Here is an 89,117-nt window from a genome sequence, read left to right as displayed (position 1 = left end):
CGATCTCCTCAGGGGACATAATCAGTATGTCGGAAGATCTCTAAAAGTGAATGGACCGTTTTGACGGGGTACTTACAATGGTTCCCACCTAAATATCTCGCTTTGTAGTGGTTTACTGAATTTGGCCACCTGAATAGAGGTGATATCATCACCTCATAGTCAAAACAGGTGACATTATGACAGGACGTAACAGACGCAATTTTAGCCCCGAGTTTCGCCTCGAGGCTGCCCAGCTTGTACTCGATCAGCATTACACCGTTGCCGCCGCTGCCACTGCGATGAACGTCGGCAAATCCACGATGGATAAATGGGTTCGACAACTGAAAGAAGAACGAGCGGGAAAATCACCCATAGCTTCGCCCATGACACCTGAGCAGATTGAGATACGTGAGTTGAAGAAAAGACTTCAACGCGTTGAAATGTAAAGGAATATATTAAAAAGGCTACCGCGCTCTTGATGTCAGACTCCCTGAACAATTCTCATTAGTTGAGAAACTCAGGGCGCGGTTTCCTGTTGCCGTTGTGTGCAACGTGTTTGGGGTTCATCGCAGCAGTTATAAATACTGGCGGCAGCCCAGGAAGCCTGACGCCACGAGAGTGGCATTACTGAGCCTTGTGCGTGAAGTTTATCGCGAAAGTAACGGTTCAGCAGGAGCGCGAAGCATTGCCGCAATGGTCACCACCAAAGGTATAAAACTGAGCCGCTGGCGGGCAAAAAAGCTGATGAAAACGCTCAATATTATCAGCTGTCAGCAACCTGGCCATCGTTATAAGAAGGCGTCTAAGGAACACATTGAGTTCCCTAATTATCTGGATCGCCAGTTTGCTGTTACAGAGCCTAATCAGGTCTGGTGCGGTGATGTGACTTATATCTGGACGGGAAAACGCTGGGCTTATCTGGCTGTTGTCCTCGATTTGTTTTCCCGTAAACCGGTTGGCTGGGCGATGTCATTTTTCCCTGATTCCGCACTGACAGGTAAAGCCCTGTCGATGGCCTGGGAAGCACGGGGAAAACCGGCTAATTTACTGCATCACTCGGATCAAGGCAGTCACTATACCAGCAGGAATTTCAGACAGTTACTGTGGAGATATCAGATAAAGCAAAGCCTGAGTCGCCGGGAAAATTGCTGGGATAACAGTCCAATGGAACGGTTCTTCAGAAGCCTGAAAACAGAGTGGCTACCGGATAATGGCTACGCGAATTTTAGCGAAGCCAGCACGGCAATAACGAATTACATCACAGGATATTACAGCCAACTCAGACCTCATCAATATAATGGTGGTTTGACGCCGAATGAATCAGAACGATTGTTCTGGAAAAACTCTAAAGCTGTGGCCAGTTTTTGTTGACCACTACAGTCACCGGGTACTTATGCTGCAGAACCAAATTGATACATTCCTGCTTGAACTCATGGGTAAACGTTTTTCTTCGCATTCTCACCTCGTTAGCGTTGCTCATTATATCTCTAACAAAGTGTCCGAAATGATTAGACCATTACAAACAAGCGTCTTCTTTTGATGGTTGAAGTAGGGGTCAGTTTGGATGTAGATAATTATTGTACGGTAAGCCTGTTATGTGAACAGGCTACGTTGTCGCAGTATGGTGTACTACCGCGCTATACAGCGTTTTCAGGGGATTTGGCCTTAATCGGATAACCTAAATGCGATAAAAGTAGAGCGATAACATAAAAACGATAGCCACTGACGCTAAATCAATCCATTACGTATCTAGTTTGCTTGAATAATGTGCTTAACGTACAAAATTTCCGATCTCCAAACTGAACCCTACCTTGACGTTTCATTGCTGTGAGCGGGAATGGTCTGGCAGAGCGAGGGGGGGCATCGGTAATATCTATCAAACCTGGGCGGCTGCGCCGCGTCACCGGCGACTATAAGCTGAGGTATCATATGTGACACTATTTGTCGCCTTCATGCGCTATGCGCATCTTAGCCACATCAGCAACTGGGATAAACGACGGCATCAGTGTTAGGTCCTGGAAGCAGGATAATTGATGGAGCCTAAAGGTAGAAATACCTAAAGTTTCCCCCTCTATAGCCGATACAAATTTACACTTCCCTTAAAACACAAGTCAGAGAACCTAAAATAGTAAAAAATTTGATTTCTCGGGACTTTCATTTGGATGAATATAAGGAAATTAGAATGCAAGCAATGTCGATATTTCTATGTGTTTACAGTGGAGATTCAACATTAACCACCTATCCCGTTCAGTCACCTATCTCCCCACTTGAAGCCCATTTATCACTTAAGCAAGTGTATATTGCTGGGCTATGGGACAACACAGGAAAAATTTTGGCTTCCCTGGTTCTGTTGTCGGATGCCGAAAATTCTGACGATCCGCTCATGGTTCAGGCAGTGAGTAACCTTTTTCAAACCTATAAACAGACACAGATGCTCTTTCCTTTGGCAGTTTCGGCTCCCGTATCGAGGATTAAGTTCCACCCAGAAAATGGCTCAATAGAGCAAGCTCTGTCATATGAAAATCTTGAATTTTTGTGCTCATCATTTTATTTAGACCACAGTATTTCCGGAAGAGCATAACAAAAATTAATTGATGCCGTACTAAATGGGGGCAGCTTGGAATTCTGAAATTATCCTACGTTAAGCGGTTTAAGCTTAGCGGGTGATTTCGTCCCATTGAGCGGAAACCCCTGACAGTAAGGGATGTACGGAACTATCAGGCTATCCATTTGTAGTTGTACTCACTTTCGGACATACAGACAGAGTGGTGTACGGTAATCGTTCGGTTTCGGACGCAGAAACGACACAGCAGCGTCAATTCAAGCAGTTGCTAAACACCGATGCTTAAAAACAGCCCTATTCGCCTTTTACACGCGGCCCCTGTAAAGTTGCACCGCGAGGCAAGGGCTTCGAGGGCGTAAGAGGCGCCTTATGGATTATGGAGATATTTCAATGGATTTTTTGAAGATAGTACTGACTGCCGCTTTGTTTGTCGCAGCGCCCACATGGGCGGGAGATTTGACTGGGCCTCAAAATAATGCCGTTAGATCTGCAGAGCAGTATCTCAGTATGGCGGGCTTCTCACGGAACGGGCTTATTGATCAACTCTCATCGGATGCAGGGGATGGTTACGAGATTTCTGACGCAACGGTAGCAGTGGACAGCCTGAACATTGATTGGAACCAGGAGGCGGTGAAATCTGCGAAGCAGTATCTCAGTATGATGGGCTTCTCGTGCAAAGGCCTCATTAATCAACTTTCCTCAAGTGCCGGAGACAAATACACCGTTGACCAAGCAACCTACGGGGCAAAACAGGCAGGTGGCTGCTAAAAACGACGTGGTTCAAACGATGGTTACACTCGAACCACCGAATTCCATTGATCGGGTGTTTTTTTACTCCGCATGCTGGTTTTATTAACGTAGGATAATTTCAGAATTCCAAGCGGCCCCCTCATAGTTTAAAAATCCAATCTATTAGGGGAGAGAAAAGTAAATGAGGAGGCGTCCAAATATGCTAGGATCCCCTTGGTTTTAGTTGGGTATTAGTAGATTAGTATGCTACAGGAGAAATAAGTGAATATTTTGGATTTTATTGGTTCTAGTTTGGTTAATGCGGATAATTTTTATATAAAACCGAATATACCTAAAAGTAAGATAATTAACGCAATTAACTCCTTTTGCCCTGACCTATCATCTAGTGATATATTGATAATAGTTGACGACACTGTTTTTGGTAGCGCAAAAAATGGGTTGGTTATTACCAATAATGGTGTTTACGCCAAAGGGCAAATGGCGAAACCTTTATCTTTCACGTTTAATGATAAAACTATTTTCTTTGTTGAGAAAAAAGTAATTTCTGTTTCTGTTTATTTAAATGATATTGAGTTAATAAATACAACTCAGCCGTCATATAAAGATTTGAATAATCTTTTTAACAAGCTTAATGATTTTATTTTAAGTAAATTTTCAGTGGAATCTCAAATAGCACCAACACCAGTACCAACACCAGTGCCAACACGAGTGCCAACACCAGTACCAACACTAGGACCAGCGCCGTCGAAAAAAACATCACTATATAGAACCCTTCCTAATGATGGTTTTATTAATGGAGTGCGTGTTAGTAAAGGGGTTGATTCTTTTTTTGGTTTTTTTGATGACGAAAAAAACAAAACGGCTGGTGAATTTGTTAGACATGAGGTAAATGTTTTTTTATCTAAAACAATTATCTACATAAGAAATGAATATGTAGATAAAAACAACATCCATGGTCTTAAAAATGATGTAACCACGCTAGAGTCTATAATTTATGCATTGGCTGTTCTTAGGCTTGAGATGAATGACCGATATGTTAATGAAAACCAAGTGAACTTTATATTATCTGAAGGTTTGACAGAGCATTTAGTTGTCGGTAAGAATGGGCGAGATAGGAATGTGGTTAGTCATTTTATTAATATATCTAATTCTCTTGGTGATGATCTTGATTCGATCACTGCGTCACTCTATCTCCGGTTATTCCTTGGAAACTTTAATGGTAAGGTCGTGGGAGAGGATATGAGTGATAGTATTGATATTGTAATGGAACGGTTCTTTAACGAGGAAATGATTTCTGAAGTCAACTCACAGGATGAATTATTCGAGTTAATAATGGGCAGCATGGTCGTTGAGTCTATTAATGAGATAGGTGATCTCACGATGGACAGAAAAATCACTCGAGATGCTCAAGCATGTGTCGATAGGATTCTTGATAAAATCCACATGTGAGACAAAACAACCTATAGTCGGATAAGCACAGCCAGTTGCGTGACTGTGCTCTGCTAAGAACGGAGCGTGCGACTTTCACCGCACTCCGCTCAAGCCTCTCAAAGGCATTTATTGTTACCCGGCAAAACTTCTCATAACGCGGTTCTGGCGACCTATGCCAGCTATTTCAGCTTTTCCTTGCGTGAACGCTAGTAACAGGCAAATAAGGGTTTTGTTTACTCTTTTCGTTAACGCCAGTAGCCATGTGGTTTTCGGCATTTCAGGTGTTAATAAACCCGGTAAAAAACTAATGTAAACGCGACTGTTCACGCTACAAGTTTATAGATATGAAATCATAAGATTACGTTCTTAACTTACGTTTCCGTACGGTTGGCCCTCCCCCCCCTACACAGACTCGCTGGGGTAGACCTGTACCGTACGATCTTCCACTGGCAGCCACGGCGGCAATGGTGCTATTTCATGCATTTTCCCTAACTTTGAAAAGCTTGCGCTGTCAGCCACGACGCCGGTATTGTTAAGCCCACGCACAAAAACACAAAAGGAGCAGCATACCGCCATACAGCTACCCCGAAAAATCGCTCGACGTGCAAGCTAGACTGTTGATGCTAGGTCTAAGGCCAAACCATCTCATGCTGATTGGCTCGTTCATCGTGGCTTACGGCTTGTTTGTGACGATGCTCGAACGTGCTCTTTGGACCCTTACCGAGACTGATGTCAACGGCGTGCGGCCATTTACCGAAAAAATGAACAGCGAGACCCAGTTCAAGTGCTTGGGTGACGGTAATCCCAACAAGCTAAATGCAATACCATTCTCAAGGTTGCGGCAGACGCGGCCGTAGACCTGAACGAGTATAGGAACAGTCTTGTGCATGGCTATATACTTTCGTTTGGCCCAGACAGCACACCTTTGTTCATGAAAAAACCTGGCTGGCACGGCGTCAAACGTAACAAAGAAGTCGGTAACGCCTATATTGACGAGCAATTTCAAGACTTGGTGCTAATTGCCGCGTGGACCTTGTGGGGCTTGGTAAGCCAGGTCGAAAAGTCTCTGACCGAGCCGGAGGCTCAACAGGCCATCGAAGCTATGGAAGACGACGTGCATCGAGCAAAAAGCTACGCCAGCGAAGCTCGACACCTACGCGCGCCCATGAACCACGAGAAGTATTAAACCGCCAATAATTACGATGTCTGCGGGGGTTGAAGCCTATTGGAACGAAAACGTACGTTAGGAGCATTTTAAGTCTATAATCTCTTGGAATTATTGGTCAGGCTTACGTTGACTTGGTTACCGAATTTATTAGTGCTGAAAACCGCATGGCTACGTGTATCAACGGGAAGACCCTCGTTTTCTCTACTCGCCCAGCCTGATCAAAAAAAATACTTAGCGTACAGTTTCGCACGGTTGGGCTTCAGACCCTGTATACCGATTGGCCACACGGGCGAAGTTGTTTTATCCCGAAGGGCAGTAATCTGGGTACTCTTTATGGGAGTATAAAATGAATAATATGAGAAAAACAAAGCCTGGTAGGTGCATAAAGATATGGCGATTCCTCAGTTCTGCAGATGCGCTTTATCACTGGATCGGCCTCGGCAGTCTAGCTGTACTGTTGATCAAGGTATTGGTTCTGAACGGTATCGCCGCTCCGCTGCGCTTTATGTCTTCGGTCAGCCCGGTAGTGGAGAGCGTTCTTGGCTCTGTGATCGCCAGCTACATTTTTTATATGTTTTGTATTCACCCTCCAGTTTTTGCAGAAAAGAAAACCAGTGCGGTGTTTGTTAATTTTATCCTGACACGGATTAAGAAGAGTTTTGAGGACCATATGCGCGGTGTATCCCCTACCCTGAGCTATGATTCAGCGGCGGATGATTTTTATAAAGCGTTTACGGGTATTGCCCCATTCACCAATACCGCTCCATTAATCATTCAGGTAAGCCCACAGATGATATATGCAGACTGGTTCGGGTACTTTTATAATGAAAATACTCGTATAAATGAAGAAATAACTCGTTTGATGGATTCGCGACTTAATCTGAACACAGAGATGACCTTCATCCTTAATCTGATTAACGACAGTACCTGGTTCATGGCTGTCAAAAGCATGACAAATATGAAAAACCAGATGTCACACTCTCAAAACCCGAACCCTTTTGTAAATTCAAGCCAGCCAGAGACTTCATTATGCAAGAGTATGTATGACCTGAAGGAGTTAATCAGAAGCTTGCAGCCTGCAATCGACGCCACGGGAAAACTAGCAGAACGGTTCTGACGCTCTGATTGTCATGTCCAGTCCTGTGTGATCTCGGGCCGTAGTTGATAAGCCGTGAATGCAGCTTTTTTGTATATTCAGGCTCTGCAGAATGGGCATCCCCGCGGGCGCTATTTCGGAGACTCTCCGCGCGCCATATTGGGGGGCTTCTTGGAAAACGGAAAATATCCTACGCTAAGCCAGTGACTTAAGCAGGTATGACTGTCCGCTTTGTGCCAGAAGCGGACATCGAACGAAAAATTCCCCTCAGTTAATGCTTTTTAAAGAGGGAAACATTCAATATTTAACCCATCCTATTTTTCTTGGAACGTGAGATGGTTGGATCTGGCGATGGAGGAGAGATCAGATTTTCATAGCTATCCATTGGAATAAAGCTGCTGTCCAATTCAGGATCGATTATACCTAGCATACTCGTGCTAGCATTAATAATATGTAATGGTTGTTCTGACGATTTTATAATTTCCTTCATCTTATTCACCGCATCTGGTGAATAATCGAGGCCAAAGCCGGAAAGATTTTCAGACAATGATTTCACCCAAGGATTGCCATAATGGGTCAATATACGACCCGGTACAGCTAATGGTGCTTCACTTATTAACTTCTCAACGAAAACTGTAGGTAAGGAAAAAGCTCCAGCACTCTCTCTTTTAATATCCACATCGTATAACAGAATATTACTTGCGTTTGTAACCTCTTGAATTCTAATTAACTGATCTAGTTTAATTGAATTAAATCCTAGTGGATCATATTTTTCATTGTAGTATTGCCTTTTAGCCTCATAAAAGACAACCCCCTCTAAATACAATTCAGATGTTAGCATTATTTTTATAAAAAACGCGATATCACCAAGTGCAGTTTCTTTCGCACCTTTTAATTTAAATGAATCCCATTTTATTCTCTGAGACATGGAAGTCCATTTAATATCTTGACCAAAACTTAGAAGTGCTATCAACATCCTAGTTGTTATATAGTTTTCACTCCATGAGTCTTGCTGCTGGTTTTGAAAGCTATCTGATAACTCTTTAACAATTGCTTTTTGAGCATTTATCACCCACTCATTTTTATTTATTTCTAGCATTACCAGTTCCTTTCAAGGTTACGATAAGGGTATTAAACTATTTAATAAACTTTATATTATTTTGGACGGTTAGTAACGCTACCTTTTTAAGGGATTTATTTTTTATATTTTCCTGCATCGTCCGATTCTCGCTCAAAGCAGACAATCCCCCCACCAGCCACCTACATATCATCAACTCAAACCGTAATATTAATATTGCGCCCAATTGCCGGGTTGGAAGGTAACGCTGGGACTGAGTTAATGATGCTGGCGATGGTTTCTTGTTGGTTATCCAGCGTCTTTTTTAGCAGGATGGTGTTTACCTTACTACCGAGATCCAGATTATCGAGGCCGCTGGCTGTTGAAGTGATTTGTGATACATCCATTTGATTCTCCTAAAAAATACGATAGAAAAGGAATTGCTCAAAGCTTATGACATAAGCTGTGATTAGTTATCGGCATTTCCAGGAATAACTTTATACTATTTATGCCTAATATTACCTCTGTGTTGGCAGAGTTATTCGCCCTATCCATTGAGCCTGCTGCAAGCAGCGACAAATCACTGACCTAAGTCCAATTCATCTGGATAAATTCGCTTACCGCCTTGGCACAACTGCGGTTATTTTTGTCTATTTATTCTCAATCATTTTATTTAATTATATTAAATATCTATATTCTAAATTCATATTTAATATACAAACAAACCATAGCAATTACTTTTCATGCATATTCTTTTAATCTTATTAAGAAATAATTCAAATTGAAATAATTTATAAACCCTAAACAAATAAGAAAAGGTTAACATTAGATATTGATATCTTAAAATTTGATAGCGGCTTTCATATTTATTGTAAGCACATCAGATCGCAGTGTTAAATAATTTGTGGAATTAATTTTTTATTTATGCATAAAATTAAATTCATACAAAATGAGGTTTGTTTATGAAGTTCTATGTTGATTGTGACACAGGGATTGATGATGCTTTAGCGCTTGCCTATTTGGCTGCTAATCGTCAAACGGTTGAACTGCTTGGAATAGGATCGGTTTGCGGGAATATTAGTGCTGAAGAAGGGGCAAGGAATAGTGCTAACTTGCTGAGCCTGTTTGGTATTAATGATACTCCCGTTGCTAAAGGCTCTAGCGATTATTTGTATAAAAAATATGAATGTCTCGTTGCGCATATTCACGGCAAAAATGGCATTGGCGATGTCTCTGTTGAACATTCAAAATCAGAGATTGTTCCACTATCTGCTGCCGAACTTCTTGTATCCCTAGCCCATAAGCATCCAAAAGAGATGAATGTTCTGGCTATCGGCCCCTTAACAAACCTTGCTATTGCGCTAGACATTGAGCCTGAGCTACCTAACCTATTAAGAAGTTTAACCATCATGGGTGGCGCAGCCATGGCCCCCGGTAATGTCACACCGGTTGCAGAAGCCAATATTGCAGGCGATCCTGATGCCGCCGAGAAGGTGATTAGACACTATAAAAACATTACGCTGGTACCGCTTGATTTAACCATGTCACAAACATTTGAAGAGTCAGACATCAAAAAACTGATCGACTCGTCCAGTGTCAGCAGCCAAACGTTAGGAAAAATGCTCCTTAAATACGTAGATTTTTATCAAAACATCTATGGCCGAAAATGTGCCGCGCTGCATGACCCCGTTGCAGCCATGATAGCGGTTGAAGGCGCTAACAATTGCCGCACGTTGCATTGCGATATCACGGTAGATTGTACGGAAGGTCCAGGCAAAGGGCAGACTATTTGTGACACAAGAAATATTTACTCCCCTTCTAATAATATGGATAAAACCAAGCCAAAAGTCATACTTGGCAGCGAAGCGGTTTTCTCGAAGCCTCTGCTCGATATGTTGCTGTCTCTGCCTTGATTTTATTAAAAATATATATGCGGACATTAACAAAGACAGAATAACTGTTAAACAGGATGAAAATAAAAATATGAATTTAAATATAACTCAATCCAATAAGCATTAATTATATATCCTAAGCCATCAACGTCTATTTTAAAATAGCGTTGCATTGCCACTCTTTCACCAACAGAGTTTGGTCTTGCAATGCTATTTTCATTTTAACTAATATTTATAATTTTCAAGACGTTTAGCCTTGCTTTCTGAAAATTTTAGAAGCATCGTGATTTGATACAAACATAAAGAGTTTAATCCGTGTCAATAACAATGAAAAAATCATGAAAATTACCAGTGAACATCTTGAACTGATTATAAAAATCATCGAAAAGGGGTCATTCTCTTCCGCCGCTCGTTCGCTGAACCGAGTGCCCTCAGCAGTGAGCATGGCTATTGCGCATATTGAAGCTGAAACAAATCTTACCCTTTTTGAACGCAGCAGCAGCGGCCTGCGCCCAACGGAGGCAGCGCTGGCGATAGAACCTTATGCCCGCATTGTTTTGTCAAAAATGGACCAAATTAATAATCGCATTATCGAAATAGGCGGTGGGATAAATACGTCATTAAAAATCGGCGTTGCTGCTGATGTGGATATATCGGCTATTATGACGGGTGTAACCCAACTCGCTAATAAATATCCTTTACTTGAAATCAATGTTATCCACAAACCCCATCAAGAAATAAAAGAAATGATGCATCGTGGTGAGATTGAAATGTCTGTCTCCTTTACCGAGTTCGAATATGATCGCGATGAAAATTTTAGCCTGATCTCTAACGATAAGTTAGTGGTCGTCGTTTCGGCTGCTTATTTTCAAAAAAATAAAAAAGAGCTTAAAAACCTCAATCTTTTGTCTGGTCTTAGACAAATTGTTGTTGCCAGCAACAGGATGCCCGTCCCCGACAAAAGAGTGGTTCTGGCTGAGTCGGTATGGTTTGCAGATTCTTTACCCATTGCTTTAAAACTGATTGAAGAAGGTAATGGCTGGGGAAACTTGTCCTATTCGGCGGTAGCCCCCTACTTGCTCGCAGAAAAATTAATGATGCCTAGTTTCGAAAACAGTGTTAATGGCTTAAATATTCCAATACATGCAACGTGGTTGAAAAAAAACACGCTGAGTAAAGCGGCTAGCGAGCTATTAAAATTTATTAGTAAGGCGAGCATTAGCGCTAATTAATAGATATCAGGAGAAAATATGACTTATAAAAATGATCAACTTAACGCTGTCTGCGTTTATTGTGGCTCTTCATCTGGCAACGATGAGATTTATACCGCACAAGGTGCCAAGCTAGGTAAAGCCATTGCCGAGGCGGGGATTAAGCTGGTTTATGGTGGCGGAACCACTGGCCTTATGGGCGCACTTGCGTATGCTTCCCTTAATGAGGGAGGTGACGTCGCGGCTATCATTCCAGAATTTCTAACAAATTTTGAAACCACCAGCAAAGCCTTAGAAATATTTAAAGATCTTACCATTACGCAGACAATGCATGAGCGCAAACATCAAATGTTTGAAAGATCCGATGCTTTTATTGCCATGCCGGGTGGAATCGGCACTCTTGAAGAAATCATCGAAATTATGACCTGGGCACAGCTCGGTCGGCATAAAAAGCCGGTTGTTTTGCTTAATATCAATGGATTTTGGGACCCGCTCATTCTTCTTTTAAAACATATGCAGAACGAGGGCTTTATACATTCCAAGCATTTGCTTGACCCGATTATTGTCTCTGATGCCTCTGAGGTTATCCCTGCTATCAGAAATAAAATTCAGGAGCTGGCATAAACTTTATTGATTACGTCAACGGTGCCTGCGGTGCGAATCAGCGTCACCCTGATTGAGGGTTTTGGAAAAAGGTGGGTTATACCCATTAAAAAATGCCGTATTCCCTTTCTGGAATGCGGCATTTTTAATTCCGTCATGACTGTTCTGAAGCATTAGCCATAAGCCGCTTTAGAATTGATGTGATAGAAGGTCGCGGTGGCGGCCATGACGTATTGATCTTCCTTACCCGGCTTGTGCGATTCCACATTAGTAATGTGATAACCGGCAGCGCCCGCGTCTAACGCCTTTTTAACAAATGCGTTATTGAGCTCTTCCATGGACGTTGCCCAAGAAACCGTTGTCACGCCGACGGCTTGGAGGGACGCTATTTCACGATGCGATAATCCTGTGCGAACTAAAACAGGCGTAACCGTCTTGGGGTAGAATATGGAGATGATATCATTAACTAAGTCTTTCATGGGCTTACCCCTCATCAGGTCAGGTTCTACATCGGATAGTAAGATAATGCCGTCAATAAACAGAGGCTGATGACCAATCTGATTTATTCACCGGCACTGTTCCAATAAACACCTATTTTTGTTTCGACCTTTAGCTTTAATTGCTAATTAGTTGTTAAGAAAACTCCCGCCACAATTAACGCAATTTTCAACGAGGATATTTGCAGTTGGTTACAGGTCAGGGGTTTCTGAAATGTCATCGCCGTAAAATTAACGCCCACTTTTAACTCGTTGCGAGCTCAAGGTTTTGCAAGGCAGGTTTGCGCCAAAAGCGGACCTTCCAATGCCTCCTACCTTTTGATTGCAATTCCTCCTTGGCGTACCTCCTTCACACGTCCACGCGATTAATCAGTACAGATCCGAGTTTACCCTTTTCGGATCTGCGGGATTTAACAATAAGGAAATGCTGCCATAGCTTCAAAAGGCACTAGGAATATTCTTATCATTAGCATTATGATGAAAACGTGAGCGATTCTGATGAATGCCTATTTTCACTGACCTTAGGTCATCCCCCCAGCAACAATGTGAAGCACAAGGAGAGCACGTGGCACTTAAACTTCAGCAGGAAATGCCCGCAGACAGCGACCTGTTCAAAGGTGGCAGCCACCAAAATGTGGCAGACAGGATGGCAGAGGTAATTAAAGAACAGGAAATTAATATTCTGGGTCTGGAGGGTGAGCTTGGATCCGGAAAATCGACCATCATTCATTTTTTAAAAAAATCCCTGTCTCCCGAATACACTTTTATAGACTTTGATGCAGAGATTTATCATTACGGTAATACGAAAAAAGCACTCATCGAAGTCATTCACGATGGCCTGAGCGAAAGTAAAGGGGCAAATAAGGACAACCTTGATAAACTCAAAAACACAGCACTGTGAAACATCGTAAAGTATGATAAAAGAGTAAGTAGTAGACTAAGTTGGTGGACCGTTAGCTTCATTCTTTTATGCCTACTTTCAGTGCAGATGGTCAGATATCTTATCTTGGACATCAATGCTAATGTCAAAATCCCGGGCACAATTTCAGGTTTGGTAATTTCTCTGGAAATAGTTGCGGCGCTTTCACCGGGTCTGCTTTTATTATGGCTTTTAGTAAGCCCGAAGCTAAATTTAAAAAGTTGGTGGGCCGCAAGCTTCGGTCTTTTATGTCTGTTTTCTGTGCAAGTGATGAGCTATCTTATTTTTGACATCAATGCCAATGCCAAAAATCCGGGAACAATATCAGATTTAGTAATAGCCCTTGAGATAGTTGCGGTGCTGACCTCAGCCGTGCTTTTAGTATGGATTTTAGTGAGCCAAAAACTTAATGCAAAACCTCGGAGTAATTCAGAGGACGTCACGACTGTGGGTGATCTCTTCAAGCAAAACAGTACCGATAGTATTACTGAAAAGTGGTTGATAAGCCGGGAAATAGGGACTATTGAATTAACGAACGCGCTCGCAGGTTTTACCAGTAGCTCATCTGTTTCTGCTGACGCAAAGTTTATTCTCATTATTGACAACCTCGACCGCATTAACGCCGACAAGGTTAAAGAGCTCTGGAGTGATATGGAGCTTATTGCGGGAACAACGCACCGGCAGTTCCGCATTATTGTGCCTTATTCCGCTCGCCATGTTGCAAAATCTCTTCTGCTAGAGGGCCATACCGGCCGGGAGTTTATCTCCAAACGCATCCCCGTTACTTTTACCGTACCACCTTTGATCACTGCCGGATGGCAGGACACGTTCCGTGAAATGTGGAAAGAAACCGTGAATGAGCGGATTGATTTCTCCTGCGCGGAGACCATGCAGATACTGGAACGCTGGCGTACTGCTGAGTATCCCCGGATGACGCCGAGACTCTTAAAAAAACTGGTAAATGACGTCCACATACTTCTAATGACAGTGCCTGCAGAAGCTCCGGAGGAATACGTTCTACTTGCACTTTATGTAGTTTTCGTACGCTACAACGAATCTGACGTAATGGCGCTACTGAGATTCGACGAAAATGACTCTATCAACATGCAGCCCAATGAGTATGAAGATAAGTTGCAGGCAACAAAAGCCCAGTTAAATCGTCTTTTTATGAATGATACGAATCGATGGAGTGAATTTCTGATGAGCATTCATTTCCAGGCATCGGTGGAGCTTGCGCGTACAGAGTTATTTGATTTGCCGCTTACCGAAGCAGTTAATAGCTGGGATGCTGTTGCATTGGAGAAACTGACAGGTATGTATGGATTCTCTCATGCATGGCAGCGCTGTGCCGGGCGCTTTAATATGTACGACTGGATGGAAACTGTCATAAAACTTTCCGACGATACTTTAATCAAAATCAAAGAAGAGCTAACCGGTGCCGTTGCCAGGCTCAACGCAAATTATGCATTATCTGAGCGGGAAATTTTTCGTGAGTCTTTCACCCAAAGCCTCAAATTTTTAGAAGAAAAAGGTTACCTCGGTACTGAAGATTTCATGGTCCGGCAGAAAAATTATGTCGTCGCAGAACTGAATAAGCTGCAGAAAATGCCGGAAAATGATGAGGTTTACGTCAGGGAGCTTCTTAAGGAGGCAGACCTCTATTCTGCAATATTTAAAACAAACCTGCTGGACCAGATTGAGAATGATGTTAGCGGTAAATTTTACTCCATGTACCTGCTGAATGAAAGAGAAAATCTGCCCAACCTCTGTATCAGTACTATTTCACTTATAGGTGCAGAGCAGGAAAACATGCTTCGCCACTTACTGCTGACTGAGGCGCACGGAATTTTCAACCCTAACGTCATCCGCTTTTTCGCACTATCAAGCAGGGCAGTAGAAAATATAGTTAATAACGAAAATGCAAACTTACCTGAAAATATAGTTAGCAAGTTGGGATTACTTCGCAACTCCGGCAGCAATGAGAATATAAATGATCTTCGCTATGTTATTTTCAACCCTGAGTGGTATGATAGTAAAATAACACCCAATTTAAAAAAACAGAGTATCATCAGCGAAAATTATCCTGAAGAATTTGCTGCTCACTTGGTCGCACATCTGGTAGCAATAAAAAACTACTCTGAAATACCGAATTATGCTGAAGGTTATGAAAATAATTTAAATTACATTAAGTTTCTTTCTTTCTATTTCCGCTACGCTCGGGATTTCAATGTTGTAGTGGATGCACTGAAAGACACTCAGTCGTCAGCGTATGTAAAGGATGCCATAAAAATTTTATTTATCGAAAATCATCTAGGCTTAATCAATACAGTTGATTACGTTAACACCTATTACCCGTTACTCAAGTCTGAATTGAGTGATGTAGATTACATGAGTCCGATTGTTAATCGCGAGCGTGGCTTACTCAGAAACATAAATGAAAAAAATATAGCAAAAATAAGCGTGGAATTTCTGGAGGACATTTTCTCCAGAAATCTGCTCAACAGATTTAAAAAGAAACTTCATACAATCAGCCAGGACATCATTTCAAGTAAAGAGCAGCTCTATATTGCCTTTAAAACGATCGAAAGTAACAGAAGCCTCGTTCTGCGAAGGATGGCATCAGCAGGAAAGTACGTAAATATGACGGCAGGTATCAGCCTCTTCGCGGACTGGTATCGGAATATTGGTGGTGTACAGCTGAAAGCTCCTAACAATGTAAGGTTAATATGGTCTTGTATTAATGAAGTGCAGCGGTCTGAAATACTTAAAGAACTCCACGATGTACTTATGGAAGTGGGTACGCTTAAAGATAACAGGCTCAAAGTCATTCATGACTTTCATGATGTTATTAACTTTGCCGAACCGGAAGGGAAAACTTCACGACGGGCGATTGCAGCGCTGTTCAATCTTACTTCCAGTGATGAGATATTGCGTTCGTGGCTTAATGCTCAGCAGTTTACTTTCAGCGCCTGGCCAAGGGCTGAAGCTGAGACAGTGAGTCAGGTAATTAACGAAAATCAGGACAATTTTCCTGATATTATCAGCCGCTCTTCATTCATCAGAAACCGTCTTCCCGTACTGGTGCCGGAGCAGGATGACACAAATGTAGAGGGAAATAAAGATTAGGCTTGAAACTACCTTTCGCATTTCGGCAGGCCCCGAAGAAGATGCTGCAGAACTGAAGTGGCGCTCATCAATGTGAAAATTGAGTCGCACAGGGAAGGGCCATGGAATGGCAGGATTTATAGGTCTGTAACCGGATGCACCGGACTAACGGCGCCTCTACACTGGCCTTACTGTCAATGTCATCTGGCCCCTGAATGTCCGCTCATCACTCGCAGCGGACCTTCAGCTTAGATAACTAGTCCGCTTCGTGCCAGAAGCAGACCTCAAGCTCCATTAATGCGATTATCGCAATGCCTTTGAGAAACGGACTGCGGCTGTATTGCTTGTGTAAGGAGCGTAATTTTCAATACGAACACCCATTTCGATTATAAAACCACTCTAGTGGCATGCTGATCCTTGTGTCTTCCGAGAAGCTGACAGCAATACTTCCTCCCACTATGTCTATCTGTCGTTCATACACGTGTTTGAGATGCCGTAAATGTGCCACTTTCTAAAAAGAAACCAATTTTTGGCGAAGGAACTCGAAACCTGTCAAAAGTTTCAGGGGAAAAGTACCCAGATGAGAATCCCAAATATCGGGAATATGACCTGAAATCTTTGAACCGGCAGGGTTGAATCATTTCTTAAATTCTTGTTAAAATGGCCAACCCCACCATTCTCGATTGTAAACCTGCTAACTAACAGAATAAAATATCAAAAATAATGAGCTATAACAATTATATCAACTTAACAAGTGATTTATTGGATAAACCTATTTATAGAATTATGCCAATACACCGTTTTCTTCAATTACTTGAAGAAAAAAAATTAACCTTAGTAAAGCCAACAAAATGGGATGATCCATTTGAGAATGCTTTATTAAATTGTGCCGTTGAAACTTCTGACGGCGAAACAGGATCATTTGCCGCAAAAGATTCCGTTTATGGTCAATGCTGGACATTTCACCGTGAAACTGATGCAATGTGGCGGATATATTCCCATGATAAAGATGGTGTAAGAGTTTCAACCACACCAAGAAAATTATTAACCGCACTTCAAAAAGCAGAACCAAAGCATCATAATTTAAAATGCTTTATAGGCAAAGTTTCTTATCTTAAAAGAAATAAACTTCTAACAAAACTTCAATCAATTGATTTATTAAACACCAATGGTTCAGGTATTGCTGAATCACTTTTATATAAACGAACAGAATTCAAACACGAAAAAGAAATTCGTTTAATTTATTCAGGTGATGACAATTCCAGTATTAGTGATGTTTTCCAATTTGACATTGACCCAGCCAAGTTGTTAGACAGAGTGTTGTTTGACCCAAGAATGGAAAAAAATTTAAGGCAGGCATATGTATTGGCAATTAAGGAAAAAGGCTGTGAAACTGAAGTGAAAAGGTCTACTCTATATGATGCCCCCGCAGGGCTAAAATTTAAATTGCCGTGAAATTAAAAAATAGAAAAGGGAACTCATTGAGTTCCTTTTTTCTATTCATAAAAAACTAATTTCTGGGGTTTGTAGAAGTTGAAGCGCTTATGTAAGTATCACGCCAGCGTTCATGCCTTTAGGGATACGTTTCGAGGAACGCTATAACTCGGAGGTTTTTAATGTCCGCTCCTCGCTCAAAGCAGACAATATTCACTGCCTTCAATCATCTATTTCACCCTACTCAATCACACACCGCCCTGGCAGCAAAATGTTTGCCCCCAAGGCGGAGCCAACACTTAATCCTCAGTATAAAAACAGGTGATTGCATCCCACGCCTGCCAGTGATTTTTCTCGAGCAAGATCATATGACTGCCCTCACCTATTTCCAACCATCTGCGCCACGGCGTATTGCTACAGCGCTTGAAAAGATCGGCGGTGGCGGTAAATGGCACGTCGTTATCCCACTCGGCGTGTATCAGTAATAGCGGCGCGCGTATCTCTGCCGGGTCGTAGAATGGAATGCCTGCGCGCCAGAAGCGGCGCTTATCCAGCGATGGGCCGTTCACCGCGCGTATTTTCCCCGCTGATTGCTGTTGATAATCGGCGTCGCTGGCAAGTACCGCCTCAAGCCAGCGCTGAAATACGCCTGCGGGGATTAAATCAGCTCTTTTTTCTTCTGGCGCATTAGCCAGCCAGGCCTGTTGGAAAGCGGCCGGGTTGACTTCGCGCCAGGCGGCAATCTCACCGTCGATATCAATATGGCTGGGCTGAGAGTTAAGCCACTGCGGTGCCACTAACGCCAGTTTAGCAACCTGCTGTGGGTAGCGAGTGCTGTAAGCCGCGGCAACGCTGCCGCCCCACGACATGCCAAAAACATTGAGTTGCTGGAGTTGATAGCGAGAAAGCAGGTAATCAACCGCACTCGCCAAATCACCGATGCCGGTTTGTGTATCGCTAACCGGTGCCGAGAGTTTGGGGTCTTGCATCATCGCCGCCGGCCGGTCTGATTTACCGTAACCGCGAATATCCAAAGCAAATACATGCAGCCCGGCGAAAGCCAGCTGATCCATCAAGGAGTGATCGGCTACCGGTACATCAAATAGGCTTTCGGAGGCGTAAGTCGCACCATGCACCATAATCAGCACATTACTCTCATTCGCAGGAGCAGCATGCAATAGATGCTTATAACGCAGGTGTAATCGAATACCGGGGTCTGCGCTGTTGATCATCAAATCTTCCGCTATCACTTGGTGTATCAATGTGTTCATGCTCGCTCCGCCAAAAATGACCAGGAATATCCTTCACCAACGCGCGTTACCCGACCAGCGGAGGTATCGGCAAAATGACTGCTAAACCAAATAACATCCCCGCTGCTGGCGTAGTCCAATGCCTTCAGACGACTTTGTTTCGCTAAATCGGGGGCTTCGCAATAACGGGAGTTGAGCTGCGGATAATAGACTTGCAGCGGATGGTGCATTAAATCCCCGGAAAAGAAGGCTGTGCCTTCCGGCGTATCGATGATGATAGATTGGTGATCCACACTGTGCCCCGGGGTCGATAGAAAACGGATGCCCGGCAATATTTCCACGCCGTTTTCGGGAATAAACTGATAACGCCCACTCGCGATTATCGGGGCGATACTTTCAGCGTAAATACGTGAAGGTAAGTCAGTTGGCTGCGCTTGCTGCAAGTTATCGGCCTGCTGGCGCTGTTCCCTTGCGGATAAGAAATAGGTGGCGTTGGTAAAGCGCGGCCGCCACTCTCCTTGGGAATATTGGGTATTCCACCCCACGTGATCAACATGAAGATGGGTGAGTAATACGTAGTCTATCTGCACTTCACTGACGCCCAGCGCCTGCAAATTTTCTAACCATTGACTGTTGAGCTGATGAAAACGCGGCAACTCTGGAAAGTGTTTGCCATTGCCTGTCGCAGTATCGATCAAAATGTTGTGCTGCGGCGTTTGTACCAGCCAACTATGGACACTCTGCTCCAGCAGGCCATTACTGCTAAGGCTATGAGCATCAAGTTGCTGCGCCAGCGGTGATAACCACGTCTCATTCCAACCGTCGGGAAATAACGTTGCAGGCTGGCTGCCGGAAAGCGGGATTTCTGGGATTTTACTGATACGAATATCACCGAATTGCCAAGTCTGTCTTTGTAAGGTGCGTGGTTGCATAGCCTGTCACTTTTCGTTGCTTATTGGTGAGTAACAGGCTATATCTAGCCAAACTATTGAACAAATCGATTCAATTTATGAGCAATATAAATCATTTCAATATTAGGGGTTTTGACCTCAATTTGCTGATCGCCTTTGATGCCTTAATGCATGAGCGTAATGTCACGCGCGCGGCCGCCCGGCTGCGTATCCAGCAACCGGCGATGAGTCATTCTTTAAAGATGTTGCGCTTGCTGTTTGCCGATGAGCTTTTTGTGCGTATCGGCCATACCATGCAGCCAACAGAGCGGGCGCAGCAGCTGTCGCCAATGATTCATGAAATCTTGCAGAAAGCCGAAAGTACCATTCTGTTTCAAGAAACGTTTAAAGCAGAAACCAGCGTTCGGGTGTTTCGGATTGGCGTGTCTGCCCAGCAAGAAGTGGATCTATTACCGCGGCTGATGGCGCATATTCATCGTATTGCCCCCGGTATTAAAATTCTTGCCACGCAGGCATTGCGCCGCGAGGTGCATAGTATGTTAAATAATCGCGAAATCGATTTGGCTATCGGCTGCTTTGACGCGGCGGAGAGCTGGCATCATACGCAATTTATGTACGATGAATCGATGGTCTGTTGCTATAACGCGGCGCTTACCGGTTATCGTGCCCCGCTCTCTTTGCCCTGCTATCTTGATGCGCAACATGCGCTGATTACCTTCAGCGATAATATGATGGGATGCGTTGAAGAGGCTTTCCGACTGGCGGAAACGTCATTAAAGGTGTCATTTTCAACCGGGAATTTTTTATCACTGCTGCACTTGGCGCAACATTCACCCGTGGTGGTGACATTGCCTTCGCGGATTGCTCAGCAATATGCCGCATTATTTCAGTTGAGTATTTCTGCGGTTCCGCTGGCGTTAGGGCGCTTTCGCAACCAGATGATGTGGACAGATTTAGTCGACCGCGATGCCGCTAATATTTGGCTACGCCAACAAATTATGGCAACGGAAACACCGTGTTAATTAAGTGGTGGGAAATAAGCCACTAGATTCCAGCGACCTCGGTCTATCAAGTAATATTTTCATCAGCCCCAGGTGAAATAACGATTCACTTGGGGCTGGCTATTAATTAAAGCACTTCTTCAAACAGTTGGAACATTGCATCAAACGCGCGCTTGCTGACTTTTTCGTTGTATTGGCTGAAACCTGGAGCATTAGCATGTGGATCGGTAAAGGAGTGCACCGCGCCACCAAAGCTGACTAACTGCCAATCAATATTTTGCGCTTTCATTTCTTTAACAAACGTTTGTACCTGCTCATCTGGCACTAATGGGTCGCTGGCACCATGTAATACTAAAACGGCACCTTTAATGTTCTTCGCGCCGGCAGTATCGGTGGTATCTAATGAGCCGTGGAATGAGACGAACGCTTTAAGATCCGCGCCGCTGCGTGCTAATTCCAGCACATTGTGACCGCCGAAACAGAAACCAAATGCGGCCACTTTCTCTTTATCAACCGCGACAATTTGTTGCGACAACAGTGCGTCTAAAGCAGCCTGGGTACGCAAACGCTCCGCCGGTTGATCTCTGACGGACATCATGGCCGCCGTGGCTTCTTCAGCATTGGTTGGGCGCACACCCTCGCCATATAAATCGGCAATAAATACTGCGTAACCTTTTTCAACGACCGGTGTAACCAAGGTGACGGCATCGTCGGTTGCGCCCATCCAGTTAGGTGTCATCAGCAAGCCAGGTTGTTTTTCAGTAATATCTTTTCTGAAAACCAAACGGCCTTGGAAAGTCTGGCCTTCAACCTGATAATTAACCAACTCAACGCTTATATTGCTCATTTATTGCTCCAGTTAGATATCGTGCTTTGCTAGGTGTTTATCATCAATCGCGACAGCATATCATTGCCTTATGGTGCACTATCAACGTCTGTTTCATCTCAATCCATTACCGTCCCTCAAGTAATTCGTTGACCACATCACAATTCTGCTTTTCTTTTCTACGATAACCGTGCGAAACCATTATTTTTAATAAGCAGTTTCCTACCACAGCAAAAAGGGAGTTCACCTGCTAGCTCCTGATTTTAGAAAGAAAAAGCAAAAGTTAAGAACAAAAAAGTTAAAAGAAAAATATAGCTATTACTGCCCCTTAACACATGGAGTTGTTGCTTATGAAAAATATAAAGTCTGGGATTGCCTGGCTGTTGGTCGCTATCGCTGGCGCCTTCGCTTTTGGCATGCTGGCATTAAATCGTGGCGAGCATATTAATGCCGTCTGGCTGGTCGTCGCCGCGATTGCCTGTTACAGCATTGCCTACCGTTTTTACAGCTTATTTATTGCCAAGAAAGTCTTTGAACTTGATGACCGGCGCACCACGCCTGCAATGAGAAAAAATGATGGGCTTGATTATGTGCCGACAAATAAATGGGTGCTATTCGGCCACCATTTTGCTGCGATTGCCGGGGCCGGGCCATTAGTCGGTCCAATCCTGGCGGCACAGATGGGCTTTTTACCGGGTACTATCTGGATTTTGGTCGGCGTGATGCTGGCCGGTGCCGTGCAGGATTTCCTGATCCTGTTTATTTCTACCCGGCGCGATGGCCGCTCGCTGGGTGAGATGGCAAAACAAGAATTGGGAAGTTTTGCCGGTGTTGTCACCATGCTTGGCGCACTGGGCGTGATGATTATTATCCTCTCGGCTCTGGCATTGGTGGTGGTGAAAGCTCTGGCCGATAGCCCGTGGGGATTATTTACCATTGCAGCAACCATTCCTATTGCGCTGTTTATGGGCGTGTATATGCGCTATTTGCGTCCGGGGAAAATCGCCGAAGTCTCGATTATTGGCTTTGTGCTGATGATGTTGGCGATTATCTACGGTGGTAATATTGCCGCGCATCCTTATTGGGGACCGTTCTTTACCCTGCACGGCACCACGTTGACTTGGGTACTCGTCATTTACGGTTTTATCGCCTCGGTATTGCCAGTGTGGTTGCTGTTGGCACCGCGTGACTATCTGTCTACTTTCTTAAAAATCGGCGTGATTGTCGGTTTGGCTATTGGCATTGTCTTTGCCATGCCTGAAATGAAAATGCCTGCCGTCACCCGCTTTATTGATGGCAGCGGCCCGGTGTTTTCTGGCGGACTGTTCCCGTTCCTGTTTATTACGATTGCCTGTGGTTCTATCTCTGGTTTCCACGCATTAGTGGCCAGCGGCACTACGCCAAAACTGGTCGAACGCGAAAGTCATATCCGTTTTATCGGCTATGGCGCAATGTTGATGGAGTCTTTTGTCGCCATCATGGCGCTTATCTGCGCCTCAGTGATTGACCCGGGCGTTTACTTTGCGATGAACTCCCCTGCGGCGCTGATTGGTACTACGGTAGAACAGGCTTCACAGGTCATTAATAGCTGGGGCTTTGTGGTGACCCCTGATGCACTGGCGCTGATTGCCAAAGAAGTGGGCGAACAAACTATTCTGTCACGCGCTGGCGGTGCCCCAACCTTCGCCGTCGGTATGGCACATATTATTAGCGATGTCTTTAATAGCCGGGCAATGATGGCGTTCTGGTATCACTTCGCCATTTTGTTTGAAGCGCTGTTTATTCTGACCGCCGTTGATGCCGGTACCCGCGCCTGTCGTTTTATGGTGCAGGATCTAGTGGGCGTTGCGGTGCCAAGTTTAGCCAATAACCGTTCATGGATTGGTACTATCGCTGGAACCACGGTTGCTGTTGCCGGTTGGGGCTTCTTTGTCTATCAAGGCGTGGTTGACCCACTTGGCGGCATTAACACCCTGTGGCCGCTCTTCGGGATTGGCAACCAAATGCTGGCGTCAATGGCATTGATTTTGGGTACCGTGGTGCTGTTTAAGATGAAAAAACAGCGTTATGCCTGGGTTACTATTTTGCCGACGATTTGGCTGTTTGTGACCTCAATGACCGCTGGCTGGCAGAAAATCTTCCATAGCAATCCATCGATTGGTTTCCTGGCTCAAGCCAATAAGTTCAAAGCGGGGATTGAGAATGGTGAGATAATCAAACCGGCAAAAACGCTGGCCGATATGCATACAATTGTGATGAATAATCAGATTAACGCTGCGCTGTGCGCCTTCTTTATGTTGGTTGCTGTCACCATGCTGATTTCATCGTTCTTTGTCATTCGTCGCGCGTTGCAATCCTCCGTGCCAACCGTGCATGAAACCAGCCCATTACCCCGTCAGGAGACACGTCATGTCTGAGATTGATTTGCCTGGCACTGCTTTTCCCAAAAACAGTGGGTGGTCACCGACTCATTTGCCATACAGCTGTGCCACGCACACTGCGCTGCATGTTATTCGCTGTCATCCGTTGTTTGAGGTCGAGGCTCGGCCAGAAAATCTACGCCAATGGGTTACGTTGATTGGCCGCCGATTGGCACAAAGTTTTCGTTTGATGGTTGGTGTGCAAGATTATGGTAATTACGTTAAACATATGAAGCAGCATCACCCATTACGCCAACCGATGACTGAAAAAGAGTTTCATCGCTATTGCCTGAATGCTCGCTTCCCTAGCGAGGCGGGAAAATTAGGCAAGTGTCCTTGCTAAAATCTGAATATTGAGTTTTACACTACGCCGTTAACTGGGAATATATTTAGTTAACGGCGTTTTGTTTTTATAAGTTGAATGGCTTGATTTATCACCGCTGATACAACCGTTCTAAATCAATAAAACCCACTCAATTAGATGTAGTCTGAATATTATTACCATGCATACTAATTAACACAATCATAAAGTGGCCTCAGCCGTGGCCAGAAATAACGCACGCGGAATTCGTGCATATTACATACCAGCGTTGAGTAATCGAGGCGCACACCGTTGATATCCACAGCCTGTGTATTCATTTGTAGAACGGGCTCTTTCTCACTCACCTGCAATAATGCAGCAATTTTCTTATTCGGTATTATTGGTAAAAAAGTCTCATAACAGCCTGCGATAGTCATACCGCAGCTCGATTCTATATAAGCAAATTTTGAGCGCTGCATATCTCGTACTGACAAGTTGGGAAATAACGCCACTGGCATCCAGGTATCTTCAAGCTGTACCGGATTATCATCGATACAGCGTAACCGCCTGATATAATAGACTTGCTCGTTCGGTTGAATTTGCAGCTGTGTCGACACTTCTATGCTGGCAGGCATAACACGAAACTCCAGAACGCGATTTTCGCAGCGTTTTCCTGCTTCATTGGCACTTTCAGAAAAGCTTTTTAGGGTAGTAATTCTCGGTTGAATATTTTTATTCTTAATAAACGTACCCGCGCCATGACGCCGCTCTAACAAACCTTCACTCACCAATTCAGAGGCCGCTTTGCGTATTGTATTACGCGATACGCCCAGTATTTTCGCCAGGGTTATTTCTGAGGGGAGAATATCGCCAATTTGATATTCCAGCGAATTGACGCGATCGCGCAAACGTTTGACTATTTCTTTAAAAATCACTTTTGAACCTCATACAAACGTAACCAGAAGTAAATTTTCATCATGAAAATCATTTCGTTAAAATCAAAAATAGAAAAGAAATTATTTTTAGGTGCTAGTTGTACCTTTTTTATAAAAAAAATGAACACAGTTGTTTATAAAATAAAGTGATCTGTATAACAGATTCGAATAAGAGTAGTAACGTATTTTACCTTTCGGACTAATCGTAGGAATATCTTAGCGAAAAGGGACAAGGTAATGGAACACAAACAGTTAAAAGCATTCCCAAAAAATTTTTTATGGGGTTCTGCCTCTGCCGCTTATCAAGTTGAAGGTGCCTGGGATACCGATGGTAAAGGCCCGTCGGTGTGGGATAATTTTGTGCGAATTCCTGGTAAAACCTTCGCTGGAACTACTGGTGATATCGCCGTCGATCACTACCATCAATACCAACAAGACGTCGCGTTGATGTCTGAACTTGGCCTGCGTGCTTATCGCTTCTCTGTGGCCTGGAGTCGTATTTATCCGCAAGGCAATGGTGAAATTAATCAGGCCGGGTTGGATTTTTATGACCGTTTGATTCATGAATTACTCGCTAAAGGCATCGAACCTATTGTCACGCTTTATCACTGGGATATTCCACAAGCCCTACAAGATCAATACGGCGGCTGGGAATCACGTCAGGTTATCGATGATTTCGCCCGCTATGCCGAAACGTTGTTCTCTCATTTTGCCGATCGAGTGAAATATTGGGTCACGATGAATGAGCAGAATGTATTTATCAGCCACGGTTATAAAACAGCGATGCACCCGCCGGGCCTGCGTGATGAAAAACGCATGTATCAGGCCAATCATCATGCCAATTTGGCTAACGCCGCCGCCATACTCGCTTTCCGCCGTCTGGGGTGTACCGGGAAAATTGGGCCAAGTTTCGCCTATGGCCCTAACTATGCTATCGATGCCAATCCAGAGAACGTGCTGGCCGCAGAAAATGCCGAAGCTTTTGATGCGCATTTTTGGATGGATGTTTATGCCCGTGGTGAGTATCCGCGGCAAGTGTGGCAATGGTTAGTTGATAATCAGTTAGCCCCGGAAACGCAGCCCGGAGATGCAGAATTACTTAAACAGGCGATGCCCGATTTTATGGGGGTGAACTATTACCGCACCATGACCAACGCCTATAACCCGCTCGATGGGGTGGGTTTGGCAAAAATGAATACCACCGGCCAGAAAGGCACCGCACAAGAGTCAGGGTTACCTGGCGTCTATAAGCATGTTCGTAACCCTAATTTACAGAGAACTAACTGGGATTGGGATATTGATGCTACCGGATTACGTATTGGTCTGCGCCGCATTGCCAGCCGTTACCAGTTGCCTGTAATGGTGACCGAAAACGGGTTGGGCGAATATGACACCTTAACTGAAGATCATCAGATTCATGATGATTACCGCATCGATTACCTTAATCAGCATGTGTTGGCAGTACAACAGGCAATTTCAGATGGCGTTGATGTACTCGGTTATTGCACCTGGAGTTTTACCGATCTATTGAGTTGGCTTAATGGCTATCAAAAACGCTATGGCTTTGTTTATGTCGATCGAGATGAAACCAGCTCGAAATCCCTGACTCGCTATAAGAAGAAAAGCTTTTATTGGTATCAGAGCGTCATTGAAAGCAATGGCCGTACGCTGACAGACAATAAAAAATAGCACCACTGTTCCCCCGCTATTTATTGTCACCGATGTTTTACGAGTTGATCGATTAGCTTAAGGAGAAGTGCCATGAAAAAGATTTTACTGGTTTGTGCCGCGGGCATGTCCACCAGCATGTTAGTAAAAAGGATGCAGGCTTACGCCGACACGGTAAATGAAAGCGTTGATATTCAAGCCCTGTCAATTAGCGAGTTCGATAGCGTTGTAGAAAGTGCAGATATCGTCATGCTTGGGCCGCAGGTTCGCTATCAAAAGGCTCAGGTTGATAATGTGGTGCAAGGCCGCATTCCTGTGCTGGTTATTGATATGAAACATTACGGTGCCATGAACGGGCAAGCCGTATTAGAAACCGCATTAGAAGCCATTAATAATAATCAGTAAATAAGTCTTAAAAACCCTATTTATTATTAACGCAGAGAGAATTATCTCTCTGCGTTGCTACTCTACGTTGTCCTTTGCGTAAGGAAAATAAATGAGCATCATGACGTCTCTTGAACGAGGAATGGAAAAAGTCCTGGTTCCTATTGCGATAAAACTCAACTCTCAACGCCAAGTTTCTGCCGTGAGAGATGCCTTTATTTTATCTTTCCCGCTGGTCATGGCCAGTTCCCTGATAGCTTTAATTAATTTTGCGATTTTATCTCCTGATGGATTTATCGCGAAAATGCTCTTCCTTGGTAAGCTCTTTCCTAATCTCGCCAGTGCGCAAGCTTTATTTTCACCGGTAATGCAAGGTTCGGTGAATATTATGGCCATTTTAATTGCTTTTTTGGTCGCCAGAAATATTGCCGCCTCATTTAAGCAAGATGAATTGCTGTGTGGATTAACCTCTATTGGCGCATTCTTTATTGTTTATACGCCCTATCAAGAAATTGACGGCCAAAATTTTGTCACCATGAGATATATGGGCGCTCAAGGGCTGTTTGTCGCCATCTTAGTAGCGTTAATTGTCGGGGAGATTTTTTGCCGCCTCGCCCGTTCACCGCGCGCAACGATTACCATGCCCGACCAAGTGCCGCCGGCAGTATCTCGCTCGTTTAAAGTGCTTATCCCGGTATTTATTGTCATGGTGGTGTTTTCCATTCTCAATTACCTGATTAGCCTTATTTCACCAAACGGTATTAATGATCTGGTTTATTCATTAATTCAAGCGCCGCTCAAGCATATGGGCACCAATATCTTTGCGGTAGTCATTATTGGTTTGTTCACTAACTTCCTGTGGGTGCTGGGGATTCACGGCCCGAACACGGTTGCAGCCATTCGCGAAGCCATTTTCTCTGAAGCCAATCTGGAAAACCTCTCGTACGCGGCACAAAACGGCAGTACCTGGGGTGCACCTTATCCGATCACCTGGGGCAGTATTTACGATACCTTTGCCAACTATGGCGGTTCGGGAATGACGTTGGGGTTAATCTTGGCGATATTTATTGCTTCCCGCCGCGCCGATTATCGTGATATTGCCAAGCTGTCTATTTTCCCTGGCCTGTTTAATATCAATGAGCCGATCATTTTTGGTTTACCGATCGTCCTAAACCCGATTCTGGTGATCCCGTTCATTTTGGTACCGGCGGTGAATTCGCTGATCGGTTATTTCTTTGTCTCTTTAGAGATCATTCCACCGGTGGCCTATGCCTTGCCATGGACCACGCCGGGGCCGCTTATTCCCTTCCTCGGCACCGGGGGGAACTGGCTAGCACTGTTGGTCGGTCTATTCTGTTTGTTGGTATCAACGCTGATTTATCTGCCGTTTGTGATGGTGGCGAATAAAACCCAGCCGGCCGAGGCCAAAAGCGAATAATGGAGGAGTCCGCGATGAAAATTGCCGCATTCGATATTGGCGGAACTTCGCTGAAAATGGCCAGCGTGCTGTCCGATGGCAACATTGTTGCTCAGCAATCGGCAGCCGTTGGTGATAGTGATGGCGAGCAAATTATGCAACAGATACTCGCCTGGCTGAAACAGCAGCCAGACTGTCATGGTATTGCCGTCAGCGCTCCCGGCCATGTTAATCCCTTTAGCGGATTGATTAGCATGGGCGGTGCTATCCGCCGCTTTGATAACTTCAATCTTAAAGCGTGGTTGCAGCAGGAAACGGGGTTGCCGGTCAGTATTGAGAACGATGCCAACTGTGTGTTGCTGGCCGAGAAATGGCTAGGCAAAGCGCGAGATCTGCAAGACTTCCTTTGTCTGACTATTGGCACCGGCATTGGTGGCGGTATTTATGCAAATGGTGATGTGGTCCGTGGCGGACGTTTTCGTGCCGGCGAATTCGGTTATATGTTCAACGAACGCCCCGGCGCTAACCCACCCAATAGCTACACGATGAATAAAGTCTGTACCTTAAAAGTTTTACGCGAACGCTATGCAGAACTGACTCAGCAATCGTGGGAAAACGTCAGCGGTGAAGAGATTTTTGCCGGGTTTGATAATAATAATGCGCAGTGTGTCAGATTAGTGAACGCTTTTTATGATGATATCTGCGTAGGTTTATATAACCTGATTAATATCTTCGACCCAACGCATATTTTTATCGGTGGCGGCATTACTTCTCGTACAGGATTTATTAACGAACTTTTATCTCATATGTCATGGTTTGGTCAACGAGACACCATTATTGACTGTGCCACACATAAAAATGATGCTGGTCTATTAGGCGCCACTTGGCACTTTATTAATCAACAAAGAATATAAATATTTCGGGATGCATAAGCATCCCATTTCAAATTATAAAATAAAAACAAGCCAGAGTTTTAATTCTGGCCTCTAATACCTCTGTCTGGAGAAAATTATGTTGGGTCACTACTCAAAGAGCCTGATCGCCCTTGGCATTATTTCCGCCTGCCTGGCAAATAATGTTTATGCGGCACCATTAACGGTAGAGCAACGCTTAGCATTATTAGAAAAACAGTTAGCGGAGAATCAGCAGGAATTACAACAAACCCGTAAAGAGTTAGCGCAATATAAACAAACTCAGCAACGCTGGCAAATGGCGCCAGAAGCGACACCACAAAATACTTTGGCAAGTTCCGGGGCGTCTAAAAATAATAAAATCAATGGTAACGACCGTATTATTTTGGAGAAAAATACGGCGACGAATAACAGCACGGGACCATCGGCTAATACTGCCACGGCAGATGCTCCACAACCAACACAAGCGGTCAGTATGGCGGATGTGAGCCGCTATATTAAAGACGAAATCGGTTTCAGTTATACCGGCTATTTCCGCGCTGGCTGGGCGAGTACCACTAACGGCGTGCCTAAGTCGTGGGCAATAGGTTCACTGGGACGCTTTGGTAACGAGAATAGCGGCTGGTTTGATTTAACTTTAAATCAGAAGGTTTATGACAAAGATGGCCGCACGGCAAAAACCGTCGTCATGCTTGATGGTAATGTAGGACAAAATTACAGCGACGGTTGGTTTAATGACGGCAGCGATAACCTGCTGAAATTCTCTGATATGTATCTGACGACCACCGGATTTGTTCCCGGCTTCCCTGACGCTAATCTGTGGGTGGGTAAGCATGCGCTACAAGAGTATGAGATCCAAATGCTCGACTGGAAAGCGCATAAGGCCAATACCGCCGGGGGGGCCGGATTAGAAAATCTCGCGATTGGCCCAGGTCAGTTAAATGTGTCGCTTAGTCGCCAGGATTTACGCGTGTGCGCACGTAATAGTAACGGCTCCGCCAATTGTGATAGCCACCAAGATGTGAATACCAACTCGTTTGATGCCCATTACCATGATATCCCACTGTGGAATAATGCAACGCTAGAAGTCGCCGCGCGCTATAACGCCAGTAATGACAGCAATGATCAACGGCATGAACAAAATGATAAAAAGTATTTTAAGGTGAAAGATGCCTGGCTAGGCACCACGGTATTGCGCCAAAAGTATGATAATGGTGGCAGCAGTGATTTTGCCTTCCAGATTGCGAATAACTCTATCGCCACCGGTTTTATGAATATTTCTGATGCCAACCCAGATTACGGCAGCGGTGAATATTATTATGGCGACCATAATAATGGCCTCGCCTTCCGCGTCTTTACGCAGGGTGAGCTGTATTTACGTCCTGATGTTATCGTGGCTAATACGTTGGTTTATAGTCACGGCAATGACTTGTATAGCTACCACACCGGTGAACATACCGATTTCAATAGCCTGCGTGCGGTCGTACGCCCAGCCTATATTTGGAATGATTTTAACCAGACGGGCGTCGAATTAGCCTGGTTTAAACAGACTAACAAGGCCAGCGACGTGAGTTATCGCGAATCGGGCGTGAAAGCAACGCTGTTCCATAGCTTTAAAGTTGGCACCAGTATGTTGAACTCTCGACCAGAAATCCGTTTCTATACCACTTATCTTAAAGCATTAGATAATGAGATTGATAATTTCGCGTTTAACGATAATAAGAGCGATCAGTTATCGTTTGGGGCACAGGCTGAAGTCTGGTGGTAATTGAAGAGTAAGAGAGCGCTCGCTGAACTGTTAAGCATCACGCCTGTAAACACAGGCGTGATGCTTATCAAGAATAGAAAGAGGGATACTGTGCTATTTGGCGGTTTTTAGTGCGGCTAACTCTCGGTGTAGGAAGAGGATTTCTTCGGCGAGTTCACGGCATAACATGGCGTTCATGAGGTGGTCTTGCGCATGGACCAGGATCAGGTTGACCGGGATTTTTCCACAGCCTTCATCTTCACCGATAAGGGAGGTTTGAATATGGTGAGCGTCGCGTATTGATGCCGTTGCCGCAGCGAGCAGACGTTCAGCGTCCTCCCATTTCTGCTGACGGGCACAGCGTAATGCTTCCATTGAGTTAGAACGCGCCTCCCCTGACTGGATAATAAGTTCCATGACGATGTTTTCAAGTTCCATGTCTGACTCCACTAGTTTAATACTGTCGAATATTGCAAGAGATCTGCATCGAATAAATCGCTTAATAACGAGTAGCTTTGCATGTTAAAAAATAATGAATGCGTTAGCCATTAATCTAAAGTCTGCATTTAATTAATTAGGAACAATAGTATATAAATACACAAACACACTAAGTATCTCAAGGCAATTAGGAAACCAGTATTGATAATGTGATGCACATCAAGAACAAGATTGATTAAAAATAACAGCTATTTATTAAAATAATATTTTAATACAGTCACATTGCAAGAGAACAACTAAAGTACTATTTATAATTTCAACCGGTAAGAGAATACTGCTTACATTGCTAAAATACTTTATCTTCTAACGGTTTGGTTTTCTGTTTGAATGACAACTATACCCAATAAACTTCAAGATGCAGGTAGGCGGCAACTGAGTGAACCTTAGATAACTAAGTGACTGGGGCAACCAACAATCATGCATTTTGAAGTATGACGATATATACCAACGAGATGGAACCTGACCCGGGTTAATCTGAAGCGTCAGGATATGTAAATATTTTTACTTAACCTAAATACCCTGCTCTTTTTCTCAACACCTGTAAAATCCCTTGCGAATTAAGACTATTTACCTAGTTTACCATTAATGTTCGCAGTATTTTTGTCGCACTTAATCAACATCGAGATTAAGACCAGATTATTTTTATTTTATTCAACTAACTCAATAAGTCACCGTTCAAACCTCATGGCCTCGCCATGAAGTTCGTACTCGGCCGCCTGTCAGTCAGTAAATATCAGGCGGTGAGGTAACGGTTATTATCTATACTTATCTGTGAAATTGAATAATGAAAACCTAAAAGGGGAATATCCATGATTCGATTAAACAAAAAGTTTACCAGCATCGCTTTAGTGACTGTTCTAGTGATGTCAGTGACTGCTTGCAGCAATATGTCAAAACGCGATCGCAACACGGCAATCGGTGCGGGAGCAGGTGCGATTGGAGGGGCTATATTAACGGATGGCAGTGGTTTGGGCACCGTGGGTGGCGCAGCAATCGGTGGACTTATCGGTAACCAGGTTAAGAAGTAATTTCGTCTTCCCTGCCATCTACCCAAGAAACCTCAAGATGCAGGTAGGCGGCAACTGAGAGACTTCTATTTCAACGGTATCCTGCTGCTCTGACTTACAGGATACCGCTATCAGCTAAGACGATTTCGCCGTTAACCGCCGGCTAATTTCACCTTCATACCTTTGGCTTCGAGTAACTGTTTGAGTAAATCGCGCTTATCGCCTTGGATCTCGATAACGCCATCTTTAACTGCGCCACCACATCCACATTTTTTCTTCAGTTCAGCAGCCAGTTTATCCAATGTGGCATCATCTGCATCTATGCCACTTATCAGGCAAACGCCCTTGCCTTTGCGCCCGCTGGTTTGACGTGCGATGCGCACAATACCGTCGCCTTTTGGACGTTCAACCGTTGCTTTAGGTTGTTCGATTCTGCCGCTGTCGGTGGAGTAAACCAAACGGCTATTGCTATAGTTGCTCATATTTATGGCTCCTCTCAGACTAGCGAGGCGCGAATATCACGCAATGTTTGTGCCGGATCGGCAGATTGGGTGATAGGTCGGCCAATCACCATGTAATCAACTCCTGCGTTCATCGCTTCAAACGGCGTCATGACGCGGCGTTGGTCATCAGCCGCGCTGCCTGCTGGGCGGATGCCAGGCGTCACTAATTTGAAATCTTGACCAAGAGCCGTTTTAAAACGCGCGGCTTCTTGCGCAGAACAGACTACGCCGTCAAGCCCACAATCGCGGGTTAGGCGCGCCAGCTTTTCCGCATAATCAGCAGGAGAGAGTGTAATACCCAAATCAGCTAAGTCGCTGCCTTCCATGCTAGTCAGCACAGTGACAGCAATCAGCAACGGTGCATCAGCGCCAAAGGAGGCCAACGCCTGTTTAGCTGCGCTCATCATTCGCGCCCCACCGCTGGCATGTACGTTAACCATCCACACACCGAGATCTGCTGCCGCCGCTACTGCATGAGCCGTAGTATTAGGAATATCGTGGAATTTGAGGTCAAGAAACACGTCAAAACCGCGGGAATGTAGATCTTTCACCAGCTGGGGGCCGAAAAGCGTAAACATCTCTTTACCCACTTTGAGACGACAATCACGCGGGTCAATACCGTCGACAAATGCCAGTGCTGCCGACTTATCGGCGTAATCAAGTGCAACAACAATAGGTGATGAGTTTAAGTCATTGTTATTTTGGTTATTTATAGACTTCATATCTTCAGCCTCTGATGAGCGTTAATGGAAAAAGAACACGGATAAAATTATGCCGCCCGCATTCTACATGCCACTGGCGATAAATCCCAGCAAGACGTTATGTGACACTTTTGTGAATTTTTTGTGTACCAGTAGACAGCGTAAATGAACTGACATACGTTGAGGTTTTATTATAAGGAAAAGTATAAAAATGAGCGAGATATCGACCTTAACGATCAAAATCCCTGTGGAACTGAAAGAACAGATTAAAGCAGCAGCTCTCGAAGCAGAACACTCTTTAAGCAGTGAAGTTTGTGCGCGTTTAGTTGCCAGCTTCACCGTCGCCGAAGAGAAGAAATCTCGCAAGCATGCGAAAGATGAACTTCTCGAAATCGATAACCAGCATACCAGCGAAAATACTGAACCAGCATTGACTCAGAAAGAGTTGAAGAAGTTGCGTACGCTGCTAAACACTCGTAAAACAGCGAGTAAGAAGAAGTAATTAAGGCAGAAGTAAAACTAGCATATCCTGTGGCCCTGGTCGGACAATAGCGTTGCTATTGTCCATCAAGGCCGCGAATAGGTTTGATGGTTGCCCACTTACGACAAGACGGGCAATGCCAATAGAGAGAATGCGCAGTAAATCCGCATTTATGGCAGCGGTAGCGAGGTTTAGTACGAATCTGCTCACCAACCAGATCACGCAATAGCACTAAGCTCTCTTTTGCTCGCCCCTCTTCTACATCCGCTAAGTGATAATCCATCAAGTGATAGAATACACGCATCGTTGGATGGCGCTGTAGCTGCCGATTCATATAGACCTGGGCAACGTCCCTGCCTTCATTGTGATAAATCACTTCGGCTAGCATTAATTCTGCGCTTGCGCCGGTATTTTCATCGACACAACGCTTGATAAAATCAGCCCATTGCTGAGGTTGTTCCAGGTGCTGGTAACACTCTTGCAGTATCGGGAGTATTTCACTGACCAGTTCTTTATCCTGCTCAAGTACCTTCTTGAGCACTTCTGCGGCCTTGGCATACTCGGTTTGCGCAAGAAGAATACGCCCCTGCATAATCGATACCCGGGCGCAAAGCTTATCAGCAGAAGAGGCTTTCTTTAAAAGCCCGGTCGCTTTATCCATATCATCACTGGACATGGCTTGTAATGCCAATTCGCAATAGAAATGCGCAATTTCTTTGCGACGATTATCTTTACCTAATTTAACGAGCTTTTCAGCAATATCGATAGCGCTCTGCCAATCGCTGGTCGCTTGATAGATAACTAACAATTGTTCTAAGGCAAACAGCTGAAAGTCTTCTTCCTTCAATAGCTGGCTGAACATATCTTCGGCACGGTCATAAAAACCCGCTGCCATATAGTCGCGACCTAACTGCTGAACGGCTAAAAGACGTTGTTCAAAGGTAAGCGAAGCACTTTCCATCAACGACTGATGGATACGAATTGCGCGATCGACTTCGCCGCGGGAACGGAAAAGATTCCCGAGTGTTAAATGGGCTTCAACAGCGCTACTGTCCTCTTTAAGCATGTCGAGGAACAGATCAACCGCCTTATCTTGTTGGTTCGAAAGCAGGAAGTTAACCCCCGCTACGTACTCACGCGACAGACGGTTAGCATTTTGCTGTTTATCCTGCTGAGAACTTCTGCGCCCCATGTACCAGCCATAGGCGGCTGCAACAGGCAGCAACAGAAACAGCAGCTCTAACATAAAGGACTATTCCTTAATAGCAGGATATTGCGGCGCACCAATAGGTTCTACCTTCGCGGGTTCTATCTGTTGTTCCAGACGCTTTATTTTACGCTGTGCGCGGCCAAGAGATAGACGTACGCGCAAATAAAACAGTCCGCATATGACCCATCCTAAAATGAAACCCGTGGCAAATAACGCCGCGAGCAACGTGGATACGCGATAGTCGCCTTGAGCCAACAGGTAGTTGAATGTTACAACCTGGTCGTTGTGTGCACCTAGGGTGATAGAAATTATCACGATGACCAAAACGAACAAAAAAATCAGCAAATATTTCACATTCATTCCTGTAATGCCGGAGTTTTCCGGATAGAAGTATGCCAAAAACTGACGCCACGACCTAATAAGTTAGCATTTCCCTTCGCAGCAGGGAAATAATGCCGCTACATATCCCTTTTATCGCTGAAAGTTCAGACAATACTGACTCTCTTGATAAAAGATGGGGGCAGCATCCGTAGTTTAAAGCGATCGCTAAACATAAGTTAAGTAACAAGCGACTACATTGTTAGTCAGCGCCATATTAGCAACGACAATGTTATCAATGGCAGCAGTTATCAATGATAAGGTTATCGGCCACAATGTTATCAACGATAGTCTACTATATGAAAGAACATCTAAAATTATGCCACAATCAAGAATTAGCGCTCCTTACGCTCAGTAACCTCTTGCTGCTCTCGTGCAGGTAAAGTCAGCGGCCCAACAAATTTTTGCGTTAACCAGCTCGACACAGCCACCAGTAGCCAACTGATTCCGACCGATGCCATCAAATCACGCGGCCAGTGCATGCCAAGCAATAACCTGCTCGCCATTACTATGGTTGCCCACAGCATTAAAACAATCACGGTTTTATAATGGCGGCGTGGCCACAATATTCCGACAGCAAGTAAAGCCCAAGTAGCAGCAAACATAGTATGTCCAGAGGGGAAGGCATAATCGGTATCTGCTTCCCAGCTTTTGCCGAGCCATTTAGGAATTTGTTGGCTGTTTTCTAATTGATGTTCAACCATTTTACTTCGGTCTCTAGATTTCATTGCATAGAAAGCCGTAACGTCCATATGCGTTGTTGTACCGAGCCATTGCACATAAGGTCGAGGTTCTTGTACCTGGATCTTTACGTAATTTTTTATTCCCTGCCCCACAACCAGAGCAGCGGCAATAATCACCAACAGCACAAAAGCAGGTTTGATACGAAATCGCAGGCACCATAAAAACCAGATACTCAGAAGTAAACTTGTCAACACGCCCCAAGGGGAGCTAACCGTTTCAGAAACCCAATAAACTGAACGCAACAGGTGAGTATTTAGAGCGGGTGACCATAGCCATCCGGTGAGCCAAACTATTGCAGGTAACAACAATAACAATACGCCAGCCCAAAATGTCCGCATCGCAATTTTTAGCATAAAGACCTCTTCAATCCAGAGACCTAAATTGTAGCAATCTTAAGCATGATTTATGTTTAAATTTACGTTAAGTGCTTATTTAACACTCAGTTATTGAGCTTCTTTTACGCTTATAACGCTACTGCATATGTAGAGCGAATAATTTCTAGCTAACTTTGCTTGGGCTAATTTAAAAATATGGCAAGATACGCGGCAGAAAAGCTTAGTGAATCATGCGATCCCTCGGTTTTTTACTGGTCAACCGATGCATCTGTACGTAGGATGCGCGACAAGAACGACAAGCATTCGTAGTTTTTTTGGAGAGCAACATGCAGCTGAAACGGGTGGCAGAAGCAAAACTGCCAACACCTTGGGGCGATTTTCTGATGGTCGGTTTTGAAGAATTGGCTACCGGTCACGATCACTTGGCATTAGTATTCGGCGATATTTCTGATGACGCTCCAGTTCTGGCTCGTGTTCATTCTGAATGCCTGACCGGTGATGCGTTATTCAGTTTACGCTGCGATTGTGGTTTTCAACTTGAAGCGGCGCTTAATCGCATCGCTGAAGAAGGCCGCGGAATTTTGATGTATCACCGTCAAGAAGGCCGCAATATCGGTCTATTGAATAAGATCCGCGCCTATGCGTTGCAAGATCAAGGTTATGACACGGTCGAAGCCAATCATAAACTGGGTTTTGCCGCTGATGAGCGTGACTTCACACTGTGCGCAGATATGTTCAAGCTGCTCGGCGTGAGCAAGGTTCAACTGTTGACTAATAACCCGAAAAAAGTCGACATATTGACTGAAGCTGGGATCAATATCGTTGAACGCGTGCCGTTGATTGTTGGCCGCAACCCGAAGAATGAGCATTATCTCGAGACTAAAGCTGCCAAAATGGGGCACTTGCTCGGTAAATAATCACTGTTCGTGGCGAGTAAAAAGGCACCGTCTATGCGGTGCCTTTTGTCGTTATATCCCCGTCATACTTGACGTTGCTTCTGCGTTGGCGGCATAAAAACCGCCCAGTGATTAAAATAACAATTACAGCATCTTGCGGATCACATAATGCAAGATGCCGCCGTTTTCAAAGTACGTCAGCTCATTACCAGTATCGATACGACAACGAGTCTGTATCACCTCTTTACGCCCATCAGGGTAGGTAATGTTGACTGGCACTGTTTGCCCCGGCTTAAGTTGTTGCATGCCGCTAACGCTAATGGTTTCATCCCCCTGCAATGACAAGGTTTTACGGGTAACGCCCTGTGGGAACTCTAGCGGCAGTATTCCCATCCCAATGAGGTTAGAACGGTGAATACGTTCAAAGGATTCAGCAATTACCACGCGAATACCTAACAATCTTGGCCCTTTCGCCGCCCAGTCGCGGCTGGAACCTGAACCATATTCTTTACCGGCGATTATCGCTAACGGTACCTGCTCTTGCTGATAGCGCATTGCTGCATCGTAAATGGCCATCTGTTCCTGTGATGGAACATGACGCGTGATCCCACCTTCGATACCAGGCACCATTTCATTACGAATACGGATGTTGGCAAAGGTGCCGCGCATCATCACCTCATGATTACCACGCCTTGAACCGTAGGAGTTGAACTCTTGCGGCGTAACACCATGCTCTTTGAGATAACGCCCTGCTGGGCTATCGGCTTTGATATTACCGGCAGGAGAGATATGGTCAGTCGTCACCGAATCGGCCAAGATCGCTAAGATCCGCGCCTCTTTGATATCTTGCACCGGATCCGGCTCGCGCTGCATCTCGCTAAAGAACGGCGGATGACGAATATAGGTCGATTCCTCTTGCCAGTCGTAAGTTGGCGTACCCTCAACTTTAATTTGCTGCCAATTTTCATCACCGTTGAAAACTTCAGCATATTCTTTGTGGAACATGTCGGTTTTCACTTGTTCAACCGCGTTAGCAATCGCATTTGCCGACGGCCAGATATCCTTCAGGTAGACCGGATTGCCCTGCTGGTCTTCCCCAAGTGGATCCTGGGTTAGATTGATATTCATATTACCGGCAAGCGCATAGGCAACCACCAGCGGTGGTGAGGCCAGCCAGTTAGTTTTGATCAGAGGGTGAATACGGCCTTCGAAGTTACGGTTACCCGACAGTACCGCACCTACGGTTAAATCACCTTTTTTAATCGCCGTCTCAATCGGCTCAGGCAACGGCCCCGAGTTACCGATACAAGTCGTACAGCCATAGCCGACCAAATCAAAGCCCAGTTTTTCCAGATGCGGCATCAAACCTGCCGCATTAAGATAATCAGTCACCACTTTAGAGCCAGGTGCTAACGACGTTTTAACCCAAGGCTTGCTGGTTAATCCTTTTTCAGCGGCGTTCTTAGCTAATAACCCCGCGGCCATCAATACGCTGGGGTTAGACGTATTGGTACAAGAGGTAATAGCGGCAATCACCACCGCACCAGTAGTCAACTGATGCTGCTGCCCTTGGTAGCTAAAACTTTCGCTGTCACTATGTGAGGATTTACCGGTACTGAGCTCTAATTCTGTTGCCGCTTTGAACGCTTGTGGCACATTCGGTAGTGCTACGCGATCCTGCGGGCGCTTTGGTCCGGCCAGGCTTGATTCGACCAACGCCATATCTAATGAGAGCGAGCTGGTAAAGACAGGCTCATCACCTGTGTGACGCCACAAACCTTGTGCTTGTGTATAAGCCTGTACCAATGCGATTTGTTCATCGCTGCGCCCGCTGAGTTTCATATAACTCAAGGTGACGTCATCGACTGGGAAGAAACCACAGGTCGCCCCATATTCCGGCGCCATATTGGCAATCGTCGCGCGATCGGCCAGCGGCAAATCAGCCAACCCATCGCCATAAAACTCAACAAATTTGCCAACAACACCGTGCTTACGCAGCATCTGGGTAACGGTTAATACCAAGTCGGTAGCGGTGATCCCCTCGCCCAGTTTGCCGGTCAGTTTAAAACCGACAACATCTGGGATTAGCATGGAAACCGGCTGACCTAACATCGCTGCCTCTGCCTCAATACCGCCAACACCCCAGCCTAAAACACCGAGTCCATTGATCATAGTGGTATGAGAATCTGTGCCGACTAGCGTATCAGGATAAGCGACTTCGCGGCCTTCTTGCTGCTCGTGCCAAACGGTTTGGCCTAGATATTCAAGATTGACCTGGTGACAGATGCCGGTTCCCGGTGGCACGACGCGGAAGCGATTAAAGGCTTTTTGCCCCCAACGCAGGAAGATATAACGCTCATGATTGCGTTCCATCTCTAATTTGACGTTTTCACCAAAGGCCTGGCGATCGCCAAAAGCATCCACGGTAACAGAATGGTCAATCACCAAATCGACCGGAGATAAGGGATTAACCTGATCAACATTGCCCCCCAGACGTTTTACCGCCTGACGCATAGCGGCTAAATCCACCACCGCGGGGACACCGGTGAAGTCCTGCATCAGAACACGCGCGGGACGATAGGCGATTTCACGCTCGGCATGACCGGTTTTTTGCCAATCAACCAACGCTTTAAGATCATCATCAGTGACAGTGTCACCATCGATATTACGCAGAAGATTTTCGAGTAGGACTTTGAGGGATTTCGGGAGGCGGTCTATATTGCCAAGCTGTTGGGCGAGTATCGGCAAACTGTAATAGTGATATTCTTTATCTAGATCTGCCAGCTTAGCCTGACTTTTTTGACGAAGATCGGACGACATAGCTTCTCCTTATTTTTACTGCATTTTTCTTACTCATTGCTTACCGGCGTAAATGGCTCGACGGATAAAACCCGCCGAAAGGTAAGTCATCTACTAAAGATAACACAAAATAACGTTAACACTTTTATAACAACACAAAGTGTTCAGCTATTTCAGCAATTGGAGAAATGATCCTCGTCGCGCTTCTATAGAAGGAAGTAAAGACGCCAATCTATATCACGGGTGGTAAGCGAGTAGAAAAAGCAGGATATTGCTGAATAAGAAGAGGATGTACAACGTGACATATCCCAGGCAGGACAATAAATTGTCCTGCCTGATAGCACTTATTTATGCGGGAGTTTAACGTCTTTAAACATTGCTTCAATGTCTTCACTTGAGCGCAGCGCTATTGCGCTATCTACCACATCACGTGTCAGATGAGGCGCGAAACGTTGAATGAAATCATACATGTAACTACGCAGGAAGGTGCTACGGCGGAAACCGATTTTAGTCGTGCTGTGGGTAAAGATATCGCTTGCATCAACTGTCACTAAATCTGGGTCTTGAATAGGATCAACGGCCATACTCGCGATGACACCGACGCCAAGCCCCAAGCGCACATAGGTTTTAATTACGTCAGCGTCAGTGGCGGTAAAGACGATACGTGGCGATAGCCCTGCGCGATTAAAAGCAGTATCCAGCTCAGAACGACCAGTAAAACCAAAGGTATAGGTCACGATAGGATAAGCCGCCAGCTCTTCAATGGTGACTTTTTCTTTGCCCGCTAACGGATGGTCCGGCTGAACCACTACCGCACGATTCCAGTGATAACATGGCAGCATGATCAAATCGTCGTACAAATGCAGCGCTTCGGTCGCAATAGCGAAATCTGCATTACCTTTAGATACCGCTTCGGCAATTTGTGTCGGAGATCCCTGATGCATATGCAATGAAACGCGCGGATAACGCTCGATAAAGCCTTTAATCACATTTGGTAATGCGTAGCGTGCTTGTGTATGCGTAGTCGCGACATAGAGCGAACCTTTATCGGGATAAGTATGCTCACCGGCAACGGCCTTGATGGCATCAACTTTGGATAGCACTTCGCGGGCGATGCGGATAATTTCTTGCCCGGCAGGCGTAACCTGAGTGAGATGCTTGCCGCTGCGAGCAAAAATTTGAATGCCAAGTTCGTCTTCCAGCATTCGGACCTGCTTGCTGATCCCCGGCTGAGAAGTATAAAGCCCTTCAGCGGTTGAGGAGACGTTCAGGTTGTGGTTAACAACCTCCACGATATAACGCAGCTGCTGCAATTTCATATCTTATACCATCCTAGTTTGAACCCTGTCAGCCAGTCTCCTTCCTTAACCAAGAAAGGTCTGGAAACCATTTTTCTTATCATTACCCCGGATAAAAACCAGTAATACCAAAAAAGAATAAAGGATATTTTTATATAACCATAATAACATTTCTTAACACGATGTATAGCCAGATGACGACAGATAACGTAGAGGAAGTCACTGAATGATGTGTTAATAAACAGCGAAGCAGAACTCTGCTGATGATAAATCTTTATACAATTAAAAAACCAGCCTAATTGGCTGGTTTTGTGGATTAAAGGCATCGTTTTTTAATACGGCAGGTTCGCTGCCGTCATGCAAAGAGGATTATTGCTTACCAACAACCCATTTACCGTCAACGAAGAATGCCGTCCAGCCTGTCGCCTTGCCGTCTTTTTCGGAAGAAACATACTGCTGTTTAGTCTTACGGCTAAAGCGCACCATCGCTTTGTTACCCTCAGCATCGGCGACTGGCGCATCCGCCAGATAGCGCAGTTTTTCCGGCAGGCGATCTTTGAAGCGCAGTAACTCTTCGACTAAAGGTGCGCGCGTTTCGCGAGATTTAGGGAAGGTATTTGCCGCCAGGAACACGCCTGCCGCACCGTCACGCAACACAAAGTAAGCATCTGACTTTTCACAAGGCAGCTCTGGCAACGGTACCGGATCTTCCTTCGGTGGTGCAACATCACCGTTACGCAGGATTTTACGCGTGTTTTTACACTCATCGTTGGTGCAACCCATGTATTTGCCAAAACGACCTAATTTAAGGTGCATTGGTGAACCACATTTGTCACATTCAACAACTGGACCGTCGTAACCTTTGATGCGGAACTCTCCCTGCTCAATCTCGTAACCATCACATTCTGGGTTGTTACCACAAACGTGAAGTTTACGCTGGTTATCGATGAGGTAGCTGTCCATCGCCGTGCCGCATTTACCACAGCGACGCTTCAAACGTAACGCGTTGGTTTCAGCGTCATCGCCTTCGAGAATATTCAGTACTTCCGCTTCTGGCACCAGGTTAATGGTGGTTTTGCAACGCTCTTTCGGCGGCAGTGCATAGCCAGAACAACCGAGGAATACACCGGTGCTGGCCGTACGAATTCCCATCGGACGACTACAGGTCGGACAGTCAATGCTGGTCAGAACCATCTGATTTGGGCGCATACCGCCCTCTTCTGGCTCTTTCTCTGCTGTCGCCAACTGGTCGCTAAACTGAACGAAGAAATCATCCAGCACCGCTTTCCACTCGGCTTGGTTATTCGCCACCTGATCCAGCCCATCTTCCATACGTGCGGTGAAATCGTAATTCATCAGCTCGCGGAAGTTGTTTTCCAGACGTTCGGTAACAATCTCACCCATTTTTTCAGCGTAGAAACGGCGGTTATCAACACGCACATAGCCACGATCCTGAATGGTTGAAATGATCGATGCATAAGTCGATGGACGACCGATACCGCGTTTTTCCAACTCTTTAACCAAAGAAGCTTCGCTAAAACGCGCTGGCGGCTTGGTAAAGTGCTGGGTTGGCAGTAATTGCTGCAAGTTCAACTCGCTGCCAACTTCAATCACTGGCAAGGTGCGATCTTCATCGCCTTTACGCAGCGCTGGCATCACTTTGGTCCAGCCGTCAAAACGCAGAGTACGGCCTTTGGCTCGCAGCGCATAATCAGCAGCTTTTACTGTCAGCGTAGTAGAGTCATATTGTGCTGGCATCATCTGACAGGCAACAAACTGACGCCAAATCAGCTGATACAGTTTCTGTGCGTCGGCTTCCATGTCTTTGAGCTGCTCAGACAATACGTTCACATCAGAAGGACGAATCGCTTCATGCGCTTCTTGTGAGTTTTCTTTGTTGCTGTATTGGTTTGCCGTTTTCGGCAGGTATTTAGCACCGAAATTATCGCCGATATAGCCGCGCACCATCTCTACTGCATCGCTACTCAAGTTGGTTGAGTCGGTACGCATATAAGTGATGTGTCCAGCTTCATACAGGCGCTGCGCCATCATCATGGTTTTCTTCACGCCGAAGCTTAAACGGGTACTCGCCGCTTGTTGCAACGTAGACGTGATAAAAGGTGCGCTAGGTTTGCTGCTGGTCGGTTTGTCTTCGCGATCGACCACGGTATAACGCGCTTTCTCCAGCAGAGAAACCGCAGCATGCGTCTGCTCACGATTGACCGGCTTGAAAGGCTTATCTTGGTGATGCGTGACCTGCATTTGCAGCGCGACGTCTTTATTGGCCTGCAAATCAGCATGCAGTTCCCAATACTCTTCCGGCACAAAAGCTTTGATCTCTTTTTCGCGCTCAACCACTAAACGTACGGCAACAGACTGCACACGTCCTGCAGAGAGGCCACGCGCAATTTTCTTCCACAGCAGCGGAGAAACCATGTAGCCCACCACACGGTCCATAAAACGACGCGCTTGTTGAGCATTGACCCGGTCGATGTTGAGTTCGCCCGGTTGGTTAAACGCCTGTTGAATAGCGTTTTTAGTAATTTCGTTAAAAACAACGCGGCTAAAGCGTTTATCGTCGCCACCAATCACTTCCCGCAAATGCCAGGCAATTGCCTCTCCTTCGCGGTCAAGGTCGGTTGCGAGATAGATGTGGTCAGCTTTTTCGGCCAGCGCTTTTAACTCGGAGACCACCTTTTCTTTGCCCGGCAGTATCTCGTATTGCGCTTCCCAACCGTGGTAAGGGTCAACCCCCATGCGATTGACTAATGCGGTTTTCTCATCCTTTTTAACTTTTTTCTTCGTTTTATCTTCGGTTGAGGCCGGGCTTTTTTTGCTCACTGAACCACTAGTCGGTAAATCACGGATATGACCAACGCTGGACTTAACCACGTAGTCATTTCCTAAATACTTATTTATCGTTTTGGCTTTTGCCGGGGACTCAACTATTACGAGAGCTTTGCCCATAATTACCTTTTTACCTAAATTATTCTTCCCACCAAGGAAGATTTTGTCTTGTTATGCCGTGGCACATTCCAATGTCTTTTTTTATATTGCGGAAGTGAATCAGGACGTCAACATATTTTTTCGCCCCGAGCACAAACAGCGCCATTCAAACATAACCCGATGAATATTTTGATTTTTAACTAAAAACCATCAATCTATGGAACAAGCTGACAACAATAGATGAGATGAAATCGTAAACAAATGATTCCAGCCGAAGCCACAAAATCCCACACTTTACCTGATAAAAATTGCCACGCAACTTAATTAGCATGTAAATGAAGAATACGCCAACCTGAGCAATAATTAGCCACAACGCATTTATTACCCTTATATAAATTGCGGCTTTAAACGCGATAAGATTAGAATGTTGGCAATTGTTATTTGAGAGGGAGAGCAACATGCATGAAAATAAAACGGCGATCGCTCGCCATGCATTGCTAATTGAAGCAAACAAAGCGATCACTGAACATCAAGATTATCAACCAGGCATGATGGCTACCAGTGTCGAAGAAAAAGGTGGCGTGCTGGTTTTCCACGGCCCATTCTTTTTAGATGATAACGGCTTACCTACGCTAAAAACGACCGCAGTATTCAATATGTTTAAATATTTAGCCCACTGTTTTTCTGATAAATACACCTTGCAGGATTAACAGCTTTGCTGAATAAAAAAGGGGCCTTAGCCCCTTAAACACTTGATTGCCTTGACCTATAACAATGGCTTTTGGCTACGCTGTAACCAGCGTAAAAACAGACGGTCCACACTTTCAGCAGCGCTGCCAGTAAAACGGTCCATGACACGTTTACGACGGCTAAAGCGTACCGAAATGACTTCATGTTTTTCCATCTCGGCAATCAGCAAATCATCACTGGTACCAATTTCATCAACTAAGCCTTTTTCAAGCGCTTGCAGACCAAACCAGTGTTCTCCTGTAGCCACAGCATTAATATCCAATGCCGGGCGATTTTGATGCACGAACTCTTTAAATAGTACGTGGGTTTCGTTCAAATCTTCGCGGAACTTCTCACGCCCTTCTTCGGTATTTTCACCAAATAATGTCAGTGTGCGTTTGAATTCTCCGGCAGTGTGCAGCTCAACATCAATATTATTTTTTTTCAGCAGGCGGCTGAAGTTCGGGATTTGCGCCACTACGCCGATAGAACCGATAATCGCGAAGGGTGCAGATACAATGCGATCCGCGACGCAGGCCATCATATAACCACCGCTAGCGGCAACTTTATCGACAACGACGGTAAGACGCACTCCAGCTTCACGCAGACGCACCAGTTGTGATGCCGCCAGCCCATAACCGTGCACCACACCGCCTGGACTTTCTAAGCGCAATAGCACTTCATCAGCCGGTGTTGCAACGGCCAATACCGCAGAGATTTCTTCACGCAGTGAGGTGACTTCGTGCGCATCCATACTGCCTTTAAAATCGAGAACATACAGACAGGACTTGCTGTTTGCCACGCCCGTTTTAGCCAGCTGTTTCTTTTGCTTGGCTTCGAGCTTCTCCTGCTTTTTAAATTCTTTATTACGTAACTTCTGCGCAATCGGGTCCAGACGAGCGGTACGCATTTCACGTTGCATTTCACGGTACTCTTCACCTAAATCTTTTAAATGAAGCTCACCTTTTGCGGCACCTTTGCGCTGCCGTTGGCTAAGTATCAATACGACCAACGCGCCGATGGCAATCACCACCGTGACAACTTTCGCCAAAAATAGTCCATAAAGAGAGAGTAGATCCACAAAAACCGCCTTTTAAACAGCTTGGTAAAAGATAAATAGCATTCTAGTCAATCACAGTCAGTGAGTCTTGTCTGAATCTGGTTCAGAGGTAAACAACCGTGACTTTGCTGGTAAAACAAACAGAAAACGGCGAAAGATGCGGTCATCATGATTTGTTTTTGTTACATATAAATCGGTAATTAAGAGCTTATCCCTTGAAATTCAGGTGTATTGGCGGAATATATCCATCGTCTTTTAAAACCAATACAGAGCATCACATTTGGGTTGAGCATTTAGGCTCCCCTTCATATATCGGGTTGAGGAAAAATTTATCAATCTCCTCAGCGTCTCATTTTTAAGGAGTTAGCGTGCATTACCATCCAAAATCAGACTTACTTAACGATCGCATCATTTTGGTTACCGGTGCCGGTGATGGTATCGGCCGTGAAGCTGCCTTGTCTTATGCCCGTTTTGGCGCGCGAGTCATCCTGTTAGGACGCACCGAAAGTAAACTGCAATCTGTACAGCGAGAGATTGCTAATGCCGGCCTGCGCCCCGCCAATATCATTACGCTAGATTTACTGACCGCGAGCCAACAAGATTGCCAGCGTGTCGCGACCACAATAGCTGAATGGGCACCGCACCTTGACGGCGTACTTCATAATGCAGGGCTGCTCAGTGAAATAGTACCCATGGCAGAGATTAAACTCGAAGACTGGAATAACGTGATGCAAGTGAACGTTAATGCCACCTTCATGCTCACGCAGGCATTGCTGCCGTTGTTGTTAAAATCTGCCAACGCCTCGTTGGTCTTTACGTCTTCAAGCGTAGGTCGTCAAGGCCGCAGCGGCTGGGGAATTTACTCGGTGTCTAAGTTTGCTACCGAAGGGATGATGCAAGTCCTGGCTGAAGAATATAAACAGACTAACTTGCGGGTCAATTGCATCAATCCGGGGGGAACACGCACAAAAATGCGCGCATCTGCCTTCCCGGATGAAAATGCACAAAAGTTAAAAACGCCGGCCGAAATTATGCCGCTGTACCTGTATTTAATGGGCGATGACAGCCGTCGCAAAACCGGCATTAGCTTTGACGCACAGCCAGGCCGCAAAGCTGGCCCTGCGGAATAAACGGGATCATCAATGAGCGAGGATCGTCACCAGCAGCGTCAACAACGGTTAAAAGAACAGGTTGATGCCCGTATTGCAGCGGCCAAAGAAGCGCGAGGGATACTGATTATCTTTACCGGCAATGGTAAAGGTAAAACAACTGCGGCCTTTGGTACTGTCACCCGCGCCGTTGGTCATGGTCAACGTGCAGGTGTCATTCAATTTATCAAGGGCGAATGGCCAAACGGCGAGCGAAATCTGCTGGAGCCACACGGCGTTGAATTCCAGGTTATGTCCACCGGCTTTACCTGGGAAACTCAAAATAAAGCAAGCGATACGCAAGCTTGTCAGGATGTCTGGCTGCACGGAAAAAGAATGCTGGCGGATACGTCGTTGGATTTAGTGGTGCTGGATGAGCTGACCTACATGCTCAGTTTTGGCTATCTGGCGCTACAGGAGGTGCTGGACGCGCTGAATCACCGTCCTGCGCATCAGACTGTGATTATTACCGGCCGAGGCTGCCACCGGGATTTACTCGAGCTCGCCGATACCGTGAGCGAGCTTCGCCCAGTTAAACACGCTTTTGACGCCGGAATTATGGCTCAGCAAGGCATTGATTGGTAGAGGACCCCAAGGAGCTTGCCTCTGGCATAGCCAGTAATCCAGTATCATTAAAACGCTGAATCACACAATATCCGTTGGTCAGTTCCACTTCGCATAAACTGCCCTGATGGAATGGAAAACGCAGCATGTCAGCTGGCGCGAGCTTTAGCATCATCGCTAACATAAAGCTGAGCGCGCCCTGCTCACCGATAATCGCTAACTGGCTATTTGCAGGGCGCAGGTAAAGTTGATTTAGCGCCCGACGAATACGCTGGCTAAAATCGGCGAATAGCTCACCACCGGGTACTTCTGCCAATTGCCAGTCTCGACACCAATCTGCATAACTTACTGTTGCAGATGACTTTACCTCGCTGTGACAACGTAACTCCCACTGTCCAAAACAGATTTCTTGCGCCAGCGTTTGGGTTTCGAGGTTAATATCACGCTGGCCGAGAATAATATTTGCTGTTTGCTCACTGCGCAGCATGCCGCTATGAATAATGCCATCAAGCCGCACTGATGCCAGCATATTGGCTAGATGCTTTGCCTGTTGTTTTCCAAGTTCAGTAAGGCCGATATCACTGCTACCACAAATTACGCCGTTGACATCGGCCTGTGTCTGCCCATGTCTGATGAGATAAAGTTTCAATGCCTCTCCCTGATTTGGGTTCCATTATAAAAAACCACCTCACTTAGGAGGTGGTTTTAGCTTTATACATAATAGTGATTCGACAACAATCATATTAGCACAATGGCAAATTAACCCTGGCGCTTGCTCGGGGTTCCGCCACGACGTGCTGGCGTGACCTGAGTATGACGTTTCACTGCACGACGGATCTGGTTAGCCTTCACGCGACGGCGATCGCGCTCTACTGGCATCTTGCTGACCGTTTCTTCTGTCAGGGCAACCAGTTGGCGCAAATAGTTGATATCCGGCAGGTCTAACTCTTTATAACCCCCGCGCGGCAAACCTTTCGGCAGATTAAGATCACCATAGCGCACGCGGATCAATCGGCTTACCTGTACGCCAACGGCTTCCCACAGACGGCGAACTTCACGGTTACGGCCTTCGGTCAACGTCACGTTGTACCACTGGTTCAGCCCTTCACCGCCCTGGTATTTGATGCTACGGAATGCCGCAGGACCATCTTCAAGCTGTACGCCACGGCTCAGTTGTTTGATTTTTTCATCGTCAATCTGGCCAAACACGCGCACGGCGTATTCGCGCTCAACTTCACGGCTTGGGTGCATCAAACGGTTAGCCAATTCACCATCGGTGGTGAACAGCAGCAAACCAGAGGTGTTAACATCCAGACGCCCAACCGCTACCCAGCGTGAGCCACGCATTTTTGGCAAACGGTCGAATACCGTTGGACGGCCTTCCGGGTCGCTGCGAGTACACAACTCACCTTCTGGCTTGTAGTACGCAAGCACGCGGCAAACCGTGTCCTGCGCTTCAATAATTGACAACACATGGCCATCAAGACGGATTTTAGTACCGGCATTCAATTCTACACGGTCGCCCAATGTAGAGATCTTGCCGTCAACGCTGACGCGACCTTGTTGGATCATGGCTTCAACTTCGCGACGAGAACCGTGACCAGCGCGCGCCAAGATTTTTTGCAATTTTTCGCTCTGCGGACCTTCACCTTCGTTAAGCGCATTCTTCGGCTTTTCGTATTTTGGTGCTTCTTCGGTCTCATCAGCGACGATATCGATGTTTTTGACACGTAATGAGTCAGCCTTCGGCTTTGTCTGGCGAGGCTTTTCTATGCGGCTACTATCAGCGCGTGGTTTTTCGATTCGGGATTTTTCACCGCGAGGCTTATCTGCACCCGGCTTGGCGCTACGTGGCTTGTCTGCACGTGGGCGGTCAGAACGCGATTTGTCTGTATCAGCGCGATTTGCACGCGGCTTGTCAGATTTAAAGCGGTCATTCTTTTGCTTATTGGAATTAAACTTCTCGCTCATTGAGCAACCTCATTTGTCGCCTTCACAGGCGTCATTGTATTTTCTACGTCAGTAAGTTACGGCTGATTTCACCATAACCATATAATTTTTCACATGTTTGCAGCACCGCAGGTTAACACCGGCGTTACACAGGTGTTAAAGGGCCTCGTATTCTATACTAATTCCGGCCCCAATGATTCTAAAAATAATGATTGTTTTTTGTGCAAAAATAAACGTGGAATAATGCGCCTTCCGGCGCTTTTAAATAATAGAACACAGCGGTTATTGAGCATGAGGAAATGCCGACACGAGGGCAAATAAACTCAATAAAACGGCTGAGGATCGCCGGTGCCAACGCGTACAACCTCTGGCGAAGCGTCGGTAAGATCGACCACCGTGGTTGGCTGCTGACCAATGGAACCGCCGTTGAGGATTAAATCCACCAGCTTGCCCATGTTATCGCGGATCTCTTCTGGATCGGACTCGGCAAAGTCATTGCCTGGCAGCATAAGGCTGGTCGACATCAGTGGTTCGCCCAACTCTTCTAATAGCGCCAACGCAATAGCGTTTGACGGAACACGCAGGCCAATCGTTTTACGTTTTTCACTCATCAAGCGGCGTGGTACTTCTTTGGTCGCTTTGAGGATAAAAGTGTAATTTCCCGGCGTATTGTTTTTAATCAGCCGGAAAGCCGCGTTATCAACATGTGCATAGGTTGACAACTCGGACAGGTCACGACAGACCAAGGTAAAGTTATGATTGCTGTCCAGCTGACGAATTCGACAGATACGCTCCATCGCCGCTTTTTCTTCTAAACGACAGCCAAGCGCATAACCGGAATCCGTTGGATAGACGATCACGCAGCCTTTTCTTAAAAATTCAACGGCTTGTGAAATCAAGCGCGGCTGCGGATTATCCGGGTGAACATAAAAAAACTGACTCATGATAATTCCTCTTTCACTGCGTTAAATAACGCGTTAAACCCTGCAGAGGTCATCAACAAGGATGGCAGGTTTTCTTTCCCGTTTCCTTGGTCACGACCTCTACCATTAATCATAGCGCTGGCAAGCGTGTAGCGATGACACTTCGGGCTACGGCCAGGATTGCCATACCGGTTCTACGCCACCGGGCAGCCAGAGCTTTCTTCCCAGTTCAATCCAAGAACAAGGCTGATGAAAATCTGAGCCCTGTGAAGCTAATAAATTGTAGTCGCGTGCCAGACCGGCAAGCTGGGTACGTTCCTGCGGGGCCTGCTGGCACTGCGCGACTTCCATCGCATCGCCGCCCTGCTCGGCAAAGAACGCTAATAATCTTTTTAACCATTTGGTTGAAAGATCATAACGTCCCGGATGAGCAACAACCGCTTGCCCCCCTGATTGATGGATAGCATCAATCGCTTCTTTAATTGTACACCACTGTGGCGGTACATAACCGGTCTTGCCTTTGGCGAGATATTTTTTAAATACTTGCGCAATATTATCGGCAGCACCGACCTCAACCAAATAACGGGCAAAATGCGCGCGCGTGACAGCGCCGCCATCAGCCAAACGCAATGCGCCTTCCCATGCCCCTTCAATACGCGCTTTCGCCAGCCGGTTCCCCATTTCTTGCGCCCGTTCAATACGGCGTGTGGCCTGTGCAGCTAATAACGTTTGCATCGCCGGATGCTGCGCATCGATACGTAATCCGACAATATGAATCTCAAGGTTTTCCCACAGCGTAGAGATTTCCACCCCGTTAATCAGTTGCAGGGGCAATGCCTGTTCAGCAATCGCTTGGGCTGCGCGGTCAAGCCCTTCAGTGCTGTCATGATCGGTTATCGCCAATACGTTAACTCGCATTTCAACGGCTCTTGCAACCAACGCTTGCGGCGATAAGTGACCGTCTGACGCCGTCGTGTGGCTATGTAGATCGTAGAGTTTAAAAGCCGAACTCAGGCTTTGTTCTTCCGGGGGAGATAACGTCATAATTATTAATTCAATGAAAACCTGTAATTTAAAGCGGCCGCTATCATAACGCGTTCAGAGCTGACTGGTTAACGCAATCTGTGAGTCATCTTGCTTACACCATATTTTTGCGCAATATTAGGGGCGCAATCCGCCTTAAAAGAGTTCCTTGTAAGAAGTTTATAAAAGAAGGTTGACTTCACGCCCTCGAACTAGTTTACTAGTACGCAGTTACGCGAAATATCGCGACCCTAAGATCGGTTTAATGACAAACATAAGAGTGCTTGATGATGAAAATGAATATGTTCTCTTTACTCAGCTGGTGGCGTACCTCCCTTTCGCGGGCGGTGTAATCACGCATAGCTGTCATCAGGCACTGCAGATACCCGAAGCCCGCATAATGCGGGTTTTTTTATGGCTAAAAAATTGCTTTCAACCGGTCAGAGAAGTACCGGACGTTTAAGGAAATAATATGACTATTCAACGCCCTCGCTTAGAGTTACTGACAGCACAAGGATGCTATCGTGATGATCCTACTGCTATCTTCCAGCAACTTTGCGGCGCACGTCCGGCTACGCTGTTATTCGAATCTGCCGAGATTGATAGCAAACAAGATTTAAAAAGCCTGCTGGTGGTAGACAGCGCGCTGCGTTTCACTGCTTTGGGCCGCCAGGTTTCTGTTCAAGCGTTGACCAGCAACGGCGCGTCCTTGTTGCCTTTGCTCGATGCCGCTCTGCCAGATGATGTAATCAATAATGTACGTCCAAACGGTCGTGAGCTGACCTTCCCTGCAATCAACCCGCTGCAAGATGAAGATGCTCGCCTGCGTTCGCGCTCGGTATTTGATGCACTGCGCCAAATACTGCAAGTGGTAGAAACCCCGGCAGATGAACGCGAAGCCATGTTCCTCGGCGGCCTATTCGCCTATGACTTAGTTGCCGGTTTTGAAGATTTACCACAATTACCCGCGGCGCAGCGTTGCCCAGATTTCTGCTTCTATTTAGCGGAAACGTTATTGGTACTCGATCACCAGAGTCGTAGCAGCCGTCTACAGGCAAGTCTGTTTACGCCATCAGAGAGTGAGAAACAACGTCTTCACGCACGTTTAGAGCAGTTACAACACCAGTTGCAACAGGCACCACAGCCGATCCCGAGCCAACATATCGAAGATATGCAACTGAGCGTCAGCCAAAGCGATGAAGAGTTTTGCGCCGTTGTTGAGCAGATGAAAGAAGCGGTACGAATTGGAGAAGTATTCCAGGTTGTCCCTTCACGCCGCTTTTCTTTACCTTGCCCATCGCCACTGTCGGCCTACGAAACGCTGAAGAAGAACAACCCAAGCCCATACATGTTCTTTATGCAAGATAACGATTTCACCCTGTTCGGCGCATCGCCAGAAAGCGCGCTGAAATATGACGCTAATAATCGTCAAATTGAAATCTATCCAATTGCCGGTACCCGCCCGCGTGGACGCCGCGCAGATGGCTCATTAGATGCCGATTTAGATAGTCGTATCGAGCTGGAGATGCGTACCGACCACAAAGAGTTGGCCGAACATATTATGCTGGTTGATTTGGCCCGTAATGACTTGGCACGTATCTGTGAACCCGGTAGCCGTTATGTTGCCGACCTGACCAAAGTTGACCGTTATTCCTTCGTGATGCATCTGGTTTCGCGTGTTGTGGGAACGCTTCGCGCCGATCTGGATGTGCTGCACGCTTACCAAGCGGTAATGAATATGGGCACCTTGACCGGTGCACCGAAAGTTCGCGCGATGCAGTTGATTTCTGATTCCGAAGGCGTGCGTCGCGGTTGCTACGGCGGTGCTGTCGGCTATCTGACCGCTCATGGCGATTTAGATACCTGCATTGTGATCCGCTCTGCCTACGTTGAAGATGGCATTGCCACCGTACAAGCAGGCTGCGGCGTGGTTCTTGATTCTGTTCCACAAGCCGAAGCTGACGAAACTCGTAATAAAGCCCGTGCCGTGCTGCGTGCCATCGCCACAGCGCATCATGCGAAAGAGGTGTTCTAAGATGGCCGATATTCTACTTCTCGATAACGTCGATTCATTTACTTATAACTTGGTTGATCAGCTGCGCGCTAGCGGCCATCAGGTGGTGATTTACCGCAATATTATGCCTGCTGATACCATCATTGAAAAACTCAGTCAGATGGAAAATCCGGTGCTGATGTTATCCCCGGGCCCCGGCGCACCAAGTGATGCTGGCTGTATGCCAGAGTTGTTACAGCGCTTGCGTGGGCAGTTGCCAATTATTGGTATTTGCTTAGGTCATCAGGCTATCGTCGAAGCTTACGGCGGCCATGTTGGACAAGCCGGTGAGATCCTGCACGGTAAAGCGTCATCAATTACTCACGATAACCAAGGCATGTTTGCCGGAATGAATAATCCGCTGCCAGTAGCACGCTACCATTCGCTGGTCGGTAGCCAACTACCTGAAGAATTGACCATTAACGCGCGATTTGGCGAGATGGTAATGGCCGTACGCCACGATGCGGATCGTGTTTGTGGTTTTCAGTTCCACCCAGAGTCAATTCTGACCTCTCAAGGTGCCCGCTTGCTAGAACAAACATTGGCCTGGGCGTTGGCGTAAGGAGGAGGAATCATTATGAGCTTACAATCAACAATTCAATCACCCGCCGCTGTGCAGCCCAAATCTGTCAGCAATGCTGTCGGTGAAACGCTGGAAAAACTGTATCGCGCCGAAGTGATGACCCAAGCAGAGAGCCAACAACTGTTTTCGGCCATTATTAAAGGTGAACTCGAGCCTGAGCAGTTGGCAGCGGCGCTAATTGCCATGAAAGTACGCGGAGAGCAGCCGGCTGAAATTGCCGGCGCCGCTCAAGCCCTGCTGGCCGATGCTGAGCCGTTCCCACAGCCGGACTATGCGTTTGCTGATATCGTTGGAACCGGTGGTGATGGCACTAACAGCATTAATATTTCTACCGCCAGCGCGTTTGTTGCCGCTAGCTGCGGCGCGCGTATTGCCAAACACGGCAATCGCAGCGTGTCCAGCCGTTCTGGTTCTTCAGACTTGCTGGCGGCCTTCGGCATCCAATTAGATATGCCAGCAGAGCAATCGCGTGCGGCGTTGGACGAATTGGGCGTGTGTTTCTTGTTTGCACCGCAGTACCACAAAGGCTTCCGCCATGCGATGCCGGTACGCAAAGCGCTCAAAACCCGTACGCTATTTAATGTGCTTGGCCCATTGATTAACCCGGCTCGTCCGTCGCTGGCGCTGATTGGGGTTTATAGCCCTGAATTAGTAAAACCTATTGCTGAAACCCTGCGTACTCTCGGTTATCAACGTGCGGCAGTGGTTCACGGCGCGGGTATGGATGAAGTCGCTATTCACGCGCCAACGCAAGTGGCCGAGTTGAAAAACGGTCACATTGAGACCTATGAATTAACCCCACAAGACTTTGGGCTGGATTCCTATCCGCTATCAGCGTTGAAAGGCGGTGAACCGGAAGAAAATCGTGACATTCTGGCACGCTTGTTACAAGGTAAAGGCGCTCCGGCCCATGAAGCCGCGGTAGCCGCCAATGTGGCGATGTTACTACGTCTTTTTGGCCAAGAAGATTTAAAGCAAAATGCTCAACAGGCATTAGCCGTTATTCGTAGTGGGGAGCCTTACCAACGCGTTAAGGCACTGGCAGCAAGAGGATAAGTAAGTGATGCAACAAGAAACAGTGCTTCATAAGATTGTTCGCGACAAGGAAACGTGGGTAGCATCACGTAAATTACAGCAGCCTTTATCCAGTTTTGAGCAGCAAATACAGCCGAGCCAGCGTGCTTTTTATCATGCACTGCAAGGTACTAAGAGCGTCTTTATTTTAGAGTGCAAGCAAGCCTCACCGTCGAAAGGCAAGATCCGTGACAATTTTGATCCTGCCGAGATTGCGGGCGTTTACAAAGACTATGCTTCGGCAGTTTCTGTACTTACTGATGAAAAATATTTCCAGGGTAGTTTCGATTTTCTACCCTTAGTCAGTGCAGTCGTAACCCAGCCCGTGCTATGCAAAGACTTTATCATTGACCCTTACCAAATCTACCTGGCGCGTTTTTATCAAGCAGATGCCGTGCTGTTGATGCTCTCTGTACTCAACGATGAGCAGTATATCCAGTTGGCAGCTGTCGCTCACAGCCTGGATATGGGTGTATTAACCGAAGCCAGTAATGAAGAAGAGATGCAACGTGCTATCGCGTTAAAAGCCAAGGTTATCGGCATCAATAATCGCGACTTACGTGACTTATCAATTAACCTTGATACAACGCGTCAACTGGCCCCGCTCGCGCCACACGGCGTGACAGTGATCAGTGAGTCGGGCATTAATAACTATGCGCAAATTCGTGAGTTAAGCCGTTTTGCCAATGGCTTTCTGATTGGCAGCGCCTTAATGGCAGAAGCCGATTTGGCTGGTGCAGTGCGCCGCGTCACCCTAGGCGACAATAAAGTCTGTGGGCTGACTCGTGCCGAAGATGCCAATACCGCTTATCAGGCAGGCGCGATATACGGCGGTTTGATTTTTGTCTCCAGCTCGCCACGTTATGTCGATGCGAGCCAGGCAAAAACTGTACAAGCCGGTGCCGCATTGAAATATGTTGGCGTCTTCCGCAATCAACCCGTTGCTGAAGTTGTCGGTATTGCCAAGGAGCTGAACTTGTTTGCCGTTCAGTTACACGGTCATGAAGATCAGGAATACATCAACACTTTACGTGAGATCCTTCCCGCATCTTGCCAAATATGGAAAGCCTTAAGCGTCAAAGACCGGCTTCCAGCTCGCGACCTGCAACATGTCACGCGCTATGTGTTAGATAACGGCAATGGTGGCACTGGTCACTCCTTCGATTGGAGCATATTGGCAGGCGCAGATTTGCATGATGTACTGTTGGCTGGCGGTCTTGGCGCACACAATTGTGTACAAGCCGCTCAGTTAGGCTGCGCAGGCCTGGACTTTAACTCTGGCGTAGAGAGCCAACCGGGTATTAAAGATGCGGCTAAAATAAACGCGGTGTTCCAAACGCTGCGCGCTTATTGATTCATTTTCCTCTTGCTTTGGTCTGCTAAATACAAACCTTTTCAGGCCGACGCAATAATTGATATTTAGGACTCGTTAAATGACAAGACTTAATCCGTACTTTGGTGAATTTGGTGGCATGTATGTGCCACAAATTCTGGTACCTGCATTAAATCAACTCGAAGATGCCTTCGTTAGCGCTCAGTTGGACCCAGAGTTTCAGGCTGAATTTATCGATTTGCTGAAAAACTACGCGGGTCGCCCTACTGCATTGACCCTGTGTAAAAATTTGGCCGCCGGGACCAAAACTAAGCTGTATCTCAAGCGTGAAGATTTGGTGCATGGCGGTGCGCATAAAACCAACCAGGTTTTAGGCCAGGCGCTGTTGGCTAAACGCATGGGGAAAAAAGAAGTCATCGTAGAAACCGGCGCTGGCCAACACGGCGTCGCCTCTGCTCTGGCTTGTGCCCTGCTCGGTTTGAAATGCCGTATTTACATGGGTGCGAAAGACGTTGAACGTCAATCACCAAACGTATTCCGCATGCGTTTGATGGGGGCTGAAGTGATCCCGGTACACAGCGGTTCTGCAACGCTGAAAGATGCGTGTAATGAAGCACTGCGCGATTGGTCTGGCAGCTACGAGACATCTCACTATATGTTAGGTACCGCAGCAGGCCCGCATCCATATCCGACTATCGTGCGTGAGTTCCAGCGCATGATCAGTGAAGAGACCAAAGCGCAGATGCAAGAGCGCGAAGGCTGTCTGCCAGATGCGGTGATTGCTTGTGTAGGCGGCGGGTCTAATGCTATCGGGATGTTTGCTGATTTTATCGACGATCCTTCTGTTCGCTTAATTGGTGTTGAACCAGCAGGCTTGGGCATCGAAACCGGTCAACACGGCGCACCGCTTAAACATGCGCCAGTTGGCATCTATTTCGGCATGAAATCACCAATGATGCAGACCGAAGATGGCCAGATTGAAGAGTCCTACTCTATTTCTGCCGGTCTTGATTTCCCATCTGTCGGACCACAGCATGCTTATTTGAACAGTATTGGTCGTGCGGATTATGTCTCCATTACCGATGATGAAGCACTTGAAGCGTTCAAAGCTCTATCGCGCCAGGAAGGGATTATCCCAGCTCTGGAATCTTCACACGCTCTGGCTTATGCGCTGAAACTTATCAAAGAAGATCCTGAGAAAGAACAGATTCTGGTGGTCAATCTTTCAGGCCGCGGCGATAAAGACATATTTACCGTACATGACATCCTGTCCGCTCGGGGAGAAATCTGATGGAACGCTATCAACAACTGTTTAACCGCCTGGACAGCAGAAAAGAAGGCGCTTTTGTTCCGTTCGTCACCCTCGGCGACCCAAGTTTTGAGCAGTCATTAGCGATTATCGATACCTTAATTGAAGCCGGTGCTGACGCGCTTGAGCTGGGTATTCCCTTCTCAGATCCGCTGGCCGATGGTCCAACCATTCAAAGTGCCAATCTGCGAGCATTTAAAGCCGGTATTACGCCAGCGCGCTGTTTCGAGATGCTAGCGATTATCCGTGGCAAACATCCTGAGATCCCAATTGGCCTGCTGATGTACGCTAATTTGGTATTCCACGACGGTATTGATACTTTCTATCAACGTTGTGTTGATGTTGGTGTCGATTCGGTGCTGGTTGCCGATGCGCCATTAGAAGAGTCTGCGCCTTTCCGCGCCTCCGCTATGCGCCACGGTATTGCGCCAATCTTTATTTGCCCGCCGAATGCCGATGATGATTTGCTGCGTGAGATTGCCTCCCACGGACGTGCTTATACTTATCTGCTGTCACGCGCAGGTGTGACAGGAACCGAAAGTCGTGCCAGCAAGCCACTCAAGCACTTGGTCGATAAGTTAAAAGAATTTAACGCTGCCCCTGCGTTGCAAGGCTTTGGCATTTCTGAACCCTCGCAGGTGAAAGAAGCGCTAGCGGCCGGTGCAGCCGGCGCAATTTCTGGTTCTGCTATCGTACGTATCATCGAGAATAACGTAGAGCAGCCCGCTGAAATGTTGGCTCAACTCTCTCGTTTTGTTACCGATATGAAAGCTGCAACCCGCCGCTAATCGAGTTCAGCTCTTAAACGTAATAAACAAAAAGCCTTATTTATGATAAATAAGGCTTTTTTATGCTCTCCATTCTATTTTACCGCCAAAAATTGTATATCTGCCCTTCATCTACCACAATTAGCAGACCCGAGCATTATTGCGCCATATCTGGCTGCAACGGGATGATATCTTTGACGTCTTGTCATCAAATAAAAGAGAACGTTTGGTTTCTTACAACATTGCATGGAGAGTAAGTTATGAAGCTATTTAAAAGCCTGTCTGCCTTATGTATGGCTGCTGTTGTAGTGACAACCCTTGCAGCCTGTGCTCCGACATCAAAATCGGAAGGAACAGGTGGCTATATCGACGATACCGTGGTGACGACTAAAGTGAAGTCAGCATTACTGGCAGATAAAGAGATCAGATCAAGAGAGATTGGCGTCGAAACCTTCAAAGGTCGCGTGCAATTGAGTGGGTTTGTCTCATCTAGCGTAGAGGCGAATAAGGCCGTTAATGTCACACGCGGTGTGGCGGGCGTACGTTCAGTTGAGAACGATATGCGAATTAAGTAATGCCCTCTTTTTATGATCAACAAAGGCGCTATCAGAGCGCCTTTATCTTTTCCCGATTACCGCAATTTTCACTACCGCGCCAATCGAAGCATCACATCAGAAAGCACATCTTAGAACTTGTAACCCACTGAGAACATAAATACCCAAGGGTTAAGCTGTGTGCTAACGGTATGACGTTCACCACCAGCATTGAAACTCACATCGGTATCAATATCCATCCACCATACAGAAGCGTTGACCAACCAATCTGGATCAATGTTGTAATCTACCCCTGCTTGCGCTGCAAAGCCCCATGAATGCTTCATGCTCAGATCGCTAAGCCCCGCATCTCTGCCGGTTTGGTTGAAGTGAGAATTGTAGAAATAGGTATAGTTCACACCCGCCCCTAGATAAGGGCGAATTTTGTCTTCTTTACTACGGAAGTAGTATTGGGCCATTAAAGCCGGCGGCAATTGTCGAGAGGTTGCCAGCGTGCCCATGCCATTAAGGCCGATTTTATGGCGGAAAGGCGTTGCAGCAAGCAGTTCCGTTCCGATATTGTCAGTCCACATGTAACCGAGCGTTAATCCCATCTGGGTATTGTTGCTGGCGTGGAATGAACCAAGCGAACCTAATACGCTTGGTGAGTTAGTTGATGGCCTGACTGTCGCTACCCCTGCACGTACAATCACATCACCCGCCTGATTCGCATTTGCCACTGCTGGTACCATCGCTGCGGCGATTAATGCCCAATAAGCTGCTTTCATTACACCATCCTTTTGTGTGAGTTAATGTCGAGACGATAAACGGCACTCCCCAATGACTAGCTCGTCTCAATGCCCCCTATTTAAAGGAAAAGTGCTGAAATTGCACTGGTAAGGTTTCTTTCTAACTGATTAAAAACACTGCGCTTGATCTGCATCAAAAATGGTGGTTTTTGTCGAAAATTTTATTGGATGAATCTGGACACAAATTGCTATTGATAATTTTTTTTCGCCTGAGTAATTTGCTTATCTGTGTTGGTTTTGGTTTGGTGCCGTGAGGAGTCGGTGGCTATCCAAGATGAGCGAAATTAACAACCCTTGTGTCTCATGTGGCGCATGTTGCGCCTATTTCCGCGTTTCATTTTATTGGGCTGAATCAGATGCTGCCGGGGGTGTTGTGCCGCAAGCATTAACTGAGCAAGTCACCCCCTTTTTAAGCTGTATGCAAGGGACAAATTCACGCTTGCCTCGTTGTACCGCGCTTGAAGGTGAGATTGGTCAATCGGTATCTTGTTCTATCTATCTCAATAGACCGACACCCTGCAGAGAATTCGATCAATCAGGATTAAACGATGTGGGCAATGAGGCTTGCGATAGAGCCAGGGCTCGCTACGGACTTCCTCCATTAATGAGCACAGACAATGTTCTTGCCGATCTTTTAGCCCAAGATGTGCGGGTTATAACATAAGAATTAGAAGCAGATAGCAGCCGCGGGGTGCCAGCGTCATGAATTACAGGTACAATCCACGCCTGAGTACCTTCTGTTTATAAGACCAAGGAGCCTTCATGCCTATCACGGCCAGTACATTGTACCGTGACAGTTACAATTTTTTGCGAAATCAACTCGGTAGCGTTGTACTGATATCGTTGTTGACCGCATTTATTGCCGTCATTTTAAATCACGCTTTTGCCCCAGATAGCGATCAGATAAGCCTCCTCAATGCCAGTATCAATGATCTCAATCAGACCTCTGGGATCAGCATGTTCCAGGCTATGCAACAAATGAGCCCAGAACAACAGATGTTGATATTGAAAAAATCAGCATCTGGAACTTTTTCAAGTTTGGTTGGTAACGTTCTATTGATCGGCGGCATCATGACGTTGATCCGCTTAGTGTCTCAAGGAACACGAACCAGCGCGCTTCGCTGCATCGGCCTGTCAGCGCCTGTTTTACCTCGACTGGCTCTGTTGATGATTATTGTCAGTTTCCTGACATCCTTTGGGTTCGTGTTGCTGATTGCACCTGGCGTAATACTGATGATCATCTTATCTCTGTCACCGGTGATCACCGTCAGCGATAATATCGGCATATTCAAGTCGATAAAAATCAGTGCCAAATTGACCTTTTCCAATGCACGATTGGTCGTTCCAGCGATTATGATGTGGATTGCCAGCGAAATACTGGTGGGCGTTGCCGTGCATCATCTGCAATTCCTTGGCCCTGAAGTTGCCGAAGTCGTGCTTAGCACACTTAGCAATTTCCTTTCTGCGTTCCTGCTTATCTATCTCTATCGTCTTTATAGCAAACTACGCGGTTAATTTTTTAATCAGTACGATTAAGGGCGCATCTGCGCCCTTTTCTTTTGTTCTGTGAATAGGACTCAGCTTAAGTGTCAGGATGTGTAAAAAGAGATTTCATCCAGCCGTTATCAGCGCGAAAACACCCTGATTGCGCGGTGAGTACGGTACACAGCTGGAATTGAATCCGGTATAGTCAGAACATACATAAAACATGGAATTAAGTATGAAGCAGCTTCTCGATTTTCTACCCCTGATCGTTTTTTTTGTTTTTTATAAACTTTATGACATCTACGTCGCATCCGGTGCCCTGATTGCCGCTACTGCATTAGCGTTGATCTTTACGTGGGTAAAATATCGCAAGGTAGAGAAAATGACACTAATCACCTTTGTGATGGTAGCTGTTTTCGGTACCCTCACACTGGTATTCCATAATCCGGTATTTATTAAATGGAAAGTGTCGGTGATCTATGTGTTGTTCTCCGGCGCACTGCTGGTCAGTCAATTGGTTCTTAAAAAACCCCTTATTCAACGCATGTTGGGTAAAGAGCTGACTCTGCCAGATAATGTTTGGAACAAGCTCAATTTTGCCTGGGCCATCTTCTTCTTGGTTTGTTCTTTGCTCAATATCTATGTGGCTTTCTGGCTATCAGAAGATTTGTGGATTGATTTCAAAGTATTTGGTCTGACAATTTTAACTCTGGTCTTTACGCTGCTTAGCGGAATATACATTTTTCGGCATATGCCGGAAGAAAAACAATAGCGCTAACGCCAAGGTGACTCACGGTTAAGTAGTGAGTCGTAATTTTTTGATGTTTTCATTGTGAAGCAAACAATATGAACGATGTCTCAAGTCTCCCCAATGGTGAAATGGTCCTGCGTACTCTGGCCATGCCTGCTGATACTAACGCCAACGGTGATATTTTCGGCGGTTGGTTAATGTCGCAAATGGACATTGGCGGCGCGATTCAAGCCAAAGAGATTGCTCGTGGCCGCGTGGTGACTGTCCGTGTTGACGGTATGACTTTCTTAAAACCTGTCGCAGTCGGTGATGTTGTTTGCTGTTACGCACGCTGCATTCGCACAGGCAACAGTTCTATCACTATTAACGTTGAAGTCTGGGTGAAGAAAGTCTCTTCTGAGCCTATTGGTCAACGTTATCGCGCCACGGAAGCTGTATTTACCTATGTTGCCGTTGATGAAGAAGGTAAATCTCGTCAGTTGCCAGACGGGCGTAGTAATTTTAGCTTGGACTCTGCTGGTACTGCCGAGGATTAAGTCAGCACAAACCAGCAGTCACGTGCAAATACTTGGCTGGATATAAACAAAAGGTCGCCGATGGCGACCTTTTTTGTAACGAATAATAATGGGTTAGCGTCAGACAAAATTAATCTTCGACATCTCCACCACCTTCCATTTTGAAGACCAGTGTTACCACTAAATCCTTCGCAGCCTTAGGCTCATAGCGCCAGCGTTTCATTGCTTGTCTGACATCGCGTTCAAACATATTTCGCGGTTGTGCATCGAGGATTCTAATATTATCCACGCGCCCATCGCTATCAACGTCAAACTGAACTTTCACCCGCCCTTCAATACGTAATGCATAGGCGCGCGCTGGATATTGCGGCTTGCCTCTGACCAAAGGACGCGGCCCGGTATTCACACCTGCTGCTGCCTGTGAAACAGGTTTGGCATTAGCAGGCTTGGCAGTTGGTTTATTCTCAGATGCCGGCGCTGGTGTAGTCGACTCCGATTTCTCCTGCGTTTTCTCTACCGGCTTAGGCGTCGGCTTTATTTTTGGCTTCGGCTTCTCGACAGGTTTTTTCACCGGCTTAGGTTTCGGCTTAGGTTTCGGCTCCGGCAGCACAATTGCCTTTGGCGGCGGCTCAGGTTCCGGCTTCACTTCAGGCTGTACTTCATCCACAACAGGCTGTGGTTCTACCTGAGGCGGTTGTACAGCCGGTGCCGGAGGCGGTGCCAGTTCAGCAGGTGACACCATGCTGACACTCATAACCTGCATTTCCTGTTTGGGCGTCTTTGCACTTTGCGTCATCGTGACATACAAGAGCCCAGCGATCACGCCACCATGTAAGATGATAGAAATGGCTGCAGGCAGAGTAACGCGTCGAATTATTGAAAACTTTTTTGGCGGCATAATGATTCATTTTCCCCGTGAAGCCGCAAGTTTAAATGCAAATAGCAATCATATTCAATACGGGGATGACAACAATTCTCAAATTAGCGTTATTTACCTGTTGGCAAAGCACTTTTGCTCTGCCCATTGTTATATATTGTTACCTTCTTCATAGTCTAGGAAACATTGACTCCATGCTGGTAACGATATCATTATGATAATACAACAGTTACCACATCAATAATTTCAAAGGTGATTCATGCTTTACGTTATCTATTCTGAAGATGTTCCTGATTCATTGGAAAAGCGCAAAATCGCACGCCCTGCTCACATCGAACGTCTGCAGGCGTTAAAAGATCAAGGTCGCGTTGCCTTGGCTGGCCCTACGCCTGCCATTGATAGCGAAGACCCAGGTAGTGCGGGAATGAGTGGTTCACTGGTCGTTATTGAGTTTGAAAACCTGCAAGAAGCGCAAGATTGGGCCGACAAAGACCCTTATGCTATCGCTGGTGTTTATAAAAACGTGACAGTGAAGCCTTTCAAGCGCGTTTTCTAAAAAACGAGTAAATTACCTCGTCAGCGATAATATCAAAACGTCGCAATGTGTTCCTGCCGTCGCCATAAATATGACAGGCGGCAGGCTTTGAGCAGTATTTAACCACGCCCTATCTTACCGTGCTAGACTGTCACCTCATACCCTTTGAGGTAATAGCTCATGTCATTCTTCGACAAAATACAATTTCTAACGCAGAAAACAGTTAAGGTTACTTGCCCTGGATGTCAGGCAGTCACGGAGCAACTTAGGGAAAAGGTTAGAAAAAACTCAACCTTAGTTTGCCCAAAATGTGGCACATTATTCCGTTCCAATACTGACTAACGCCGTCATGTGATGTGGCGTAAGCCACCATAAATAACCGCATAAAGCGATAAACGCTGTTGCTGCTGATGATTAATCTGTCTGATTCTATAAATATGGCGGTAACGCCTTGATTGCCCTTCCAGCCAGCGGCTTCTTCGGCGCTGAGACTGGCGTAACATGCGCCAGCGGCCCACTTCATTCTTACTGCTCTTCATGCCCTGTTCCTTTAACAACGTCCCGCCATAGGACTTTTTGATACACTGGCGACCAGTATAAGCGGATAAATTTGCGATCCAAGTTCTGTTTTCGGCTAGATCGGCTACCTTTAAAGACGGCGTTTTATTTGCGTACTTTTTATAATGATTTATCGATCACAGCGATCGGTTATTGGTAAAAAGGCTATAAAAGGCTCATCCTTTGATTTACTCTGCGTACATTAAGCAGATCGCTCGCGAATAGGATTTTTCGCCCATATGACAACATTTTACACAGTACTTAGTTGGCTTCTCATATTTGGTTATTGGCTGTTAATTGCCGGCGTCACGTTACGCATTTTGATGAAGCGACGTACAGTGCCTTCTGCGATGGCATGGCTGCTGATCATTTACATTATCCCACTTGTTGGGATCATTGCTTATTTGTCATTTGGTGAACTGCATTTAGGCAAACGACGAGCTGAGAGAGCAAAGGCGATGTGGCCTTCGACTGCCCGCTGGCTGCATGATTTAAAAGACTTTGAACGAATTTTTGCCACTGAAAATAGCGATATCGCCAAATCGCTGTTCCAGCTGTGCGAACACCGTCAGGGCATTGCCGGGGTGAAAGGCAACTCGTTGCAATTACTGACGACAAGTGACGATACGCTTAAAGCGATGATTCGTGATATAGAACTGGCGCGCCATCATATCGAGATGGTGTTCTATATCTGGCAGCCGGGTGGGCTAGCCGATCAAGTTGCTGAATCTCTGATGGCGGCATCACGACGTGGTATCCACTGTCGCCTGATGCTCGACTCTGCTGGTAGCGTGCAATTCTTCCGCAGCCCCTATCCTGCCATGATGCGCAACGCGGGTATCGAAGTCGTCGAATCCCTTAAAGTGAATTTATTCCGTGTATTCCTACGGCGGATGGATTTACGTCAACACCGTAAAATGGTGCTCATTGATAACTATGTTGCTTATACCGGCAGCATGAACATGGTTGATCCTCGTTTCTTCAAACAAGATGCAGGCGTTGGTCAGTGGGTCGATTTAATGGCCAGAATGGAAGGCCCGGTGGCAACAACCATGGGTATTGTCTATTCATGTGACTGGGAAATAGAAACAGGTAAACGGATCCTGCCGCCTGAACCTAAAGCCAACCAAATGCCTTTCGAGCAAGAAAGTGGCCATACTATTCAGGTAATCGCCTCCGGTCCCGGTTTTCCAGAGGATATGATTCATCAGGCACTGTTGACGGCAGCATATTCAGCCAGAGAACAGTTGGTGATGACAACGCCCTATTTTGTTCCCAGTGATGATTTGCTGCATGCAATCTGTACTGCGGCACTGCGTGGCGTAGATGTTAGCATTATTATGCCGCTTAAAAATGACTCCATGATGGTACGCTGGGCAAGTCGCGCTTTCTTCAATGAGCTACTTGAAGCGGGCGTGAAAATTTATCAGTTTGAAGATGGCCTGCTGCATACGAAAAGCATTCTGGTGGATGGACAACTCAGCCTGGTCGGCACCGTCAATCTTGATATGCGCAGCCTGTGGCTGAATTTTGAAATCACTTTAGTGATTGACGATGATGGCTTTGGTACCGATCTTGCCTGTGTGCAAGAAGATTATATTGCTCGTTCTCGTTTACTGGATCCCAAAGAGTGGCTCAAACGCCCATTCTGGCATCGCATCGTTGAGCGCGTGTTCTACTTTTTCAGTCCGTTACTGTAAAACAAGCGGCGAGAATGTTTTAATAGCGCAATGCAGTTTGCGTATTGCAGTGAAGTGTTAACAGACCTTGAGACGAACAGGGTTTATTTATCGGTTGTATCACAATGAATGAGAATTTTATGGATCTGAATAATCGCCTGACCGAAGACGAAACCCTCGAACAAGCCTATGATATTTTCCTGGAGCTGGCTGGTGATAATCTCGATCCGGCTGATATATTGATCTTCAATTTAGAGTTTGAAGAGCGTGGCGGCGCTGAGCTTTATGATCCTGCCGAAGATTGGGCTGAGCATGTTGATTTTGATCTTAACCCAGATTTCTTCGCTGAAGTGGTGATTGGACTGGCCGACGCAGATGGAGAACAGATCAACGATGTGTTCGCTCGCGTGCTGCTGTGTCGCGAAAAAGATCACAAGCTGTGCCATATTTTGTGGAAAGAGTGAAGCATCCAACGCCCTTGAAACTTGGCATTCAGACTTGATGATTCAACGTGAAGCCCTGCGAAAATAACAGGGCTTCAATGTTTATTAAGCTAGCTTAATCATCACCATTCCGAGCAAGAGTAACACTAATCCTATCCAGCCTTTAATATTCAGTTTTTGGCCGAACAGTACCCAGCCTGCGGCAATAGTCGCAATAATCCCAAACCCGCCCCATAAAGCATATGCGACTGATAGATCAATCCCCTTCACTGCCTGCGCTAACGCACTAAAAGCAGCTAATACCGATAATAGGGATAGCAAGCCCATCCATAACTTACGAAAACCATTCGACATTTTCAGGAATATGTTGGCGACAATCTCCAGCACAATGGCTAATGCCAGGAACCCAATATGATACCAATCAAGCTGTTGCATGGTCATCACCTCTTGGGTTTACCTGTTTTCGTGAGCGACGAGTACCTGACTTCAATAATAAAATCCCGGCAATCAACGTTACCATTCCCAAAACTTTAAACAGAGATATAGGCTCATCGAACCACAACACGCTGAAAAGGGTAATAAACACGATCCCAATGCCTTCCCACAGTGCGTAAGCCACACCGAGCGCGACGCGCTTAATGGCCAGCGATAACATCACGTAAGAACTGGTGATCATGACATACATAATAATATGCCCGGTCATACCACCACTGACGCTGGCGTATTTCATTGAAAGTGTGCCGATAACCTCAGCCAGGATAGCTAGAGCTAAAAAGATCCAATAAATCATGATTTTTCTCCCAAACTGCAAATAACGCAGATTTGAGTCATTTATTCTCTGTGCTGTGCTTTATATAAGAATGAATGTTCGACTGGCAACACAGCATTGTGTTTAGGAATAAACAGCCCCAAACCTAATAAATACGTTTGTCCGATAGATTCGACGACTGAAGACTAAAAGCCTGTCATCGATACCGGTTAAGGGAGAAGGACGCTAGAGCGCGCCACACCAGTAGTGCTCACTGGAGAGGATTGCAGAAAGGAAAAGCTGTCTTGTGGAGTTTCTGATGGTTAATCCGTTATTTGTCATCATAAATACTTAATATTTCAGCCACACACCCTGTGATTCGCTTAATATCCTCATTAATGTAAAATTTTAGTCTGCTATTTTTTACCACAACAAAAATAGGAAAGCAAACTCCCAACTTAACAAACCAAACAGAAAAAAGTTTATAAATAATGAAGTTATAGATAAAAACCATATCTTTTAAGTAGATATGCTTTCTTCTGCCACCAAACTGATAAAAAAATAAAAATAGCGATATTGCCAAACAAAAGCTGAATTTTGATATAAAAAAAGCCCTGCTATTAAACAGGGCTTGTTTTACGTTATGTCAAATAACTTACAGTGGATCAACCTTCAGGCAAGAAACCGCATGGCGGAAACTTCCCTCCAGCAGAGGCCGTGTTTTCGCACACTCTGGACCAGCAATCGGGCAGCGCGTACGGAATACACAACCCGACGGTGGATTGATCGGTGAAGGCAGTTCGCCTTCTAGCAACTGAATGTTTTTATTTCGTTCTTTATCTGGATCTGGCACCGGCACTGCGGACATCAAAGCACGGGTATAAGGATGTTGAGGGTTGTTATACACCTCATCATAGGTCCCTAACTCAACCGCATGGCCCAAATACATCACCAGAACACGGTCAGAAATGTGCTTAACGACCGCCAGATCATGCGCGATAAAGATCAGTGAAAGTGCCATTTCACGCTGCAATTTCTGTAGCAGATTGACCACCTGCGCCTGAATCGACACATCCAGTGCTGAGACGGGTTCATCACAGATGATCAGCTTAGGCTCCAGAATCAATGCACGTGCAATACCGATACGCTGGCACTGGCCACCGGAGAATTCGTGCGGATAACGGTTGATCAGGTTTGGCAACAGGCCAACCTTCAACATCATCTCCTTCACTTTATCTTTCACCTGCGAACGCGGCATTTTTGGGTAGTAAGTGCGCAGCGGTTCAGCAATGATTTCGCCGATGGTCATACGTGGATTCAATGACGCCAGCGGGTCCTGGAAAATCATCTGAATATCGCTACGTGTTGCTCGCCATTCCTTATCGGACATATTGAGCAAGTCTTTGCCAAGCCATGCAACTCGGCCGTCAGTAGCTTTAACCAAACCAATGAGCGCACGGGCAAAGGTCGATTTTCCACAACCGGACTCACCTACCACGCCCAAGGTTTCGCCTTCAAACAGACGTAACGTTACACCATCAACGGCTTTCAGAGTTTTTGGCGGCTGCCAGAACCACTGCTTACCATCTTTAATGTTGAAGTGGACTTTCAGGTCAGCCACTTCGAGCAGCACTTTTCTTTCCTCAGCAGAGGATGGGGTCGTACTGGTTACTTCACTCATACTAGCGCCTCCACAGGCTCAAAGCAGGCACGCAAGCGCCCATCACCGAAACGCTCCAGCGGCGGAGCCGTGGCGCACAACTCTTTTGCATAAGGGCAGCGAGGCTGGAAAGGACAGCCGCTTGGCAAACGCAATAGGTTCGGTGGGTTACCTGGGATAGTCAGCAGAGCATCGCCATCCGCATCCAGACGCGGAACAGCATTGAGCAGACCAATTGAATAAGGATGACTCGGCTGGTAAAACACTTCACGCGCCTGTCCGTATTCCATGGTACGACCGGCATACATAACCAGCACTTTGTCACAGATCCCGGCGACAACGCCAAGATCATGGGTGATCATAATAATTGCGGTGTTGAATTCTGCTTTCAGCTCGTTGAGGAGTGTCATGATCTGCGCCTGAACAGTGACGTCCAGCGCAGTCGTTGGCTCATCGGCAATCAGCAGCTTAGGGCTACACAGCAATGCCATTGCGATCATCACGCGTTGGCGCATCCCACCAGAAAACTCGTGGGGGTACATCTTCATACGTTTACGTGCTTCCGGCATTTTTACCGCATCAAGCATACGTACAGACTCTTCAAACGCTTCGCTCTTGCTCAGATGTTTATGCAGCATCAAGACTTCCATTAACTGCTCCCCTACCCGCATATACGGGTTAAGGGAAGTCATTGGGTCTTGGAAGATCATCGAAATTTGCTGGGCACGTAATTTATTAAGCTCACGTGGTGGCAAATTCAGAATTTCCCGGCCGTCAAATTTAGCAGAACCGCCAATACGGCCATTGCTAGCCAGCAGGCCCATCAGCGCGAAAGCCGTTTGCGATTTACCCGAGCCAGACTCGCCAACGATACCTAAAGTTTCACCAGCACGCAGGGAGAAATTAAGATCATTAACTGCGGTTACATCACCATCGGGCGTGCCGAAAGTAACCCGCAGATCTTTGACATCTAGCAGGATCGGAGAACTATTTTTGTCGGTAGTGCTATGTTCAGTGGTGCTCATCATGGCACTCCTTAGCGGTCTTTCGGGTCGAGGGCATCACGTAAGCCATCACCGATAAAGTTGAAACAGAACAGCGTCACGACCAGGAAACCAGCCGGGAACAGCAGCAGCCAAGGTGAAACTTCCATCGAGTTTGCGCCATCGCTAAGCAATGCACCCCAGCTGCTCAATGGTTCTTGGGTACCTAAGCCTAAGAAGCTCAGGAAGGATTCAAATAGAATCATGCTTGGTACTAACAGTGAAGCGTAAACGACAACCACACCCAGTACGTTAGGAACGATATGACGCAACACGATATTGCGGGTAGAGACACCGCTCACTAATGCAGCTTCAATGAACTCTTTACGTTTTAAGCCTAACGTCTGCCCACGGACGATACGCGCCATGTCAAGCCATGACACCATACCGATAGCGACAAAAATCAGGAAGATGTTCTGTCCAAAGAACGTCACCAGCAAGATAACGAAGAACATGAACGGGAAAGAGTTGAGAATTTCCAGCAGACGCATCATGGCAGAGTCAGTTTTGCCACCCAGGTAACCGGAAATAGAACCATACAAGGTACCCAGTACCACGGCGACCAACGCAGCGGACACACCGACCATTAGGGAGATGCGACCACCGATAGCGACACGAACCATCAAGTCACGCCCGGATGAATCGGTACCGAAATAGTGTCCAGTGGCAAAGTCCGGCGCTGCCGACATCATATTCCAATCGGTATCATCATATTTGAACTGCGCTAACATCGGCGCAAAGATAACAAACAGAGAAATCAGCACCAGTACAATCAAACTAGCCACTGCCGCACGGTTGTGCATGAAACGGCGGCTAGCATCCTGCCATAGACTGCGCCCTTCTATCTCCAGCTTCTCCGTAAAGTTCTCCAGAGCTTCGCTATTTTTTTTATTACTTAACATCATATTGGCGAACTCCAGCCTTAATAACGGATCTTAGGATCGATAACGGCGTATAGCACGTCGACGATCGCATTGAATAAAATAGTCAGGGCACCGACCAGAATGGTCAGGCTCAGTACCAGCGAGTAGTCACGGTTTAATGCACCGTTAACAAACAGCTGACCAATCCCCGGCAATCCGTAAATGCTTTCAATCACCATTGAGCCCGTAATGATCCCGACAAATGCCGGCCCCATATAGGACATCACAGGCAGCATGGCCGGTTTCAATGCATGGCGGAAGATAATACGACTAAGCGGTAAGCCTTTAGCACGCGCGGTGCGGATAAAGTTGGAGTGCAGAACTTCAATCATCGAACCACGAGTAATACGTGCGATGCTGGCAATATACGCCAGTGATAGTGCCACCATTGGCAGTACCATATATTTAAACCCGCCATTATGCCAACCACCGCCTGGCAGCCATTTGAGCATAATAGAGAAAATCAAAACTAATAATGGTGCTACCACAAAACTGGGTATGACTACCCCGGTCATGGCAAGCCCCATCACCGTATAGTCCCATTTTGTGTTTTGATTAAGCGCTGCGATCACCCCCGCAGATACGCCCAATACAATAGCCAAAATGAACGCCGCCAAGCCGAGTTTGGCTGACACTGGGAAGGACGTCGCCAGCAGATCGTTCACACTGTAATCTTTATATTTGAACGACGGGCCAAAATCGCCTTTAGCCAATTGCGCCAAATAATGGAAATACTGTTTATACATTGGGTCATTAAGGTGATATTTCGCCTCAATGTTCGCCATTACTTCTGGTGGAAGATTACGCTCACCGGTAAAAGGGCTACCAGGGGCGAGACGCATCATAAAGAACGAAATCGTAATGAGTATGAATAGCGTCGGAATCGCTTCCAGACAGCGGCGTAAAATAAATTTTAACATTGCCCGTACCTATTGTTCTTAGCCTGAATACGCTGGAGTGTTTCGGCTTTTATCACACCGCCATAGAACACTGGCTGGTGCGTTGGCCATTTACCATTGCTTGTAAACAGCTCTGCTTATAAAAATGGTGTGCAAACGACTAATCTAAGCAAACAATTAATCTATGCAAACGACTAATCAGGGGCCGCGAATCGAGGCCCCTGTTGTTCACAGATTAATGCTTGATGATGTACAGGTTTTTAGAATAAACGTTGTCCTGTGGATCCTTACCGGTGTAACCACCAACATAAGGTTTCACCAGACGAGCATTCACGTAGTAGAACACTGGAATGATCGCAGAGTCTTTATCCAACTGAGTTTCAGCCTGTTGGTAAAGTGCTGAACGTTGGTCTTCAGTTTTCACCTGCAGCGCATCAGCAATGATTTTGTCGAAAGCAGGGCTGTTATAGTGTGCAGTATTGTTGCTGCTGCCAGAGAGCATGGTGTTCAGGAATGACGTTGGTTCGTTATAGTCAGAACACCAGCCAGCACGCGCCACATCGAAGTTACCCTGATGGCGAGTTTCCAAGTAGGTTTTCCACTCTTGGTTTTCCAGCTTGACGTCAACGCCTAAGTTTTTCTTCCAGATAGCTGCTGCTGCGATAGCCAGTTTCTTATGCAGATCAGAAGAGTTATACAGCAGGCTGAAGGTCAGAGGGTGTTGATCGTTATAACCAGCTTCTGCCAACAGTTTTTTACCTTCGGCGTTACGTTGCTCCTGAGTTTCTTTGAACCAGGCTGGAGGCGTCAGTTTTGCACCGTCGGTATAAGGAGGGGTCAAACCGTAAGCCGGCAGGTCACCCTGAGCTTTCACTTTATTAGCAATGATATCGCGATCCAGGCCCAGTTTCAGAGCTGTACGAACACGGTTATCAGTGAATGGTGCTTTCTGGTTGTTGATTTCGTAGTAATAGGTACACAGATACGGGTCAACGTGGACTTCTTTTGGAATATCAGTCTTCAGCTTATGGAACAGCTCGATCGGCATGTTGTTATAAGTCATGTCGATTTCGCCGCTGCGGTAGCGGTTAACGTCTGACACTTCTGAAGAAATTGGCAGGTAAGTGACCTGATTCAGAACAGTTTTTGCGTTATCCCAATATTCAGGGTTGCGCTCAAGCACGATACGTTCGTTAACGGTCCAGGTTTTTAATTTGTAAGCACCGTTGCTGACATAGTTTGCAGGCAACGTCCACTTATCACCAAATTTCTCAACAGCCGGTTTGTATACAGGCTTCATTGAGGTGTGTGACAGCATTTTAACAAAGTAAGGTACTGGCTCACTTAAGGTCACTTGCAGAGTATGATCGTCAAGCGCTTTTACACCCAAGGTGTCCGGGCTTTTTTTACCTGCGATGATATCGTCGATATTTACGATGTGGCCGTATTGCAGATAGCTTTCATAAGGAGACGCGGTTTTTGGATCGGCCAAACGCTGCCAGCTGTAAACGAAATCGGCAGCAGTAACTGGCGCGCCGTTAGACCATTTTGCATCTTTACGCAGGTGGAAGGTCCAGACTTTAAAATCTTGGTTTTCCCAGCTTTCAGCAACACCTGGAACAACACTACCATCTTTTGGGTCAGTGTCAGTCAGGCCTTCCAGCAGGTCACGGATAACGTTAGATTCAGGTACACCTTCGACTTTATGTGGGTCAAGTGACTGAACTTCATCTCCATTATTGCGAACTAATTCTTGCTTAGCGGCAAGTTGCACGCCTGCAGGAACATCAGCCGCAAATGTACTAGCAGCAGATAAAGAGCCAATTGCCGTTAATACGCAAGCGGCGAGTAGATTTTTTTTTGTGATGTTGGTCATTTAATTTCAACTCCAGTTTTTATTATTAACTTTTCCTATTCAGGAAAAGAGAAACCCTTAGCGGGTTTGTTTCAAGCAGGGCATTGAACGAATTCCCCGTCAAGAAACCTCTGTGTTATAGCCTATCCGCTCAGGACGGCCTCCCCCTATTACTTACTGCTTTTTGCCACTACTTAAAAAATCGCTTATCGATGTTTAGATGCTCAAGTACTCATAAAATAGCACCTAAAACGAGACGCCCCCGCCTCGATAACACCATCAGCTATCTTTTCACAATGCGCATATCAACAATATGCGAGCTGCGTTGTATTTATTTTTAACAGCCAAGCAGGCGCACTTCATCCATCGATTAAAGAATAACCGTTAAGAGAAAACGTATATTTGGAGTTTGATTACCGCATCGCATGGAGTGGTAGGTCATTCCGTCCTCAAAACGTTTGCCAAAAACATCTTTTTGCAAAGACGCAAATAGCAACGGCGATGACTCTAGAATGTGATGGACGTTATCTGCCACAAAACTCTCCAAAAATGAAAGTGCTCCAAACCTATCTTACTTATCCTAGCAAGATCCGTTCTCATTTCGACAAAATGCCGAACTAACTTCCATTTTAAAAGATGTCCCGAAAATTATCAGATGCGTAGTCACTGCGCCAATTAATTTTGCAGAAATGCTATGCAATTCTCGTAAATAGCTTGCTAATGACTATTCACCTCGTCCTCTCAATGTTAATGAAATGCATTTAACATATTGAAATTACTTGGTTTATAAAAAATTCAGCACAAAAAACACTTGGATTTTCTGAGTAAATTATGCCCTAACACAATACATTAGCATTGACTGAGTTTTAAGCATAAACACCTGTGAACCCAACGTTAAACACTAATATCATCTCGATACATCCGGCACAAGCCCTACAGAATGATATGATTAATTTAACGTCAAAACGGGCAGAGATATGTAATAAAACGCGTAAAAATCACGGAGGAAACCAACTAAAACGAGGCTTTGAATGAAAATTAGCTAAGTAACGGGGTTTTATGCAACATTGAGGTGCATACGTTTATTTTTTGCACATTAGCTGCACTATTATAATGCATTGCATTATTAAATAAAATAATACGGACCATAAACGCCGAGCAGACCCGATATCTGTAAGTAGATGTATCTAAGATATAATTGAATTAAAGTGGGGAGATAAGATCGCCCCACTCTATTAGTGTGTCATTGACTATAATGCCTTGTGCGCTGCCGCAGCCTGCTTTTTAAGCAATCATAACAAGCCAGGGAAAATCGCCTTAATTCCATTGATAATGAACTCTATACCAAGTGACATCAGCAATAATCCCATAATACGTGTGATCACGTTTATGCCTGTCTGTCCGAGTAAACGCATAACCAAAGGTGCTGCACGGAACAGTAGCCAGCAACAAAATGCAAAAAATACAATTGTCAGCGTCAGACCAAGTAGGTTTTCCCAACTGTGGTAACGAGAGCTCCAAACAATTGTTGAGCTAATAGCACCTGGCCCAGCCATTAAAGGCAAAGCTAAGGGCACTACGCCGATACTTTCACGGTTAGCAGTTTCGGTTTTTTCCTGCTTATTCTGTTTATCTTGTCCTATCTTGCCACTGATCATCGACATCGCGATGGTCACGACCAGAATGCCACCAGCAATACGGAAAGAATCAATAGAGATACCAAACAAACGTAAAATCATGTCACCAAAAAACAGTGAACAGCACAGAATAATCGCGACTGAAAAGTTAGCCGTGACATTGGTTTTTTCACGTGCTGGCGCGGTTTGATAACTCGTCATGCCGATAAATACAGGCAAAATACCAATCGGGTTAACTAAGGCAAACAACCCAATAAAAAACTTTATATAACCTGAAAAATCGAGAACAGATTGGCTCACGAAGAACTCCGCAAAAATGCCATAGCAATAAGGTGTTGATGCGCGCCAATGTACTGGAATTGCGGGCTATATTCCACGCAAAAATAAAGCATTTATAGCCATAAAAATAACAAAAAGCAGTCATTTACTTCACAAAACAAAACCCATTAAAAACTAATGAACAAGTTGTTAATTTTCATGATGGAAAATGAAAATACCATTTTTCTTATTTTATGCTGAAACGAGTCAGTTTTAATTTTTATTGATGTGGATCATATTAGCCTAGTGTCCCGAACGGTAAGATTTGTACAAGGTCAGGAAAAGAAACAGCCTCCTTAATATGATTAAAATATCGTTATATATCAAAATTTTATGTTATTTTTAAAATCATAAAACACAAGCTTCTTTAGAAAATGAAAGCCTGCTTCATCGTTTTAGATGATGAAAACATTGAGTTCGGCATATAGGGATTATTTGCCAGTCTATACTCTTGTTTCTGCCGGATTATTTACTAAAAAAGTTTAACATTATCAGGAGAGCATTATGGCTGTAACCAATGTCGCTGAACTAAATGAACTTGTAGCACGAGTAAAAAAAGCGCAGCGTGAGTTTGCAAACTTCTCCCAAGAACAAGTAGATAAGGTCTTTCGTGCTGCGGCTCTCGCTGCCGCCGATGCCCGAATTCCACTCGCTAAACTTGCGGTGGAAGAGTCCGGAATGGGGATTGTGGAAGATAAGGTGATCAAAAACCATTTCGCTTCTGAATATATCTACAATGCCTATAAAGATGAAAAAACCTGCGGTGTGATCGCCGAAGATAATACATACGGCACTATTACTATCGCCGAACCCATCGGTATTATCTGCGGTATCGTTCCTACCACTAACCCCACTTCTACCGCCATTTTCAAAGCACTTATTAGTCTGAAGACACGCAACGGTATTATCTTCTCTCCACATCCTCGTGCTGCTAAAGCAACGATTAAAGCGGCTAATATCGTCTTACAAGCCGCGATTGCAGCGGGCGCACCAAAAGACATTATTGGTTGGATAGATGCCCCAAGCGTACCGTTATCCAATGAGTTAATGCATCACCCCGATCTGAATTTAATTCTGGCAACTGGCGGTCCAGGTATGGTGAAAGCCGCCTATAGCTCAGGGAAGCCAGCAATCGGCGTCGGTGCCGGTAATACCCCCGTAGTCGTTGATGAAACCGCCGATATTAAGCGCGTCGTAGCTTCTATCTTGATGTCTAAAACTTTCGACAATGGCGTAATCTGCGCATCCGAACAGTCTGTTATCGTCGTTGATTCAATTTATGATGCAGTAAAAGAACGCTTTAGATCTCACGGCGGCTATATTCTGGTCGGCAAAGAATTGAAAGCGGTACAGGATGTGATTCTTAAAAATGGCGGCCTGAATGCCGATATCGTTGGCCAGCCGGCAACAAAAATTGCAGAAATGGCGGGTATCACTGTCCCTGCCAATACGAAAGTATTAATCGGTGAGGTCGTCAAGGTTGATGAAACAGAACCTTTCGCTCATGAAAAACTCTCTCCTACCCTCGCGATGTACCGCGCCAAAAACTTTGACGATGCGGTGAATAAAGCTGAAAAACTGGTTGAAATGGGAGGCATCGGCCACACATCGTGCCTCTATACCGATCAAGATAACCAACCAGAACGCGTTAAGGTCTTCGGTGACAAAATGAAGACGGCTCGTATCCTTATCAATACCCCAGCTTCACAAGGCGGGATTGGCGATCTCTATAACTTTAAGCTTGCCCCATCATTAACGCTGGGCTGTGGCTCTTGGGGTGGTAACTCTATCTCTGAAAACGTTGGTCCTAAACATTTGATCAACAAGAAAACGGTAGCGAAGCGAGCAGAAAATATGTTGTGGCATAAACTTCCGAGATCTATCTACTTCCGCCGAGGTTCTCTGCCTATCGCATTGGAAGAAGTAGCAACTGATGGAGCAAAACGCGCCTTTATCGTCACCGACCGCTACTTGTTTAATAATGGCTATGCAGACCAAATCACCAACGTACTTAAAGAGTATGGAGTGGAATCTAAAGTCTTCTTCGAAGTAGAAGCCGACCCGACCTTAAGTATTGTTCGTCAAGGCGCAGAGCAGATGAACGCCTTCAAACCAGATGTGATTATCGCCTTAGGTGGTGGTTCACCGATGGATGCGGCAAAAATCATGTGGGTGCTCTATGAACATCCAGAAACGCATTTTGAAGATTTAGCCCTGCGCTTTATGGATATTCGCAAACGTATCTATAAATTCCCGAAAATGGGCGTCAAAGCCAAAATGGTGGCCATCACCACCACATCAGGCACCGGTTCTGAAGTCACACCGTTTGCTGTCGTCACCGACGATGCTACGGGCCAAAAATATCCGCTAGCAGATTATGCATTAACACCAGATATGGCAATTGTTGATGCCAACCTAGTAATGAATATGCCGAAGTCTCTGTGTGCGTTTGGTGGTTTAGATGCAGTAACCCACGCGCTCGAAGCCTACGTCTCCGTGCTGGCAAGTGAATTCTCCGATGGCCAAGCCTTGCAGGCATTGAAACTACTAAAAGAGTATCTCCCGGCCAGCTATAAAGAAGGCGCGAAGAATCCTGTTGCTCGCGAGCGTGTGCACAATGCAGCGACTATCGCCGGTATTGCGTTTGCTAACGCCTTCCTCGGCGTATGCCATTCAATGGCCCATAAATTAGGGTCCGAATTCCATATTCCACACGGCCTGGCCAACGCGATGTTAATTTCCAACGTCATTCGTTATAACGCCAATGATAATCCAACCAAACAAACGGCCTTTAGCCAGTACGACCGCCCGCAGGCGCGTCGCCGCTACGCAGAAATTGCCGACCATCTTGGATTGAGTGCCGCAGGTGACCGCACCGCTCAGAAAATTGAAAAATTACTGACTTGGTTAGATGAAATTAAAGCCGAACTCGGCATTCCGACATCTATTCGTGAGGCGGGAGTACAAGAAGCCGACTTCCTAGCCAAAGTGGATAAACTGTCTGAAGATGCTTTCGATGACCAGTGCACTGGAGCTAACCCGCGTTATCCATTGATTTCAGAATTGAAGCAAATCCTGCTCGACACCTATTACGGCAAAAAATTTACCGAGGAATTAGCTACACATATCCCGCAAACTGTAGAAAAGGCGACGCCAGTAAAGAAGGCCAAGAAATAATCAATTAAGGTAATCTCATCGACGTTGCAATATGTAATACAAAAACCCGCCGAACGGCGGGTTTTTTCATGGCTGATAAATAAACATTTATCGATCTTTAGAAAGAACGGTAAATAAACCCACAAATCTGTGTAATAACATGATTGCAACCATTGAGCTAAGTTTCAATGCCTTATTAACAGAGATCTCTGGCACAAACTCCTGGTTAGGTCACCGCAGCAAAGGGATAAGATTTAAGATATATGGCTTAGCGTTGTGTCGGAACGGGAAGCTGTATTGCAGGAACTTGGGTAACATTAGGATCGGCCATCGCCTCTTTATAATGCTTTCGGCAAACAGAAACGTAGCTTTCATTACCACCAATAACGACCTGAGCACCATCATGTAATGCCCTACCCTCATGATTAAGTCGTAAGGTCTGATTCGCTTTACGGCCGCAATGGCAGATGGTTTTTAACTCAACCAACTTATCGGCCCAGGCCAGTAAATATTCGCTACCAGAAAATAACTCACCACGGAAATCAGTGCGCAGTCCGTAACATAGCACCGGGATATCTAATTCATCGACCACATCAGTCAACTGAGAAACCTGTTCTTTAGTCAAAAACTGGCTTTCATCAATCAATACACAATGAATAGTTTGCTGCTGATGTTTCTGGCTAATCAAGTTCAACAAATCAGTTTGATTAGAATAAACTTCGGCGGGGGATGAAAGACCAATACGTGAGCTAACATTGGCTTTGCCGAATCGATGGTCTATCTCGGCAGTAAGCACCAACGTTCGCATTCCTCTCTCTTGATAGTTATATGATGATTGTAACAAAGATGTTGATTTACCTGCGTTCATTGCAGAGTAATAAAAATAAAGCTGAGCCATTGGCGCGTGACCCCATATGTATAATGAGAGAATATTAGTATTTCGTAATGTTAACACAGCATCTATGCAATCAAGTAACAAAGGTCATAAACCACAAGACATAGTGTTTGAGTAAGCTCCTCATTTAATGAGGAAAGTCACATAAAGTTACAATCAATAATGGGAGGTAAAATTTAAGACAATTCATTAAAGACGCAAATCGTCTTCTCAATGTGCATCGAACAATACTCCAGCACTAACAATTATAAAGTTTACCCCTTTATACTTGCAGCTTAGCTCTCAGAATCTGCTTATACATCACGCAGCGTCGAAAAAACTCAGCACATATTGCTAAGATAGCCGTTCTCTTTCTTTACACTTTAAACATTTAACAGATAAGTTATGTAACTAGACTCGTTAAGTTTCCGGCAAGGTTTATAAAATTTTTTTGATTTTTATTCTCTTCGCACAAGAGGATTAACTGTCATCTGACTCTATGTCTACAGATTGAATTTGACTTATAGCCAGTGCATTAATAGGGGCGTTTAGTCGGTTTATATTTTTCTCAATGATAAGTCTGAGGGTTTATAAATGATAAATTACCGACAACATAACAAATTCACTATTGCAGAAAGATAATTTGCATTCTATTATTACTCAAACGCCCCCCACCAATATAAATAGAGACTAGTATAATGAGCGAAGCATTAAAAATCCTGAACAACATCCGTACTCTGCGCGCACAGGCTCGCGAATGCACTCTGGAAACTCTGGAAGAGATGCTGGAGAAATTAGAAGTTGTTGTAAATGAGCGCCGTGATGAAGATTCACAAGCCGCTGTAGAAATTGAAGAGCGTACTCGTAAACTTCAGCAATACCGTGAAATGCTGATTGCTGATGGCATCGATCCAAATGAATTGCTGCAGACTATGGCTGCAACTAAATCAGCTGGTAAATCCAAGCGTGCTGCTCGCCCAGCTAAATACAAATATGTTGATGAGAACGGCGAAAACAAAACCTGGACAGGTCAAGGCCGTACTCCAGCAGTAATCAAAAAAGCTATCGAAGAACAAGGCAAAAGCCTGGACGATTTCCTGCTGTAATTTAGCTTTTATTGATATAAGTTAGCCTGAAAAGCATTAGCGTATTTGTATACCGCCGTAAAAACCACCGCAATGTCGGTGGTTTTTTATTGCCCATTGCTCGGTGAACTTTACGAATTATGTATAGTTAGTGTTCATATATTGCCAATTTCTTGTCTGGTTTTTTTATGTCTTAAAACGTATAAAGGCCGCTATAGCGGCCTTTATACGTTTATGAGCAATACAAGAACGGCATTGCGTAAGTTAAATCTGATAAAGACTTACACTTGGTAAAAACTACGATACCAATCTACAAAATTCTTGACGCCAATATCAACCGAGGTTTGCGGTTTAAATCCCGTCACTTGATATAGTGGTTCAGTGTCAGCGCTGGTTTCTTGTACATCGCCAGCTTGCATTGCTAATAGATTTTTACTCGCATTCATCCCTAATGCTGTCTCTAACGCCTGAATATAATCCATTAATTTTATAGGATTACTATTACCGACATTGTATAAGCAATAAGGTGCAGAGCTCGTTGACGCATCCCCTTCCTCAACTGTCCACTCTTTATCTATTTGAGGAACAACATCAGCTAAACGAACAACAGCTTCAGCAACATCGTCAATATATGTAAAGTCTCTACGCATCTCACCGCGGTTATAAACATCAATACTTTCACCTGCCAATATAGCTTTCGTAAATTTAAACAAAGCCATATCTGGACGTCCCCACGGACCGTAAACGGTAAAGAAACGCATCCCCGTCGTTGGTAATCCATAAAGATGGGAATAAGTATGCGCCATCAGTTCATTGGCCTTTTTAGTTGCCGCATACAGTGATATTGGATGGTCTACCGTATCATTGGTTGAAAATGGCTGCTTACGATTCATTCCATATACGGAGCTCGAGGAAGCGTATAACAAATGCTTGACCTTATTATGGCGGCATCCTTCTAGCACATTGACAAAACCAACCAGGTTTGAATCGGTGTAAGCCAAAGGATTAACGATCGAATAACGTACTCCCGCCTGCGCAGCAAGATGAATAACACGATCAAAGCCCTTTTCTGCAAAAAGCGCAGCCATGCCATCACGGTCCGCAAGATCTAATTTAATAAAATCAAATCGCGGGCTGCGCTCCAACAACGACAGTCTTGACGTTTTTAAACTGACATCATAATAGTCATTCAGGTTATCCAAGCCCGTGACATGATGTCCGGCGTCCAATAAACGCTGCGCAACAAAATAGCCTATAAAACCCGCTGCGCCCGTTACCAAATATTTCATGCTCGCTCCTTAAAGCACTGGGTCAATGGACGCACCACGCCCGATTGCATAGTAAGTAAACCCGCGCTTATCCAAGCGTTCAGGATCATATAAGTTTCGACCGTCAAATATAACAGGGCTTTTTAGCGAGGCTTTAATGAGGTCAAAATCTGGTGCCCGGAAGTTCTGCCATTCGGTACAAATGACCAGAGCATCGGAACCATGTAACGTGCCTTCTTTAGTCCCCATCAACTCCAGATCATCACGATGCCCATATATACGCTGTGTTTCATTCATCGCTTCTGGGTCATAGGCTTTGATTTTCGCGCCTGCTGCCCAAAGTTGTTCCATTAGGACGCGGCTTGAAGCCTCTCGCATATCGTCGGTATTAGGTTTAAAAGACAGTCCCCACAAAGCAAATGTCTTACCAGCTAAATCATCACCGAAGTGGCGTTGAATATACGCTGATAGTTTATATTTTTGCTGGTAGTTAACCTGCTCTACTGCCTGCAATATCTTAGGCTGATAACCGATTTGTTCTGCGGTGCGAATCAGTGCCTGAACATCTTTAGGGAAACAAGAACCGCCGTAACCACAGCCAGGATAGATAAAGTGGTAACCAATACGGGAGTCAGAACCAATACCTTGACGAACTTTCTCAATATCAGCGCCTAGCAGTTCGGCAAGGTTTGCCATTTCATTCATGAAGCTAATTTTGGTTGCAAGCATACAGTTTGCAGCATATTTGGTTAATTCAGCACTGCGAATATCCATCAGGATCATGCGGTCATGATTACGATTGAACGGCTCATATAACTCACGGATGGGTTCAATGGCATCAGGATTATCGGTACCAATAACAATACGTTCAGGACGCATACAGTCAGCAACCGCCGCGCCCTCTTTGAGGAACTCTGGATTAGAAATAACGTTGAAATCAATCTGGCATCCGCGTTGCGCCAGAACGTCGGTCATGACTTTACGTACTTTATCCGCCGTGCCCACTGGCACAGTCGATTTATCGATAACAATCTTCGGTTCAGTCATGTACTGAGAAATAGTGCGAGCTACAGCGGTAACATATTTCAAATCGGCGGAGCCATCTTCGTCTGGAGGTGTACCTACCGCAATAAACTGAACCTGAGCATGTGCAACGCCATCTTCAGCATTGGTGCTGAACATCAGGCGGCCGGCTTCATAGTTTTGTTGCACTAATGGTGTTAAGCCCGGCTCATAAATAGGAATTTGACCCTTCTTTAGATTTTCAACTTTTTTGGCATCTACATCGATACATAATACTTCATGTCCGACCTCAGCAAGCACTGCAGCCTGAACCAAGCCAACATAACCGATACCGAATACTGTTACTTTCATCAGCATTTCCTAACGTCAAAATTTATAGAATGGATAACGAATTCACTTGCAGGACGGCTCATAATCGTAAAGGGCAAGCCATCGCTAAAATAATTGTGACGCAGTATAACAGCATCATGGCCCTATGCACTTGAGAAGCGAGTGTAAAATGGTTGGAGTTTATGTCAGATAAACCTACTGCGGAGATAAGAGTGGCTTTACTTAGCCATCACCATAGGATTAAACCATCAATTGGTAGATTATTTGAGCGATAACTGGACACCGAATCAGCAATACAATGCCTATTCAACAAAATCGTTTATTCAGCGCAGACTATTTAGCCAATAAAGACTATTCGCTCGATAACATGAGACGTAACCGACCTCCAGCACCCCACACTTGGCATTGCCAGGCATCGCAGTGCTGGCTGACTTGATTTGAATAGGCGGCATCCGTTGTACCTAGTGGCACACTATTACTGAGTTGTATTTGACTACCATCTGAATTTACCGTGGCATGTAATCCCGCTGAAACTAAAATAAGACTTTTCTGTTCAACATGGTAATACCCCATAAGCAGAGGGAATTGCCCTTGTAAACCAGCCTGTTTAAACAGTTGGTTAACTTCCCGAAGCAGGCTAGACATATGTGGTAATCGCTGGTCTTGATTGCTCAAATGCTCACGTAGCAGGCCATTGAAAATCGCTCGCAGTAGCAACGCAGCCAAGACACCATTATCCTTAGCGCGTGTAATATCCAGGCAATAAAAGCCTAAATCTTTAGAAGATAATGCAGCAATATCCAGGACTAATCCCGAATGCTCAGCCATCGTTAATTGACGATAATTAATACGACAGTGTGCCAGCACTTGTTGAACCGGCGGCTGTAATTCCTGTAATAGCCGAGCCGCTTCCTCTGGATGGCGCTTTATCTCATCCCAGTCCTTGATAAAGTCATTTTTTTCCAGGGCCTGTGAGCTAAACAATTTAGGATAGAGGCTGCTCAGTAACGCTTCTCGCAGACGATTAAGATCAGTAATAGGTTTTAGGATGACGTCTTCTACGCCAAGACGAACCATACTGGCAACATCGGTCATTTTATCCGTGGCCGAAATCACCAACACGGGTATTTTATTGCCTTGTAAACGTAAATTTTCGACAAATTCCACTCCCCCCATCACTGGCATAATCAAATCACACAGAATGATATCGGGCGGAAAATCCTCAAGGACCGAGAGTGCTTCCAGTCCATTGTCGGCCTCACTACAAGTTGCACCAAGGGATCTGACATAGCCAGCTACCACTGAACGGAAGACAACTTCATCATCAACGATCAGAATATGCTTATTCTTAAGCGGCTTTTCCATTTAACTCCCCCTGTGTGACATATTCTAATAGTGGCTCATAACGAATAAATTTTCCTACTAGAATTGTCAGCAACCCATTATCTGTTGCTAATTTATTCATCGTTTATTGTTCTTAACCAAAGGTAACAGCTGCTCCCGCTGTTTTTCTACCGCTAACCGCCCGGCTTCAATCGCTTCTTCTGCTCGATGAAAATCTAGAGTAGAAATTTGCGGGCAATAAGGTTGAAGCAATACATCTGGAGGATCGCCCGCCATTCGATTGCGCTTGAGTCGATTTTCTAACACGTGAATAGACGTAGACATGATTTCCATCGCCGTCGGTGAGGTATTAGCCGGGCGAACATGCGAACGAGTCAGTCGTTGGCGGATTTTATCACGCCAATTAAGCGCTTTTACGCTGCCTAATTCCTCTGGTGTTGCCTGTACAGACAAAAGATCTTGCTGCATCAAATGGGCATCGTGTTGCAAATCAACTGCAATAACAATATCAGCGCCTAGCGCACGAGTTAAGGAAATTGGTACTGGATTGACCACTGCACCATCCACCAGCCAGTATCCATTGTGCCAAACAGGGGCGAGCAAACCAGGCATACTGCAAGATGCACGAATGGCCAGGTGTAAATCGCCTTTGGTCAGCCACAGTTCACGCCCGGTGCTTAAATTGGTCGTCACTGCGCCAAATTTTAATTTGCATTGTTCGAAATTGTCGTTGCGAATTAACTGTGCAACGGCGCTAAACACTCGTTTGCCACGCAGCAGCCCACCGCGCTGCCAAGAAAAATCCATCAGCCGTAAAACGTCCCAGTAACTAAAGGAACGAACCCAGGTCTCTAAAGCGGGTAAACGACCGCTAGCATGAGCAGCCCCCACTAAAGCACCGACAGAGCATCCTGCTACTATATCGACCTTGATTCCCATTTCCTTTAAGGCATTAATGACACCAATATGTGCCCAGCCTTTTGCCGCACCGGAACCTAATGCCAGCCCAATTTTAATTTCTCGTTCCATCATAATAATTCGCCCCCTCGCCTCTTATTTGAGGTTTGATAATGCATCCCGCATAGGCACTGTCGCCCAGTGAAAATGTTAGGTAACATGGCACATCGTGATATTCAACCATGCATTTAACGTTGTTCGGAGTCTTCTTGTCAGATTTATGCCCATGCGGCAGCGGTACGCTGTTCGCCACCTGTTGCCAACCCCGAATTACCGGTGAGAAACCGGCCGAGACGCCAGAAACGCTGATGCGCTCACGCTATAGCGCCTATGTAACCGGCAATGCAGATTATCTGATAGCCAGTTGGCACCCAGACTGTCACGCTGAAAATTTTCGCGCGTCGTTGCGCGAAGGGTTTGCCAATACTGAGTGGCTGGGGTTGCATGTTATCAGTCATCAGGATGGAAAACAGGCAAATGAAGGCTTTGTTGAATTTGCCGCACGTTTTCGGGAATCAGGTCAGTCAAAAATTGTGCTAATTCACGAACGTTCACGCTTTATCCGCATCAACGAACACTGGTACTATATTGACGGATTTACTCCCGAAACGGGCAGAAACGATCCTTGCCCTTGCGGCTCGGATAAAAAATACAAGAAGTGTTGCGGTCGATAAATCGCACACAGGCTAGTACGAACAATTAATAAAAGTCTTTGGACAGGACCCACATCCTCATGTCGCAACAAAACGTACAAACCAAGGTTTTACGCACCATTTGCCCCGATGCAAAAGGGCTTATCGCTAAAATTACTAATATCTGTTACAAGCACGAATTAAACATCGTACAAAACAATGAATTTGTCGACCATCGCACCGGGCGCTTCTTTATGCGTACCGAACTCGAAGGTATATTCAACGATAATACGCTACTGGCAGACCTCGACAGCGCGTTACCTGCAGGCTCAATCCGTGAGCTCAATAGTACCGGCCGTCGACGCATTGTTATTTTAGTCACCAAAGAAGCACATTGCCTCGGCGACCTGTTGATGAAATCTACTTACGGCGGTTTAGATGTTGAAATCGCTGCTGTCATCGGTAACCACACCACACTGCAACATTTGGTTGAACGTTTTGATATCCCATTCCGTCTTGTGAGTCACGAAGGGTTAACCCGCGAACAACACGATAGTGCACTGATGGAACAGATTGATAGTTTCGAACCGGATTACGTCGTACTTGCTAAATACATGCGTGTTCTGACCCCAGGTTTTGTTCAGCACTATCCAAACCGAGTGATCAATATTCACCATTCATTCTTGCCGGCATTTATCGGTGCTCGCCCTTATCATCAAGCTTATGAGCGCGGCGTGAAGTTGATCGGTGCGACAGCGCATTACGTCAACGATAATCTAGATGAAGGTCCAATCATCATGCAGGACGTGATCAACGTCGATCACACCTATACTGCCGAAGATATGATGCGTGCTGGACGTGACGTTGAGAAAAATGTCCTGAGCCAAGCCATTTATCGTGTTCTGGCACAGCGCGTATTTGTTTACGGTAACCGCACTGTTATCTTGTAATTTGTCCCCTTAATGGTGTTTTCCGTACAGGGAAACACCATTAAGGATAAAAAAACGGCAAACAGTCTACTTGCGAGAAAACAAGGCTTTACAGAGACGTTTCATTTGATATTATGCGCCCCGTTCACGGCAATAAGCATCGGCCAGATGCAGACGTGAAAAGAGTAAAACAATTCGAAATCCACGAATTTCGTGGTGGGGTTCCCGAGCGGCCAAAGGGAGCAGACTGTAAATCTGCCGTCATCGACTTCGAAGGTTCGAATCCTTCCCCCACCACCATTTCGCTATACCTCTTGTAATTACCCTAAACTCAAAATTAACATTTATCACCGTACAGGGGATGGATGAGAAGCTTCGATTGAAGATTCGAGCCGAGCGAAGCGAGACAGCGTTGCAACGCAACGACCCGAAGGGCGAGGCCAGCGGCCGAGTAATCCTTCCC

At 45.8% G+C, this 89,117-nt stretch carries 81 protein-coding genes, 1 tRNA gene, 1 other RNA gene, 1 pseudogene and 1 other annotated feature; of the genes and pseudogenes, 47 read left to right on the top strand and 37 right to left on the bottom strand.

The genetic code is table 11. From position 1 onward, the window contains the following. Window positions 1-176: 176 nt before the first annotated feature. From ACL9RG_RS20205 to ACL9RG_RS20180, 6 genes and pseudogenes are all read left to right on the top strand, one after another. Window positions 177-1,350 (top strand): annotated as a pseudogene (locus ACL9RG_RS20205) (IS3 family transposase). Between the two features lie 811 nt (window positions 1,351-2,161). Beyond that, on the top strand, window positions 2,162-2,560 hold the full coding sequence (locus ACL9RG_RS20200; RefSeq protein ID WP_422794438.1) for a negative control protein of sporulation: 399 nt from the start codon (window positions 2,162-2,164) through the stop codon (window positions 2,558-2,560). A gap of 351 nt (window positions 2,561-2,911) precedes the next feature. Beyond that, window positions 2,912-3,310, top strand: coding sequence for an Ltp family lipoprotein (locus tag ACL9RG_RS20195; protein WP_422794437.1), 399 nt, complete (start codon window positions 2,912-2,914; stop codon window positions 3,308-3,310). Window positions 3,311-3,553: 243 nt separating this feature from the next. After that, the gene (locus ACL9RG_RS20190; RefSeq protein ID WP_422794436.1) at window positions 3,554-4,741 is read left to right on the top strand and encodes a hypothetical protein; all 1,188 of its coding nucleotides are present in this window, start codon (window positions 3,554-3,556) and stop codon (window positions 4,739-4,741) included. Between the two features lie 865 nt (window positions 4,742-5,606). Then, on the top strand, window positions 5,607-5,909 hold the full coding sequence (locus ACL9RG_RS20185; protein ID WP_422794435.1) for a hypothetical protein: 303 nt from the start codon (window positions 5,607-5,609) through the stop codon (window positions 5,907-5,909). Between the two features lie 328 nt (window positions 5,910-6,237). After that, complete coding sequence (locus ACL9RG_RS20180; protein WP_422794434.1) at window positions 6,238-7,008, top strand: hypothetical protein; 771 nt, start codon at window positions 6,238-6,240, stop codon at window positions 7,006-7,008. A 283-nt stretch (window positions 7,009-7,291) separates the two neighbouring features. Here the strand turns inward: ACL9RG_RS20180 and ACL9RG_RS20175 are convergent, their stop codons facing one another. Next, the gene (locus ACL9RG_RS20175) at window positions 7,292-8,086 is read right to left on the bottom strand and encodes a hypothetical protein (RefSeq protein ID WP_422794433.1); all 795 of its coding nucleotides are present in this window, start codon (window positions 8,084-8,086) and stop codon (window positions 7,292-7,294) included. Between the two features lie 176 nt (window positions 8,087-8,262). Then, entirely contained in the window at window positions 8,263-8,451 is a 189-nt protein-coding gene (locus tag ACL9RG_RS20170) for a YjfB family protein (protein WP_422794432.1), read from the bottom strand. A 555-nt stretch (window positions 8,452-9,006) separates the two neighbouring features. Between ACL9RG_RS20170 and ACL9RG_RS20165 the strand changes: the two genes are divergently transcribed. The 3 genes from ACL9RG_RS20165 to ACL9RG_RS20155 all read left to right on the top strand — a co-directional run bounded on the left by ACL9RG_RS20165 (window position 9,007) and on the right by ACL9RG_RS20155 (window position 11,771). Further along, entirely contained in the window at window positions 9,007-9,957 is a 951-nt protein-coding gene (locus ACL9RG_RS20165; RefSeq protein WP_422794431.1) for a nucleoside hydrolase, read from the top strand. Window positions 9,958-10,274: 317 nt separating this feature from the next. Then, window positions 10,275-11,168, top strand: a complete 894-nt coding sequence (locus ACL9RG_RS20160) for a LysR family transcriptional regulator (RefSeq protein WP_422794430.1) — start codon at window positions 10,275-10,277, stop codon at window positions 11,166-11,168. An 18-nt stretch (window positions 11,169-11,186) separates the two neighbouring features. Then, window positions 11,187-11,771, top strand: coding sequence for a TIGR00730 family Rossman fold protein (locus tag ACL9RG_RS20155; RefSeq protein ID WP_422794429.1), 585 nt, complete (start codon window positions 11,187-11,189; stop codon window positions 11,769-11,771). A gap of 152 nt (window positions 11,772-11,923) precedes the next feature. On the opposite strand, the gene ACL9RG_RS20150 is transcribed toward ACL9RG_RS20155, so the two are convergent. Further along, entirely contained in the window at window positions 11,924-12,229 is a 306-nt protein-coding gene (locus tag ACL9RG_RS20150) for a DUF1471 domain-containing protein (protein ID WP_422794428.1), read from the bottom strand. Between the two features lie 583 nt (window positions 12,230-12,812). Between ACL9RG_RS20150 and ACL9RG_RS20145 the strand changes: the two genes are divergently transcribed. The 3 genes from ACL9RG_RS20145 to ACL9RG_RS20135 all read left to right on the top strand — a co-directional run bounded on the left by ACL9RG_RS20145 (window position 12,813) and on the right by ACL9RG_RS20135 (window position 17,726). After that, on the top strand, window positions 12,813-13,148 hold the full coding sequence (locus ACL9RG_RS20145) for a P-loop NTPase fold protein (RefSeq protein ID WP_422794427.1): 336 nt from the start codon (window positions 12,813-12,815) through the stop codon (window positions 13,146-13,148). A 105-nt stretch (window positions 13,149-13,253) separates the two neighbouring features. Then, complete coding sequence (locus ACL9RG_RS20140) at window positions 13,254-16,292, top strand: P-loop NTPase fold protein (protein WP_422794426.1); 3,039 nt, start codon at window positions 13,254-13,256, stop codon at window positions 16,290-16,292. A gap of 741 nt (window positions 16,293-17,033) precedes the next feature. After that, on the top strand, window positions 17,034-17,726 hold the full coding sequence (locus ACL9RG_RS20135; RefSeq protein WP_422794425.1) for a DUF2971 domain-containing protein: 693 nt from the start codon (window positions 17,034-17,036) through the stop codon (window positions 17,724-17,726). Window positions 17,727-18,004: 278 nt separating this feature from the next. On the opposite strand, the gene ACL9RG_RS20130 is transcribed toward ACL9RG_RS20135, so the two are convergent. Together ACL9RG_RS20130 and ACL9RG_RS20125 are read right to left on the bottom strand one after the other, a co-directional pair. Continuing rightward, window positions 18,005-18,976 (bottom strand): alpha/beta hydrolase, encoded by a 972-nt coding sequence (locus ACL9RG_RS20130; RefSeq protein ID WP_422794424.1) that lies wholly within the window; start codon window positions 18,974-18,976, stop codon window positions 18,005-18,007. Beyond that, window positions 18,973-19,887, bottom strand: coding sequence for an MBL fold metallo-hydrolase (locus ACL9RG_RS20125; RefSeq protein WP_422794423.1), 915 nt, complete (start codon window positions 19,885-19,887; stop codon window positions 18,973-18,975). The genes ACL9RG_RS20130 and ACL9RG_RS20125 overlap by 4 nt, the downstream gene beginning before the upstream one ends. A 77-nt stretch (window positions 19,888-19,964) precedes the next feature. On the opposite strand from ACL9RG_RS20125, the gene ACL9RG_RS20120 reads away from it, so the two are divergent. After that, entirely contained in the window at window positions 19,965-20,888 is a 924-nt protein-coding gene (locus tag ACL9RG_RS20120; protein ID WP_422794422.1) for a LysR family transcriptional regulator, read from the top strand. Window positions 20,889-20,994: 106 nt separating this feature from the next. On the opposite strand, the gene ACL9RG_RS20115 is transcribed toward ACL9RG_RS20120, so the two are convergent. Continuing rightward, the gene (locus tag ACL9RG_RS20115; protein WP_422794421.1) at window positions 20,995-21,714 is read right to left on the bottom strand and encodes a dienelactone hydrolase family protein; all 720 of its coding nucleotides are present in this window, start codon (window positions 21,712-21,714) and stop codon (window positions 20,995-20,997) included. 329 nt (window positions 21,715-22,043) lie between these two features. Between ACL9RG_RS20115 and ACL9RG_RS20110 the strand changes: the two genes are divergently transcribed. Both ACL9RG_RS20110 and ACL9RG_RS20105 read left to right on the top strand, forming a co-directional pair. After that, a complete protein-coding gene (locus tag ACL9RG_RS20110) occupies window positions 22,044-24,110 on the top strand; it encodes a carbon starvation CstA family protein (RefSeq protein ID WP_422794420.1) in 2,067 nt (688 codons plus the stop codon). After that, entirely contained in the window at window positions 24,103-24,456 is a 354-nt protein-coding gene (locus ACL9RG_RS20105) for a YbdD/YjiX family protein (protein WP_422794419.1), read from the top strand. Before ACL9RG_RS20110 ends, ACL9RG_RS20105 begins: the two co-directional genes overlap by 8 nt. A gap of 167 nt (window positions 24,457-24,623) precedes the next feature. Here the strand turns inward: ACL9RG_RS20105 and ACL9RG_RS20100 are convergent, their stop codons facing one another. Next, entirely contained in the window at window positions 24,624-25,349 is a 726-nt protein-coding gene (locus ACL9RG_RS20100; RefSeq protein ID WP_422794418.1) for a GntR family transcriptional regulator, read from the bottom strand. A 237-nt stretch (window positions 25,350-25,586) separates the two neighbouring features. On the opposite strand from ACL9RG_RS20100, the gene ACL9RG_RS20095 reads away from it, so the two are divergent. The 5 genes from ACL9RG_RS20095 (at window position 25,587) to ACL9RG_RS20075 (ending at window position 31,497) form a co-directional block, all read left to right on the top strand. Beyond that, a complete protein-coding gene (locus ACL9RG_RS20095; RefSeq protein ID WP_422794417.1) occupies window positions 25,587-27,038 on the top strand; it encodes a glycoside hydrolase family 1 protein in 1,452 nt (483 codons plus the stop codon). Window positions 27,039-27,110: 72 nt separating this feature from the next. After that, window positions 27,111-27,422, top strand: a complete 312-nt coding sequence (locus ACL9RG_RS20090; protein ID WP_422794416.1) for a PTS sugar transporter subunit IIB — start codon at window positions 27,111-27,113, stop codon at window positions 27,420-27,422. Between the two features lie 91 nt (window positions 27,423-27,513). Then, window positions 27,514-28,839: a PTS sugar transporter subunit IIC gene (locus tag ACL9RG_RS20085; protein WP_422794415.1), complete on the top strand. Its 1,326-nt coding sequence runs from the start codon at window positions 27,514-27,516 to the stop codon at window positions 28,837-28,839. Window positions 28,840-28,853: 14 nt separating this feature from the next. Next, on the top strand, window positions 28,854-29,732 hold the full coding sequence (locus ACL9RG_RS20080) for an ROK family protein (RefSeq protein ID WP_422794414.1): 879 nt from the start codon (window positions 28,854-28,856) through the stop codon (window positions 29,730-29,732). Between the two features lie 97 nt (window positions 29,733-29,829). Next, the gene (locus ACL9RG_RS20075; protein WP_422794413.1) at window positions 29,830-31,497 is read left to right on the top strand and encodes a carbohydrate porin; all 1,668 of its coding nucleotides are present in this window, start codon (window positions 29,830-29,832) and stop codon (window positions 31,495-31,497) included. A gap of 93 nt (window positions 31,498-31,590) precedes the next feature. Here ACL9RG_RS20075 and ACL9RG_RS20070 read toward each other — a convergent pair whose 3' ends face one another. Further along, window positions 31,591-31,914, bottom strand: a complete 324-nt coding sequence (locus tag ACL9RG_RS20070) for a PTS lactose/cellobiose transporter subunit IIA (protein WP_422794412.1) — start codon at window positions 31,912-31,914, stop codon at window positions 31,591-31,593. Between the two features lie 869 nt (window positions 31,915-32,783). Between ACL9RG_RS20070 and osmB the strand changes: the two genes are divergently transcribed. Next, complete coding sequence (gene osmB / locus ACL9RG_RS20065) at window positions 32,784-33,002, top strand: osmotically-inducible lipoprotein OsmB (protein WP_422794411.1); 219 nt, start codon at window positions 32,784-32,786, stop codon at window positions 33,000-33,002. 131 nt (window positions 33,003-33,133) lie between these two features. Here osmB and yciH read toward each other — a convergent pair whose 3' ends face one another. Together yciH and pyrF are read right to left on the bottom strand one after the other, a co-directional pair. Then, window positions 33,134-33,463, bottom strand: a complete 330-nt coding sequence (gene yciH / locus ACL9RG_RS20060; RefSeq protein ID WP_422794410.1) for a stress response translation initiation inhibitor YciH — start codon at window positions 33,461-33,463, stop codon at window positions 33,134-33,136. Between the two features lie 14 nt (window positions 33,464-33,477). Then, window positions 33,478-34,206 (bottom strand): orotidine-5'-phosphate decarboxylase, encoded by a 729-nt coding sequence (gene pyrF / locus ACL9RG_RS20055; protein ID WP_422794409.1) that lies wholly within the window; start codon window positions 34,204-34,206, stop codon window positions 33,478-33,480. A gap of 190 nt (window positions 34,207-34,396) precedes the next feature. Here pyrF and ACL9RG_RS20050 point away from each other — a divergent pair, with 190 nt between their 5' ends. Beyond that, on the top strand, window positions 34,397-34,687 hold the full coding sequence (locus ACL9RG_RS20050) for a hypothetical protein (protein WP_422794408.1): 291 nt from the start codon (window positions 34,397-34,399) through the stop codon (window positions 34,685-34,687). A 55-nt stretch (window positions 34,688-34,742) separates the two neighbouring features. Here the strand turns inward: ACL9RG_RS20050 and lapB are convergent, their stop codons facing one another. From lapB to pgpB, 3 genes are all read right to left on the bottom strand, one after another. After that, a complete protein-coding gene (gene lapB / locus ACL9RG_RS20045) occupies window positions 34,743-35,912 on the bottom strand; it encodes a lipopolysaccharide assembly protein LapB (RefSeq protein ID WP_422794407.1) in 1,170 nt (389 codons plus the stop codon). Window positions 35,913-35,918: 6 nt separating this feature from the next. After that, on the bottom strand, window positions 35,919-36,230 hold the full coding sequence (locus ACL9RG_RS20040) for a LapA family protein (protein ID WP_422794443.1): 312 nt from the start codon (window positions 36,228-36,230) through the stop codon (window positions 35,919-35,921). A gap of 359 nt (window positions 36,231-36,589) precedes the next feature. Next, window positions 36,590-37,351, bottom strand: a complete 762-nt coding sequence (pgpB, locus tag ACL9RG_RS20035; RefSeq protein ID WP_422794406.1) for a phosphatidylglycerophosphatase B — start codon at window positions 37,349-37,351, stop codon at window positions 36,590-36,592. A gap of 308 nt (window positions 37,352-37,659) precedes the next feature. Between pgpB and ribA the strand changes: the two genes are divergently transcribed. Beyond that, the gene (gene ribA / locus ACL9RG_RS20030; protein WP_422794405.1) at window positions 37,660-38,250 is read left to right on the top strand and encodes a GTP cyclohydrolase II; all 591 of its coding nucleotides are present in this window, start codon (window positions 37,660-37,662) and stop codon (window positions 38,248-38,250) included. A 123-nt stretch (window positions 38,251-38,373) separates the two neighbouring features. On the opposite strand, the gene acnA is transcribed toward ribA, so the two are convergent. The 3 genes from acnA to topA form a co-directional block, all read right to left on the bottom strand. Continuing rightward, the gene (gene acnA / locus ACL9RG_RS20025) at window positions 38,374-41,049 is read right to left on the bottom strand and encodes an aconitate hydratase AcnA (protein WP_422794404.1); all 2,676 of its coding nucleotides are present in this window, start codon (window positions 41,047-41,049) and stop codon (window positions 38,374-38,376) included. A gap of 323 nt (window positions 41,050-41,372) precedes the next feature. After that, complete coding sequence (gene cysB, locus ACL9RG_RS20020; protein WP_422794403.1) at window positions 41,373-42,347, bottom strand: HTH-type transcriptional regulator CysB; 975 nt, start codon at window positions 42,345-42,347, stop codon at window positions 41,373-41,375. 348 nt (window positions 42,348-42,695) lie between these two features. Further along, on the bottom strand, window positions 42,696-45,293 hold the full coding sequence (topA, locus tag ACL9RG_RS20015; protein WP_422794402.1) for a type I DNA topoisomerase: 2,598 nt from the start codon (window positions 45,291-45,293) through the stop codon (window positions 42,696-42,698). Between the two features lie 437 nt (window positions 45,294-45,730). On the opposite strand from topA, the gene ACL9RG_RS20010 reads away from it, so the two are divergent. After that, the gene (locus ACL9RG_RS20010; protein WP_422794401.1) at window positions 45,731-45,982 is read left to right on the top strand and encodes a YciN family protein; all 252 of its coding nucleotides are present in this window, start codon (window positions 45,731-45,733) and stop codon (window positions 45,980-45,982) included. Window positions 45,983-46,038: 56 nt separating this feature from the next. Here ACL9RG_RS20010 and sohB read toward each other — a convergent pair whose 3' ends face one another. Then, window positions 46,039-47,082 (bottom strand): protease SohB, encoded by a 1,044-nt coding sequence (gene sohB / locus ACL9RG_RS20005; RefSeq protein ID WP_422794400.1) that lies wholly within the window; start codon window positions 47,080-47,082, stop codon window positions 46,039-46,041. Window positions 47,083-47,429: 347 nt separating this feature from the next. On the opposite strand from sohB, the gene ACL9RG_RS20000 reads away from it, so the two are divergent. Both ACL9RG_RS20000 and cobO read left to right on the top strand, forming a co-directional pair. Further along, window positions 47,430-48,191, top strand: a complete 762-nt coding sequence (locus ACL9RG_RS20000) for a YciK family oxidoreductase (protein WP_422794399.1) — start codon at window positions 47,430-47,432, stop codon at window positions 48,189-48,191. Window positions 48,192-48,203: 12 nt separating this feature from the next. After that, a complete protein-coding gene (gene cobO, locus ACL9RG_RS19995) occupies window positions 48,204-48,794 on the top strand; it encodes a cob(I)yrinic acid a,c-diamide adenosyltransferase (protein ID WP_422794398.1) in 591 nt (196 codons plus the stop codon). On the opposite strand, the gene ACL9RG_RS19990 is transcribed toward cobO, so the two are convergent. From ACL9RG_RS19990 to rnm, 4 genes are all read right to left on the bottom strand, one after another. Next, on the bottom strand, window positions 48,766-49,422 hold the full coding sequence (locus tag ACL9RG_RS19990; RefSeq protein WP_422794397.1) for a histidine phosphatase family protein: 657 nt from the start codon (window positions 49,420-49,422) through the stop codon (window positions 48,766-48,768). The genes cobO and ACL9RG_RS19990 overlap by 29 nt on opposite strands. A 110-nt stretch (window positions 49,423-49,532) precedes the next feature. Further along, window positions 49,533-50,399: a 23S rRNA pseudouridine(2605) synthase RluB gene (gene rluB / locus ACL9RG_RS19985; protein ID WP_422794442.1), complete on the bottom strand. Its 867-nt coding sequence runs from the start codon at window positions 50,397-50,399 to the stop codon at window positions 49,533-49,535. Window positions 50,400-51,046: 647 nt separating this feature from the next. Continuing rightward, a complete protein-coding gene (locus ACL9RG_RS19980) occupies window positions 51,047-51,667 on the bottom strand; it encodes an L-threonylcarbamoyladenylate synthase (protein WP_422794396.1) in 621 nt (206 codons plus the stop codon). Window positions 51,668-51,814: 147 nt separating this feature from the next. Continuing rightward, a complete protein-coding gene (gene rnm, locus ACL9RG_RS19975) occupies window positions 51,815-52,690 on the bottom strand; it encodes an RNase RNM (protein WP_422794395.1) in 876 nt (291 codons plus the stop codon). A gap of 293 nt (window positions 52,691-52,983) precedes the next feature. After that, window positions 52,984-53,085, top strand: a sequence feature (Trp leader region). Between the two features lie 56 nt (window positions 53,086-53,141). Between rnm and ACL9RG_RS19970 the strand changes: the two genes are divergently transcribed. The 7 genes from ACL9RG_RS19970 to ACL9RG_RS19940 all read left to right on the top strand — a co-directional run bounded on the left by ACL9RG_RS19970 (window position 53,142) and on the right by ACL9RG_RS19940 (window position 60,363). Continuing rightward, on the top strand, window positions 53,142-54,704 hold the full coding sequence (locus ACL9RG_RS19970; RefSeq protein WP_422794394.1) for an anthranilate synthase component 1: 1,563 nt from the start codon (window positions 53,142-53,144) through the stop codon (window positions 54,702-54,704). 1 nt (window position 54,705) lies between these two features. Further along, window positions 54,706-55,284, top strand: a complete 579-nt coding sequence (locus tag ACL9RG_RS19965) for a glutamine amidotransferase-related protein (protein ID WP_422794393.1) — start codon at window positions 54,706-54,708, stop codon at window positions 55,282-55,284. 15 nt (window positions 55,285-55,299) lie between these two features. Then, complete coding sequence (gene trpD, locus ACL9RG_RS19960) at window positions 55,300-56,361, top strand: anthranilate phosphoribosyltransferase (RefSeq protein ID WP_422794392.1); 1,062 nt, start codon at window positions 55,300-55,302, stop codon at window positions 56,359-56,361. Window positions 56,362-56,368: 7 nt separating this feature from the next. Continuing rightward, window positions 56,369-57,733 (top strand): bifunctional indole-3-glycerol-phosphate synthase TrpC/phosphoribosylanthranilate isomerase TrpF, encoded by a 1,365-nt coding sequence (gene trpCF, locus ACL9RG_RS19955; RefSeq protein WP_422794391.1) that lies wholly within the window; start codon window positions 56,369-56,371, stop codon window positions 57,731-57,733. A gap of 79 nt (window positions 57,734-57,812) precedes the next feature. Beyond that, window positions 57,813-59,003, top strand: coding sequence for a tryptophan synthase subunit beta (gene trpB, locus ACL9RG_RS19950; RefSeq protein ID WP_422794390.1), 1,191 nt, complete (start codon window positions 57,813-57,815; stop codon window positions 59,001-59,003). Beyond that, window positions 59,003-59,809, top strand: a complete 807-nt coding sequence (gene trpA / locus ACL9RG_RS19945; protein WP_422794389.1) for a tryptophan synthase subunit alpha — start codon at window positions 59,003-59,005, stop codon at window positions 59,807-59,809. Before trpB ends, trpA begins: the two co-directional genes overlap by 1 nt. Before the next feature lie 239 nt (window positions 59,810-60,048). Next, on the top strand, window positions 60,049-60,363 hold the full coding sequence (locus ACL9RG_RS19940; RefSeq protein WP_422794388.1) for a BON domain-containing protein: 315 nt from the start codon (window positions 60,049-60,051) through the stop codon (window positions 60,361-60,363). A gap of 110 nt (window positions 60,364-60,473) precedes the next feature. Here the strand turns inward: ACL9RG_RS19940 and ompW are convergent, their stop codons facing one another. Next, entirely contained in the window at window positions 60,474-61,109 is a 636-nt protein-coding gene (gene ompW / locus ACL9RG_RS19935; RefSeq protein ID WP_422794387.1) for an outer membrane protein OmpW, read from the bottom strand. 295 nt (window positions 61,110-61,404) lie between these two features. Between ompW and ACL9RG_RS19930 the strand changes: the two genes are divergently transcribed. The 4 genes from ACL9RG_RS19930 (at window position 61,405) to yciA (ending at window position 63,902) form a co-directional block, all read left to right on the top strand. Beyond that, complete coding sequence (locus ACL9RG_RS19930) at window positions 61,405-61,794, top strand: YkgJ family cysteine cluster protein (RefSeq protein WP_422794386.1); 390 nt, start codon at window positions 61,405-61,407, stop codon at window positions 61,792-61,794. A gap of 98 nt (window positions 61,795-61,892) precedes the next feature. Then, entirely contained in the window at window positions 61,893-62,645 is a 753-nt protein-coding gene (locus ACL9RG_RS19925) for a YciC family protein (RefSeq protein ID WP_422794385.1), read from the top strand. Between the two features lie 205 nt (window positions 62,646-62,850). Then, window positions 62,851-63,387 (top strand): septation protein A, encoded by a 537-nt coding sequence (locus tag ACL9RG_RS19920; protein ID WP_422794384.1) that lies wholly within the window; start codon window positions 62,851-62,853, stop codon window positions 63,385-63,387. Between the two features lie 74 nt (window positions 63,388-63,461). Next, on the top strand, window positions 63,462-63,902 hold the full coding sequence (yciA, locus tag ACL9RG_RS19915; RefSeq protein ID WP_422794383.1) for an acyl-CoA thioester hydrolase YciA: 441 nt from the start codon (window positions 63,462-63,464) through the stop codon (window positions 63,900-63,902). Window positions 63,903-64,011: 109 nt separating this feature from the next. Here yciA and ACL9RG_RS19910 read toward each other — a convergent pair whose 3' ends face one another. Next, window positions 64,012-64,779, bottom strand: a complete 768-nt coding sequence (locus ACL9RG_RS19910; RefSeq protein ID WP_422794382.1) for an energy transducer TonB — start codon at window positions 64,777-64,779, stop codon at window positions 64,012-64,014. 238 nt (window positions 64,780-65,017) lie between these two features. Here ACL9RG_RS19910 and ACL9RG_RS19905 point away from each other — a divergent pair, with 238 nt between their 5' ends. Together ACL9RG_RS19905 and ACL9RG_RS19900 are read left to right on the top strand one after the other, a co-directional pair. Continuing rightward, window positions 65,018-65,314: a YciI family protein gene (locus tag ACL9RG_RS19905; RefSeq protein ID WP_422794381.1), complete on the top strand. Its 297-nt coding sequence runs from the start codon at window positions 65,018-65,020 to the stop codon at window positions 65,312-65,314. Window positions 65,315-65,473: 159 nt separating this feature from the next. Continuing rightward, on the top strand, window positions 65,474-65,635 hold the full coding sequence (locus ACL9RG_RS19900; RefSeq protein ID WP_422794380.1) for a YnfU family zinc-binding protein: 162 nt from the start codon (window positions 65,474-65,476) through the stop codon (window positions 65,633-65,635). Window positions 65,636-65,640: 5 nt separating this feature from the next. Here ACL9RG_RS19900 and ACL9RG_RS19895 read toward each other — a convergent pair whose 3' ends face one another. Beyond that, complete coding sequence (locus ACL9RG_RS19895) at window positions 65,641-65,832, bottom strand: YciY family protein (RefSeq protein ID WP_422794379.1); 192 nt, start codon at window positions 65,830-65,832, stop codon at window positions 65,641-65,643. Window positions 65,833-66,090: 258 nt separating this feature from the next. Here ACL9RG_RS19895 and cls point away from each other — a divergent pair, with 258 nt between their 5' ends. Together cls and ACL9RG_RS19885 are read left to right on the top strand one after the other, a co-directional pair. Then, window positions 66,091-67,551 carry a cardiolipin synthase gene (cls, locus tag ACL9RG_RS19890; protein WP_422794378.1) on the top strand — a complete coding sequence of 487 codons (1,461 nt, stop codon included), beginning with the start codon at window positions 66,091-66,093 and terminating at the stop codon, window positions 67,549-67,551. Between the two features lie 119 nt (window positions 67,552-67,670). Further along, window positions 67,671-67,994, top strand: a complete 324-nt coding sequence (locus ACL9RG_RS19885) for an HI1450 family dsDNA-mimic protein (protein WP_422794377.1) — start codon at window positions 67,671-67,673, stop codon at window positions 67,992-67,994. Between the two features lie 84 nt (window positions 67,995-68,078). Here ACL9RG_RS19885 and mdtI read toward each other — a convergent pair whose 3' ends face one another. The 8 genes from mdtI to ACL9RG_RS19845 form a co-directional block, all read right to left on the bottom strand. Continuing rightward, window positions 68,079-68,408: a multidrug/spermidine efflux SMR transporter subunit MdtI gene (gene mdtI, locus ACL9RG_RS19880; RefSeq protein WP_422794376.1), complete on the bottom strand. Its 330-nt coding sequence runs from the start codon at window positions 68,406-68,408 to the stop codon at window positions 68,079-68,081. Further along, window positions 68,395-68,763, bottom strand: coding sequence for a multidrug/spermidine efflux SMR transporter subunit MdtJ (gene mdtJ / locus ACL9RG_RS19875; protein ID WP_422794375.1), 369 nt, complete (start codon window positions 68,761-68,763; stop codon window positions 68,395-68,397). The genes mdtI and mdtJ overlap by 14 nt, the downstream gene beginning before the upstream one ends. A gap of 613 nt (window positions 68,764-69,376) precedes the next feature. Further along, window positions 69,377-70,402, bottom strand: coding sequence for a murein tripeptide/oligopeptide ABC transporter ATP binding protein OppF (gene oppF / locus ACL9RG_RS19870; protein ID WP_422794374.1), 1,026 nt, complete (start codon window positions 70,400-70,402; stop codon window positions 69,377-69,379). Next, window positions 70,399-71,406 carry an ABC transporter ATP-binding protein gene (locus ACL9RG_RS19865; RefSeq protein WP_422794441.1) on the bottom strand — a complete coding sequence of 336 codons (1,008 nt, stop codon included), beginning with the start codon at window positions 71,404-71,406 and terminating at the stop codon, window positions 70,399-70,401. The genes oppF and ACL9RG_RS19865 overlap by 4 nt, the downstream gene beginning before the upstream one ends. Window positions 71,407-71,417: 11 nt before the next feature. Further along, window positions 71,418-72,326 carry an oligopeptide ABC transporter permease OppC gene (gene oppC, locus ACL9RG_RS19860; protein WP_422794440.1) on the bottom strand — a complete coding sequence of 303 codons (909 nt, stop codon included), beginning with the start codon at window positions 72,324-72,326 and terminating at the stop codon, window positions 71,418-71,420. Window positions 72,327-72,346: 20 nt separating this feature from the next. Further along, window positions 72,347-73,267 (bottom strand): oligopeptide ABC transporter permease OppB, encoded by a 921-nt coding sequence (gene oppB / locus ACL9RG_RS19855; protein WP_422794373.1) that lies wholly within the window; start codon window positions 73,265-73,267, stop codon window positions 72,347-72,349. A gap of 214 nt (window positions 73,268-73,481) precedes the next feature. After that, complete coding sequence (oppA, locus tag ACL9RG_RS19850; RefSeq protein WP_422794372.1) at window positions 73,482-75,122, bottom strand: oligopeptide ABC transporter substrate-binding protein OppA; 1,641 nt, start codon at window positions 75,120-75,122, stop codon at window positions 73,482-73,484. A gap of 1,271 nt (window positions 75,123-76,393) precedes the next feature. Then, entirely contained in the window at window positions 76,394-77,038 is a 645-nt protein-coding gene (locus ACL9RG_RS19845; RefSeq protein WP_422794371.1) for a YchE family NAAT transporter, read from the bottom strand. A 522-nt stretch (window positions 77,039-77,560) separates the two neighbouring features. On the opposite strand from ACL9RG_RS19845, the gene adhE reads away from it, so the two are divergent. Next, the gene (gene adhE / locus ACL9RG_RS19840) at window positions 77,561-80,233 is read left to right on the top strand and encodes a bifunctional acetaldehyde-CoA/alcohol dehydrogenase (protein WP_422794370.1); all 2,673 of its coding nucleotides are present in this window, start codon (window positions 77,561-77,563) and stop codon (window positions 80,231-80,233) included. Between the two features lie 247 nt (window positions 80,234-80,480). On the opposite strand, the gene ACL9RG_RS19835 is transcribed toward adhE, so the two are convergent. After that, complete coding sequence (locus ACL9RG_RS19835; protein ID WP_422794369.1) at window positions 80,481-81,110, bottom strand: thymidine kinase; 630 nt, start codon at window positions 81,108-81,110, stop codon at window positions 80,481-80,483. 674 nt (window positions 81,111-81,784) lie between these two features. Between ACL9RG_RS19835 and hns the strand changes: the two genes are divergently transcribed. After that, window positions 81,785-82,192: a histone-like nucleoid-structuring protein H-NS gene (hns, locus tag ACL9RG_RS19830; RefSeq protein WP_422794368.1), complete on the top strand. Its 408-nt coding sequence runs from the start codon at window positions 81,785-81,787 to the stop codon at window positions 82,190-82,192. Window positions 82,193-82,452: 260 nt separating this feature from the next. On the opposite strand, the gene ACL9RG_RS19825 is transcribed toward hns, so the two are convergent. From ACL9RG_RS19825 to rssA, 4 genes are all read right to left on the bottom strand, one after another. Further along, window positions 82,453-83,460: an NAD-dependent epimerase gene (locus tag ACL9RG_RS19825; protein ID WP_422794367.1), complete on the bottom strand. Its 1,008-nt coding sequence runs from the start codon at window positions 83,458-83,460 to the stop codon at window positions 82,453-82,455. 9 nt (window positions 83,461-83,469) lie between these two features. Continuing rightward, window positions 83,470-84,813, bottom strand: coding sequence for a UDP-glucose dehydrogenase family protein (locus ACL9RG_RS19820; protein WP_422794366.1), 1,344 nt, complete (start codon window positions 84,811-84,813; stop codon window positions 83,470-83,472). Between the two features lie 330 nt (window positions 84,814-85,143). Then, complete coding sequence (gene rssB, locus ACL9RG_RS19815; RefSeq protein WP_422794365.1) at window positions 85,144-86,157, bottom strand: two-component system response regulator RssB; 1,014 nt, start codon at window positions 86,155-86,157, stop codon at window positions 85,144-85,146. Window positions 86,158-86,253: 96 nt separating this feature from the next. After that, on the bottom strand, window positions 86,254-87,165 hold the full coding sequence (rssA, locus tag ACL9RG_RS19810) for a patatin-like phospholipase RssA (RefSeq protein ID WP_422794439.1): 912 nt from the start codon (window positions 87,163-87,165) through the stop codon (window positions 86,254-86,256). A 137-nt stretch (window positions 87,166-87,302) separates the two neighbouring features. Here rssA and ACL9RG_RS19805 point away from each other — a divergent pair, with 137 nt between their 5' ends. The 4 genes from ACL9RG_RS19805 to ACL9RG_RS19790 all read left to right on the top strand — a co-directional run. Continuing rightward, on the top strand, window positions 87,303-87,767 hold the full coding sequence (locus ACL9RG_RS19805) for a YchJ family protein (protein ID WP_422794364.1): 465 nt from the start codon (window positions 87,303-87,305) through the stop codon (window positions 87,765-87,767). Between the two features lie 59 nt (window positions 87,768-87,826). Next, a complete protein-coding gene (gene purU / locus ACL9RG_RS19800; protein ID WP_422794363.1) occupies window positions 87,827-88,675 on the top strand; it encodes a formyltetrahydrofolate deformylase in 849 nt (282 codons plus the stop codon). Between the two features lie 194 nt (window positions 88,676-88,869). Further along, window positions 88,870-88,954 (top strand) — tRNA-Tyr (locus ACL9RG_RS19795). A 44-nt stretch (window positions 88,955-88,998) separates the two neighbouring features. Beyond that, a non-coding RNA gene (locus ACL9RG_RS19790) (RtT sRNA) lies at window positions 88,999-89,117 on the top strand; the annotation flags it as partial.

The sequence above is a fragment of the Rouxiella sp. Mn2063 genome (genome assembly GCF_049319665.1).
In the GTDB taxonomy this organism is placed as follows: Bacteria; Pseudomonadota; Gammaproteobacteria; order Enterobacterales; family Enterobacteriaceae; genus JBMOUD01.
Note: the sequence above shows the minus strand (reverse complement) of the source record. Positions and strands in the feature narration are given on the sequence as shown.

Bases quoted from the DNA above. Each gene is read 5' to 3' on its own strand.
- ACL9RG_RS19885 (WP_422794377.1), top strand. From the start codon at position 67,671: ATGGATCTGAATAATCGCCTGACCGAAGACGAAACCCTCGAACAAGCC.
- ACL9RG_RS19920 (WP_422794384.1), top strand. From the start codon at position 62,851: ATGAAGCAGCTTCTCGATTTTCTACCCCTGATCGTTTTTTTTGTTTTT.
- rssB (WP_422794365.1), bottom strand. From the start codon at position 86,157: ATGGAAAAGCCGCTTAAGAATAAGCATATTCTGATCGTTGATGATGAA.
- rssA (WP_422794439.1), bottom strand. From the start codon at position 87,165: ATGGAACGAGAAATTAAAATTGGGCTGGCATTAGGTTCCGGTGCGGCA.
- ACL9RG_RS20080 (WP_422794414.1), top strand. From the start codon at position 28,854: ATGAAAATTGCCGCATTCGATATTGGCGGAACTTCGCTGAAAATGGCC.
- ACL9RG_RS20165 (WP_422794431.1), top strand. From the start codon at position 9,007: ATGAAGTTCTATGTTGATTGTGACACAGGGATTGATGATGCTTTAGCG.
- ACL9RG_RS20050 (WP_422794408.1), top strand. From the start codon at position 34,397: ATGAGCGAGATATCGACCTTAACGATCAAAATCCCTGTGGAACTGAAA.
- ACL9RG_RS20150 (WP_422794428.1), bottom strand. From the start codon at position 12,229: ATGAAAGACTTAGTTAATGATATCATCTCCATATTCTACCCCAAGACG.
- rnm (WP_422794395.1), bottom strand. From the start codon at position 52,690: ATGACGTTATCTCCCCCGGAAGAACAAAGCCTGAGTTCGGCTTTTAAA.
- trpD (WP_422794392.1), top strand. From the start codon at position 55,300: ATGAGCTTACAATCAACAATTCAATCACCCGCCGCTGTGCAGCCCAAA.
- trpCF (WP_422794391.1), top strand. From the start codon at position 56,369: ATGCAACAAGAAACAGTGCTTCATAAGATTGTTCGCGACAAGGAAACG.
- oppC (WP_422794440.1), bottom strand. From the start codon at position 72,326: ATGTTAAGTAATAAAAAAAATAGCGAAGCTCTGGAGAACTTTACGGAG.
- oppF (WP_422794374.1), bottom strand. From the start codon at position 70,402: ATGAGTGAAGTAACCAGTACGACCCCATCCTCTGCTGAGGAAAGAAAA.
- trpB (WP_422794390.1), top strand. From the start codon at position 57,813: ATGACAAGACTTAATCCGTACTTTGGTGAATTTGGTGGCATGTATGTG.
- ACL9RG_RS20095 (WP_422794417.1), top strand. From the start codon at position 25,587: ATGGAACACAAACAGTTAAAAGCATTCCCAAAAAATTTTTTATGGGGT.
- ACL9RG_RS19895 (WP_422794379.1), bottom strand. From the start codon at position 65,832: ATGAAGAGCAGTAAGAATGAAGTGGGCCGCTGGCGCATGTTACGCCAG.
- trpA (WP_422794389.1), top strand. From the start codon at position 59,003: ATGGAACGCTATCAACAACTGTTTAACCGCCTGGACAGCAGAAAAGAA.
- acnA (WP_422794404.1), bottom strand. From the start codon at position 41,049: ATGTCGTCCGATCTTCGTCAAAAAAGTCAGGCTAAGCTGGCAGATCTA.
- ACL9RG_RS20160 (WP_422794430.1), top strand. From the start codon at position 10,275: ATGAAAATTACCAGTGAACATCTTGAACTGATTATAAAAATCATCGAA.
- osmB (WP_422794411.1), top strand. From the start codon at position 32,784: ATGATTCGATTAAACAAAAAGTTTACCAGCATCGCTTTAGTGACTGTT.
- ACL9RG_RS20085 (WP_422794415.1), top strand. From the start codon at position 27,514: ATGAGCATCATGACGTCTCTTGAACGAGGAATGGAAAAAGTCCTGGTT.
- ACL9RG_RS20110 (WP_422794420.1), top strand. From the start codon at position 22,044: ATGAAAAATATAAAGTCTGGGATTGCCTGGCTGTTGGTCGCTATCGCT.
- mdtI (WP_422794376.1), bottom strand. From the start codon at position 68,408: ATGCAACAGCTTGATTGGTATCATATTGGGTTCCTGGCATTAGCCATT.
- oppA (WP_422794372.1), bottom strand. From the start codon at position 75,122: ATGACCAACATCACAAAAAAAAATCTACTCGCCGCTTGCGTATTAACG.
- ACL9RG_RS20115 (WP_422794421.1), bottom strand. From the start codon at position 21,714: ATGAGCAATATAAGCGTTGAGTTGGTTAATTATCAGGTTGAAGGCCAG.
- ACL9RG_RS19930 (WP_422794386.1), top strand. From the start codon at position 61,405: ATGAGCGAAATTAACAACCCTTGTGTCTCATGTGGCGCATGTTGCGCC.
- ACL9RG_RS20130 (WP_422794424.1), bottom strand. From the start codon at position 18,976: ATGAACACATTGATACACCAAGTGATAGCGGAAGATTTGATGATCAAC.
- ACL9RG_RS19825 (WP_422794367.1), bottom strand. From the start codon at position 83,460: ATGAAATATTTGGTAACGGGCGCAGCGGGTTTTATAGGCTATTTTGTT.
- ACL9RG_RS20170 (WP_422794432.1), bottom strand. From the start codon at position 8,451: ATGGATGTATCACAAATCACTTCAACAGCCAGCGGCCTCGATAATCTG.
- pgpB (WP_422794406.1), bottom strand. From the start codon at position 37,351: ATGCTAAAAATTGCGATGCGGACATTTTGGGCTGGCGTATTGTTATTG.
- cls (WP_422794378.1), top strand. From the start codon at position 66,091: ATGACAACATTTTACACAGTACTTAGTTGGCTTCTCATATTTGGTTAT.
- ACL9RG_RS20010 (WP_422794401.1), top strand. From the start codon at position 45,731: ATGCATGAAAATAAAACGGCGATCGCTCGCCATGCATTGCTAATTGAA.
- ACL9RG_RS20155 (WP_422794429.1), top strand. From the start codon at position 11,187: ATGACTTATAAAAATGATCAACTTAACGCTGTCTGCGTTTATTGTGGC.
- ACL9RG_RS19965 (WP_422794393.1), top strand. From the start codon at position 54,706: ATGGCCGATATTCTACTTCTCGATAACGTCGATTCATTTACTTATAAC.
- ACL9RG_RS20175 (WP_422794433.1), bottom strand. From the start codon at position 8,086: ATGCTAGAAATAAATAAAAATGAGTGGGTGATAAATGCTCAAAAAGCA.
- ACL9RG_RS20120 (WP_422794422.1), top strand. From the start codon at position 19,965: ATGAGCAATATAAATCATTTCAATATTAGGGGTTTTGACCTCAATTTG.
- oppB (WP_422794373.1), bottom strand. From the start codon at position 73,267: ATGTTAAAATTTATTTTACGCCGCTGTCTGGAAGCGATTCCGACGCTA.
- ACL9RG_RS19970 (WP_422794394.1), top strand. From the start codon at position 53,142: ATGACTATTCAACGCCCTCGCTTAGAGTTACTGACAGCACAAGGATGC.
- ACL9RG_RS19905 (WP_422794381.1), top strand. From the start codon at position 65,018: ATGCTTTACGTTATCTATTCTGAAGATGTTCCTGATTCATTGGAAAAG.
- ACL9RG_RS19835 (WP_422794369.1), bottom strand. From the start codon at position 81,110: ATGGCTCAGCTTTATTTTTATTACTCTGCAATGAACGCAGGTAAATCA.
- ACL9RG_RS19900 (WP_422794380.1), top strand. From the start codon at position 65,474: ATGTCATTCTTCGACAAAATACAATTTCTAACGCAGAAAACAGTTAAG.
- topA (WP_422794402.1), bottom strand. From the start codon at position 45,293: ATGGGCAAAGCTCTCGTAATAGTTGAGTCCCCGGCAAAAGCCAAAACG.
- ACL9RG_RS20090 (WP_422794416.1), top strand. From the start codon at position 27,111: ATGAAAAAGATTTTACTGGTTTGTGCCGCGGGCATGTCCACCAGCATG.
- ACL9RG_RS20195 (WP_422794437.1), top strand. From the start codon at position 2,912: ATGGATTATGGAGATATTTCAATGGATTTTTTGAAGATAGTACTGACT.
- purU (WP_422794363.1), top strand. From the start codon at position 87,827: ATGTCGCAACAAAACGTACAAACCAAGGTTTTACGCACCATTTGCCCC.
- mdtJ (WP_422794375.1), bottom strand. From the start codon at position 68,763: ATGATTTATTGGATCTTTTTAGCTCTAGCTATCCTGGCTGAGGTTATC.
- ompW (WP_422794387.1), bottom strand. From the start codon at position 61,109: ATGAAAGCAGCTTATTGGGCATTAATCGCCGCAGCGATGGTACCAGCA.
- pyrF (WP_422794409.1), bottom strand. From the start codon at position 34,206: ATGAAGTCTATAAATAACCAAAATAACAATGACTTAAACTCATCACCT.
- yciH (WP_422794410.1), bottom strand. From the start codon at position 33,463: ATGAGCAACTATAGCAATAGCCGTTTGGTTTACTCCACCGACAGCGGC.
- ACL9RG_RS19940 (WP_422794388.1), top strand. From the start codon at position 60,049: ATGAAGCTATTTAAAAGCCTGTCTGCCTTATGTATGGCTGCTGTTGTA.
- ACL9RG_RS19925 (WP_422794385.1), top strand. From the start codon at position 61,893: ATGCCTATCACGGCCAGTACATTGTACCGTGACAGTTACAATTTTTTG.
- hns (WP_422794368.1), top strand. From the start codon at position 81,785: ATGAGCGAAGCATTAAAAATCCTGAACAACATCCGTACTCTGCGCGCA.
- cysB (WP_422794403.1), bottom strand. From the start codon at position 42,347: ATGAAATTGCAGCAGCTGCGTTATATCGTGGAGGTTGTTAACCACAAC.
- ACL9RG_RS20200 (WP_422794438.1), top strand. From the start codon at position 2,162: ATGCAAGCAATGTCGATATTTCTATGTGTTTACAGTGGAGATTCAACA.
- ACL9RG_RS19865 (WP_422794441.1), bottom strand. From the start codon at position 71,406: ATGAGCACCACTGAACATAGCACTACCGACAAAAATAGTTCTCCGATC.
- adhE (WP_422794370.1), top strand. From the start codon at position 77,561: ATGGCTGTAACCAATGTCGCTGAACTAAATGAACTTGTAGCACGAGTA.
- ACL9RG_RS19820 (WP_422794366.1), bottom strand. From the start codon at position 84,813: ATGAAAGTAACAGTATTCGGTATCGGTTATGTTGGCTTGGTTCAGGCT.
- yciA (WP_422794383.1), top strand. From the start codon at position 63,462: ATGAACGATGTCTCAAGTCTCCCCAATGGTGAAATGGTCCTGCGTACT.
- lapB (WP_422794407.1), bottom strand. From the start codon at position 35,912: ATGTTAGAGCTGCTGTTTCTGTTGCTGCCTGTTGCAGCCGCCTATGGC.
- ACL9RG_RS19910 (WP_422794382.1), bottom strand. From the start codon at position 64,779: ATGCCGCCAAAAAAGTTTTCAATAATTCGACGCGTTACTCTGCCTGCA.
- ACL9RG_RS20180 (WP_422794434.1), top strand. From the start codon at position 6,238: ATGAATAATATGAGAAAAACAAAGCCTGGTAGGTGCATAAAGATATGG.
- cobO (WP_422794398.1), top strand. From the start codon at position 48,204: ATGAGCGAGGATCGTCACCAGCAGCGTCAACAACGGTTAAAAGAACAG.
- ACL9RG_RS20125 (WP_422794423.1), bottom strand. From the start codon at position 19,887: ATGCAACCACGCACCTTACAAAGACAGACTTGGCAATTCGGTGATATT.
- ACL9RG_RS19980 (WP_422794396.1), bottom strand. From the start codon at position 51,667: ATGAGTCAGTTTTTTTATGTTCACCCGGATAATCCGCAGCCGCGCTTG.
- ACL9RG_RS20075 (WP_422794413.1), top strand. From the start codon at position 29,830: ATGTTGGGTCACTACTCAAAGAGCCTGATCGCCCTTGGCATTATTTCC.
- ACL9RG_RS20105 (WP_422794419.1), top strand. From the start codon at position 24,103: ATGTCTGAGATTGATTTGCCTGGCACTGCTTTTCCCAAAAACAGTGGG.
- ACL9RG_RS20070 (WP_422794412.1), bottom strand. From the start codon at position 31,914: ATGGAACTTGAAAACATCGTCATGGAACTTATTATCCAGTCAGGGGAG.
- ribA (WP_422794405.1), top strand. From the start codon at position 37,660: ATGCAGCTGAAACGGGTGGCAGAAGCAAAACTGCCAACACCTTGGGGC.